General features: G+C 67.5%; 101 protein-coding genes, 1 pseudogene and 1 riboswitch (1 of these 103 running past the window's edge). Of the genes and pseudogenes, 31 read left to right on the top strand and 71 right to left on the bottom strand.

Annotated elements, in window-relative coordinates; translation table 11 throughout:
• Nucleotides 1–298: integrase core domain-containing protein (locus BLR99_RS01295; protein WP_139160124.1), on the top strand; the 298-nt coding region annotated here is incomplete at its 5' end.
• On the opposite strand, the gene BLR99_RS01290 is transcribed toward BLR99_RS01295, so the two are convergent.
• The 4 genes and pseudogenes from BLR99_RS01290 to BLR99_RS22195 form a co-directional block, all read right to left on the bottom strand.
• Entirely contained in the window at nt 295–705 is a 411-nt protein-coding gene (locus BLR99_RS01290; RefSeq protein ID WP_011797053.1) for a GreA/GreB family elongation factor, read from the bottom strand. The two genes, BLR99_RS01295 and BLR99_RS01290, sit on opposite strands and share 4 nt — an antisense overlap.
• 364 nt (nt 706–1,069) lie before the next feature.
• Nucleotides 1,070–2,257: an extracellular catalytic domain type 1 short-chain-length polyhydroxyalkanoate depolymerase gene (locus tag BLR99_RS01285; protein ID WP_116212334.1), complete on the bottom strand. Its 1,188-nt coding sequence runs from the start codon at nt 2,255–2,257 to the stop codon at nt 1,070–1,072.
• Nucleotides 2,258–2,274: 17 nt separating this feature from the next.
• Complete coding sequence (locus BLR99_RS01280) at nt 2,275–2,697, bottom strand: CopG family transcriptional regulator (protein WP_011797055.1); 423 nt, start codon at nt 2,695–2,697, stop codon at nt 2,275–2,277.
• 52 nt (nt 2,698–2,749) lie between these two features.
• A pseudogene (locus BLR99_RS22195) lies at nt 2,750–3,645 on the bottom strand (YihY/virulence factor BrkB family protein).
• Nucleotides 3,646–3,966: 321 nt separating this feature from the next.
• Between BLR99_RS22195 and BLR99_RS01265 the strand changes: the two are divergent.
• The 3 genes from BLR99_RS01265 (at nt 3,967) to BLR99_RS01255 (ending at nt 7,773) form a co-directional block, all read left to right on the top strand.
• A complete protein-coding gene (locus BLR99_RS01265; protein WP_011797057.1) occupies nt 3,967–5,523 on the top strand; it encodes a CYTH and CHAD domain-containing protein in 1,557 nt (518 codons plus the stop codon).
• The gene (locus tag BLR99_RS01260; RefSeq protein WP_046059840.1) at nt 5,520–6,395 is read left to right on the top strand and encodes an alpha/beta hydrolase; all 876 of its coding nucleotides are present in this window, start codon (nt 5,520–5,522) and stop codon (nt 6,393–6,395) included. The genes BLR99_RS01265 and BLR99_RS01260 overlap by 4 nt, the downstream gene beginning before the upstream one ends.
• Before the next feature lie 190 nt (nt 6,396–6,585).
• Complete coding sequence (locus BLR99_RS01255) at nt 6,586–7,773, top strand: ATP-binding protein (protein WP_017439319.1); 1,188 nt, start codon at nt 6,586–6,588, stop codon at nt 7,771–7,773.
• Between the two features lie 33 nt (nt 7,774–7,806).
• On the opposite strand, the gene BLR99_RS01250 is transcribed toward BLR99_RS01255, so the two are convergent.
• Both BLR99_RS01250 and BLR99_RS01245 read right to left on the bottom strand, forming a co-directional pair.
• Nucleotides 7,807–10,284, bottom strand: coding sequence for a YbcC family protein (locus BLR99_RS01250; protein WP_046059839.1), 2,478 nt, complete (start codon nt 10,282–10,284; stop codon nt 7,807–7,809).
• Nucleotides 10,285–10,302: 18 nt separating this feature from the next.
• Entirely contained in the window at nt 10,303–11,805 is a 1,503-nt protein-coding gene (locus BLR99_RS01245) for an NADH-quinone oxidoreductase subunit L (RefSeq protein ID WP_046059838.1), read from the bottom strand.
• A gap of 76 nt (nt 11,806–11,881) precedes the next feature.
• On the opposite strand from BLR99_RS01245, the gene BLR99_RS01240 reads away from it, so the two are divergent.
• From BLR99_RS01240 to tcmP, 5 genes are all read left to right on the top strand, one after another.
• Complete coding sequence (locus BLR99_RS01240) at nt 11,882–12,760, top strand: LysR family transcriptional regulator (protein WP_046059837.1); 879 nt, start codon at nt 11,882–11,884, stop codon at nt 12,758–12,760.
• Between the two features lie 264 nt (nt 12,761–13,024).
• Nucleotides 13,025–13,618 carry a LexA family protein gene (locus BLR99_RS01235; RefSeq protein WP_074686664.1) on the top strand — a complete coding sequence of 198 codons (594 nt, stop codon included), beginning with the start codon at nt 13,025–13,027 and terminating at the stop codon, nt 13,616–13,618.
• A 36-nt stretch (nt 13,619–13,654) separates the two neighbouring features.
• Nucleotides 13,655–14,401, top strand: coding sequence for a DUF5131 family protein (locus BLR99_RS01230; protein WP_017438292.1), 747 nt, complete (start codon nt 13,655–13,657; stop codon nt 14,399–14,401).
• A gap of 8 nt (nt 14,402–14,409) precedes the next feature.
• Nucleotides 14,410–15,684, top strand: coding sequence for a three-Cys-motif partner protein TcmP (locus tag BLR99_RS01225; RefSeq protein WP_017438291.1), 1,275 nt, complete (start codon nt 14,410–14,412; stop codon nt 15,682–15,684).
• A 38-nt stretch (nt 15,685–15,722) separates the two neighbouring features.
• Complete coding sequence (tcmP, locus tag BLR99_RS01220; RefSeq protein WP_017438290.1) at nt 15,723–16,913, top strand: three-Cys-motif partner protein TcmP; 1,191 nt, start codon at nt 15,723–15,725, stop codon at nt 16,911–16,913.
• A 42-nt stretch (nt 16,914–16,955) separates the two neighbouring features.
• Here the strand turns inward: tcmP and glmS are convergent, their stop codons facing one another.
• Nucleotides 16,956–18,845 carry a glutamine--fructose-6-phosphate transaminase (isomerizing) gene (gene glmS / locus BLR99_RS01215; RefSeq protein WP_048857656.1) on the bottom strand — a complete coding sequence of 630 codons (1,890 nt, stop codon included), beginning with the start codon at nt 18,843–18,845 and terminating at the stop codon, nt 16,956–16,958.
• A gap of 171 nt (nt 18,846–19,016) precedes the next feature.
• On the opposite strand from glmS, the gene BLR99_RS01210 reads away from it, so the two are divergent.
• On the top strand, nt 19,017–19,508 hold the full coding sequence (locus BLR99_RS01210; protein WP_011797064.1) for an Lrp/AsnC family transcriptional regulator: 492 nt from the start codon (nt 19,017–19,019) through the stop codon (nt 19,506–19,508).
• A 49-nt stretch (nt 19,509–19,557) separates the two neighbouring features.
• On the opposite strand, the gene BLR99_RS01205 is transcribed toward BLR99_RS01210, so the two are convergent.
• The 3 genes from BLR99_RS01205 to BLR99_RS01195 all read right to left on the bottom strand — a co-directional run bounded on the left by BLR99_RS01205 (nt 19,558) and on the right by BLR99_RS01195 (nt 22,711).
• Nucleotides 19,558–20,280 (bottom strand): sensor histidine kinase, encoded by a 723-nt coding sequence (locus BLR99_RS01205; protein WP_082081997.1) that lies wholly within the window; start codon nt 20,278–20,280, stop codon nt 19,558–19,560.
• Nucleotides 20,281–20,396: 116 nt separating this feature from the next.
• Nucleotides 20,397–21,821: a bifunctional UDP-N-acetylglucosamine diphosphorylase/glucosamine-1-phosphate N-acetyltransferase GlmU gene (glmU, locus tag BLR99_RS01200; RefSeq protein ID WP_048857657.1), complete on the bottom strand. Its 1,425-nt coding sequence runs from the start codon at nt 21,819–21,821 to the stop codon at nt 20,397–20,399.
• 119 nt (nt 21,822–21,940) lie between these two features.
• Nucleotides 21,941–22,711, bottom strand: coding sequence for a Crp/Fnr family transcriptional regulator (locus tag BLR99_RS01195; protein ID WP_011797067.1), 771 nt, complete (start codon nt 22,709–22,711; stop codon nt 21,941–21,943).
• Nucleotides 22,712–22,845: 134 nt separating this feature from the next.
• Between BLR99_RS01195 and BLR99_RS01190 the strand changes: the two genes are divergently transcribed.
• A complete protein-coding gene (locus tag BLR99_RS01190) occupies nt 22,846–23,259 on the top strand; it encodes a BLUF domain-containing protein (protein WP_011797068.1) in 414 nt (137 codons plus the stop codon).
• 55 nt (nt 23,260–23,314) lie between these two features.
• Here the strand turns inward: BLR99_RS01190 and BLR99_RS01185 are convergent, their stop codons facing one another.
• Together BLR99_RS01185 and BLR99_RS01180 are read right to left on the bottom strand one after the other, a co-directional pair.
• On the bottom strand, nt 23,315–23,677 hold the full coding sequence (locus tag BLR99_RS01185) for a DUF2917 domain-containing protein (protein WP_046059831.1): 363 nt from the start codon (nt 23,675–23,677) through the stop codon (nt 23,315–23,317).
• 138 nt (nt 23,678–23,815) lie between these two features.
• Nucleotides 23,816–24,295 (bottom strand): DUF2917 domain-containing protein, encoded by a 480-nt coding sequence (locus BLR99_RS01180; protein ID WP_046059830.1) that lies wholly within the window; start codon nt 24,293–24,295, stop codon nt 23,816–23,818.
• Between the two features lie 139 nt (nt 24,296–24,434).
• Here BLR99_RS01180 and BLR99_RS01175 point away from each other — a divergent pair, with 139 nt between their 5' ends.
• The gene (locus tag BLR99_RS01175) at nt 24,435–25,427 is read left to right on the top strand and encodes a LysR substrate-binding domain-containing protein (protein ID WP_017438912.1); all 993 of its coding nucleotides are present in this window, start codon (nt 24,435–24,437) and stop codon (nt 25,425–25,427) included.
• Between the two features lie 39 nt (nt 25,428–25,466).
• On the opposite strand, the gene tyrS is transcribed toward BLR99_RS01175, so the two are convergent.
• Complete coding sequence (tyrS, locus tag BLR99_RS01170; protein ID WP_017438911.1) at nt 25,467–26,699, bottom strand: tyrosine--tRNA ligase; 1,233 nt, start codon at nt 26,697–26,699, stop codon at nt 25,467–25,469.
• 185 nt (nt 26,700–26,884) lie between these two features.
• Here tyrS and BLR99_RS01165 point away from each other — a divergent pair, with 185 nt between their 5' ends.
• On the top strand, nt 26,885–28,246 hold the full coding sequence (locus BLR99_RS01165) for a M23 family metallopeptidase (protein ID WP_046059855.1): 1,362 nt from the start codon (nt 26,885–26,887) through the stop codon (nt 28,244–28,246).
• Nucleotides 28,247–28,291: 45 nt separating this feature from the next.
• The gene (locus BLR99_RS01160; RefSeq protein WP_074686662.1) at nt 28,292–29,428 is read left to right on the top strand and encodes an anhydro-N-acetylmuramic acid kinase; all 1,137 of its coding nucleotides are present in this window, start codon (nt 28,292–28,294) and stop codon (nt 29,426–29,428) included.
• Between the two features lie 24 nt (nt 29,429–29,452).
• On the opposite strand, the gene mdtD is transcribed toward BLR99_RS01160, so the two are convergent.
• The 7 genes from mdtD to BLR99_RS01125 form a co-directional block, all read right to left on the bottom strand.
• Nucleotides 29,453–30,901 (bottom strand): multidrug transporter subunit MdtD, encoded by a 1,449-nt coding sequence (gene mdtD / locus BLR99_RS01155; RefSeq protein ID WP_046059829.1) that lies wholly within the window; start codon nt 30,899–30,901, stop codon nt 29,453–29,455.
• 67 nt (nt 30,902–30,968) lie between these two features.
• Nucleotides 30,969–31,334, bottom strand: coding sequence for an iron-sulfur cluster insertion protein ErpA (gene erpA, locus BLR99_RS01150; RefSeq protein ID WP_011797076.1), 366 nt, complete (start codon nt 31,332–31,334; stop codon nt 30,969–30,971).
• 64 nt (nt 31,335–31,398) lie between these two features.
• Entirely contained in the window at nt 31,399–31,800 is a 402-nt protein-coding gene (locus BLR99_RS01145) for a bactofilin family protein (protein WP_013596331.1), read from the bottom strand.
• 70 nt (nt 31,801–31,870) lie between these two features.
• The gene (locus tag BLR99_RS01140) at nt 31,871–32,581 is read right to left on the bottom strand and encodes a DUF6776 family protein (protein ID WP_011797078.1); all 711 of its coding nucleotides are present in this window, start codon (nt 32,579–32,581) and stop codon (nt 31,871–31,873) included.
• A 119-nt stretch (nt 32,582–32,700) separates the two neighbouring features.
• The gene (gene rpsI / locus BLR99_RS01135) at nt 32,701–33,093 is read right to left on the bottom strand and encodes a 30S ribosomal protein S9 (RefSeq protein ID WP_011797079.1); all 393 of its coding nucleotides are present in this window, start codon (nt 33,091–33,093) and stop codon (nt 32,701–32,703) included.
• A 9-nt stretch (nt 33,094–33,102) separates the two neighbouring features.
• Nucleotides 33,103–33,531: a 50S ribosomal protein L13 gene (gene rplM / locus BLR99_RS01130; protein WP_011797080.1), complete on the bottom strand. Its 429-nt coding sequence runs from the start codon at nt 33,529–33,531 to the stop codon at nt 33,103–33,105.
• A gap of 238 nt (nt 33,532–33,769) precedes the next feature.
• Complete coding sequence (locus BLR99_RS01125; protein ID WP_011797081.1) at nt 33,770–35,707, bottom strand: serine/threonine protein kinase; 1,938 nt, start codon at nt 35,705–35,707, stop codon at nt 33,770–33,772.
• 189 nt (nt 35,708–35,896) lie between these two features.
• Here BLR99_RS01125 and BLR99_RS01120 point away from each other — a divergent pair, with 189 nt between their 5' ends.
• Nucleotides 35,897–36,796, top strand: coding sequence for a 23S rRNA (adenine(2030)-N(6))-methyltransferase RlmJ (locus tag BLR99_RS01120; RefSeq protein ID WP_011797082.1), 900 nt, complete (start codon nt 35,897–35,899; stop codon nt 36,794–36,796).
• A 6-nt stretch (nt 36,797–36,802) separates the two neighbouring features.
• Here the strand turns inward: BLR99_RS01120 and BLR99_RS23330 are convergent, their stop codons facing one another.
• From BLR99_RS23330 to ahcY, 5 genes are all read right to left on the bottom strand, one after another.
• Complete coding sequence (locus tag BLR99_RS23330; protein WP_228193959.1) at nt 36,803–37,501, bottom strand: septal ring lytic transglycosylase RlpA family protein; 699 nt, start codon at nt 37,499–37,501, stop codon at nt 36,803–36,805.
• Complete coding sequence (locus BLR99_RS01110; RefSeq protein WP_011797084.1) at nt 37,479–38,105, bottom strand: hypothetical protein; 627 nt, start codon at nt 38,103–38,105, stop codon at nt 37,479–37,481. Before BLR99_RS01110 ends, BLR99_RS23330 begins: the two co-directional genes overlap by 23 nt.
• Nucleotides 38,106–38,174: 69 nt before the next feature.
• A complete protein-coding gene (gene metF, locus BLR99_RS01105; RefSeq protein WP_011797085.1) occupies nt 38,175–39,023 on the bottom strand; it encodes a methylenetetrahydrofolate reductase [NAD(P)H] in 849 nt (282 codons plus the stop codon).
• Entirely contained in the window at nt 39,020–40,021 is a 1,002-nt protein-coding gene (locus BLR99_RS01100) for a TlyA family RNA methyltransferase (protein ID WP_011797086.1), read from the bottom strand. Before BLR99_RS01100 ends, metF begins: the two co-directional genes overlap by 4 nt.
• Nucleotides 40,022–40,316: 295 nt before the next feature.
• A complete protein-coding gene (ahcY, locus tag BLR99_RS01095) occupies nt 40,317–41,744 on the bottom strand; it encodes an adenosylhomocysteinase (protein ID WP_011797087.1) in 1,428 nt (475 codons plus the stop codon).
• Between the two features lie 67 nt (nt 41,745–41,811).
• A riboswitch (S-adenosyl-L-homocysteine riboswitch) is annotated at nt 41,812–41,908 on the bottom strand.
• Nucleotides 41,909–42,068: 160 nt separating this feature from the next.
• On the opposite strand from ahcY, the gene BLR99_RS01090 reads away from it, so the two are divergent.
• From BLR99_RS01090 to BLR99_RS01060, 7 genes are all read left to right on the top strand, one after another.
• Nucleotides 42,069–43,103, top strand: a complete 1,035-nt coding sequence (locus tag BLR99_RS01090) for an acyltransferase family protein (protein WP_017437921.1) — start codon at nt 42,069–42,071, stop codon at nt 43,101–43,103.
• A 143-nt stretch (nt 43,104–43,246) separates the two neighbouring features.
• Nucleotides 43,247–44,875: a peptide chain release factor 3 gene (locus BLR99_RS01085; protein ID WP_017437920.1), complete on the top strand. Its 1,629-nt coding sequence runs from the start codon at nt 43,247–43,249 to the stop codon at nt 44,873–44,875.
• Complete coding sequence (locus BLR99_RS01080) at nt 44,868–46,274, top strand: DUF2142 domain-containing protein (RefSeq protein ID WP_011797090.1); 1,407 nt, start codon at nt 44,868–44,870, stop codon at nt 46,272–46,274. The genes BLR99_RS01085 and BLR99_RS01080 overlap by 8 nt, the downstream gene beginning before the upstream one ends.
• A gap of 111 nt (nt 46,275–46,385) precedes the next feature.
• Complete coding sequence (locus tag BLR99_RS01075; protein WP_017437919.1) at nt 46,386–46,739, top strand: DMT family transporter; 354 nt, start codon at nt 46,386–46,388, stop codon at nt 46,737–46,739.
• Complete coding sequence (locus BLR99_RS01070) at nt 46,736–47,752, top strand: glycosyltransferase family 2 protein (protein ID WP_011797092.1); 1,017 nt, start codon at nt 46,736–46,738, stop codon at nt 47,750–47,752. Before BLR99_RS01075 ends, BLR99_RS01070 begins: the two co-directional genes overlap by 4 nt.
• A gap of 5 nt (nt 47,753–47,757) precedes the next feature.
• Nucleotides 47,758–49,542: a hypothetical protein gene (locus BLR99_RS01065; RefSeq protein WP_011797093.1), complete on the top strand. Its 1,785-nt coding sequence runs from the start codon at nt 47,758–47,760 to the stop codon at nt 49,540–49,542.
• A gap of 103 nt (nt 49,543–49,645) precedes the next feature.
• Nucleotides 49,646–50,551, top strand: coding sequence for an HAD hydrolase family protein (locus BLR99_RS01060; protein ID WP_017437917.1), 906 nt, complete (start codon nt 49,646–49,648; stop codon nt 50,549–50,551).
• A 36-nt stretch (nt 50,552–50,587) separates the two neighbouring features.
• Here the strand turns inward: BLR99_RS01060 and BLR99_RS01055 are convergent, their stop codons facing one another.
• From BLR99_RS01055 to BLR99_RS01020, 8 genes are all read right to left on the bottom strand, one after another.
• Nucleotides 50,588–51,550 carry a tripartite tricarboxylate transporter substrate binding protein gene (locus BLR99_RS01055; protein ID WP_017437916.1) on the bottom strand — a complete coding sequence of 321 codons (963 nt, stop codon included), beginning with the start codon at nt 51,548–51,550 and terminating at the stop codon, nt 50,588–50,590.
• 104 nt (nt 51,551–51,654) lie between these two features.
• A complete protein-coding gene (locus tag BLR99_RS01050) occupies nt 51,655–52,083 on the bottom strand; it encodes a hypothetical protein (RefSeq protein ID WP_233427202.1) in 429 nt (142 codons plus the stop codon).
• Nucleotides 52,084–52,277: 194 nt separating this feature from the next.
• Nucleotides 52,278–53,015: an amino acid ABC transporter ATP-binding protein gene (locus tag BLR99_RS01045; RefSeq protein ID WP_011797097.1), complete on the bottom strand. Its 738-nt coding sequence runs from the start codon at nt 53,013–53,015 to the stop codon at nt 52,278–52,280.
• A gap of 32 nt (nt 53,016–53,047) precedes the next feature.
• Nucleotides 53,048–53,740, bottom strand: coding sequence for an amino acid ABC transporter permease (locus BLR99_RS01040; protein ID WP_017437914.1), 693 nt, complete (start codon nt 53,738–53,740; stop codon nt 53,048–53,050).
• Between the two features lies 1 nt (nt 53,741).
• A complete protein-coding gene (locus BLR99_RS01035; protein WP_011797099.1) occupies nt 53,742–54,473 on the bottom strand; it encodes an amino acid ABC transporter permease in 732 nt (243 codons plus the stop codon).
• A gap of 125 nt (nt 54,474–54,598) precedes the next feature.
• Nucleotides 54,599–55,501 carry an amino acid ABC transporter substrate-binding protein gene (locus BLR99_RS01030; RefSeq protein WP_011797100.1) on the bottom strand — a complete coding sequence of 301 codons (903 nt, stop codon included), beginning with the start codon at nt 55,499–55,501 and terminating at the stop codon, nt 54,599–54,601.
• A gap of 118 nt (nt 55,502–55,619) precedes the next feature.
• On the bottom strand, nt 55,620–56,510 hold the full coding sequence (locus BLR99_RS01025) for an amino acid ABC transporter substrate-binding protein (protein WP_017437912.1): 891 nt from the start codon (nt 56,508–56,510) through the stop codon (nt 55,620–55,622).
• 182 nt (nt 56,511–56,692) lie between these two features.
• Nucleotides 56,693–57,631 (bottom strand): LysR substrate-binding domain-containing protein, encoded by a 939-nt coding sequence (locus tag BLR99_RS01020; RefSeq protein WP_074686660.1) that lies wholly within the window; start codon nt 57,629–57,631, stop codon nt 56,693–56,695.
• A 186-nt stretch (nt 57,632–57,817) separates the two neighbouring features.
• Here BLR99_RS01020 and BLR99_RS01015 point away from each other — a divergent pair, with 186 nt between their 5' ends.
• The 3 genes from BLR99_RS01015 to BLR99_RS01005 are packed head-to-tail and all read left to right on the top strand — an operon-like array spanning nt 57,818 to nt 60,764.
• Nucleotides 57,818–58,390, top strand: a complete 573-nt coding sequence (locus BLR99_RS01015) for a TRAP transporter small permease (RefSeq protein ID WP_139160123.1) — start codon at nt 57,818–57,820, stop codon at nt 58,388–58,390.
• The gene (locus BLR99_RS01010; protein WP_074686658.1) at nt 58,387–59,685 is read left to right on the top strand and encodes a TRAP transporter large permease; all 1,299 of its coding nucleotides are present in this window, start codon (nt 58,387–58,389) and stop codon (nt 59,683–59,685) included. Before BLR99_RS01015 ends, BLR99_RS01010 begins: the two co-directional genes overlap by 4 nt.
• 50 nt (nt 59,686–59,735) lie before the next feature.
• Complete coding sequence (locus BLR99_RS01005; RefSeq protein WP_074686656.1) at nt 59,736–60,764, top strand: DctP family TRAP transporter solute-binding subunit; 1,029 nt, start codon at nt 59,736–59,738, stop codon at nt 60,762–60,764.
• 36 nt (nt 60,765–60,800) lie between these two features.
• Here the strand turns inward: BLR99_RS01005 and BLR99_RS01000 are convergent, their stop codons facing one another.
• Complete coding sequence (locus BLR99_RS01000) at nt 60,801–62,624, bottom strand: ABCB family ABC transporter ATP-binding protein/permease (RefSeq protein WP_041827582.1); 1,824 nt, start codon at nt 62,622–62,624, stop codon at nt 60,801–60,803.
• 47 nt (nt 62,625–62,671) lie between these two features.
• Here BLR99_RS01000 and BLR99_RS00995 point away from each other — a divergent pair, with 47 nt between their 5' ends.
• On the top strand, nt 62,672–63,124 hold the full coding sequence (locus BLR99_RS00995; RefSeq protein ID WP_074686654.1) for an acyl-CoA thioesterase: 453 nt from the start codon (nt 62,672–62,674) through the stop codon (nt 63,122–63,124).
• Nucleotides 63,125–63,217: 93 nt separating this feature from the next.
• On the opposite strand, the gene BLR99_RS00990 is transcribed toward BLR99_RS00995, so the two are convergent.
• The 10 genes from BLR99_RS00990 to BLR99_RS00945 form a co-directional block, all read right to left on the bottom strand.
• Nucleotides 63,218–63,778 carry a bactofilin family protein gene (locus BLR99_RS00990; RefSeq protein WP_074686652.1) on the bottom strand — a complete coding sequence of 187 codons (561 nt, stop codon included), beginning with the start codon at nt 63,776–63,778 and terminating at the stop codon, nt 63,218–63,220.
• Nucleotides 63,779–63,983: 205 nt separating this feature from the next.
• Nucleotides 63,984–64,859 carry a tripartite tricarboxylate transporter substrate-binding protein gene (locus BLR99_RS00985; protein ID WP_083369963.1) on the bottom strand — a complete coding sequence of 292 codons (876 nt, stop codon included), beginning with the start codon at nt 64,857–64,859 and terminating at the stop codon, nt 63,984–63,986.
• Between the two features lie 264 nt (nt 64,860–65,123).
• A complete protein-coding gene (locus tag BLR99_RS00980; RefSeq protein ID WP_011797110.1) occupies nt 65,124–65,897 on the bottom strand; it encodes an enoyl-CoA hydratase in 774 nt (257 codons plus the stop codon).
• A 30-nt stretch (nt 65,898–65,927) separates the two neighbouring features.
• Nucleotides 65,928–66,755 (bottom strand): acyl-CoA thioesterase, encoded by an 828-nt coding sequence (locus BLR99_RS00975; RefSeq protein WP_041827583.1) that lies wholly within the window; start codon nt 66,753–66,755, stop codon nt 65,928–65,930.
• A gap of 188 nt (nt 66,756–66,943) precedes the next feature.
• Nucleotides 66,944–68,143 (bottom strand): acetyl-CoA C-acyltransferase, encoded by a 1,200-nt coding sequence (locus tag BLR99_RS00970; protein WP_074686648.1) that lies wholly within the window; start codon nt 68,141–68,143, stop codon nt 66,944–66,946.
• Between the two features lie 45 nt (nt 68,144–68,188).
• Nucleotides 68,189–68,710 carry a DUF4442 domain-containing protein gene (locus BLR99_RS00965; RefSeq protein ID WP_011797113.1) on the bottom strand — a complete coding sequence of 174 codons (522 nt, stop codon included), beginning with the start codon at nt 68,708–68,710 and terminating at the stop codon, nt 68,189–68,191.
• Between the two features lie 8 nt (nt 68,711–68,718).
• On the bottom strand, nt 68,719–71,142 hold the full coding sequence (locus tag BLR99_RS00960; protein ID WP_074686646.1) for a 3-hydroxyacyl-CoA dehydrogenase/enoyl-CoA hydratase family protein: 2,424 nt from the start codon (nt 71,140–71,142) through the stop codon (nt 68,719–68,721).
• 20 nt (nt 71,143–71,162) lie between these two features.
• Entirely contained in the window at nt 71,163–71,597 is a 435-nt protein-coding gene (locus BLR99_RS00955; protein WP_017437890.1) for a DUF2147 domain-containing protein, read from the bottom strand.
• Nucleotides 71,598–71,644: 47 nt separating this feature from the next.
• A complete protein-coding gene (locus BLR99_RS00950; RefSeq protein WP_017437889.1) occupies nt 71,645–73,450 on the bottom strand; it encodes an acyl-CoA dehydrogenase C-terminal domain-containing protein in 1,806 nt (601 codons plus the stop codon).
• A gap of 65 nt (nt 73,451–73,515) precedes the next feature.
• Nucleotides 73,516–74,175 (bottom strand): TetR/AcrR family transcriptional regulator, encoded by a 660-nt coding sequence (locus tag BLR99_RS00945; protein ID WP_017437888.1) that lies wholly within the window; start codon nt 74,173–74,175, stop codon nt 73,516–73,518.
• A gap of 200 nt (nt 74,176–74,375) precedes the next feature.
• On the opposite strand from BLR99_RS00945, the gene BLR99_RS22370 reads away from it, so the two are divergent.
• Both BLR99_RS22370 and BLR99_RS00940 read left to right on the top strand, forming a co-directional pair.
• Nucleotides 74,376–74,654: a hypothetical protein gene (locus tag BLR99_RS22370; RefSeq protein WP_139160122.1), complete on the top strand. Its 279-nt coding sequence runs from the start codon at nt 74,376–74,378 to the stop codon at nt 74,652–74,654.
• Between the two features lie 68 nt (nt 74,655–74,722).
• The gene (locus tag BLR99_RS00940) at nt 74,723–74,998 is read left to right on the top strand and encodes a hypothetical protein (RefSeq protein ID WP_074686644.1); all 276 of its coding nucleotides are present in this window, start codon (nt 74,723–74,725) and stop codon (nt 74,996–74,998) included.
• On the opposite strand, the gene BLR99_RS00935 is transcribed toward BLR99_RS00940, so the two are convergent.
• From BLR99_RS00935 to BLR99_RS00900, 8 genes are read right to left on the bottom strand one after another with little or no spacing between them, the layout of a single operon-like run.
• The gene (locus tag BLR99_RS00935) at nt 74,995–75,219 is read right to left on the bottom strand and encodes a hypothetical protein (protein WP_083369962.1); all 225 of its coding nucleotides are present in this window, start codon (nt 75,217–75,219) and stop codon (nt 74,995–74,997) included. The two genes, BLR99_RS00940 and BLR99_RS00935, sit on opposite strands and share 4 nt — an antisense overlap.
• Nucleotides 75,209–77,104 (bottom strand): hypothetical protein, encoded by a 1,896-nt coding sequence (locus BLR99_RS00930; RefSeq protein WP_074686642.1) that lies wholly within the window; start codon nt 77,102–77,104, stop codon nt 75,209–75,211. The genes BLR99_RS00935 and BLR99_RS00930 overlap by 11 nt, the downstream gene beginning before the upstream one ends.
• Nucleotides 77,105–77,112: 8 nt before the next feature.
• The gene (locus tag BLR99_RS00925) at nt 77,113–77,517 is read right to left on the bottom strand and encodes a hypothetical protein (RefSeq protein WP_233427200.1); all 405 of its coding nucleotides are present in this window, start codon (nt 77,515–77,517) and stop codon (nt 77,113–77,115) included.
• Nucleotides 77,518–77,540: 23 nt separating this feature from the next.
• A complete protein-coding gene (locus tag BLR99_RS00920) occupies nt 77,541–78,950 on the bottom strand; it encodes a LamG-like jellyroll fold domain-containing protein (RefSeq protein ID WP_074686638.1) in 1,410 nt (469 codons plus the stop codon).
• A 2-nt stretch (nt 78,951–78,952) separates the two neighbouring features.
• Nucleotides 78,953–80,137, bottom strand: a complete 1,185-nt coding sequence (locus BLR99_RS00915) for a hypothetical protein (RefSeq protein ID WP_074686636.1) — start codon at nt 80,135–80,137, stop codon at nt 78,953–78,955.
• 26 nt (nt 80,138–80,163) lie between these two features.
• Complete coding sequence (locus BLR99_RS22190; RefSeq protein ID WP_083369961.1) at nt 80,164–83,748, bottom strand: hypothetical protein; 3,585 nt, start codon at nt 83,746–83,748, stop codon at nt 80,164–80,166.
• A 3-nt stretch (nt 83,749–83,751) separates the two neighbouring features.
• Nucleotides 83,752–84,150 carry a hypothetical protein gene (locus tag BLR99_RS00905; RefSeq protein WP_074686634.1) on the bottom strand — a complete coding sequence of 133 codons (399 nt, stop codon included), beginning with the start codon at nt 84,148–84,150 and terminating at the stop codon, nt 83,752–83,754.
• Nucleotides 84,150–87,632, bottom strand: coding sequence for a tape measure protein (locus BLR99_RS00900; protein ID WP_233427199.1), 3,483 nt, complete (start codon nt 87,630–87,632; stop codon nt 84,150–84,152). Before BLR99_RS00900 ends, BLR99_RS00905 begins: the two co-directional genes overlap by 1 nt.
• Nucleotides 87,633–87,639: 7 nt before the next feature.
• Here BLR99_RS00900 and BLR99_RS22975 point away from each other — a divergent pair, with 7 nt between their 5' ends.
• Nucleotides 87,640–87,873 (top strand): hypothetical protein, encoded by a 234-nt coding sequence (locus BLR99_RS22975; protein WP_170838006.1) that lies wholly within the window; start codon nt 87,640–87,642, stop codon nt 87,871–87,873.
• A gap of 84 nt (nt 87,874–87,957) precedes the next feature.
• Here the strand turns inward: BLR99_RS22975 and BLR99_RS00895 are convergent, their stop codons facing one another.
• The 19 genes from BLR99_RS00895 to BLR99_RS00815 all read right to left on the bottom strand — a co-directional run bounded on the left by BLR99_RS00895 (nt 87,958) and on the right by BLR99_RS00815 (nt 103,595).
• Nucleotides 87,958–88,974 carry a phage tail tube protein gene (locus BLR99_RS00895; protein ID WP_074686630.1) on the bottom strand — a complete coding sequence of 339 codons (1,017 nt, stop codon included), beginning with the start codon at nt 88,972–88,974 and terminating at the stop codon, nt 87,958–87,960.
• A 3-nt stretch (nt 88,975–88,977) separates the two neighbouring features.
• A complete protein-coding gene (locus BLR99_RS22365) occupies nt 88,978–89,160 on the bottom strand; it encodes a DUF7210 family protein (protein WP_139160121.1) in 183 nt (60 codons plus the stop codon).
• On the bottom strand, nt 89,157–89,666 hold the full coding sequence (locus BLR99_RS00890; RefSeq protein WP_074686628.1) for a hypothetical protein: 510 nt from the start codon (nt 89,664–89,666) through the stop codon (nt 89,157–89,159). The genes BLR99_RS22365 and BLR99_RS00890 overlap by 4 nt, the downstream gene beginning before the upstream one ends.
• A 2-nt stretch (nt 89,667–89,668) precedes the next feature.
• Complete coding sequence (locus tag BLR99_RS00885) at nt 89,669–90,151, bottom strand: hypothetical protein (RefSeq protein ID WP_233427198.1); 483 nt, start codon at nt 90,149–90,151, stop codon at nt 89,669–89,671.
• A 14-nt stretch (nt 90,152–90,165) separates the two neighbouring features.
• A complete protein-coding gene (locus tag BLR99_RS00880; protein ID WP_074686624.1) occupies nt 90,166–90,849 on the bottom strand; it encodes a hypothetical protein in 684 nt (227 codons plus the stop codon).
• A 106-nt stretch (nt 90,850–90,955) separates the two neighbouring features.
• The gene (locus tag BLR99_RS00875; protein WP_074686622.1) at nt 90,956–93,298 is read right to left on the bottom strand and encodes a phage major capsid protein; all 2,343 of its coding nucleotides are present in this window, start codon (nt 93,296–93,298) and stop codon (nt 90,956–90,958) included.
• Nucleotides 93,295–93,564, bottom strand: a complete 270-nt coding sequence (locus BLR99_RS00870) for a hypothetical protein (RefSeq protein ID WP_074686620.1) — start codon at nt 93,562–93,564, stop codon at nt 93,295–93,297. The genes BLR99_RS00875 and BLR99_RS00870 overlap by 4 nt, the downstream gene beginning before the upstream one ends.
• Nucleotides 93,565–93,666: 102 nt before the next feature.
• Complete coding sequence (locus BLR99_RS00865; protein ID WP_139160120.1) at nt 93,667–94,488, bottom strand: hypothetical protein; 822 nt, start codon at nt 94,486–94,488, stop codon at nt 93,667–93,669.
• A gap of 152 nt (nt 94,489–94,640) precedes the next feature.
• Complete coding sequence (locus BLR99_RS00860) at nt 94,641–95,567, bottom strand: putative phage head morphogenesis protein (RefSeq protein ID WP_074686616.1); 927 nt, start codon at nt 95,565–95,567, stop codon at nt 94,641–94,643.
• A gap of 5 nt (nt 95,568–95,572) precedes the next feature.
• Nucleotides 95,573–96,364: a DNA adenine methylase gene (locus tag BLR99_RS00855; protein ID WP_074686614.1), complete on the bottom strand. Its 792-nt coding sequence runs from the start codon at nt 96,362–96,364 to the stop codon at nt 95,573–95,575.
• Between the two features lie 147 nt (nt 96,365–96,511).
• Complete coding sequence (locus BLR99_RS00850) at nt 96,512–98,005, bottom strand: phage portal protein (RefSeq protein ID WP_074686612.1); 1,494 nt, start codon at nt 98,003–98,005, stop codon at nt 96,512–96,514.
• A gap of 2 nt (nt 98,006–98,007) precedes the next feature.
• Complete coding sequence (locus tag BLR99_RS00845; RefSeq protein ID WP_074686610.1) at nt 98,008–98,187, bottom strand: hypothetical protein; 180 nt, start codon at nt 98,185–98,187, stop codon at nt 98,008–98,010.
• Entirely contained in the window at nt 98,187–99,857 is a 1,671-nt protein-coding gene (gene terL, locus BLR99_RS00840; RefSeq protein ID WP_074686608.1) for a phage terminase large subunit, read from the bottom strand. The genes BLR99_RS00845 and terL overlap by 1 nt, the downstream gene beginning before the upstream one ends.
• Nucleotide 99,858: 1 nt before the next feature.
• Nucleotides 99,859–100,356: a DUF1804 family protein gene (locus BLR99_RS00835; protein WP_074686606.1), complete on the bottom strand. Its 498-nt coding sequence runs from the start codon at nt 100,354–100,356 to the stop codon at nt 99,859–99,861.
• Entirely contained in the window at nt 100,356–100,754 is a 399-nt protein-coding gene (locus BLR99_RS00830; RefSeq protein WP_233427197.1) for a hypothetical protein, read from the bottom strand. The genes BLR99_RS00835 and BLR99_RS00830 overlap by 1 nt, the downstream gene beginning before the upstream one ends.
• Nucleotides 100,751–101,380, bottom strand: a complete 630-nt coding sequence (locus tag BLR99_RS23325) for a hypothetical protein (protein ID WP_233427196.1) — start codon at nt 101,378–101,380, stop codon at nt 100,751–100,753. Before BLR99_RS23325 ends, BLR99_RS00830 begins: the two co-directional genes overlap by 4 nt.
• Before the next feature lie 117 nt (nt 101,381–101,497).
• Entirely contained in the window at nt 101,498–102,109 is a 612-nt protein-coding gene (locus BLR99_RS00825; RefSeq protein WP_074686602.1) for a glycoside hydrolase family protein, read from the bottom strand.
• 151 nt (nt 102,110–102,260) lie between these two features.
• Nucleotides 102,261–102,815, bottom strand: coding sequence for a hypothetical protein (locus BLR99_RS00820; RefSeq protein WP_074686600.1), 555 nt, complete (start codon nt 102,813–102,815; stop codon nt 102,261–102,263).
• Between the two features lie 57 nt (nt 102,816–102,872).
• A complete protein-coding gene (locus BLR99_RS00815; protein WP_211481572.1) occupies nt 102,873–103,595 on the bottom strand; it encodes an XRE family transcriptional regulator in 723 nt (240 codons plus the stop codon).
• Between the two features lie 141 nt (nt 103,596–103,736).
• On the opposite strand from BLR99_RS00815, the gene BLR99_RS00810 reads away from it, so the two are divergent.
• Nucleotides 103,737–104,045: a helix-turn-helix domain-containing protein gene (locus BLR99_RS00810; RefSeq protein WP_211481571.1), complete on the top strand. Its 309-nt coding sequence runs from the start codon at nt 103,737–103,739 to the stop codon at nt 104,043–104,045.
• Nucleotides 104,042–105,761, top strand: partial view of a Mu transposase C-terminal domain-containing protein gene (locus BLR99_RS00805; RefSeq protein ID WP_074686594.1) — the 5' portion only. 491 nt of this gene lie beyond the right edge of the window; the window shows 1,720 of its 2,211 coding nt (coding positions 1–1,720); its start codon is at nt 104,042–104,044; its stop codon lies beyond the right edge, outside the window. The genes BLR99_RS00810 and BLR99_RS00805 overlap by 4 nt, the downstream gene beginning before the upstream one ends.

Raw genomic sequence — 105,761 nt, 5'->3', positions numbered from 1 at the left:
CGACAACGGCTCTGGCTACAAAAACGCCTTCCGCGCGGCCTGCGAGGAATTGGGCATCCGCCACATCCGCACGCGGCCCTATACGCCCAAGACCAACGGCAAGGCCGAGCGATTCGTACAGACCAGCCTGCGGGAGTGGGCCTATGCCAGACCCTACGAAAGCTCAGCCCAACGCACGGCTGCCCTGCAGCCCTTCATTGACGGCTACAACTGGTGCCGGCCACACTCCGCGCTCGGCCATCAGCCTCCCATCACACGCATTCCGGGTGTGAACAACCTCGTGAGACTCAACAGCTAGCGCAGGTAGTCGCCCTCGGCCTCCGGCTGGTGCTGTATGCCCGCCACGGTGGCCTCGCAGGCCTCGCCGCGCGGGGTGCACCACCGCGCGGTCTGCCCGACGCGCAGGCCCAGCAGGCTGCTGCCCACCGGCGACAGCACCGAGACGAAACCCGCCGCCAGATCGGCATCCCGCGGGTAGCAGATCGTCAGCACCTGGCGGGCGCCGGTCGCGGTGTCCACGAGTTCCACGCGCGAATACATCGTGACCACGTCCGCTTCCACGGTCCGGGAACTGGTGACGTCCGCGTTCTCCAGCAGGTCCGCCAGGGACGGGGGGGCGGGCTGCTGGCTCGCGAGGCGCGACAGGCGCGCGAAATCGAGATCGGTGAGCACGCGCTCGCTGTGAACCTGAACCGCTGCATGCATGGGAAGGCACTCCATCGTGGGGTGCGGCGGCCCGCTGCCATCCAGCGCAAAGGGGCAACCGCGTTGGTTCGCGCAAGGCAGGAGCCCGGCGGCGGAGGGTTGCGCAAGAAGAACGGTGAAGAGGGGGGAAGGGAGCGGGCCGCCGGGCTCAGGAATGTGCAGGCAGGAGCGGGCGGCGCATCCGCTTGGCGGCCGCTCGCGCGCCGGCCGCTGCGTGCAGCAGTGCGGCCAGGGTGGCGAAGGCGCAAGCCAGGGAGGTCATGGGTGCCAGTGTAGGCACGATTCGGTCCGCCGGCACCCAAGCCCCCATGCGCCGTGCCAGTATCCGGGGGGTCGCCGGCGCAGCATGCGGCACCGGCCGGGTTCAGCGTGCGGCGCGCGGGTGCGCGAGGAAAAAGCGCAGCATCTCCGCGCTCGCATCCACGCCCGACGGGTCCGTATAGCTGCCGCTGGCGCTGCCGCCCGACCAGGCATGGCCGGCGCCGTGCAGTTGCCAGTACTCGAGCGAATCGCGGCCGGCCGCGTCCGTATAGACGGTGCGCGTGTGCCGCGCGCCGCGGCCGGACTGGCCCCGGGTCACGCGCGGGGCGGCCGCTGCACCGGAAGCCGCGCCCCGCCCCGAACCGCTGCGCAGCGCCGCCACCAGCGACTCCGCGTTGCGGACATGGACGGTGGTGTCCGCATCGCCGTGGAACACGATGGTGGGGAGCGCCGTGCTGCGCGCCCCTGTAGTGGCTCCCGGCGCAGGCCCCGGGCCGCTGCGCATCGCCGACAGCGCCGAGGCGACATCCGCCGCGCAGCCGTATGGCAGGCCGGAATGCACGCCCACGGCAGCGAACACGTCCGGGTAGCAATGCCCGACCACATCCGCCATCGCGCCGCCCGCGGACAGGCCCGCGACATACACCCGCGCCGGATCCACCCGGTGCGCGGTGGCGATCGAACGCGCGAGGGCGGCGATCACCGCCGGCTCACCGCGCCCGCGCTGCTGGTGCTGCGGTTTGAACCAGTTCCAGCATTTCTGGGCATTGGCGCGCTGTGTCTGCTCCGGGTAGAGGACCACCACGCCGAGCTCCCGCGCCAGCGCGTTCATGCGCGTGCCCGCCGCGAAATCCTCCGCATGCTGGGTGCAACCGTGCAGCATGACCACCATGGGCCGCGGTGCACCGTCGCCCGGTACTTCCGGCGGGAGGTAGAGGCGGTAGGCCAGCGCGCGGTTCTGGTGGCTGAAACTGCCGGATTGCCATTGTTCGCCGCAGCCCTGGAGGGGTGCCGTGCTTGCGGGCCGGCGCGCCTCGCGGGCCTCACCCGCCGCGTTCGGATCGTGCACCTCGCGGACCAGTCCATCGAGCACCCTGGGGTCCGCCGCAGGGCCCGGCGCACCGCGGAACACCGGAGGCGGCCCCGCGACTGACGCGCCAGCCGCCTGTGCGTGTGCGTGTGCGGCCGCCCCGCGCAACGCGCGCTGGATGGCCTCGGTGGCTTCGCCGAGCCGGCCCCCGCGCGTGGAACGCGTGGCATCGGCCATCAGTTGCTGGAAGAGTGGGTTCACGGAGTGCTTTCGTGGGGTCAATGGATGCGTCCGGCCAGCGCGGTCTTCACGGCGCTGCTGGCCTGCAGTGCGCCGAGCACGGTGAGGGAATCGATGGTGGCCAGCGCCAGTTCCGGCGTGACGTCCGGGTCGATCGTGGCAAGGCCGAGCACGCGGATCTGCAGCCGCTGGCCCGCGGCGCGCGCAGCTTCCAGATCGGCTGCCGAGAAACGCTGCAGGCCCAGCACCAGCATCTTGCGTGCCACCACCTGCCGCAGCGCGTCGGCGTGCACCGCGAGCTGGTTGCGGATCGCCGTGCGGATGAAGTCCGTGCGGTTGCCGTAGAAGCTCTCGGCAACCAGCAGGTCGATGTGGCCGAGGTCAACGTATCCGAGGTTGATGGTGATCTTTTCGGAATCACTCACCTTGGGCGGGCGCTGAACATTCTGGAGGGAAGTCATGCGCCATCCTATTACCATCCCACTGGATGGTCAACGGATGTTTTCTTGGCACTCATCGTGGCGGGCCGGCACCCGCTCCGGGCAGTTCCGGGTCCACGCCCGCATCGCTCCCGCCGCCGGCAGGCGATACCCGGTCCTCCACGCGCTCCCGCATCGATCCGAAGGTGCGCGCATACACCCATGTGAATTCAGCCCCCATCAGGAAGATCTGCGCCGAGTAGTACACCCACACGAAAATGACCACCAGCGACCCCGCGGCACCGAAGCCGGAAGCCAGCGCGGTCTTGCCGATGTAGAGCCCGATGAGCATCCGGCCCACGGTGAACAGCACCGCGGTGATCGCGGCGCCCAGCCAGACGTCGTGCCAGCGCACGCTCACGCGCGGCATGATCTTGTAGATCGTCGCGAACACCACCGTGGTGAGCGCAAAGCCCACCGCCGCGTTGATCGCCTGCGCCAGCACCTCCCAGCCGCCGAACGCGGGCGCCCACCACTTGCCCAGCGCCGACACCCGAACGACAGGAACCGCGCGCGAAGCAGCCCCCATAGCCCCGTGGCCCCTTCACGCACCGGTGCCCGCCAGATGCGGTCCAGCGCGTCCTGCAATTCCCCGAACACGGTGGTGGCGCCGACCAGCAGCACGCCCAGCCCGATCACGGCAGAAGCGACGCCCGTCGCGGGCCTGGCGGCGGCATTGAGCAATTCCTCCACCGCCGCGGCGGCATCCGTGCCCATCAGGCCGCTGAGCTGCGCGAATACCTCGCCGCGCGCGGCCTCTTCCCCGAACACGAGCCCCGCGATGGAAATGACGATCACCAGCAAGGGCGCGAGCGAGAACACGCTGTAGTAAGACAGCGCTGCGCCCATGCTCGGCGCGTAGTCATCCACCCACGACGAGGCCGCCTGTTTGACAAGGGCCCATGAACTCTTGAGATTTTTTTCCGGCATGGGCCCGAAATTAGCCCCCGCGCGCATGAGCCCCTGTAGGACCAGGGAACGACGCGACATGCCGCCCCTGGCTGGCGGATCCGGCTGGCGCGGCAGGCCCTCCTGCAGGGACGGCAGTTCAAGGCCATCGCGGCGGACATGGATTACCGCCGCGAAGCGGAGCTCTCCAGGGCCTTCGAGGCACACTGCGGGCTGGGACCGCGGGAACGGCGCCCGCCAGGCCGCAGCCCCCCCGCCACACCGCCCCGCACCCGGCGGCCGGCTCCATGAAAATCCCGCGTCCCCCCGCGGCGAACATCCGCACGTTTTCAGAAGGCTCCCATGGAAATCGAATTCAAGTTCCTGATCCCCGCGCACCGCCTGGAAGGCGTGGAAGCCGCGCTGCAGCAAGGCCCCTTCACCGCGTGCCGCATGGAGGCGCATTACTTCGACACGCCCGGGGGCGACCTCGCCCGCCACGGCATCGCATGGCGCGTGCGCAACGAAGGCGGGGCCTGGGTGCAGACCGTGAAGACCCTGGGCGACGGGCCGCTGGCGCGCGGAGAGCACAACGCGCCCGTGCCGCGGCCCGCCGACCCGGCCGGCATTCCCCGCCCCGACCCCACCCTGCATGCCGGCTCCACCGCCGGCCGGCAGCTCGCCAAAGTGCTGGCGGGCACCCGGGCCGCGCCCGTTGCCACCTACGGCACCGAATTCGAGCGCGTGGCGCGCGACATTCCCCTGCCGGGTGGCGGGGCGATGGAAGTGGCGCTGGACGTCGGCCGCGTGGTGGCCCGCCGCGGCGGTGCGGACGAGGTGTCCGAACCCCTCTGCGAGCTGGAACTGGAACTGAAGCAGGGCTCCGTGCCCGCCCTCGTGGCGGCAGCCACCCAGTGGGCCCGGACGCACGGGCTGGTGCTCAGCACCCTCTCCAAGGCCGAGCGGGGCGAGCGCCTGCGGGCCGGGCAGGCCGCCGGCCCGGCGGCCAAGGCCGGCCCGGTGCGCGTGCCGAAGGGCCGCCTCCCGGCAGGGCAGGACCTGCAGCGGACCGTGGTCGCCCACTGCCTGGAGCAGATCCTGGCCAACGCGAGCGAGATCGCGCACGGCCACGTCGGCGAGAAGCACATCCACCAGCTGCGCGTGGGCCTGCGGCGCCTGCGCACCGCCCTGCGCGAACTCGACCGCGTGGCGCCCGGCCGCTTCGATCCCGCGTGGCAGACGCCCCTGCGCTCCGCCTTCCGCCGCCTGGGCTCCCTGCGGGACGGCGGGCACGTGATGGAGCAGATCGGCGAGGCCCTCCGCCAGGCGGGAGCGCCCGCCGTGGACACCGGCAGCGCACCGTCCGAATCCGCGCAACACATCGTGGCCGATGCAGCGTTCCAGTCCACCCTGATCGCACTGATGGGGTTTGCCGCCACGCCGGGCCGGCCGCCGCAGGCACGCGTCGGCGAGGAATGCGGGCTGGACGCGGACGCCACCCGGCGCGTGCTGCGCAAGGCCTTGCGCAAGCTGCACCGGGGCCTGGCCGAAGATGCGACCTCGTTCGCCAGCCTGCCGGCCGAACGTCGCCACGGCGTGCGCAAGCGCATCAAGCGCCTGCGCTACCTGGCCGAATTCCTCGCGCCGGCGCTCAGGGGCGGCGGCAGGGATTTCCTGCGCCACCTGGAGCCTGCGCAGGAGGCCCTGGGCCGGCTCAACGACGAGCAGGTGGCACAAGCGCAATACCGCCAGCTCGCGGCGAAACACCCGAAGGCCTGGTTCGCCGTCGGCTGGCTGGCGGCGCGGCGCGAGTCCCTGCTGGCGGAGTGCGAGCGCGCGCTGCGGCGGCTGAAGGAGGGGCCGGAGGTGCGCAAGGGCGGGTTCCGCCAGGCCGGAGACGGTGTGAGAATCGAACGATGAGCACTTCGACCTCCTCCTTCCGTTCCGATGCGGACGGTACTTCCGTCGCGACGTATTCCTGGACCGACGTGTCCGGCGAACCCGCGGGCGTGGTGCAGATCGCCCACGGGCTCGCCGAGCACGGCGAGCGCTACGACCGCTTCGCCAGGGCGCTGAACGCCGCCGGGTTCCTGGTTCACGCGGTGGACCACCGCGGCCATGGGCGCACCGCGGGCGGACGCATGGGAGACTTCGGCGCGGCCGGCTTCGACGGCCTGATCGCCGACGTGGCCCAGTTCGGCGCCCTGCTGCGGGCCCGGCACGGGAATCTTCCACTCTTCCTCTTCGCGCACTCGATGGGCTCCTTCGCCGCGCAGGCCGCCCTCCTCGACCACTCGGCGACGTGGTCGGGCGTAGTCCTGTCCGGTTCGACCGCGCTGGACCTGTTCGCCGCCGACCTGGCGAATCCGCCGCCAGGCGCTCCTGCCGGCCTGGCGGCACTCAACGCCGGCTTCGTGCACCGCACGGGCTACGAATGGCTGTCGCGCGACGCTGCCGAGGTGGATGCCTACGTTGCCGACCCGTGGTGCGGATGGGACGTTCCCCCCGACGTGTTCCCGGCCTTGATGGCGCCCGCCGCCCGCCTCGCCGATCCGGCCCGGCTGGCGGGCATCCGCAGCGACCTGCCCATCCTCATCGCTTCAGGCGACGCGGATCCGCTCGCTGCCGGCGGCGAGCGGCTGCGGATCCTGGGCCAGCGCTACCACGACGCGGGCATCGCCGACGTGACCGTCAGGCTTTACCCAGCCGGCCGCCATGAAATCCTCAACGAGACCAACCTTGGCGAAGTGACTGCCGACATCGTGGCCTGGCTGCGCGCGCACGCGGCATGACGCGGCCGCCTGCCGGTCAGAAAACGCCGTACCGGTAGGCGAAGTACAGCGCGGCCAGCACGCCGATCACGGAGAGCGCGGTCATCAGTCTGGACATCGAAACTCCTTGGGAAATAGCTACCCGGGCAATTTACCCTTTTTATCCAGGAAAAGATAAAATATCTTCCCACGGATAAAACAAGGTAATCGCATGATCGCCTACCACCGCACGGCACTGGCGCAGCAGCTGGTGCAGGCCCTGCAGGGGCGCCTGCTGCTCGGCGATGCACACAACGGCCTGTTCCTGGCCGCGCCCCGCCGCACCGGCAAGAGCACGTTCCTGCAGGGCGACCTTGCCCCCGCCCTGCGACAGGCAGGTGTCGTAGTGGTGTACGTGGACCTGTGGGCCGACATCCGCCGCGACCCCGGCCCCCTGATCGCCGAGGCCATCGCCCAGTCCCTGCAGGCGCACCTGGGACTGGTGGCCCGCACCGCGAAGAAGGCGGGCGTCAAGGGCGTGAAGGTGGCGGGCGCTCTGGACATCGACCCCAGCCGGATCGGCCAGGTCGATGGCCTGACGCTGGTGGACGCGCTGCGCAACCTGCAGCAGGCGGCGGGCCGGCCCGTGGCGCTGATCATCGACGAAGCCCAGCATGCCCTCACCAGCGAGGCGGGCGAAGCAGCGATGACGGCCCTGAAATCCGCGCGGGACCAGATGAACGGGCCCGGCCAGGTGAGCCTGATGCTGGTGATGTCGGGCTCCGACCGCGACAAGCTGCTGCGCCTGGTGGTCAGCGCGGGCGCGCCCTTCTACGGATCGCAGATCCAGGCACTGCCGCCGCTGGACACCGATTTCATCGCCCACGTGGCCGGGCTGGTGGAAGCCCAGCGGCCGGACCTCGTACCGGTGGATCGGGCCGCGCTGCAGGCGGCGTTCGCCGCCTTCGGCCACCGGCCCCAGTTCTTCATGGCGGCGATGGGAGCCGTGCTCAGCCCCCTGTCGGGCCACAGCGGCCGCTTCGAGCCCGCGCTGCAGCAGGCCGCACACGACCAGCAGGCGCGGGACGAAGCGCAGATGGAATCCGACTACCTGGGCCTCAAGCCGACCGAGCAGGTGGTGCTGTGGCGCATGCTGGCCCAGGGCCCGCGCTTTCGCCCCTACGACGCCGAAGCCCTGCGCTTCTACCGAGACAAGCTGGACCGGCCGGTGAGCGTGCAGCAGGCGCAGAAGGCGCTGGAATCGCTGCGGCAACGCACACCGGCCCTGGTGTGGAAATCGGCACGCGGCGAGTACGCGGTCGAGGATGCGGCCATGCACCGGTGGTTCGAAGCGCGCCTCGCCGCAGGCATGTGGCCGCCCGGCCAGCGGCAGGGCAGCACGCCGCTGGCGAGCGGCTGAAAATCCAGCCGCCGCACGGGAGCACAGCCCCGCTCACGCCCCGGATGCGCCCGCGTCCTGGGCGAACCACCGCCCTCCCTCGCGCCGCTCCAGCCCCGCATCCCCGAACCGCCACAGATGCAGCCACCCGTGGCCCAGCAGCTGCTGCAGCACGGAATGTTTGCCGATGACCGCCTCGATCGCAGCCGCGGGCGCGTCGATGACCACCGTCAGCCGCAGCGGCTCGTGCACCCAGCGCTGGCCATCGTGCAGCGACTGGCGCGACAGGCCGATGCGCAGGTCGCCGCCGTTGCCCTCGAACACGCCGATGTGCCCGCCCACCACGTTGTGCAGCAGCTTGTTGCCGCTGCCCAGGCGCTCGGGGTCGCACGTGGAGGCGTGGTATTGCCAGTTGATCCAGTGCGTGACGAGCATGGGCGCCGTCATCAGCAGTTCCAGCAGGCTGCCGTCGGTATCCTGGGCGGGGTCGTAGTCGTGCAGGAAGGCGCGGCCGCCCAGTTCCGCGTCCCGGGTGCGCGAGCGCGGCGCGATGACGAAGGCGGCATTGCCGGCCAGGCCCCATTCGGGACGCGTCTGGGCGCCGTCGTTGGCGCGGCGGCGCAGCGCGGACAGCAGATCGCCGGCGGCGGCCCGCGCGTCCAGGCCCAGCGAGGGGGCGCGTTCGCGGCGCACGCGATCGCCTGCGGCGGAGAACACCGGCTGCCAGCGCTCCCAGCGCGCACGCGCCTCGGGCGGCAGCAGGTCGAGGTCGAAGCCCTCGATCTCGTCGGTCGTCGTGTTGTGCAGCGCGGCGACGAAACACGTGGCCTCGGGCAGCGCGATGCCCAGGGCGGGCAGCGCGGTGCGCACCTCGGCATCGTTGAGCAGCAGCGCCAGGGCACGCGCGTTGACCTCGCCGGTCTGGCCGCAGCAGGCGCCGCAGTCCAGCGCGGCGGCCTGGGCGTTGTTGGCCGACTGGCTGCCATGGCCCACCAGCATCACCAGCGGCGCGGCGCCGCGGGCCAGGCCCAGGGCCTTGAGCACGCGGGCGGCAAGCGCAGCGCGCTCCTCCAGCGACAGACCGCTCAGCATGGGCCGGCAGACGGGGCGGTAGCGCGCCGGCAGGCCCGCATGGTCGCCGCTGTCGCGGGCCTGTTCGCGCGGCCACAGCCAGCCGCCCAGCTTGCCGAGGTAGCCGGCCCCCAGCGCCTCGACGAAGGAGAAGGCCGCGCCGGGCCAGCGCGTGGTGGACTCCCACTGCGCAGCCCAGGCCAGGCGGCGGTGGCGGGCGGTGACGGCGGCCCCGGGATCGGGCAGCTGGTCGGTCACCTCCATCGCGGGCGGCAGCAGGCCTGGCAACTGCGGCCGGCGCGCCGCAGTGCCCAGCGGCGTGTACGCCGCCGGCACCCCGAAAAAGCCGGCGAAACCCAGCGTCTGCAGCGTCGGCGCAGTGGCTTCCAGCGCGCGGCGCAGCGGCTCGCTGCGCACATCGATGCAGAACACGGCCTGCGCCTCGGGCACGGCGGACGGCAAGCCGGGCGCCCGGGCCAGCCGCCCGGCCAGTTCGCGCTGGTAGCCCAGCTCCAGCGCGAGCTGCCACACCTCATCGACGACCAGCGCCTGCTCGGCCTGCTGCAGCCGCTCCGGAGCGCGGCGCCACTCGGCCTGCAGCGCGGCGAAGGCCTGGCGCGCGGCGGCGTCGTCCTTGCACTCCAGCAGCACGGCTCCCCATGCCAGGCGGATGGCCAGCAGGTCGCGCAGGTGCTCGCGCTCCGGCGCGCCCTCGGGTGCCTGCCAGGCGAGGTACGCGCACCACGAGGCCCAGCCGTTGACCGTGAGCAGCACCGCCTCCAGGTAGTCGGCCCAGGCGCCGCCCTGCAACTGCAGGTGGTGCATCGCCCAGGCCTCGGCGTCCTCGCGCGTCGCCGGCAGGGCCTGCACGCCGCGGTGCAGGCCGGGCAGCCCCATCAGCGTGCCGATGCCGTGGTCATGCGTCAGCGTGTCGCGCCAGAAGGCGTAGAGGCCCGGCCCGCGCTCGGGCTGCCAGTCGGCCTGGGCCCGGTCGAAAAACGCGGCGCAGGTCTGGCTGACCTGGTGGGTGATGGCCTGGCGCCAGGTCAGGCGCGTATCGCGGGCAGGGTCGTTGTCCAGCACGTCGATCAGCAGCGGCAGCGGCTGCAGCCCGCCGGGGCGGTCCAGCGCGGCGACGCAGTCGGCCTCGGCCAGGCCGGCCGCATCCGGCAGGCGCTGCAGTGCCAGGGCCAGGTCCTGCGGGGTGATGCGCCCGCCCTGCCAGGCCTCGCGCTGGCGCTCGCGCGGCGGAAACACCTGGATGCCGCCCAGCAGCGCCATGCGCGCGGCGACGCGGCGCAGCGGCTGGCCCGTGCGCTGCCAGTGCGGGTTGACGGCGATGGCGCGATCCAGCGGCCAGGCGGGGGCGATCGCGCTGCAGGCCTGGGCGCAGGCAGCCTGGATGCGGTCGTGCGCCCCGGCCCGGGCCAGGGCGTCGTGTTCGAGGGTGTCGGTGTGCATGGTTTTCTTCTTTCTCTGTCAGATCGTGGCGGGGCGCGGTGGGGGCGGCGTGGGCGTCCAGCGGCGCGGCCACAGGCGCAGGCTCCAGCGGGTATAGAACTCGTCGAGGTAGAAGCCGGCGTAGCTCCAGCGGCGCGCGGTGAGCAGTGCCTGCGGGCGCATCTGCAGCGCGACGAGCACGGCGTAGAGCGCGGCCATGCCGGCCAGGGCCAGGAAGCCCAGCGCGTCATGCGGCGCGTCATGCAGGCCCAGCGGCAGCGCGTGGGCGGCGCGGGCCACGGCCGTCAGCAGCGCCGTGGCGGCCAGCCCGGCGACCAGTTGCCGCAGCGTCGATGCCCACAGCAGCGGTGCCCAGGCCAGCGCCATCACACCCGTCCACCACAGCGGCCAGCCGCCGCCCACAGCCGCCACGACCGCCCCGGCCAGCAGCGGCGCGGCGAGCAGGCTGGCGCGGGCCGGCAACTGCGGCGGCCGCAGCGCACGCGCCCGGGTCTGCCGCACCACGTCGGACGCGGCCAGGAAGGCATGCGCCTTGTAAATGGAATGGCCCAGCAGGTGCAGCGCCGCGAGGGTGTAGAGACCCAGGCCGCATTCCACCAGCATGAAGCCCATCTGCGCCACGGTGCTCCAGGCCAGCCGCACCTTGATGCTGATGCGGGTCAGCATCACCAGGCCGGCGCCCAGCGCCGTCGCCAGGCCCAGCGCGACGAGGATGGCGCGCGCCGGCATGGCGTGTTCCAGCAGCGGCGCGCAGCGGATCAGCACCACGCCCCCCAGGTTCACGACACCGGCATGCAGCAGCGCCGACACCGGCGTGGGCGCCTCCATCACCTGGATCAGCCAGCCGTGCACCGGCATCAGCGCGGTGCGCAACACGACGGCGGCCACCAGCAGCACGGCAGCCACCTGCAGCGGCGCCGACAGGCCCGTGGCCTGCACATGGGCCGCCAGGTCGCTCAGCGAGCCGCTGCCCACCGCATGCCAGCTCAGCGCCGCGGCAGCGACCAGCAGCCCATCGGCCGCGCGGTCGGCCACGCGCTTCTTGTGCGCGGCCAGCAGCGCGAACGGGCGGTCGGCATAGAAGCACAACAGCCGCTCCAGCGCCAGGCCGATGCCGGCCCAGGCGGCGATCAGCACGGCCCAGTGGTCGGCCAGCAGCAGCACCTGCACGCCGCCCAATACCGCGGCCAGCGCGGCGGCGTAGCGGGCCTGGCGCGGCTCGCCGTCCAGGTAGCGGGTCGAGAACACGCCCACCACCCCGCCCAGCGCCTGCACGAGCACCGCCACGGCGGTGCCCGGCAGCGTCGGGCGCAGCCAGGGGGCGAGCGGTGCGGACGCTCCGGTGGCCACGGCGACCAGCGCGGCCAGCGCGGCCATCAGGCCGAGCGCAGATGCCGCGTGCAGCGCCCGCCAGGCAGGGCGCACCGCACCCCGGTGAAGCGACAGCCCGGCCGCGGCGCCCAGCATCAGCGCCGCGGGCAACAGGGCAGCAATGGAGAGAAGAAAGTCGAGGTCTTGCATGGGTCGCCATGGTGGCGAGCCGCACATGTTCTGTAAAATTCATTAAAGGAAACAGATTGATCTTTTAAACAGAACAATGCGCCTCGAGCAGCTCAACTTTCATCACCTCTTCTACTTCTGGCGGGTGGCCAAGCTGGGCCACCTGACGCGGGCGGCCGAGGAGGTGCATGCCTCGCAGTCGGCGCTCTCTGCGCAGATCCGCCAGCTGGAGGAGCGGCTCGGCGAGCCGCTGTTCACGCGCGAAAACCGGCGGATGGTGCTGACCGAGGCGGGACAGGTGGTGCTGTCGTATGCCGAAGACATCTTCGGCCTGGGCCAGGAGCTGCTGGGGCGGCTGCAGGGCCGCAGCCAGGGGATGACACGGCTGCGCGTGGGCGCGGTCGCCACCATGTCGCGCAACTACCAGGAGAACCTGCTGCGCCCGCTGCTGGCCGACCCCGACGTGGTGCTCACTCTCGAATCGGGCCTGCTGGACGACCTGCTGCAGCGGCTGCTCGAGCACCAGCTGGACGTGGTGCTGGCCAACCAGAGCGTGCCCGCCGACCCGGGCCGGCCGCTGCACTGCCGCTTCCTGGCCAGCCAGGCCATCTCCATCGTGGGCCCGGCCCACCGCTGGCCGGCCGGCGGCCTGCGCGTGCCGCAGGACCTGCACGGCATGGACATCGCCCTGCCCGGCCCCCGCCATGCCGTGCGCGGGCCCTTCGATGCACTGTGCGCTTCGGCCGGCGTGGCACCGCGCCTGCGCGCCGAAGTGGACGACATGGCCCTGCTGCGCCTCATCGCCCGCGACAGCGGCTGGCTGTCGCTGCTGTCCGAGGTGGTGGTGCAGGACGAGCTGAAAAGCGGGCTGCTGGTGATCGCGGGCCAGTCGAGCGAACTGACCGAGAGCTTCTACGCCATCACGGTGCCGCGGCGGCACCGGGTGGAGGCGCTGGAGAAGTTGCTGGGGGCGTGACCTTTCAGGGTGTCATCGCCAATGAATTTGGTAGATCAAAAATGGAAACGCCACGGGTATTGCCGAGTCCCGTTGGGTCAATCGTGGTGATCTCAACTCTGTTAGGAGGTTCACCGTTCAACAAGCTGTAGACCGGTGGAAAGATTAAATATTGATCTTGGCGGCTTGACGGACCTTCACCTCTATAAGCGCGTGCCTAAAAAGACGATCGGGCGGCTACTTACAACGAAAATCGCGTGCTAAACTTGATTTCGTCACAAAATCATGAAAACGCAGTCAACAAAGCCAAGCCACGGCGGCACCCGACAGGGCGCCGGGCGCAAGGCCGCCTATGGAGAACCCACCAAAACGGTTCGTGTGCCGCAGAGCCTCGTCCCAGTGGTAGTAGGCTATCTGAATGGCCTGAAGCGCGCGCCTCAACCGGCAGGCGTTGATACGCGGGCCCTGAGGCCGATCGCCGGACCCCGCTCCGCCACTATGGTGCCCTCCCTTGGGCGTCGTGTTCGCGCTGGTATGCCCACCTCAGGTGATGACTATCAGGCAGACGCCGTCGATCTTGGCAAGCACTTGGTGCGAGACCCGAGCAGCACCTTTGTCATGAAGGTCCACGGCTGGTCAATGCGAGATGCAGGCATCGCCGACGGCGACGAATTGGTCGTCGATCGTGACGTAGCCGCTGAAGACGGTCGCATCGTCATCGCGGATATCGCTGGTGAATTGACTGTGAAGCGCTTGAAGCGCACGGACTCAGGCTGGCTGCTTCAGGCAAGCAATCCAGATTTCGCCGACATCCCGATCAGCGACAAGAGCGAACTGAACATCTGGGGCGTCGTCACGCGCGTTCTGCGCGTTGTGTAGTCGCATGCACCCAATTTCAAGAAATAGGAGAACCTCATGTCTCAAGCAAGCAGGATCGAATGGACCGAGGCGACATGGAACCCTACGGTAGGTTGCACCAAGATTTCGCCGGGCTGCAAGAACTGCTACGCCGAGGCAATGGCCAAGCGACTGCAGGCCATGGGAACGCCAGGCTACGAAAACGGGTTCAAGCTCACCATACTCCCTGAGCGCCTAGCAGAACCGCTGGCACGCAAGAAGCCTACCGTGTACTTCGTCAACTCGATGTCCGACCTCTTTCACAAAGGTGTAGATGACAGCTACATTGCCCAAGTTTTTGATGTAATCCGTCGTTGTCCGCAGCACACCTTCCAAGTGCTGACGAAACGAGCCGATCGCATGGCCAGCTTCTTCCGGACGCACGATGTGCCAACGAACGCCTGGATAGGCGTATCCGTCGAGGATCGCAAATATGGCGTGCCTCGAATCGAAGGCCTGCGCAAGGTCGACGCTCGTATTCGCTTTCTTTCTGTCGAACCGCTGCTCGAAAATGTCGGTGAGCTCAACCTAAGCGGCATCCATTGGGTGATCGTCGGAGGGGAATCCGGGCCCAAGGCACGGCCGATGAAACTTGAATGGGTCGAGAATATCCGTCAACAATGCGAAGATCAGGGTGTGCAGTTCTTCTTCAAGCAATGGGGCGGCTGGGGAGCGGACGGGAAACGTCGCTCCAAGAAGGCCAACGGCCGCTTGCTTGGGGGTAGGACCTGGGATGACATGCCAGCACTTTCCGCCCATATTTAAAGGAACACATGACGCTGAAGCAATACAACTGGAAGAACGGCCCAGACCTCATCCAGCAGCACAGCGTCGCCAAACACCGCATTCTTCAGGCGTATCTCGCTGCCTATTTTCGAACGCTCGTCAGTTCACCGAACCAGGATGTCCTAAAGCTGACCCTAGTCGACGGCTTTGCCGGCGGTGGTTTGTACATCCACAATGACACGCGCGAACCGGTCAAGGGCTCTCCCTTCATCTTCCTCGAAGCCACCCGCGAAGCAGACTTCATGATCAATAAGGACCGGCGCAAACCAGTCCAATTGCAGGTCGACTACTTTTTCACCGAGGCCGATCGCCATGCATACATGCACCTCGACAAGGTGCTGCGCGAAGAAGGCTATGGTGAAAGGATCGGCAGAAGCATCTTTCTTGAGCACGCGCGCTTCCAGGACCGGGCAGACGCGATCATTGCCTTCATCAAGAAGAAGAGCCCGAAGAATGGCCGCTCGATCTTCGCCCTGGATCAGTACGGCTACAAGGACGTGCCCACGCAGCTGATGCGCCAGATTTTTGACGCGTTACCGAGAGCAGAGATCATCCTCACGTTCAACGTCGACTCGCTCATGAACTTCGCCAACGACGGTGACCAGATGAAGGGTCTTTTAGGAAATCTTGGTATCCCTGACATCTTCGGTGGCCGACCGGTAGATGAGATCAAGAATTCCGACCGCGACTGGCGCCTGCTATTGCAAAGCACCGTGTATCGCCGCCTCGTCGAGAACTGCGGCGCACGCCACTTCACTCCGTTCTTCATCCGCAATCGCGGTGGTCATGGTGACTACTGGTTAATTCACATGTCACAGCACCATCGGGCTCGCGACGTCATGACCGAGGTGCACTGGGAAAATAACAACTATTTCATCCACTACGGCGGAGCCGGCCTCGACATGTTCCAGATGGTCGGTTACGACCCCGCACATGATTCGACCTACCTCAGGCAGTCACCCTTAGGCTTTGAGTTCGACGATGTGGCACGCCGCGCGAGCATAGCGGCGCTTAACGAGCACATCCCGCGCCGCGTGTACGCTGATGACGCCGGTATTAGCTTCGGTGAGTTGTTCGCCACCACCTGCAACAGCTCGCCGGCTTCGGCGCAAATCTACCGGGAGTCGATCGGCAAGCTGCTCGATGAACGGATAGTCGAGATCGTTGGCGCCGACGGTACTAAACGCAGATCGTCGGCCCAGATGAAGGACACGGACCAGATCATGTCTCCCCCGCAGAAAACGCTATTCCTGATCGGGTGAGGCTCGCTTCGAACCACAACATCGGGAGGTAGCAGAACTTGATTTCTTCGATCATTCCGGAAGCCTACGAGGGGCGCGAGCAAGCCCTGGTGAAGCATGCGCTCCTCAGGAGCTACCTCGAAAAACTGGTGCTGATCATCGGCATGGGCGCGAAGAAGGTCAGACGCGCAGAGATCTGTTTCGTGGATTGCTTTGCGGGACCATGGGGCGCGCTGGACGACGACCTCGAAGGCACGTCGATTTCGCTTTCACTCAAAACGCTTGCTGCCTGTAAAGAAACGCTTGCGAGGCTTGGCGTCGACGTCACGATGCGGGCTCTATACATTGAGAAGGACAAGAGTGCGTTCGAGCGACTCTCGACATTTCTCGGTTCAAAGGCCCCTCCAACAGTTGCCCAGGCCTGTCTGCACGGCGACTTCGTTGACTTGCGAGAGGACATCCTAAAGTGGTGCGGAACCGACGCCTTCACGTTCTTCTTCGTGGATCCAAAGGGGTGGAAAGACATCGGGATCGAGATCATGAGACCGCTACTTCAGCGGCCTCGGTCGGAGTTTCTGATCAATTTTGCCTACAACTTCATCAATCGCACGGCATCCATGGCTGCCTGGCAGGACGCGATGGTGAAGCTGCTTGGTTCATCGGTGAATCTCGACGGACTCCAGTCCACCGTGCGCGAAGAGGCCTTGGTCAATGCCTACCGATCAAGCCTCAAGGCGTGTGTTCCAAGCAGCAGTTCGGGGAACCGGCCGCGATCTGCCTACGTCACGGTACTCGACCCACTGCATCAGCGTACGAAGTATCACCTCGTCTATCTGACGTGCCATCCGATGGGAATCGTCGAGTTCATGGACATGTCTGAGAAAGCAGACTTGGTTCAAAGACGGGTTCGTGCCGCCAAGCAAATCGATGTCCGCGAGCGGAAGACCGGCGTCATGGACATGTTTGGTATCGAGCCACAAGCCGACCCGATGGATGGCCGCTGCAGTCCGGATGCTGTCGATGCCTTCTGGCAAAGACACCTTGCAGCCGGCGAGCGCCGCATTGGCACCGCCGAATTCGCCGACATCCTTGAAGCCACAAACTGGCTTCCGGGAGATTTGCAAAGCTCACTGGTACGGCTTGTGAAGGCTGGCACGGTTCGAAATCTCGATGCGGATGTCTCCAAGAGACGGACGAAACCCTTGCATTTTGATAAGGCAGAGCGCCTTCGACTTGCTCATGCGCTCTAATTTTCGCTTGCGATTCAAATCGCTTTATCGTGTGGCCCTGCCTCACTCCACCGTCACGCTCTTCGCCAGATTCCGCGGCTTGTCCACGTCCGTCCCGCGCGCGCACGCCGTGTGGTACGCCAGCAGCTGCAGCGGCACCACGTGCAGGATCGGGCTGAGCGCGCCGTAGTTCTCCGGCATGCGGATCACGTGCATGCCATCGGACGTGTCGATGTTGGTCTTGGCGTCGGCCAGCACGTAGAGCACGCCGCCGCGGGCGCGCACTTCCTGCAGGTTGCTCTTGAGCTTCTCCAGCAGTTCGTCGTTGGGCGCCACGGTGACCACGGGCATGCTGCTGGTCACCAGGGCCAGGGGGCCGTGCTTGAGCTCGCCGGCCGGGTAGGCCTCGGCGTGGATGTAGCTGATCTCCTTGAGCTTGAGCGCGCCTTCCAGGGCGATGGGGTAGTGCACGCCGCGGCCCAGGAACAGGGCGTTCTCCATCTTCGCGAAGTCCTCGGCCCAGCTGATGATCTGCGGCTCGAGCGCGAGCACGCCCTGCAGGGCCACGGGCAGGTGGCGCATGGCCTGCAGGTGGCGCGCCTCCTGCTCTTCGCTCAGGCGGCCGCGCGCCTGCGCCAGCGCCAGCGTGAGCAGGAACAGGCCCGCGAGCTGGGTGGTGAAGGCCTTGGTGGAAGCCACGCCGATCTCCACGCCCGCGCGGGTGATGTAGGCCAGCTTGCATTCGCGCACCATGGCGCTGGTGGAGACGTTGCAGATGGTCAGCGTGTGCTGCATGCCCAGGCCCTGTGCATGGCGCAGCGCGGCCAGGGTGTCGGCGGTCTCGCCGGACTGGCTGATGGTCACCACCAGCGCGCGCGGATTGGGCACGCTGGTGCGGTAGCGGTACTCGCTCGCCACCTCCACCTGCGTGGGAATGCCGGCGATGGACTCGAGCCAGTACTTGGCCGTGCAGCCGCTGTAGTAGCTGGTGCCGCAGGCCAGGATCAGGACGGAATCCACTTCCTTGAACACGCGCCATGCGGCGGTGCCGTCGGCGCCGTCGAACAGCTCGGGCGCCACGCCGCGCACGCCTTCCAGCGTGTCGCCGATGGCGCGCGGCTGCTCGAAGATCTCCTTCTGCATGTAGTGGCGGTACGGGCCCAGTTCGGCCGCGCCGCTGTGGGCCAGCACGGTGCGCACGGGGCGGCTCGCGGCATCCAGGGGCTGGCCGTCCTTGCCGGCGATCCAGTAGCGGCCCAGCTGCAGATCGACGAGGTCGCCCTCTTCCAGATAGACGATCTGGTCGGTGACGCCGGCCAGGGCCATGGCGTCGCTCGCCAGGAAGTGCTCGCCTTCGCCCACGCCGAGGATCAGCGGGGAGCCGGCGCGGGCGCCCACGACGCGGTGGGGCTCGTCCTTGTGGATCACGGCGATGGCATAGGCGCCATGCAGTTCGGCCACGGCGGCGCGCACGGCCTGGAACAGGTCGCCGCTGTAGTGGCTGTCCACGAGGTGGGCGACGACCTCGGTGTCCGTCTGGCTGGTGAACACGTAGCCGCGGGCCTGCAGCGATGCGCGCAGCGCCTCGTGGTTCTCGATGATGCCGTTGTGCACCAGCGCGACGCGGCCCAGGCGCAGCGGCTCGTCCGGGCCGGAGCCGTGGCTGAAGTGCGGATGCGCGTTGTGCACGGCCGGTGCGCCGTGCGTGGCCCAGCGCGTGTGGGCGATGCCGGTGGCGCCTTCGACATGCTCGGTGCGCACCTGCTCCAGCAGTTCCGCCACGCGCGCCGTGCTGCGGGCGCGGCGCAGGCCGCCGGTGGGCGTGGCGCCCAGGCTGGCGTCATGGATCGCCACGCCGCAGGAGTCGTAGCCCCGGTATTCCAGCCGCTGCAGGCCTTGCACGAGGATGGGAACGATGTTGCGCGTGGAGACTGCGCCGACGATGCCGCACATGGAGGGGGTCCTTCAGGGAAGAGTTCAGGAACGATGGAAAGGGGGACTGGGCGTGAGCGGCTGCCATCGTAGGCACGACCGCATAAAATTTCAGCTCGATTTGCGGCGTTGATTGGACTTTTATTTCATGTATCTTTTATGGAGAAATAAAATTTCATCTATAAACGATTCATGGAATCCCTTGCACTCGACGCCACCGATACGCGTCTGCTCGACCTGCTGCAGACCGACGCGAGCCTGAGCAACCAGGCCCTGGCAGAACTGGCGCACGTCTCTCCGCCGACATGCCTGCGCCGCATCAAGCGGCTGCATGACCTCGGGCTGGTGGAACGGCAGGTAGCCATCCTGCGGCCCGACCGGCTGGCGCAGCTGCAGGGCCACGGGCTGACGGCCTTCGTCGAGGTGACGCTGGACCGCCAGGGGGCGGAAATGCTGGATGCCTTCGAGGCGCGGGCCGTGGCCGACGGGGCGGTGCAGCAATGCTGGCGCGTGGCGCCGGGCCCGGATTTCATGCTGGTGGTCCACACCCCGGACATGCCCGGCTACCTGGCGCTCACCCAGCGGCTCTTCACGGGCGATGCGAACGTGCGCAACGTGAAGGCGTTCTTCGGCGTCAAGCGCGCCAAGTTCGACACGCGCATTCCGCTCTTGCGGGGCGAATGACCGAGGACGCCACGCCCCCTGGGCCGCAGGAACTTCCGGATCGAACGCTTTACGGCGTGGGTGCGCCTGCAGCGCCGGGAGGCCATGCCAGCACGACGGTGCAGCCTTCGCCCGGCACCGCGTCGATGCCGATGCGCCCGCGGTGGCGCTGCATGATCGCGCGCGCCTTGGCGAGGCCCACTCCCATGCCGTCGAAATCCGCATCGCGGTGCAGGCGCTGGAACACGCCGAACAGCATGCCGGCACGCGCCGGATCGAAACCCGTGCCGTTGTCGCGCACCGCCAGCCGGGCCGATCCGTCCCCGGCGACGTCCCCTTCGATCTCGACGATGGCCGGCGTGCGGTCGCGCGTGAACTTGAGCGCATTGCCGAGCAGCTCGGTGAACAGCTGGCGGAGCAGCGCGGCATCGCCCGCCACTGTCGGCAGGCCGGGGGCGATGCGCCACTCCACGCGGCGGCCGGGCGCCTCGCCGGCCAGCGCGGACGGCATGCCGGCCAGCAGTTCGTTCAGATCCACCGGTGCCCGGTGCAGCGGCGCGCGGGCGATGCGCGAGAGCGCGAGCAGGCCGTCGAGCATGCGGCCCATGCGGCGGGAAGCCTGGTCCATGGTGCCCAGGAAACTGCAGGCCTCCGCGCGCGCCCCGGCGGGCAGGCCCTGTGCCTCGTCCTCGACCAGTTCCCGCACCAGCGGGCCGAAGGACACGATATGCCGCAGCGGTGCGCGCAGATCGTGGGACACCGCGTGCAGAAACTCGTCGTGCGCGGCCGCCATGTCGGCCAGCGCGCGGTCGCGCTCGGCCAGCAAAGCACGCAGCGCGGGCGCATCCAGGCCCTCGTACGGGGATGGCCCCGGCCCGGACGGACAGGCGGCGCCGGCACGTTCTTCCGTCATGCCTTGGGCAGCTTGGCCGGCCGCTGCCAGTTTTCTTTGGTGACCTGCTTGCCGCGGGCCACGCTCAGAGCGCCCGCGGGCGTGCTCTTGGTGATGGTGGAGCCACCGCCCACCGTGCCGCCCGCACCGATGGTCACGGGCGCCACCAGCACGCAGTTGCTGCCGACGTGCACGTCGGCCTCGATCACCGTGCGGTGCTTGTTCGCGCCGTCGTAGTTGGCGGTGATGCTGCCGGCGCCATAGTTCACGCGCTCGCCCACCGTGGCGTCGCCCAGGTAGGCGAGGTGGTTGGCCTTGGCGCCGTCGGCCAGGCTCGAGTTCTTCACTTCCACGAAGTTGCCGATGTGCACCTCGCGCCCCAGCTGCGCGCCGGGCCGCAGCCGCGCGAACGGTCCGACCAGCGCCCCCTCGCCCACCTGCACGCCCGCCGGCTGCTCGCCGTCGATGTGGGTGTAGGGGTGGACCACCGCGCCCGCGGCGATGCGGGCGTTGGCGATGCAGCAGTGCGCGCCGATGCGCACACCCTCGCCCAGCTCCACACGGCCGGAGAAGATGCAGTTCACGTCGATTTCCACATCCTGCCCGCAGGCCAGTTCGCCGCGCGCGCCGGTGCGCGCATCGTCGCGCAGGTCGAAGCGCGCGGGATCCGCCAGGCGCACGCCCTGCTCCATCAGCGCGCGCGCCTGTGCGAGCTGGTGGGCGCGCTCCAGCTCGGCCAGTTGCAGCGGACTGTTCACGCCGGCCACCTGCAGCGCGTCGGCGATGCGGTGCGCCACCACGGGCACGCCGTCGGCCACGGCCATGGCCACGATGTCGGTCAGGTAGTACTCGCCCTGGGCGTTGTCGTTGGTCAGCCGCGCCAGCCAGCCGGCCAGCAGCCCCGCGGGCACGGCCATGATCCCGCTGTACACCTCGTCGATGGCGCGCTGCGCCTCGGTGGCGTCCTTGTGCTCGACGATGCCGCGCACCGCGCCGTCGCTGCCGCGCACGATGCGCCCGTAGCCCGCCGGGTCCGGCAGGGTCACGGTGAGCAGGGCCAGTTGCCCGCCCCCGCCCGCCGCCACCAGCGCGCGGAGGGTGTCCGTGCGCGTGAGCGGCACGTCGCCGGACAGCACGATCACCGTCCCGTCGCCCTGCAGCGCCGGCACCGCCTGCTGCACGGCATGGCCGGTGCCCAGCTGCGGCTCCTGCCGCACGCAGCGCACGTCCAGCCCGTCCGCCGCGCGGGCGATGAAAGGCTCCACCTCGGCCGCGCCATGGCCCGTCACGACCACGGCACGCCGGGCCTGCAGGCCGCGCGCCTGATCGAGCACATGGCCCAGCAGCGGGCGCCCCGCCAGGCGCTGCAGGACCTTGGGAATGCGGCTTTTCATGCGCGTGCCTTTGCCCGCGGCCATGATGATGACGTCCAGTGCACTCATGGGAATAGGAAGGGAAATGGGGGAGGAAAGATCGGAACGGCGCGCCACCGGCCATCGGGCCGGAATGGCCGATTATCCGCCGCCGCTGCTGGCAGGGCCGCCAGCCCGCCCCCCGGCGGTCACAGCAGGGGCACGGGCCGGGGAATGACGTCGTAGTATTCCCCGATGCGCGCCAGCGCCCGTGGATTGAGCAGCCGCAGGCGCCCCCCCGAGATTTCATGCATCCCCATCTCGGACAGGCGCCGCAGCGTCTTGTTGGTGTGCACCAGCGACAACCCCAGCGCATCAGCGATGTGCTGCTGGTTGATCGGGAAATCCACCGATCCACCCTCCGCCAGCCCCAGCCGGTCCAGGCGGCGATACAGGTGCACCAGCAGCACGGCCACCCGCTCGATCGCGGAGCGCCGGCCGGCCGTGAGCAGGTTGTCGTCCACCATGCCTTCGCCCCGGGCCGCCAGCCACGTGACCCCGTAGGCCAGCCGCGCATGTTCGCGGAACATCGACCACAGGCCATCGGCATCGAACGCGCAGAAGGCGCAGTCCGTCACGGCTTCCACGCCGTGCAGGGCGGCGTCGGAAAACTCCTGCTGCAATCCCACCAGGTCGCCCGGAAGCAGGAAATTCAGGATCTGCCGACGCCCGTCCGACAGCGTCTTGTAGCGGAAGGCCCAGCCGCTGTAGAGCGTATAGAGCCGGCCGCCGGACTGGCGCTCGCGGATCAGGGTGCCGCCCGCCCTCACCATTTCCACGCCGCAGCGGTAGGACTCGATGAAGGACAATTCTTCGCCCGTCGCCGGAGTGAAGGCCTGGGTGCGCTGGCGGAGCCGGCAGGCACCGCAATGGCGCGGGACCTCCAGGAGGGGCCCAGCGGAAACGACATCGGTACTCATACGGCCAGCGCTTGCGGAGGAAATGGAAGGGAGCGCAACAATAGCGCGGCGGCGATTCTAGGCAATCGGTGTTCCCGCAGGCTATGTCTTTTGACATTGCGGCCTGCCGAGGTGTTCTCTAGAGTGGAAAGTCCATGACGCTTTTCCCTCCTCCGCTGACGGCGCCTCTCCATGAAGTGCTCTATGTCAGCACGCTGGCGCCCGGGCAGCCCGTGGGCATCGTGGCCACCATCGCCGCCCACGCCCGCCTCTCCAACGTCCGGGACGGCATCACCGGCCTGCTGGTGTTCGACGGGCAACGTTTCTGCCAGCAGCTGGAAGGCTCCCCGGACCGCCTGGTTCCCCTGCTGGAGCGCATCCGCAACGACGGGCGCCACACCGCGATGGAAGTGCTGCATCAGGGTCCGCTCATGCAGCGCCGCTTCCAGCGGTTCAGCCTCGCCTTCAGCACGCTGGAAGACGAAGATGCGCTGCCCCGCATGGAGTCGCTGGCGGGCAGCGAGGCCATGGCCGCCTTCGAGGCGCTCGCCATCGACCTGGAAATTTGAAAACCGGCCGCGAGCCCGGCCGGCACGAGCGCCGGATAACCGGCGCGACCCGCGCTCAGGCGCAGCAGGCGGACACCACGCCCTGGCCAGCCGATTCGCCCTTCACCACGCGCGAGATGTCGAAGCGGTAGTACTGCACCGCATCCTTGCCCAGCGGCTCGATGACGGCATGCTGGCCGGCGGCGATCCAGAGCGTCTGGCCGGCATGCAGGACGATGTCGCCCGCGGCGGGATCGGACCCGCCCGGCAGGCCGTCGTCGATGGTCACCCATGCCCGGCCCGAAGCGATGCGCAGGGCCATCGGCACGCGCGGACGCAGGCTGTGGGCCTTGCCGGAGTCCAGCCGATAGACATCCATCCCGGTAGCACGGTCACGGGCGGCGGATTGTTGAAAATTCAGAACATGTGAAGCAGACATTGCTCTCTCCTGGTAAACCCTGGTCTTTTCAGGATTTTTCCTCTGGCACCGCAGAGCCGTCCAATGAAAAGCAGCCGGGAAAACCATGCGGTTTCCGCATCAATTCCCAAACGCGGCCCTATCGATGACCTGGACGCATCAATGGCGCCACTTCGCCAACCGCAGCGCAGACAGCGGAACGCCGTGACCGCCACGTGGCCCGGCGGCCGCGCTCCAGAGGGCCCGTCCCAGTGCCGCCACCGCGCCACCCAAGGCCGCATGGGAGCGGGCCATGTCGCCCAGGGCCCGCGCCACGGACCTGCAGGCCACAGCCACCGGCACGCTCTGCGTGCACTCCTGCGTCCACAGGAACGACACGCCGTCCGTCCGGCCCGAAGCCATCCAGGGCTCCAGCACGGCGTGCTGCCCCGCTGCGATACGGAACGTGTCGCCCCTGCGCAGGAGCAGATCCCCGCCCTGGGCCGCGGGGCCCGTCACCGTCAGCCAGACCGCCCCGTGGACGACCTCCAGGATCCCGGCGCGCCGCGGCCGCAGTCCGAGGGCGTGGCCGCAAGCCAGCCGCCGACCACCCGCCGGCATGCCCCATTGTTGCGAATCCGGAAATTGCAATGCATCCATGGCCTGCTCTCCAATGTCTTCAAGTGGTTGCCGTGCAATGAGTTTCTTTTCCAAAACAGATGCGGTCCAATGAAAACACGGCCATAATTTCATGCAATCGACTCATTAATCCAGCCGACGCAACCGGCATGCGAGCACCATGACAATTCCCGCCCCTGTTGCTCACCTGCGCACGCGGCCCGTGGCGGTCGGCCACTGGCGCGCCTTCCTGGCCGTGGCCCGGCACCTGAACTTCCGCGCCGCCGCCGAGGAACTGTCCCTCACGCAATCGGCGGTAAGCCGCCAGATCCAGGCACTAGAAGACGAGGTGGGCGTGCCGCTCTTCCTGCGGCACACGCGCGCGGTGGAGCTCACGAGCGCGGGGGCGCAACTGCAGCGCGCCGTGGCACCGGCCCTGGAAAGGCTCGATGCCAGCGTGCGGCTCGTGCGGCAGACCGCCGGGCGCAAGAGCGTGGCGATCACGACCTGGGCCAGCTTCGCCTCCATGTGGCTGATTCCGCGCATGGAGGAATTCCAGCGCGACAACCCCGACATCGACATCCGCATCGATGCGAGCGACGTGTCCGTGGACCTGGAAACCGCGGACGTCGATCTGGCATTGCGCTATGCCGTGCCGGGCTCGCAGCCGCATGGCGCGCAGCGGCTGTTCGGCGAGCAGCTCGCCGTGGTGGCCAGCCCGTGGCTGCTCAAGAGCGGCCCGCCCATCCGCAGGCCCGCGGACGTCGCCCAGTTCACGCTGATCGAGGCCGGCGACGCCCACCGCATGGCCTACCTGGAATGGCTGACGTGGCGGCGGTGGTTCGAGCAGAACGGCCAATCCAAGCTGCAGCCCAAGCGCTGGCTCTACTTCAACTACGCCCACCAGATCGTGCAGGCCGCGCTCACCGGCCAGGGCCTCGCGCTCGCACGGATGCCGCTCATCGCGGACAGCCTCGCATCCGGCGACCTCGTGGAGGTCCTGCCCGGCTACCGGCTCGACTCGCCGCTGGTGTACTGGCTGCTGGTGGGGCCGCGCAGCGGGCAGCGCCCCGAGATCAAGGCGTTCTGCGCCTGGCTGCTGCGCGAGGCGCAACTCACCCGTGAAGCCGTGGGCGAAGTCCCCGATCCGGACCTGAACGACGACCTGGGCTGACCAGCGGCGGCACCCGGGCCCAGGCCCCGGGTTCTGGTGTCAGCCCAGCGTCACGCGGGCGAACTTGCGCTTGCCCACCTGCACCACATAGGTACCCGCCTCCAGTTTCAGGCCGCGGTCGCTCACCACGCTGCCTTCCACGCGCACGCCGCCGCCGTCGATCAGGCGGTTGGCTTCGCTCGTGGACGGAGCCAGGTTCGCCTGCTTGAGCAGGGCGCCGATGCCCAGCGGCGCGCCCTCCAGCGACACCTCGGGGATCTCGTCCGGCACGCCGCCCTTGCTGCGGTTGGCGAAATCCGCTTCGGCCGCATCGGCCGCGGCGGCGCTGTGGAAGCGCGTGGTGATTTCCCGGGCCAGCGTCACCTTGGCGTCCTTGGGGTTGCGCCCACCCTCCACTTCCTGGCGCAGCGCGGCGATCTCCGCCAGCGACTTGAACGACAGCAGCGTGTACCAGTCCCACATCAGGTCGTCCGAGATGGACAGCACCTTGGCGAACATGGTGTTGGCGTCTTCGGTGATGCCGATGTAATTGCCCTTGGACTTGGACATCTTGTCCACGCCGTCCAACCCCACCAGCAGCGGCATCGTCAGGATGCACTGCGGCTCCTGGCCGTACTCCTGCTGCAGGTGGCGCCCCATCAGCAGGTTGAACTTCTGGTCCGTGCCACCCAGCTCCAGGTCGCTCCTGAGCGCCACGGAGTCGTAGCCCTGCAGCAGCGGGTAGAGGAACTCGTGCAGGCTGATGGAGCTGCCGTCCGTGAACCGCTGGTGGAAATCGTTGCGCTCCATCATGCGGGCCACGGTGTACTTGGCCGCCAGCTGGATCATGCCGGCCGCGCCCAGCGGCTCGCACCATTCGCTGTTGTAGCGGATCTCGGTCTTCGCGGGGTCCAGCACCATGCTCGCCTGGCGGTAGTAGGTTTCCGCATTCACCTTGATCTGTTCCGGCGTGAGCGGCGGACGCGTGGAATTGCGGCCGGACGGGTCGCCGATCAGCGTGGTGAAATCACCGATGAGGAAGATCACCTGGTGCCCCAGGTCCTGCAGCTGGCGCATCTTGTTGAGCACCACCGTGTGGCCGATGTGGATGTCCGGCGCCGTGGGGTCGAGGCCCAGCTTGATGCGCAGCGGAATCCCCGTCGCCTCGGAGCGCGCGAGCTTGCGCGTCCACTCGTCCCGGGGCAGCAATTCCTCGACTCCGCGCAATGACACCTCCAGCGCCCGTCCTACACCATCGGTGACCGGGAATGTTGTAACAGCGGATTGATTCATAAGGGTTTTACGGGGTTCGCCAAGTAGGTCGGTGGCTATACTTCCTGCCACCTTTGCAGCGGCGGATTCTAGTGCGCCCGCCGGCTCCGCCTTCCGGCCCGGTGCCAGCAGCCGCTGAGACCACGGACATCCCGCACATGCCGCCTTCCCGGGCCTGCATGCGCTTCACCCTGGGGTACAGACTCTTGAACAACGGCTTGACATCCGCCGGCCTTGCATTGCTGGATCGGCTCTCGCGCTTCGCCCGGACCCATCCCAAACGCATCACCGCAGCGGTCGCGGCCATTCTGCTCACCGGTGGAGGCGGCGCCTTCGCCGTGGCGTCGTTCGCCCCCGATCCGGGCGACCTGCCCCGCACCATCGTCGCGTACCCCGTCGAGTCCCTCGCAGGCGACCAGCCGCTCTCCGCGCTGGTGGGCATCCCCAGCTATTCGCTCTACCGCACCGACCAGACCCGCAGCAGCGACACGGCCGAAGCCATCCTGCAGCGCCTGGGCGTGGCCGACCCCGAGGCCGCCGCATTCCTGCGCGGCGACGGGCAGGTGCGCCAGAACCTGCTGGGCCGCGGCGGCCGCTCCGTGTCCGCCGAAACCACCGAGGACCACCGGCTGGTGAAGCTCACGGCACGCTGGGTGCAGGACGACAGCGGCAACTTCCAGCGTCTCGTGGTCGAGCGCCAGGGCGGCGCGTTCGCCTCCCGCATCGAGACGGCGCCCCTCACCGTGGGCAACCGGCTGGCCGGCGGCATCATCCGCAGCTCGCTCTTCGCCGCCACCGACGCGGCCAGCATTCCCGACGCCGTGGCCATCCAGCTGGCGGAAGTGTTCTCGAGCAACATCGATTTCCACCGGGCGCTGCGCAAGGAAGACCGCTTCTCGGTGGTGTACGAGACGCTGGAAGCCGACGGCGAGCCGCTGCGCAGCGGCCGCGTGCTCAGCGCCGAGTTCCACAACAACGGCAAGACCTACGATGCCGTCTGGTTCCAGGAATCGGGAGCGGCCAAGGGCTCGTACTACACGCTGGAAGGCGAGAGCATGCGCCGCGCCTACCTCGCCTCGCCGGTGGAGTTCTCGCGCGTGACCAGCGGCTTCAAGATGCGCTTCCATCCCATCCTGCAGAAGTGGCGCGCCCACCTCGGCACGGATTTCGCCGCGCCCACCGGCACGGCCGTGCGCACCGTCGGGGACGGCACGGTGGACTTCGCCGGCGTGCAGAACGGCTACGGCAACGTCATCTACATCAGGCACAACAACCAGCACGTGACGGTGTACGCGCACCTGAGCCGCATCGACGTGCGCAAGGGCCAGACCGTGGTGCAGGGCCAGACCATCGGCGCCGTCGGCGCGACGGGCTGGGCGACGGCCTCCCACCTCCACTTCGAATCGCGCGTGAACGGCCAGCACCAGGATCCGATGGTCCTCGCACAGCAGAGCGCGGCGGCCCAGCCCGTCTCGGCCGCTTCGCGCGCAGCGTTCAACCGCCTGGCAGCGAACATGCGCGTGCAGCTGGCTTCGGCCGCGCAGGTGCAGCAGGCCAGCGCGCAATGACCGCGACGACCTCCCCCTGAGCGGCTGCGCCGCGTCCCGCCGCCCGTGACCCCGGCCGCCGCCACCGAACGCTACATCGGCATCATGTCCGGCACCTCGCTCGACGGGGTGGACGGTGCGCTGGTCGAATTCGAAGGCCCGCGGATGCGCGTGGCAGGCTTTGCCTCGGCACCGCTGCCCGAGGCACTCAAGGCGGAACTGCTGTCGCTCAACAGCAGTGGAGCGGATGAGCTGCACCGAGCGGCACTCGCGGCCACCGGCCTGGCAGGCATTTATGCCGCCGTCGTGGCGCGGCTGCTCGCGGCGGCCCGGCTGGAGCCGGCGGCCATCCGGGCCATCGGCGCGCACGGCCAGACCGTGCGCCACCGTCCCGGCCTGTTCGACGGCACGGGCTACACGCTGCAGCTGAACAACCCGGCCCTGCTGGCCGAGCTCACCGGCATCGCCGTGGTGGCCGACTTCCGCAGCCGCGACGTGGCCGCGGGCGGCCAGGGCGCGCCGCTGGTGCCGGCGTTCCACCAGGCCATGTTCGGCCGGCCGGGGGGCACCGTGTGCATACTGAACATCGGCGGCATCGCCAACCTCAGCGTCCTGGGCCCGCAGGGCGAAGTGCTGGGCTTCGACTGCGGACCGGGCAACGCGCTGCTGGACCACTGGTGCGAGCGCCATACCGGTCAGCCCTACGACGCCGACGGGGCCTGGGCCGCGCAGGGCCACGTCCTGCCTGCCCTGCTCGACCGCCTGCTGGCCGAACCCTACCTGCAGCAAAAACCCCCGAAGAGCACGGGGCGCGACCTGTTCCACCCGGCCTGGCTGCAGACCCATCTCGAAACCTATTCCCGTGCGCACGGCGAGGCAGGCCCGGCCGACGTCCAGGCCACCTTGACCGAACTGACCGCCCGCGCCTGCGCGGACTGCGTCATCGGCCATGGGAACGGGAGCAGGCAGCTCGCGGTCTGCGGCGGCGGCGCGCGCAACGGCTACCTGATGCAGCGCATCGCCGCCCTGCTCCATGGCGTGGCCGTGCACCCCACGGATGCGCTGGGCCTGCCCTCGCAGCAGGTGGAGGCAGCCGCCTTCGCCTGGCTCGCCCGCCAGGCCCTGCTCGGGCTGCCGGGCAACCTGCCCCGGGTGACCGGTGCCGCGGGCCCGCGCGTGCTCGGCGCCATCCACCCGGCCTGACGGCAGGGCCTCGGCGCCCCGCCCTCATCCCTGGCCCGAGACCTCGGGTCCTTCGCGGGGCGGCGTCCGCGCCTCCAGGGGCAGTTGCCAGAACACGGCAGCCGAGGCGATGGTGATGAAGCCCACCGTCAGGAAGGTGGACTGGAAGGCGTGCAGCACCGCGCCGGGCACCTCCGGACCGCCGTACGCCTGGCTCCATTCCGAAAGCACCGCGCCGGCCACCGCCACGCCCAGGCTCATGGCAAGCATCTGCACCATCGACAGCAGGCCGTTGCCGCTGCTGGCGCTGGCACCGTCCAGGTCCTTGAGGGTGATGGTGTTCATCGCCGAGAACTGCAGGGAATTGACGGCACCGAAGGCCGCCAGCTGCAGCACCTGCCACGCCAGCGGCCAGCCGGGTTCGCGCAGCGCGAAGCTGGCCATCAGCATCCCCAGCATGGCGGTGTTGGCCACCAGGACGTTGCGGTAGCCGCAGCGGCGGATCAGCGGCGTCGCCACGCGCTTGACGGCCATGCCCGCGAGGGCTGCGGGCAGCATCATCATGCCGGCATGCAGCGGCGAGTACCCCAGCAGCAGTTGCAGCGACACAGGTATCAGGAACGGCATCGCCCCGCTGCCCAGGCGGCAGAACAGATTGCCCAGCAGCCCGACGGACAGGGTCCGCACACGGAACAGGTGCGGCGAGTACAGCGGCCGTTCGTGGCGCGCCGCATGCAGCCAGTACACGACCAGCGCCACGAGCCCGCCGACGCCCAGGGCCGCCGCCCCGCCGCGGCCCGCCACGCCCGCCGCCTCGATGGCCAGCGATATGGCCACCATGCCGAAAGCCAGCAGCGCGTAGCCCGCGGTATCGAAGGGATCGGGCCGCTCGGCCCGCAGCACGGGCATGAAGCGGGCCGTCGCCAGCATGCCGATCAGGCCCACCGGCAGGTTGATGAGGAACACCCAGTGCCACGATGCGCTCTGCACCAGCCAGCCCCCCAGGGTGGGCCCCAGCAAAGGACCGATCAGCCCCGGAATGGCGACGAAGCTCATCGCCTCCAGGAATTCGCCCCGGGGGAACGTGCGCAGCACCGCCAGGCGCCCCACGGGCAGCAGCAGCGCGCCACCCAGCCCCTGCAGCACGCGCGCCGCGACCAGCTCCCCCAAGTGCCGCGATGCCGCGCAGGCCAGCGAGCCGAGCGAGAAAACGGCGATGGCGAACAGGAACACCGTGCGCGTGCCGAAGCGGTCGGCCAGCCAGCCCGAGGCGGGGATCAGCATAGCCATGGTGAGCGAATACGCGACGATCACCGACTGCATGCGCAGCGGGCTTTCGCCCAGGCTGGCAGCCATCGCCGGCAGGGCCGTGTTGACGATCGTCGCGTCCAGCGTCTGCATGAAGAAGCCCACCGCGACGATCCACAGCAGGATGCGGCGGTCCGGGGCAGGACCTGGCGGAGGGGATATCTCGGCTGCGGAGCTGGAGGACATCGGGAGAGACGGCTTCTGCAGGAACAAAAAAGCCGCCCTCGGGCGGCTTGCTCTCACACGGAGGCGGTCAGACCGAGAAGCTCGATCCGCAGCCGCAGGTGGTGGTGGCGTTCGGGTTCTTGATGACGAACTGGGCGCCCTGCAGGTCTTCCTTGTAGTCGATCTCGGCGCCCACCAGGTACTGGTAGCTCATGGCGTCGATCAGCAGCGAAACGCCGTTCTTCGTCATGGTGGTGTCGTCCTCGTTCGTGATCTCGTCGAACGTGAAGCCGTACTGGAAGCCCGAGCAGCCGCCGCCTTGCACGAATACGCGGAGCTTCAGGTCGGGATTGCCCTCTTCGGCGATCAGGTCGGCCACCTTGGCGGCTGCACTGTCGGTGAAGACGATGGGGGCGGGCATTTCGGTCTGGATGTTCTCGGCTACTGCGCTCATGGGGTGTCTCCGGCTGAGGGGAGGAATTGGGCTCGATGGTACTGCAATGGCGTTTTCACGCCGTTCAGCCTGCCTTTGACGCCAATTTGAGTGTGGGCTTTTCCTCGATGAGCACCGTGGTCGGGCTCATCTGGCCGGAGATGGTGGCCCCCTGGTGCATCTCCAGCGCCTTGTAGTGCACGTTGCCGGTGATGCGCGCCTTGGGCTGCAGCTCGAGCAGCTCGGCCGCATGCACGGGACCGACCACCGTGCCGTTGATGATCACGTGGGCGGCGTGCACCGCCCCTTCCACGCGGGCCGATTCCGATACCACCAGGATGGTGGCGTGCTCGCCGTCCTGGGCGCGCACGTCCCCGGCCACCTCGCCGTCGATGCGCAGGCCCTCGGCGAACACGACCTCGCCATTGATGCGGGTGCCATGCGCGATGAGGCTCTTGATGGGGGGCTGCTTCTTGCGGGAAAACATGGTGAAACCTCCTTGGCGGGACGGCCGCTCCCGGCCCCTCTTCTCTTCGTTTCCGCAGGCGCGCCGGCGGTCATTGCATCGGGAACTGGTGGGCGGCACGGACCGCACTGCCCTCCAGGACCCGCGCGGTCACGGTTTTTACCACGGCGCCGGGAGGAATTTCCGACACCCCCTCCACGCGACGGTAATGCTCGAACTGCAGCGCCTGGGAACCACCGGGCAGCGGCTGCATCCAGGGCTTGCCGTCGCGCACCCCTTCCACCAGCAGCTCCAGGCGCCCCTTGAAAGCCGGCGCATTGCGCACCGGCTGGATCACCAGCACCTGCCAGCGCAGCTGGCCTGCGCCCATGGCTTCGGCCTGCAGGCCGCGGATGCTCACGCCATCGGCCCTGCCGGCGGGAATCAGCTTTTCGAAGAAACCCAGGTCGTCGCGCAGCGTGCGGTTGTCGGCCTCCAGTTGCCGCATGCGCGCCATCACGCGCTCCAGCGCCGTGCGCTCGGCGGTGAGCAGGGAGCCTTCGGCGCTGGAGGCCTCGTCGCGCGCGCGGTTTTCCTCCCGCAGCCGCGACACCTCTTCCCGCAACCGGAGCAGTTCATCCCTCGACCGGGAATCCAGCCCCGCGATGCTCTTGCCGAATTCGAAGGCCCACAGGGCGATGGCGGCGCACAGGCCGAAGAACACGGCCAGTACGATCCAGCGCAGGGGCCAGGGCATGGCGCTGCGGATCGCAACCCGCGGAGCGCTCACGGTCAGCCTGCGCCGCAGCAGCTTGAGTCGCATGCGTCAACCCTCCTTCAAAAAGCGTTCGCCCAAAGCAAAAAACCGCCAATGATGGCGGTTTTTCGTGACCGGAAGAACTCCACAGGAGCACCTCGCGGCCAGGTGCAGCGCACCGAAGATCAGCGCTTCGAGAACTGCTTGGCGCGGCGTGCGGAGTGCAGACCGACCTTCTTGCGCTCGACTTCACGGGCATCGCGGGTCACGAAACCGGCCTGGCTCAGGGCGGACTTCAGCGTTGCATCGTAGTCGATCAGGGCGCGGGTGATGCCATGGCGGGTGGCGCCGGCCTGGCCGGACTCACCGCCGCCGTGCACGTTGACCTGGATGTCGAAGGTCTCGACATGGTTGGTCAGCACGAGCGGCTGCTTGGCGATCATGATGGAGGTTTCGCGGCCGAAATACTGCTGAATGTCCTTGCCATTCACCGTGATCTTGCCGGAACCCTTCTTCAGAAACACGCGGGCGACGCTGGACTTGCGACGGCCGGTGCCATTGTTCCATTCACCAATCATGTCGGCTCCTTAGATTTCCAGCGCCTTGGGCTGCTGAGCGGTGTGCGGATGTTCCGCGCCGCCGTAGACCTTGAGCTTCTTGATCATGGCGTAGCCCAGGGGGCCCTTGGGCAGCATGCCCTTGACGGCCTTCTCGAGTGCGCGGCCGGGGTGCTTGGCCTGCAGGTCGCGGAAGTTCGTCGCCGTGATGCCACCGGGATAGCCGGAGTGGCGGTAGTACACCTTGTCCAGGGACTTGGTGCCGGTGACCTTGAGCTTGGAGGCGTTGATGATGACGATGAAATCGCCGGTATCGACGTGAGGCGTGTAAATGGCCTTGTGTTTGCCGCGCAGACGGAGAGCAACTTCGCTGGCTACTCGTCCGAGGACCTTGTCGGTCGCGTCAATCACAAACCACTCGTGCACGACCTCAGCGGGCTTTGCGCTGAAAGTGGACATGAGTTTCTCTTGCAAAAAGAGGGTTTGGCGGTCCTTTTCCACGGTCGGTGCTTCTCTGGACGGAAGCCTCTTAGGTGGGATGCATGCTTCGCCGCGGGACCAGAAAATCGCTGCGAAGCCCGCCATTATATGAAATACCTTCGGGTCAACGCAATTCCCCTCCCGGAAGCCGCCCCTGGCAATCGGCGTGGCGCTTCCGGCACGCAGCGACAGCGCTCTGCAGGAGCGCCGCCTGCGCTCACTGCGGCTGCATCAGCCGGCGGCGCTCCTCGGCCTCCAGCCGGCGGCGGTTCTCCACGCACAGGGGATGGTTCGCCACCGCGGGACGCTGGCATTCCTGGTGGATGCACATGGGCCGGGCCAGGAAGCCGGCATCCGCGCACGCCTCGTCCGGGCCGATCACGCGCGGGGCGGGCTTCGGTGGCGGCGCAGGCGCCAGCGCGGCCTGGGATGCCGTGGGCGTGGCGGGGGCGGCCGCCACGGCAGCCTCCGCCGTCTTGCGCACCGGCGGGCGGTTGCGCGGAGAAGACGCCGCAGCCGCAGTTGCGCCCGGCGCGGAGGCTGCCGCGGATCGGGTGCCGGCCTCTGCCGAACCCGGGGGCGCGGGGTCCGGCACCGCCAGGGCAGAGGATGCCCCCTGGGCCGCAGCGGCCGCAGGAGGAGGAGCAGGCTCCACCGTTTCCGTGATGATCTCCTCTTCCGGGGTCCTGGGCACGGCCGCTGCCGCCACCGCCGGCTGGTCGTCGGCGGAACGCGCGGCCCACCATCCCCCGCCAGCGGCGGCGACCAGAGCCACGGCCGCCACCCCCGCCATGATCCATGCGCGCGACCGCCGGCCCGCCGCAGACCCGGCTTTGTCCACGGCCGCTTCCCCCGCTCCGGGCGTGGCTGTACCGCCCGGCCGGTGTACGCCCGCAGGCTCGAACCAGGAGTCGCCGGCCTCGGCCGCACTGTCGAGGAAAACCGTATCGCCGCCTGGCGCCATGTCGCGGGGGGCACGCTCGGGCTCGACGGGAGGCGCGGCACCGCGGCGCACCACGGTGGTGACGGCGACTGGCTCGGGAGCCAGCACGGGCGCAGCCATGGGTTCGGGCACCGGAAGGCCCGACATCGGCGCCGGCACGGACGTGATGTCGATCATCGGAACGGCCACCCCCGTGGCGCGGCGATCGGCCGGCTCGACCCAGATGTCGCCGAGTTCGGCGCGGAAGTCGAATTGCTCCATGCCTTCCGGCGGGGCCGTCATCTCGAGGGTGCGCAGGAAATCGTCGATGCTCTGCGGCCGGTCCTGCGGCTGCAGCGCGAGCGTCTGCGAGACAGCGGCCACGAAGGGCGGCGAATACTCGACGCCGAACTGGCGCTTCACGGTCTTGGCGACACGGGAGAACGGCACCATCCGGTCACGGATCGCGCGCAGGGTCGCGGGCAGCGGCGTGTCGTTGCACAGGCAGCCATGCACGACGGCCCCCACGGAATACAGATCGCTCCAGGGCCCCTGGCGCAGGTCGTTGCCCTCGTCGTTGTACTGCTCGATCGGCGCGTAGTTGACCTTGAGCACCGCCGTGAGCCGGTGGGAATGGTCGGTGATCGCATGCCGGGCAGCGCCGAGGTCCAGCAGCACCGGCAGCCCCGAGTCCTGCAGGAAGATGTTGTCGGGAGAGATGTCGCGGTGCAGGGTCTGGCCCTCGTGCAGCACCCGCAGCGCACCCAGCACGGACCAGAGCACCTTGCGCAGCCAGGCCTCGGGCGGCGGCGTGCGCATGTGGGCGCGCGCCTGCTTGAGCGTCATGCCCGCATAGAGCGGCATCACCATGTAGGCGGTCTGGTTGGCTTCCCAGAAACGGAAGACCTTCACCAGCGAGGGATGGTCGAACTGCGCGAGCAGCCGGGCCTCGGCCACGAAGGACGCCAGGCCCGCCTGGAACGACTGCTCGTGCGAGGAGGAGCGCACCCAGAGCGACTGCCCGTGCGCACGGGCGGCCAGCGCCGTGGGCATGTATTCCTTGATGGCCACGAACCGGAGCAGCGAATGGTCGAATGCCTTGTAGACCATGCCGAAGCCCCCGACGCCGAGCAGCGAGACCACCTCGAATTCTCCGAGGCGGGATCCCGCAGGCAATGCGTCCACGTGGTGGGCTTCGCTCTGGGGTTCGGTGACGAGGGTGGGAGCGGACATAGGGAAAAAGCAAAAATCCAGGGGGCCGCCACGGCACGGCGGTGTCTGCCGGAGCGGCCGATGGCCGCCATCATGCAGCAAGCGGACCGTGGACGGGCAACAAAGCGCGTTCCCGGGCCAGGAAACTGCCGCGCCGCCCGGCCTCGCCCCATCGGCGGACGCGGGCGGGGCTGGTTACCATCGGGGCCTATGTTCAGCTATCGCCACGCCTTCCATGCGGGCAACCATGCCGACGTGCTCAAGCACACGGTATTGATCGCCATCCTGCAACACCTCACCCAGAAGGACGCCGCGCTCGCGGTGCTGGACACCCACGCTGGCGCGGGCCTCTTCCGCCTGGACGGCGATTACGCGGCCACGAGCGGCGAAGCGGCCGACGGCATCCTCCGCCTCCTGCGCACCGCGCTACCCGAAGGCACCCAGCTCGCCCCGGCGCTGCAGGCCTACGTGGACCTGGTGCAGGATTTCAACACCGGCCCGGCGGCGAAAGTCTATCCGGGCTCGCCCTTCATCGCCCACCGGCTGCTGCGTCCGCAGGACCGGCTCAAGCTGTTCGAACTGCATCCCACGGACCTGCGCTCCCTGGCTGGCAACGTCGCGCAGCTCGACGCCGGACGCCAGGTGGCGGTGCTGCACGAAGACGGCTTCGAGGGCATCCGCAAGTTCCTGCCCCCGCCTTCCCGGAGGGGTTTCGTGCTGTGCGATCCCAGCTATGAAATCAAGAGCGACTATGGCAGGGTTCTGGACATGCTGGCAGAAGCGCTCAAGCGCTTCGCCACGGGCACCTATGCCATCTGGTACCCCATCATTCCGCGGCCCGAGGCCCACGACCTGCCTCGGCGGATGAAGACGCTCGCCACCCGCGCGGGCAAGCCCTGGCTGCATGCCACCCTGACCGTGAAATCCAGCAAGATGACCTCGGACGCGGACGGAACGCAGCGGCGCCCGGGCCTGCCCGCGAGCGGCATGTTCGTCGTGAACCCGCCCTACACGCTCAAGGCGGCGCTGCAGCCTGCCCTGCCCCAGATGGCGCAGCTGCTGGCCCAGGACGCGCAGCACGCCGCCCACAGCCTCGAGTCAGGCGGCTGAGGCCGGTCACGGCGCCGCCGGGTCGTTCCGGGAACCGGGACAGGGTGCATCCGGATCCGCGGGCGCCAGGCTGATCGCCACCGGCTTGATGCCCAGGCCCAACAGGCCGAGGGATTGCGCGGCCGCCCGGCTCAGGTCCACGATGCGCCCGGGCGAATGGGGCCCCCGGTCGTTGATGCGCACCTGGACCGAGCGCCCGGTCACGAGGCTGCGGACGCAGATGCGCGTGCCGAAGGGCAGCGTGCGGTGCGCGGCCGTGAAGTCGTTCATGTCGAACCGCTCGCCGCTGGCGGTGCGGCGGCTGTGGAAGCGGGCGCCATACCACGAGGCCATGCCCTCCTCGCCGAATCCTGCCAGTTCGCCATCCAGGTCGAGTCCTGTCCCCGAGGAGCGCTCGTCTTCCTGCGCCCGCTGCTCCCGCGACCGGTCGGCCGGCGCGCGCTCCGGGATCTCATCGTCCTGGGCTGGCGCGGGCGCCGGGGCCGGGCTCCGGGAAGGGCGCTTCGCCGGTCTGGCAAGCCGCTCCGCCGGGGCCTTGCCCTGCGCGGCAGGGGCAGGGGCGGGTGCCGGCACCGGCGCGGCGGCGGGAGCGGTGGAATCGCCGGGCGCGGGCGCGACCGCGCAGGCGGTCACCAGGGTGCACAGCCAGAGTACGGACAGCCGGCCTCCGGGGCAGCACCAGTCAGCGCTGACAGCGCGTTGCAAAAACCTCTTCAAAACGCTTCAAGTCCTTTTGTTCGCCATCGGTGAGATCGGTACGCGCCCGCTTGGCCGCCAGGATGCGGCGCGACTCCGTGCATTGCTCGGCCCGCCGGGTGGCTTCCGCGCGGGACGCCAGTTCGGCCGCTTCGGCCTGCCGGAGTTCCTCGCGGCGCTGCTGGCGGACTTCACGCTGCTCCCGGTAGAACCGCGCGGACGCCTCCTGCTCCTCTTCCCTGCAATCCCTTTCGTACTCCCGGCGCAGGCCGTACAGCACATCGGACTGCAGGCCGCGCGCGGGGCCCGACCGGATCGCGTCCTGGAGCGTGCGGCACTGCGCGCTCATGTACTTCCGGTACTCGTTCGCTTCCGGGAAGGTGCGCAGCGGCGGCGGGGACGGCGGCTCGTACCGCGATGGCCCCGGGGCCACGGCGGGCTCCAGGGGACCGGCCGCAGCGGCGGTGGTCACCGTGCCCGCCGGGCAGGGGCGCGAGAGGGAGAAGACATTGCCCATGCTGTCGCGGCAGCTGTAGCGCAGCTGGGCCGAGGCAGAGGGCAGCACGGCCCACAGCAGGGCAACCATCAGGGAAGAAGCGAGAACGGGCGTCATGTCAGGGTCGCGCGGGGAGGCGCCATATTACCCAACACGGCCGAGTCCGCCGCCGGCCTCCGTCGCGGGTCAAAGCCCCAGGCGCCGGCAGATCTCCAGCGTCGCGGCGCTCTGGTTCATGGTGTAGAAGTGCAGCGAGGGCGCCCCGCCGGCGCGCAGGCGTTCGCACAGCGCAGTCACCACGTCGAGCCCGAAAGCGCGGATGCTGGCCGAGTCGTCGCCGAAGCCCAGCAGCCGCAACCGGATCCAGCGGGGGATTTCCGCGCCGCAAGCGTCGGAAAAACGCATGAGCTGGGTCGATCCCATGATCGGCATGATGCCCGGTATCACCGGCACGTCGAGCCCCAGGGCGCGCACGTCGTCCACGAAGCGCCAGTAGGCGTCGGGATTGAAGAAATACTGCGTGATGGCCGAATGCGCCCCGGCGCGTACCTTGGTGGCGAACGCCTGCAGGTCGGCCTCGGGGGAGCGGGCCTGCGGATGGACTTCCGGATAGGCGGCCACCTCGATATGGAAATCATCGCCCGCCTCGGCGCGGATGAAAGCCACCAGGTCGCTGGCGTACTGGAACTCCCCGCCGGCGCCATAGCCGCTGGGCAGGTCGCCGCGCAGCGCCACCAGCCGGGACACGCCCATGGCCTTGAGCTGGGCGAGCTGCGTGCGCACGCCCTCGCGGGTGGCGCCGATGCACGAAAAATGCGAGGCCGCCTGCACGCCTTCGGACAGGATCTCGCGCACCGTGCCGAAGGTGCCTTCCTGGGTGGAGCCGCCCGCGCCGTAGGTGACGGAGCAGAACTCGGGACGGTGGGCGTAGAGCTGCTGGCGCACGGTGCGCAGCTTGTCCGCGCCCTCGGGCGTCTTGGGAGGGAAGAATTCGAAGCTGACCGGAAGGGCCGCCTCGTGCGTGGAAAGGCTCATGCCTTCCTCCTTGCGTGGATGAAGAATTCGCGGTTGCCGTCGCCGCCGTCGATCGGGCTGTCGTGCCACCCGGCCACGTCCAGGCCCGCCGCGGCGCAGCATTCGCGCAGGCGCTGCTCCACCTGGGCATACAGGGCCGGGTCGCGCACGATGCCGCCCTTGCCCACCTGCCCCGGCTGCAGCTCGAACTGCGGCTTGACCAGCATCAGCAGCTCGCCGTCCGCCTTGAGCAGCGGCACCACGGCCGGCAGGATCAGCGTGAGCGAGATGAAGGACACATCGCCGGTGACGAGATCGAATTCGGGCGTGATGTCCACGTCCTCGCGTCCCGCACGGCGGCGCAGCTCGGTGGGCAGCGCACCCTCGGCACGCGCGCGCGCCCTGGCCTCGCGCTCGGCCTTGAAGGCCTCCACCTCGTGCTCCTTGGCATCGTCGCTGTCGTCGTACTCGTCGTCCACCTGGCCGCCGTTTCGCATCCACGCATAGGGCGCCACGGGCTGGGTCTCGTTGTCCTCCACGTCGCGTTCGACGCGTTCGGACAATGCCTCTTCGCAGGCCTCCTGCAGCGACTCGGCGGTCATGGAGCGGGCGTTCAGCCCTTCCACGCCCACCACGCGCGGATCATCGCGCAGCCGCTCGTGCAGTTGTCCATGGCCCACGTCCACGCCGATCACCTGCGCCGCGCCGTGCTGCAGCAGGCAATCGGTGAAACCGCCCGTGCTCTGCCCCACGTCCAGGCAGCGCCGCCCGGCCACCGACAACCCGGTGGCCTGCAGCGCCCCTTCCAGCTTGAGCCCGCCGCGCGACAGATACCGGGCCTCGGCCCCGTCCAGCAACTCGACCTCGGCGATCGCCGGGATGTCGTCGCCGTTCTTCGCCACCTTCGTCCACGCCATGCCGGCCGCCAGGCGCCACTGCACACCGGCCGCGATCAGGCGCTGCGCCTGCGACCGTGTGGCGGCATGGCCGCGCTCCACCAAAAACACATCCGCGCGCATGGCGCCTTCCTCTCCAACAGGGCCGGCCGCACACGCGGCCCGCCACATTTCAATCCATTGCAGCGCGGCTGAGAGAATTGTGCCGGCGACGTTGCCGCACGGCACGTCATACCGCCATGCCGTGTTCGCGACCAGGTTCGTTCGCAGAACGCTACCTGCGGCGCCCAACCGGCAGTCCGCTGCGGACAACCCGCACGGTCCTCAGCGCTTGCTGTTCGCCAGGCACCCGCACGCCCCCACGCCAGCAGACGCCGTGGAACCGGCTCCGCCGGGCCACTGGCGCCTCAGGGGGATGTCAGTACCTATACGTGTCGGCCTTGTAAGGGCCTTCCTTCTTCACGCCGATATAGGCGGCCTGCGCATCGGTCAGCTCGGTGAGCTGGGCGCCGACCTTCTTCAGGTGCAGGCGTGCGACCTTCTCGTCCAGCACCTTGGGCAGCACATAGACCTTGCCGGCCTGGTAGGCGTCGGGCTTGGTGAACAGTTCGATCTGCGCGATGGTCTGGTTGGCGAAGGAGGACGACATCACGAAGCTCGGATGGCCCGTGGCGCAGCCCAGGTTCACCAGGCGGCCCTTGGCCAGCAGGGTGATGCGCTTGCCGTCCGGGAAGATCACGTGGTCCACCTGCGGCTTCACCTCTTCCCACCGGTACTTCTCGATCGAGGCGACGTCGATCTCGTTGTCGAAGTGGCCGATGTTGCAGACGATGGCCTCGTTCTTCATGGCCACCATGTGCTCGTGGCGGATCACGTCCTTGTTGCCGGTGGTGGTCACGAAGATGTCGGCCTTGTCGGCGGCGTATTCCATCGTCACGACCTTGTAGCCTTCCATCGCGGCCTGCAGGGCGTTGATGGGGTCGATCTCGGTCACCCACACCTGGGCGCGCAGGGCGGCCAGGGCCTGGGCGCAGCCCTTGCCCACGTCGCCGTAGCCGGCCACCAGGGCCACCTTGCCGGCGATCATCACGTCGGTGGCGCGCTTGATGCCGTCCACCAGCGATTCGCGGCAGCCGTAGAGGTTGTCGAACTTCGACTTCGTGACCGAGTCGTTCACGTTGATCGCGCGGAACAGCAGCGTGCCCTTGGCGGACATCTCGTTCAGACGGTGCACGCCGGTCGTCGTTTCTTCCGTCACGCCGATGATCTCGGCCGACTTGCGGGTGTACCAGGTCGGATCCTGCGCGATCTTGGCCTTGATGGCGGCGAACAGGATGCGCTCTTCTTCGCTCGTGGGGTTGGCCACCACGGACAGATCCTTCTCGGCGCGCTGGCCCAGGTGCATCAGCAGCGTGGCGTCGCCGCCGTCGTCCAGGATCATGTTCGGGCCTTCGCCCGGCGTACCCTTGGCGCCGAAGTCGAAGATGCGGTGGGTGTAGTCCCAGTAGTCTTCCAGCGATTCGCCCTTTATGGCGAACACCGGCGTGCCGCCCGCGGCGATGGCGGCGGCGGCGTGGTCCTGCGTGGAGAATATGTTGCACGAGGCCCAGCGCACGTCGGCGCCCAGGGCCTTCAGCGTCTCGATCAGCACGGCCGTCTGGATGGTCATGTGCAGCGAGCCGGTGATGCGCGCGCCCTTGAGGGGCTGCGCCGCCGCGAATTCCTCGCGGATGGCCATCAGGCCGGGCATCTCGGTTTCGGCGATCTTGATTTCCTTGCGGCCCCAGTCGGCCAGGGAAATGTCGGCAATGGCCAGGTCGGCCTGGGGCTTGAGAACTGCGCTCATGGTTTTCTCCGTTGAAGAGTTCAAAAACCACGCGTTCGGCCAATGGCTCGCTCACCGCACCGGACAGCGTGGGCGAGCGTCGTTGCAAAATGATGACCCGAGCCTCGCGTCCTGCTGCCCCCTGGGCGACAGGGAATCAGGGCGCTGCAACGCTCCTCGGTAGGGCCGGATTATAAAGACATCGTGCCCGACAAACCAGAGCACGTGCGGCTGACCGTCGGTCGGCATGCAGTCCCCACGCGCCGACATGCAAGGCACGACTCCATCGATGCCCGGCATTCCCTCGCGCCCATTGGTAGAGACATGAAAGGGAGCAAAGAGGCAATGGCCACACCCCATCGCGGCAACCTGTTCGACCTGCTGCGCATCGCAGCGGCCTGCGCCGTGATCGTCAGCCACCACTTCCCCATCACGCAGACGGCGCCGCCGGCGTGGCTGCATGCCAGCATGGTCGGTGGAGTGGCCGTCATGACGTTCTTCGCGATCAGCGGCTATCTCGTCACCCAGAGCTGGCTGCGCCAGCCCGAGGTGCTTCCGTTTCTGTACCGGCGCTTTCTGCGGATCTGGCCCGGACTGCTGCTGGCCGTGCTCAGCAACATCTTCCTCTTCGGGGTGCTGTTCACCTCCCTGCCGGCGACCGACTTTCTGGCGCACCCCGAAACAGTGGGTTACTTCCGCAACCTGATGCTGGTCAAGGACTACCCCAACCTGCCAGGCGTATTTGAGGCCAACCCGCTCCCGCGCTTGATGAACGGTCCCCTGTGGACCATTCCCATGGAAAGCCTCTGCTATCTCGCTCTCGCAGGCGCGGGCGTGCTGGGCCTGCTCGCGTCGCGGCGACTGGCATGCGCCGCCGGCATGGGCTACATCGCATTCTTCCTCGTGGCGCGCAATGCCGATCTGACCGGCGAGATGCGGCACTGGTTCGAATATCCCGCCTATTTCGCCTATGGCGCGCTCATCGCCGTTTTCCGCAAGGAGTTCCACGCCTGCCCGGGCCGGCTGCTGCTTGTCCTGGCGCCGCTGGCCGCCTTCCTGTTCTTCGGGCTTCGCATGGAGCATTCCGCCGGTTTGCTGCTGCTGCCGCCGCTCCTGATCTTCCTGGGCTCGCTGAACATTCCCACGCTGGCCCGGCTGCAGCGGGGCGGCGACCCGTCGTACGGCATCTATCTCTACGGCTGCCCGGTACAGCAGTCCGTCCAGGCGCTCTGGCCCGGGCTTCCCTTCGCGCAGAGCCTGCTGCTGTCGATCGTGCTGGCCGTCATGGCCGGATATGCCTCGTGGCACCTCATGGAATCGCCGGCGCTTCGGCTCAAGCGGTTCATCGCGCGGACACCAGCGTCCCGGCCAGGCCCGTGACGGCAGCCCGCAGGCCGGGGGCGGCATCCCGGGGGCCGGCCTTTAGAATACGCCCCTTTCCACGCCCTGCGGCGGCGCGGCAGCACGCCAACTTGCGCGTGCACTCCGGGCCCCATGCCTGCCGCACCCTCTCAAGAATCACAGTGTCCTACGCTCCCGAAACACGGCGACGCCGCACCTTCGCCATCATCTCCCACCCCGACGCTGGCAAGACCACGCTCACCGAAAAGCTGCTGCTGTTCTCGGGCGCGATCCAGATCGCCGGCGCCGTGAAAGGCCGCAAGGCCAGCCGCCACGCCACGTCGGACTGGATGGAAATCGAGAAGCAGCGCGGCATCTCGGTGGCCTCGTCGGTCATGCAGATGGCCTACCGCGACCACGTGGTGAACCTGCTGGACACGCCCGGCCACAAGGACTTCTCGGAAGACACCTATCGCGTGCTCACCGCCGTGGATTCCGCGCTCATGGTGATCGATGCGGCCAACGGCGTGGAATCGCAGACGCGGCGGCTGATCGAGGTCTGCCGGCAGCGCGACACCCCCATCATCACTTTCGTCAACAAGATGGACCGCGAGGTGCGCGAGCCCCTGGACATCCTCGACGAGGTCGAGCGCGAGCTCGGCATGCCCTGCGTGCCCATGACCTGGCCGGTAGGACAGGGCAAGAGCTTCGGCGGCATCATCAATCTGCGCACCCAGGCGATGACCGTGTTCGAGGCCGGCAGCGAGCGCAGGCCGCAGGATTTCGAGGCCACCCCCCTGAGCGAGGCCGACACGCTGCGGGCCCGGTTCGGACACACCTTCGACGAGGCGCTCGAGAGCATGGAACTGGCCGTGGGCGCCTCCCCGGCGTGGGACCACGAGGCCTTCCTCGCGGGCAAGCAGACGCCCGTGTTCTTCGGCTCCGGCGTGAACAACTTCGGCGTGATGGAGGTGCTCGACGCCCTCGTGGATCTCGCGCCCTCGCCGCGCCCGCGCACGAGCAACCTCGTGGTGAACAGGCAGTCCGTCGAGAAGACGGTGTTGCCCGAGGAAACCAGCTTCTCCGGCGTGGTGTTCAAGGTGCAGGCCAACATGGACGCCAACCACCGCGACCGCATCGCCTTCGTGCGCGTGGCCTCCGGCAGGTACACCCCGGGCATGAAGCTCAAGGTGCAGCGCACCGCCAAGGAACTGCGTCCCACCAGCGTGGTGACTTTCATGAGCCAGCGGCGCGAAGCCGTGGAAGAAGCCTACGCGGGCGACATCATCGGCTTCACGACGCATGGCGGCGTGCAGCTGGGCGACACCATCACCGACGGCGCCAGCCTGCAGTTCACGGGCCTGCCCTTCTTCGCGCCCGAAATGTTCATGACGGTGGTGCTGAAGAACCCGCTGCGCACCAAACAGCTGCAGCAGGGCCTGGCCCAGCTGGGCGAGGAAGGCGCCATCCAGGTCTTCAAGCCCGACGCGGGCGGCAACATGCTGCTGGGCGCCGTGGGCCAGCTGCAGTTCGAAGTGGTGCAGCACCGCCTCAAGACCGAATACGACTGCGACGTGCGGCTGGAAAACTGCCAGTACACGGGGGCGCGCTGGATCACGGCGGACACGCCGGCGGAGCTGCGGGCCTTCACGGACGCCTACCCGATGCGCATGGCGCACGACGCGGCCGACACCCTGGCCTATCTGTGCACCAGCCCCTACGACGTTCGGCTGGCGCAGGAGAGGTTCCCCAAGATCCACTTCCACCCGCTGCGCGAGCATGCGGGACTTGCCCTGCAAACCAATGCCTGAGAACTACCCAGCCCGGACGCTCGCCGGCGCACCGGCTCCCAGCCCGGCCTCCGGCGGGCGCCCTTTCGCGGCGATCCTCGCATTGCTGACGGTGTACTACGCCGTCTGGCTGCTGATATTCTGGCCTGGCGTCCTCGGCGAAGACAGCCTGGGGATCCTGCTGGAAGTCCAGGATCCGGTGAACATGAGGTCCGGGAAACCCGTCTTCTGGTACTACTTCGTCAAGATCTTCTACGAGCCCGGCCACAGGGTGGAAGTGCCCATCGCGGTGCTCACGCTGATATGCGCCGTGGTTTTCTCGCGCATCCTGGCCTGGTCCTGGGCCCAGGGTTTCCGGAAGACCACCGCCTTTCTGCTCGTCTTCGTGGCGCTGGCGCCGCATACCGTCTTCTTCATCGAGACGCTCTATCCGGATGGCATCTACTCCGTCGCGGTGGCGGGCCTGACCTTCGAAATCTGGCTCAGCGCCCGGCACCGCAGACTGAGCAAGGCCTCCCTGGCCATGATCGCGCTGACCCTGCCGTTCGCGGCATTCGCAAGGCCCAACGGCATCATCTTCCTGGTGCCGGTCGGGATGCTGGTGCTGATGGTGGACAAGGGCCGGCGCCGCTGGCTGGGCGCCATCGTCCTCGCGTGGTGCACATTGATGGTCGGCGCCTCCCAGGCGCACAAGTCCGCAGGACACGGGGTGCTCTATCCCCTGGCGATCTACGAAACCGTCAACTTCCTGCAACCCCGTCCCATGAATCTCTGGATCTCGCAACCGCGGGTGTTGCCCGGCACGGTCGAAATCCTCGAGAAATACAAGCCGCTGCAGACCTACCTGGATTACTACGATCCCGACTACTGGGATCCGCTGCAGTTCGCGGAGAAGGGTCCCAGGGTGTCCGGAATGGCCAAAGCCGACCGCGACGCGGTGGTGAAAGACTTCTTCCGGTACAACCTGTGGCAGAACGTGCCCAAGTTCCTGGGAAGCCGCGTCAACATCTTCTTCGTCTCCGCCTTTGCAATGGGCGGAATGCCCGGGCACGTGTATGCACAGATCGTCCTGAGGCAGCTCGACACCGAGTCCACCTACCGGCTCTTCCAGTTGTCGGAAGCCGAGAAGGTGGCAACGGACATCTACGAATTCAGCTGGCGCTGGCGCTGGCTGCTATGGACGCCGTTCCTCGGCATCGCGCTGGTGATCTATGCGTTGCTCAAGGGAATCCGGCGCCGCGACGGTCCCCTGCTGATCACATCGATCCCCATGGTCGTCCAGCTGGGAGCGATCTTCATCTTCTCCATTGCGGGAGAATACCGGTACCTGCTTCCGTTCTTCATGATCGCCCTGCCCCTCCTGCCCATGCTCCTGGCACAACGGCTTCCACGGAGCGGCGGGAAGGCGTGCAGTGCGTGAGAGCCACCTGGCGGCCACGCACGCCTCCACGCCCGGCACGGAATGCCCCGGGGCAGGCGATCGAAGGCCGCTTCTCTCGAACGATCCTCTTTTTCCACCATCTGTCGCCCCATGTCGCTGCTACTCACCCTCCTGACGCTTCTGTGCGTGTTCGGCATTTCCGTCGGGCAGCTTCTCTTCAAGAAGGCGGCGATGCTCCTGCCGCCCCAGCCGGCCTTGACCGACTGGCTTTTCAATGGCTGGCTGATCGTGGCGCTGGCGCTGTACGGTGTGACCACCCTGCTCTGGATCTGGGTGCTGCGCAGCGCGCCGCTGCACCTGGCCTACCCCTTCATGGGGCTCGCCTTCCTGCTCGTCCCCACCATGGGCTGGCTGTTCCTCGGCGAACCGCTGCACCTGCAGACGTTCGTCGGCGGCGCATTGATTCTCGCCGGCATCGCCGTGGCCGGGAGGGCCGGGGCATGACGCAGGCACGCAGCACGATGTCCATCGCGGTGGCGATTCCCTGCTACAAGGTGACCCAGCACGTGCTGGAGGTGATCCGCGCGGTACCGGCGTCGGTGGCGCGCATCTATGCGGTGGACGATGCATGCCCCGAGGGCAGTGGAGCCTTCATCCAGGCGAACTGCACCGACCCCCGCGTGCAGGTGCTCTTCAATCCGGAAAACCGGGGTGTCGGAGGAGCGGTCGTGACGGCCTATCAGCAGGCGATCGCCGACGGCATGGACATCGTGGTGAAGATCGACGGTGACGGGCAGATGGACCCGGCCCTGTTGCCGCAGTTCGTGCGCCCGATCATCGCGGGCCGCGCCGACTACACTAAAGGCAATCGTTTCTTCCGGCCGGAATCGGTGCGCGGCATGCCCCCGGTGCGGCTTTTCGGCAATGCGGTGCTGTCGTTCATGACCAAGCTGAGCTGCGGTTACTGGACCATCATGGACCCGACGAACGGGTACACCGCAGTCCATACCAGCGTGCTCAGGGAGCTGCCGCTCGACAAGCTCGAGCGGCGCTACTTCTTCGAGACGGACATGCTGTTCCGCCTCAACACGCTGCGCGCCGTCGTGCGCGACGTGCCGATGGATTCCGTGTACGCGGACGAGGAGTCGAATCTGAAGATCGGCAGCGTGCTGCCGGAATTCCTGAAGAAGCACGCCTCCCGGCTCCTGCGCCGCTACGCCTACAGCTATTTCGTGCGCGACTTCAACGCAGGTTCGATCTACAGCATCTTCGGGTTGCTGCTGCTGGCCTGGGGCAGTCTTTTCGGCGCGCGGCAATGGATCCACAGCGCCCTGGGAGACCAGCCGGCCACCAGCGGCACGGTCATGCTGGCCGCGCTTCCCGTCATGGTGGGTATCCAGTTCCTGGTGGCCTTCCTGCACCACGACGTGAGCAGCGTGCCGACGGAACCACTGAGCCCGCAACTGGCGGACGAGCGCGAGCCGGGTATGGCCCGCCATCCCGAGGCCCTGCCGTGACGCGCATGTCTTCCGCGGTCCCGGCGCCCGCAGAAGATGCATCGCCCACACTGCCCTGGATATTCTGCGGCCTGGTGCTGCCGATGATCCTCTATGCGGCACGCATGGTCGGCGTGCTGGTCCAGACGGAAATCCCCTTCGACTCCCTGCATACCTACCTGCCCCTGGCGCGGCAGCTACTGGAAGAAGGTGCCCGTGTTTTCAGCACCGCGGACTCCTACAAGGTCGCTCCCGGCACCGTGGTGTACATGGCGCTGGCCGGTGCAGACCCGGTGCTCATCAAGTCCGCGAACCTCGCCATTTCCCTGGCGGCACTGGCCCTGGCCTTCGATGCCGCGCACAGGATCGGCGGACGTATCGCCGCGGTGGCGGCCGGCTGGCTGTATGCGCTTCCGCACATGCTGGTGGAGGCGGGTGGCACGCTGCTGGGCGAGTCCCCGTTCATCTTCCTCGTGGCCGTCTGGCTGTGGGCATCGAGCTGCGCAGCCCAGGATTGGCGGGGTCCACGCGCTCGCCTGCTCCAGGCGGGCGTAGTGCTCCTTGCAGGCCTGGCGCTTGCCGCGGCCACGCTGACACGGGCCACCTACATGTACTGGCTGCCGTTCGCCGCCCTGGTTTTTCTGCTGGCGGCGTGGCGCATGCACGGTGGAATGCGCGGCGCGGCGCTGCGCTTCGCGGCCATCCACCTGCTGGCGACCGCACTGGTCGGTACCTACGTCCTGCGGCAGAACGACGTCTTCGGCCGCCCGATGGTGGCGACAGGCAGTGGCGCGGCCCTCTACTTCGGCAGCAATCCGGTGCTGTCCGGCTACGAACCACCCTTCTTCGGCCTGGGGCACGACGAAGTGACCGTCCTCGGCCAGCAGTCGCATCTCAGCATGGAAGGCGACCGCCGCCTCATGGCAGTCGCCAGGACCATGCTGCAGGACCTGCCCACGACAGTGCTTCTGAAGATGTATGTGCGCAAGCTGGGTGCCGTGCTTTTCTTCAGCCGGGCGCATCTGAACCCGCACACGGTGATGAACGACCGGGCATGGCGCGTGGCGCTGGTGGTGTTGTCGGCCCTCGGAGTCTGGGGCCTGCGCCGCCATCCCATGGGCTGGATGGTGGGCGGGGCAGCGGCGTACCAGTGCGCAGTACATGTCCCCGTGCTCTACAACCCACGCTACAGCATCAGCGCACTGGACATCCTGCTGGTGCTGCTGGCGGCCCAGGGCATTGCCTGGATCCTGCGACGGCAACGGCCGGCAGCGGCAACCGCCTGCGCCGTGGTGGTCATCGCGGGAGGCATTGCGATCGGCATCTACCACCAGCGCCACAGCCGGCCCCTGCTCCCTGATTTCAGCCTCATTCCGGCCGTTCCCATCGCCCGGGCCCAGGCAGGCGAGCTGCGCACGGAGGGCTGGAGCGGTGATCCGTTCCAGGCCGAGGCACGCATGCTTGCAGGCAGTGCCTTGCTGGAGTGGAACCCGAAGAAGCCTGCGCCGCAGCACTGGATCACCTACCTCCACCTGGGCATGCCACGTTTCGAGGGCCGGTGCAGCCGGGCCTGGCTCATCCAGTCGGATGCAGGCGGAGCGACCAGATCCGTCTCCATCGGATTGAACGGTCTGCGCGAGGGCCAGGACATCAACTGGGGTATCGCGCAGGTACTGCTGCCTGAAGACCATGAGCGGAAATTCCAGTTGCGGTTCGAATGCCGCGAAGGCACGCTGATGCGCTTCGATGGCATCGGGCTCTACCAGGCGAGTCCCGGCCACTACTACGGACCCCGGGCTTTTCCCCCCTGAACCGCCGGCCCGGCAGGGCCGCGTCCCGCGAGGGCATGACGCTGCCGCCAGCGAACGGGGCCGTCATGTCTCTTCTCCGCTCCCGTACACCCCACCATCCCAGATGCCCCACTCCGACGCGCCTTCCCTTTCTCCAGCAGGCCTGCAGCCGCTGGCCCTCTGGCACGCGCCCGGTGACCTGATCGGCGTCTTCACCGACATCGACGACACGCTGACCACCGACGGCGCCATCACCGCCGATGCACTGGACGCGCTACAGGCGCTGCGGCATGCCGGGCTCGCGGTGATCCCCGTCACAGGCCGTCCAGCGGGATGGAGCGAGCCGTTCGCGGCCTCCTGGCCGGTGAATGCGATCGTGGCGGAGAACGGCGCTGTCGCCATGGTGCGCGTGGCCGGAGCGGACGCGGAGGAAGCCCCCACCCCCTGCGGAGAAGGCGCCGTGGTGGTGCATCCCGCGGGCCCGGGCGGGCCGGCGCTGTGCAAGCTCTACCAGCAGGACGCCGCCACGCGCGCGGTGCAATATGCGCGCATGCAGCAGGTGCTTGCACGGATCGAACACGAGGTGCCGGGAGCACGGCGGGCCACGGACTCCGCGGGACGGGAATGCGACATCGCCATCGACCACAGCGAATTCACGCACCTGCCCCAGGAAACCATCGATGCCGTCGTGCAGCGCATGCGCGCCGCAGGCATGCACGCCACGGTGAGCAGCATCCACATCAATGGCTGGTACGGCGACCACGACAAGCTCGTCGGCGCGCGCTGGATCGTTCGTGAACTCTTCGGCCGCGTGCTGGACGACGAGATCGGCCGCTGGGTCTACGTGGGCGACTCCACCAACGACCAGAAGATGTTCGAAGCCTTTCCGCACAGCGTGGGCGTGGCCAACATCGCCCGGTTCGTCTCGCAGCTGGTGCATCGGCCGCGCCACGTCACGCGCGCGGAGCGCGGTGCCGGCTTCGCCGAAGTGGCGCGCGCGATACTACAGGCCGGCAGGGCCACCGCCTGAGCTCCGCGGCCGGGCCCCGGCGGAGACCGCTTCGGATCACGCAGGCTTGGCCAGGCCCAGACGCTCGATGATGGCCTTTTCCCGCGAATAGGTATCCTGGGCGAATTGGCGGTATGCCGCCGTGTCCATGTAGATGGGCACCATGTCGTAGCGCGCCAGTGCGCTGCGGTAGTTCTCCTGGTCCATGGCGGCCTTGAAGGCATCGTGCAGCCGGCGGACGACGTCCGGGGGCGTTCCCTTCGGAGCACCGATGCCGAACGGCGAGTTCTGCACGATGTCGATACCCAGTTCCTTGAGCGTGGGCGCGTCCGGGAACTTCGCCAGCCGCTCCGCGCCCCAGGTATTGAGCACCCGCAGCTTGCCGGCCTCCACCTGCGGCGCGAACCCCGTGGAATCGGCTGCCGCCATGAGCTGCCCGCCGAGGATGGCCTGCATGAGGTCCGCGCTGCCCTTGTAGGGCACGTGCAGCAGTTGCAGGCCGAGCTGCTGGGCCACCCGCTCCATCGTCAGGTGCGGGCTCGTCAACGCCCCGGTGGAGCCGTAGCTGAGCTTTCCGGGGTTCGCCTTGGCGTAGGCCACGAAGTCCGCCCAGGTCTTGAAGGGAGAGTCGGTCGGGACGACCACGCCGAATGCGTAGCCCGTCACGTTGATCACGTAGTTGATGTCCTTGACGGGATCCCAGTTGATCTTCGTGGTGTAGGGCATGCGGAAGACCCCGAGCGGGATCTGCGCGACCGTGTAGCCGTCCGCCGGCGAGGACTGCAGCATCTGCGCGGGCAGCGTACCTCCGGCTCCCGGCTTGTTGTCGATGATGACCGGCTGGCCCAGCACCTTGGATGCATTCTCGGCGAGCACCCGCATGGTGATGTCGGTGGGGCCGCCCGCAGGAAAAGCGACGACCAGTTTGACCGGGCGTGCTGGAAAGCTCTGGGCCCGCGCCGAGAGGGCGGGCGCGAGAGCGGCTGCCGCACCCCACTGGATCCAACGACGTCGCTGCATGTACGTAACTCCTGAAGAAAACGGGAAGAAATGGATCGGACTATTGCACCGCGGCCTGTCCGGCGTGCCAACGCCGCAAACCCTGATGCACTGTCACCCGCGCGTCACGCGCCGCGTTCCGGACAGCCCTCCGGCGCCACGTGCAGCGGCGGGGCATCGCATCCCTGCCCGGCCGCGATCCAGCGCCGGGCCAGCCGGGCTATCCAGCGCAGTGCCCAGGCGCGGCGCCAGCCGGTGACCGCGGCCGGATCCGCCACCATGCCGCAGACATAGCGGCCCGAGGCATCCGGAACCGCGGCAGGACTCCACAGCAAGGCCTTGCAAGGTCCTGTGCGACGGCGTGAAACCACCATGCCCAGGGGACATGGCTCCGCGAGGCAGCACAGCCCGCAGCCATTGCAGGGTGCGCCGAAGGCCGGCTGCGGCGGAGCGTCGCGGTGCCAGAGCACCACCTGCCCGGTGGCGGCGGAGACATCGGACGGCGCCGCCGCGGAGGTGGGAGAGGCGTCCGAGGAGGATGGGGGTGGCGTCATGGGCATTTCCGGCACGCCATCATCCCGTGGCTGGCCCCGCAGGGCAAGCACCGTCATGCTCACGCCCCGACCGCCCGGGCCAGGAAAGGCTTGCCGCTGCAGAAAAAGAAAAGGCGCCCGGAGGCGCCTTCTGCCGCGGACCGGATCGCTCCGGCCGCCATGGCTTGGCCATGCACGGCTTCGCCGCGCACGCCTCAATGCTGCAGGATCTTGTTGAGGAAATCCTTGGTGCGGGGCTGCCGCGCATCGGGGTTGTTGAAGAACTCGTCCTTGGAGCAGTCCTCCAGGATCTTGCCGCCCACGTCCATGAAGATGACGCGGTTGCTCACCTTGCGCGCGAAGCCCATCTCGTGGGTCACGCACATCATGGTCATGCCTTCGTTGGCCAGGCTGACCATCACGTCCAGCACCTCGCCGACCATTTCCGGGTCGAGCGCCGAAGTGGGCTCGTCGAAGAGCATCACGATCGGGTCCATGGACAGCGCGCGCGCGATCGCCACGCGCTGCTGCTGCCCGCCGGAGAGCTGGCCCGGAAACTTGTCCTTGTGCGCGGACAGGCCCACGCGGTCGAGCATCTTGAGGCCGCGCTGCTTCGCCTCGTCGGCCTTGCGGCCGAGCACCTTGATCTGCGCGATCGTGAGGTTCTCGGTCACCGACAGGTGGGGAAACAGCTCGAAATGCTGGAACACCATGCCGACCTGGCTGCGCAGCTTGGGCAGGTTGGTCTTCGGATCGTGGATGGCCACGCCGTTGACGTAGATCTCGCCCTTCTGGATCGGCTCCAGCGCGTTGATGGTCTTGATCAGCGTGGACTTGCCCGAGCCCGACGGGCCGCACACGACCACCACCTCGCCCTTGCGGATGCTGGTGGAGCAGTCGTTCAGCACCTGGAAGCTGCCATACCACTTGGAAACGTTCTTGAGTTCAATCATTTGCTTTATTCCTCACTCACTTGCCGCACGGGTCAGCGGATGATGGCGATCTTGCGGTGCAGGCGCTTCACCGCCCAGGAGAGCGCGAAGCACATCATGAAGTACACGACCGCGGCCAGCAGGTAGGCCTCGATCGGGCGGCCATAGTTCTTGCCGGCGGTCTCGAAGCCCTTGAGCATGTCGTAGGCGCCGATGGCATACACGAGCGACGTGTCCTGGAACAGGATGATGGTCTGTGTCAGCAGCACCGGCAGCATGTTGCGGAACGCCTGCGGCAGGATCACGATCTTCATGTTCTGGCCGTAGGTCATGCCCAGCGCCTGGCCTGCGAACACCTGGCCGCGCGGGATGGACTGGATGCCGGCCCGCATGATCTCGCTGAAGTAGGCCGCCTCGAAGGCGATGAAGGTGATGATGGCCGACAACTCCGAGCGGTAGCTCGAGCCGATCCCGCCGGGCAGGGCCGCATAGAACGAAGCCGGCACCAGCAGGAAGAACCACAGGATCACCATCACCAGCGGGATGCTGCGCATGCCGTTGACGTAGATGGTGGCCGGCACGTCCAGCCACTTCCTGCCCGAAAGGCGCATCAGTGCCAGCACGGTGCCCAGCAGGATGCCGCCGATCGTGGCGATCAGCGTCAGCATGACGCTGAAATAGAAGCCCTTGACGACGAACTTGCTGATGATGTCCCAGTTGTAGAAGGAAAAGTCGAGATTCATCATGTCAGTGGCCTCCCCCCGTGCCGCCCGCGACGATGAAGCCCGGGACGCGCGCGCGCTTTTCGATGAAGGCCATGATGCGGTTGATGGCGAAGGCCGAGACGACGTACAGGCCCGTCACCGCCAGATAGATTTCGATGCCGCGCGAGGTTTCTTCCTGCGCCTGCATGGCGAACATGGTCAGTTCGGTCACCGACACGGCGAAGGCCACCGACGAGTTCTTGAAGATGTTCATCGTCTCGCTGGTCAGCGGCGGCAGGATGATGCGGAATGCCATGGGCAGCAGCACGTAGCGGTAGTACTGCACGGTGGTGAAGCCCAGCGCCATGCCGGCATAGCGCTGGCCGCGCGGCAGGGCCTGGATGCCCGAGCGCACCTGTTCGGCGATCCGCGCCGACGTGAAGAACCCCAGCGCCAGCACCACCAGGATGAAGCCGGAAACGCTCTTCATCACGGGGAAGATGGCAGGCACCACGTGGTACCACAGGAAGATCTGCACCAGCAGGGGGATGTTGCGAAACAGTTCCACCCACGCGTTGCCGAAGCCGACCAGAAACCTGTTGTCCGGCAGCGTGCGCAGCGTGCCGATGACCGAGCCCGCCACCAGCGCGATCACCAGCGCCAGCAGGGCCACCGACACGGTCCAGCCCCAGGCCGATAGCATCCACTGGAGGTAGGTCGGATAATCGCCCCCCGGGTCCTGCAGGAAGACCTGCCAATCCCAATTCGATCCCATGGGAATTCCTTCTCAAATCGTCATACGTCCTGAAAACCGACGGCCGTCCGCCCGCCGCAGCGGGACAACAAGCAAACGCCCACCGGCGAGGTGGGCGTTCGCAGGGGCGGACAGGTCCGTACGCATCAATCCTTGAGCGTGTATTCCTCCATGGGCTTGTCGTTGGGGTTCGCCCAAGCGGCCTTGGTGGCTTCGCTCGCCGGCAGGCCGATCTTCACGTTGTTCGGCGGGATGGGCTGCATGAACCACTTGTCGTAGAGCTTGGCCATCTCGCCCGACTTCATCATGCCCTTCAGGCTGTCGTCCACGGCCTTCTTGAAGGCCGGGTCGTCCTTGCGGATCATGATCGCGATGGGTTCCACGCTCAACGTTTCGCCGACGATCTTGAAGTCGTTGGGCGCCTTGGACTTGGCGATGTTGGAGGCCAGGATCGAGCCGTCCATGATGAAGGCGTCCGCACGGCCGGACTCCAGCAGCAGGAAGCTGTCGGAGTGGTCCTTGCCGAACACTTCCTTGAACGTCAGGCCCTCCGCGCGCTTGTTCTTGCGCAGGGTCTGCACCGAGGTGGTGCCCGTCGTGGTGGCGATGGTCTTGCCGTTCAGGTCCTTGATGCCGGAAATGCCCGAGTTGGCCTTGACGGCGATGCGCACTTCTTCCACGTAGGTGGTCACGGCGAAGGCCACGTCCTTCTGGCGCGCCTGGTTGTTGGTGGTCGAGCCGCACTCGATGTCCACCGTACCGTTCTGCACCAGCGGAATGCGGTTCTGCGAGGTCACGGGCTGGTACCTGGTTTCCAGCTTGGACAGGCCGAGCTGCTTCTGGACGTCGGAGATCACGCGCGCGCACACGTCGTAATGGAAGCCGGTGTACTTGCCGTCGCCCAGGGTGTAGGAGAGACCGGAAGACTCGCGCACGCCTTCGGTGATGGTGCCGGAGGCCTTGATCTTGGCCAGCGTGTCGTTCGCCTGGGCGAATGCGCTGCCCGCAGCGAGCGCCATCACTGCAACTGCCAACAATTGTTTCTTCATCACGATCTCCTTAGCTTATGGATACAAGGGAAGAGGCATTCTAGATAGACGCGCGCAAGGCATCTGCCGTTGCAGGGAATATCCCGAATGGGGTAAACGCGCGTGCCGGCGGCCCGCGTCAGAACGGAACCTGGTCCGACGGGTATTTCCAGAACTCACGCAGCAGATAGCTGACAGGCAAGTTCAGTGCCCGGTTCGTGGGGGGAGCAGGCTGGAGGAACCACCTGTCGTAGATGGGATGGATCTCGCGGCTGCTGATGAGCCGGCGCATCTCGTCGTCCACCACCTTCTTGAACTCCGGATCGTCCTTGGGCAGCATGATCGCCAGCGCTTCGGCCGTGACGAACTTGCCGACCACCTTCAGCGCCTTCGGGTCCGGGCGGCCCGCGGCGAATGCGTAGAGCAGGACGTCGTCCATCGCGAAAGCGTCGGCCTCGCCCTTTTCCACCATCTCCACGGCCCGCTGGTCGTCCGGCGCCTCGATCACGTTGATCTGCAGGGCATGCTCGCGGTTGAGCTGCTGCACGGCCCGCAGCGCGGTCGTGCCGCGGGTGGAAACCAGCTTGTGCCCACCCATGTCCTCGATGCGTTCGATCGGGCTCGACGCCTTGACGAGCAGTCGGGTGCCGGTGATGAAGTGCGGAATGGTGAACGCGACGTTTTGGCGGCGCTCCGCATTATTCGTGGTGGAGCCGCACTCCAAATCGGCTCCACCCTGGGTGATGGCCTCCATCCGGTTGCCGAGGTCCACCGGCACGTACGTGATCTCCATGCCCTTGCGACCGGTCTTTCGGCGCACCGCTTCCGCCACGCGCTGGCAGAGTTCGACGGCATAGCCGGCGGGACGCCCTGCTGCATCCTTGAAGGCGAAGGGAGAAGCCGCATCCCGGTATGCCACGACCAGCTTGCCGCCCGAAGCGATGCGCTCCAGCACCCCCGCATGGGAAGCCAAGGCACAGCAGAGTGAGGCGGCCCCCAGAAGGGCGCGCCACGGGCGTACAGGATTCATGGTTTGTCTCGGAATGGAGTACGGACCGACGCAAAAACCGCGCCAGACGGGCATCTCTTTTGCGGCAGTTCCGTAACTGCCACCTGGAGCCGGTCGGAACTGTAAGTCCTGTCCCCCACCTCTTTCCAATGCCGATTGCAGGATTACATCATGCAATCGAGACATAACCAAGTCAGCGCATGCTACAGCGGTTTGTCGGTACCGTGTGCCTGCAGGTAGGTCCAGAGGGCCTCCGCCGTGCCCTTGGCGCGCTCCTTGCCCGAAGGCCTCTGCCGGTAGGCCCGCACCTCCATGGCCATCTGCATGTCCGGCACGCCTCCGAGCACCGCACTGGCCAGCCGGCGCGAGCGCAGCTCCTTCTTCACCGCGCTGTGCGGCAGGAAGGCAACCCCATGTCCTTCCAGCGCCATGGCCTTGAGGCCCTCGGCCATGTCGGTCTCGTACACGCGGTCCAGGTGGATGGGAATGCCGGACTGCTTGAGGATGAGTTCCGTCACCCGGCCCAGGTAAGCCCCCGGCGCATAGCCCAGATAGGGCAGCGGATGGCCCGGCTCGCCTGGCAGCGCGTAGAGCGGCCGGCCATCGGCGTCCGCCCGCGCATAGGGCGACAGGACTTCCTGACCGAGCGTGAGCATCTCGTACCGGTCGGAATCCAGCTGCAAGGGCTGCGAGGGGTGGTGGTAGGCGATCAGCAGGTCGCAGCCCCCTTCCACCAGGCGCAGCACGGCGTCGTGCACGTTGAGGGCGATCAGCCGGCTCTTCACCGGTCCGAAGCGCTCGCGCAGCCCGGAAAGCCAGGCAGGAAAGAACGTGAAGGCCAGCGTGTGCGGAACCGCGAACTCGACCATGTCCTTGTCGGCGCTGGTGTGCGCCCTCAGCATCGCCCGCGTGTTCTGCAGCGACTGCAGCATGTCCAGCGCCTCCTCGTAGAGGGTCCTGCCCGCCGGCGTGAGCCGGGTGGGATAGGAACTGCGATCCACCAGATCGGTTCCGGCCCAGGCTTCCAGCGCCTGGATGCGCCGCGAGAACGCGGGCTGGGTTACATGCCGCAGTTGCGCCGACCGGCTGAAGCTGCGCGTCTCCGCGAGGCTGACAAAGTCCTCGAGCCACTTGGTTTCCATGGGGCGCCATTATCGGCTCCGCGGCATCCGCAAGGTCGAGCGCACTTCGGGAAATCATGTACTGCATTCGCAAGCATGCCGATCGCGCCGCGCCGCGTTGCGCCTACACTGCGCGCTGACCGTCCGGACCGGGGCGCGCGCCATGCCGCGCGCCTGGTTCCATTGCCCTCGCTCCTGCCATCTCCCATGCCTGCACCCCTGCCTTCCGGCGCAGAGGCCGACGCTTCCGCCACACCTCCCAGCCCCCCTCTGGGCGGGCAACCTTCTTCGGATACCGCCACCGAACGCTCCCTGCGCCTCGAGGACTGGCTGACAGTGGCCATCATGGCCCTGCTGGCGCTCATCACGTTCGCCAACGTGCTCGTCCGTTACTTCACCAACTCCTCCTTCGCCTGGACCGAGGAGCTCTCCGTCTTTCTGATGATCGTGCTGGCGCTGGTGGCGGGCTCGGCCGCGGTGGCGCGGGACGTGCACATCCGCATCGAGTATTTCGCCGAAGGCGGCTCCGCGGCGCGCCGGCGGCGCCTCGCGCGTTTCGGGGCCCTCTCGGTCGCCATCCTGTTCGCCGGTATCGCCGTGCTCAGCGCCCGGGTGACCTGGGACGACTGGCGCTTCGGCGAGACGTCGCCGGGCATCGGGGTGCCGCAGTGGTGGTACTCCATCTGGCTGCCGCTGCTGTCGGCCCTGATCACGCTGCGCGCCATCGGCCTCTTCCGCAGGCAGGGCGCAGCGGCCGCCACAGGGGGGGGGCGGCCATGATCGCGGCGCTGCTCTTCGCGGCCTTCCTGGGCATGATGGCCGCCGGCGTGCCGATCGGCGCCGCGCTCGGACTGGCCGGCAGCGCCGCCATCGCCATCGCCAACGCCGACTCGCCCTGGTTCGGCCTGCTGGCGGTGCCGCAGAACTTCTATGCCGGGCTCGGCAAATACCCCCTGCTCGCCATTCCCATGTTCGTGCTGGTCGGCTCGATCTTCGACCGCTCCGGCGTGGCGCTCCGCCTCGTGAACTTCGCGGTGGCCATCGTCGGCCGCGGCCCCGGCATGCTGCCACTCGTGGCCATCGCGGTGGCGATGTTCCTGGGTGGCATCTCCGGCTCCGGGCCGGCCAACGCGGCGGCCGTGGGCGGCGTGATGATCGCCGCCATGTCGCGCGCGGGCTACCCGGGCTCGTTCTCGGCCAGCGTCGTCGGCGCGGCGGCGGCCACCGACATCCTGATCCCGCCGTCGGTCGCCTTCATCATCTACTCGGTGCTGGTGCCCGGCGCCTCGGTGCCCGCCCTGTTCGCCGCCGGCATGGTGCCGGGCGTGCTCGCGGGGATCGCACTCGTCGTGCCCGCGGTGTGGCTGGCGCGCCGCCACCGCATGGGCGCACTGGAGGCCACCATGCCCCGCCCCCCTTTCTGGAAGAGCCTGCGCGAAGCCTCCTGGGGCCTGGCCGCGCCGGTGGTCATCCTCGGTGGCATGCGCGCGGGCTGGTTCACGCCCACCGAGGCGGCTGTGGTCGCGGTGTTCTACGGCCTTTTCGTGGGCATGTGCATCCACCGCACCATCGGCCTGCGCGACCTGTTCCCGATCCTGCGCGAGGCCGGCGAACTCTCGGCGGTGATCCTGCTGGTGGTTTCGCTGGCGGGCATCTTCGCGTTCTCGCTGTCCACGCTCGGGGTGATCGACCCCATCGCCAACGCCATCGTGCATTCGGGCCTGGGCGAATACGGCGTACTCGCGCTGCTGATCCTGCTGCTGATCACCGTGGGCATGTTCCTGGACGGCATCTCGATCTTCCTGATCTTCGTGCCGCTGCTTCTGCCCATCATGCAGCACTACCAGTGGAACCCCGTGTGGTTCGGGGTGATCCTCACCCTCAAGGTGGCGCTCGGCCAGTTCACGCCGCCGCTGGCCGTGAACCTCATGGTGTCCTGCCGCATCGCGGGCGTGCGCATGGAGTCCACCGTGCGCTGGGTGGGCCCCATGCTGCTGGCCATGTTCCTCGTGATGGTGGCCGTCATCGCCTTTCCGCAACTGGCCCTCTGGCTGCCGGCGCGCCTGGGCTATTGAAGCCGCGCGCTTTTTCCCTTCCGAAACCGACGATCCACAGGAGACGACTCATGCAACTGCGCACCTTCCTTGCCACCGCCGTGGCCGCCGCGGCCGCACTCGCGTTCAGTGCCGCACCGGCCGCCGCGCAGAACTACAAGAGCGAATACCGCATGTCGCTGGTGGTGGGCACCGCCTTCCCCTGGGGCAAGGGTGGCGAACTCTGGGCGAACAAGGTGCGCGAGCGCACGCAGGGTCGCATCAACATCAAGCTCTATCCGGGCGTCTCGCTCATCCAGGGTGACCAGACCCGCGAGTTCAGCGCGCTGCGACAGGGCGTGATCGACATGGCCGTGGGCTCCACCATCAACTGGTCGCCGCAGGTCAAGGCGCTCAACCTCTTCTCCCTGCCCTTCCTCTTCCCCGACTACGCCTCGGTGGACGCGGTCACGCAGGGCGAAGTCGGCAAGAGCATCTTCCAGACCCTCGAAAAAGCCGGCGTGGTGCCGCTCGCCTGGGGCGAGAACGGCTACCGCGAGATCTCCAACTCCAAGCGGCCCATCAAGACTCCCGCCGACCTCAAGGGGTTGAAGGTCCGCGTGGTCGGCTCGCCGCTGTTCCTCGACACCTTCACGGCGCTGGGAGCCAACCCCACCCAGATGAGCTGGGCCGACGCGCAACCCGCCATGGCCAGCGGCGCCGTGGACGGCCAGGAAAACCCCTTGTCCATCTACCTGGCCGCCAAGCTCTACACCGTGGCCCAGAAACATGTGACCCTGTGGGGTTACATGAACGATCCGCTCATCTTCGTGGTGAACAAGGACATCTGGAATTCGTGGACGCCCGCGGACCGCGAGATCGTTCGCCAGGCTGCCATCGAGGCCGGCAAGGAAGAAATCGCCATCGCGCGCAAGGGCCTGATCGAGACGGACAAGCCCCTGCTCAAGGAGATCGCCAGCCACGGCGTCACCGTGACGCAGCTCACCCCCGACGAGCGGCAGGCCTTCGTGCAGGCCACCCGCCCGGTCTTCGACAAGTGGAAGGGACAGATCGGCGCGGACCTCGTGAACGCGGCGGAAAAGGCGGTGGCGAAGAAGTAGCGCACTCCCGGGCGCCACGGCGCTTCCCGGCAGGGGTCACTCTTCTCGCGACTGCTGGCGCCACATGTCCGCATAGCGCCCCCCGAGCGCCAGCAACCGCGCGTGCGTGCCGCGCTCGACGAGCCGGCCCGCATCCATGACCAGGATCTCGTGCGCATCCACCACGGTCGAGAGGCGGTGGGCGACGAGCAGAACCGTCTTGCCCTGGGCGGCGCTGCGCAGTTCGGCCTGTATCGCCCGCTCGTTGGCCGTATCGAGCGCGGAGGTGGCCTCGTCGAACACGAGGATGGGCGGGTTCTTGAGCAGCGTGCGGGCGATGGCCACGCGCTGCTTTTCCCCGCCCGACAGCTTCAGGCCCCGCTCGCCCACCTGCGTGGCATATCCCGCCGGCAGCCCTGCGATGAAATCGTGGATGCGCGCGGCGCGCGCCGCGGCCTCGATCTCCGCCTGCGAGGCACCCGGCCTGCCATAGGCGATGTTGTAGGCGATGGTTTCGTTGAACAGCACCGTGTCCTGCGGCACGGCCCCCACGGCGCGGCGCAGGCTGTCCTGGGTGACCTGGCGGATGTCCTGTCCGTCGATGGTGATGCTCCCGGCCTGCACGTCGTAGAAGCGGAACAGCAGCCGCGCGAGCGTGGACTTGCCCGAGCCCGAGGGTCCGACCACCGCCACCGTGCGGCCGGGAGGAATCTCGAAATCGACGCCGTGCAGGATGGTGCGCGCCGGCTCATAGGCGAAATGCACGCCCTCGAAACGCACCGACGGCGCGGACGCGCCCAGCGACAGCGGCGGTGCCTGCGGCGCGTCCCGCACTTCCTGATCGCGGTCCATGAGCGTGAACATCTTGTCCAGATCGGTCAGGCTCTGCTTGATCTCGCGGTAGATCACGCCCAGGAAGTTGAGGGGAATGTAGAGCTGGATCATGAAGGCGTTCACCATCACCAGGTCCCCCAGTGTCATGCGGCCGTCGGCCACGCCCTGCGCCGCGCGCCACAGCATGGCGACCAGGGCCGTGGCGATGATGAGCTGCTGGCCCGCGTTGAGCAGCGACAGCGACGTCTGGCTCTTGAGCCTCGCACGCCGCAACTGCTCCAGGCTTTCGTCGTACCGGCGCACCTCGAAAGGCTCGTTGTTGAAGTACTTGACGGTTTCGTAGTTCAGCAGCGAATCCACGGCCTTGGTGTGGGCCGCGGAGTCGAAGGCGTTGGCTTCGCGGCGAAAACGCGTGCGCCACTCGGTGAGCATCACGGTGAACAGGATGTAGCAGGCCAGCGCGGCCAGCGTGATCCAGGCAAAGGCGGGATCGAATTTCCCCCCGAGTACCGCCAGGACCAGGAACACTTCGATGAGCGTGGCCCCGATATTGAAGAGCGTGAAGGAGATCAGCGATTCGATGCCGCGCACCCCGCGCTCGATGTCGCGCGTCATCCCCCCGGTCTGGCGCTCCAGGTGGAAGCGCAGGCTGAGCGCATGCAGATGCTCGAAGGTCTGCAGCGCGATACGGCGCGCGGCACCCTGCGTGGCCTTGGCAAAGACGAGTTCGCGCAACTCGGTGAAGACCGATGTGCTCAGCCGCAGCAGCCCGTAGGCCGCCAGCAGCCCGGCGGGAACCACCACGAGCGCGGCGGCGGAACCCGGCGCCGGGGCCATGGCGTCCACGATGCGCTTGAGCAGCAGCGGCACGCCGACGTTCGCGAGCTTGGCGCCAATGACGAACACGAGCGCCGCCAGGACCCGCCAACGGTAGTGCAGCAGATAGGGAATCAGGCGGGCGATCGTGGCGCGGTCGCTGCGGGCGGCAACGGGCATGGCCGCCGCAGCGGAGGGAGAGGCAGTGGTTGGGTCGCCGTGGGGGCGCATGGGGGACAATCCCGGTCGTTGTTTGTTCTTACCGAGAGATTGTGCCTATGACCTCCACGCTGCCCACGCAAAGCGCCCTGCCCACCGACAAGGAACTGGTGCTGAAAGTGATCCCCATGCCCGCGGATTGCAATGCCAACGGCGACATTTTCGGCGGCTGGGTGATGGCGCAGGTGGACCTGGCGGGCTCCGTGCTGCCCGCGCGCCACGTGCAGGGCCGCATGGCGACCGTGGCGGTCAACGAGTTCGTCTTCAAGCAGCCCGTGCGGGTGGGAGACATCCTCTCGTTCTTTTCCACCATCACGCGCATCGGCCGCACATCGGTGACCGTGGAGGTGGAGGTGTATGCGGAGCGATTCGCGGCCCAGGGCCGCTACGTGAAGGTGACGGAAGCGCGGCTCACCTACGTCGCGATCGACGCCTCGGGCAAGCCGCGGCCGGTTCCGCGCCCGGCGGGGAACGCCCCCGGGGGTGCCAGCGTGGCCGCCGATGCCGCCTGATCCAGACAGGCACCATTTCCGCGGGCCGTGCCCCGCGGCGGCGCCCCAGGCGAGAGCAAGGCGCCCCCTGCGGAGGCTGCCGTGTACCGGGAATCAGGCAGCCAGCGGCTGCGCCTCGCCGCGGGAGACATTCGCAGCGGAATGGTTCTGGGAACGCACCGAACCGACCGTTCCGGCCTCGATCTCGCCGGCCAGCTGTCCACCCTCCTCGATCACCACCTTGCCGTAGCGGATCTTGCCGTTGACCTTGCCGGTGCTGTAGATGACGAGCTTCTGCCGGACGGTGAGCGTGCCGTCGAACTCCCCGTGGATTTCGGCGATGTCGATCTCGGCCGAGCCCCGAAAGGCGCCCTGTTCCGCGATCTGGATCACGCGAGAGTCCATGGTGGCCTCCACCGTTCCTTCGACGACGAGCGTGTCGCAGTCGGTGATCTCCACGCCCTTGAGCTTGATGTTCGGGCCGACGGTGAGCTTGCTGCCCGCCCCTTCCGACGCGGCGCTGGCCGCGGGCTTCTGGACCGCAGGCTGTGCGGTGGGGGCGGTGGACGCGGCGCCGTTCACCGCGCTGCCGGAACCGCCGAGCATCGAGGTGGGCTGGCGGGGCTGGAAGGACTCGGGTTCACGCTTGCCGAAGAAGGGGTTTTGCACGGCCATCAGATCTCCTTGGAAAAAGTCTGTCCGATGCTAGGAGGCCGCCCCCGGCAAAAATCCACGCGTTACGCAAGAACGGTAACCAAACCCTTCGATCGTTGCATGCACTTGCAGGGCTTGCAGCGTCATACAGCGCCGCGCCGGTGCGTAGGCTGCCGACGCCCCCGCATGTCGGCCAAAAAAGGCTGACATCCCGGCGTTCCTCGGTTCAGGGCTGGAAGCCCGACCGGCGGACCACTGGTACCCACTGCGCCCTGTAGGCCGCCAGCATCTGCACCGTCTGCTCGCGGGACAAGGCCACGGGCACCATGTCCGCAGCAGTGAACCGCGCCTGCAAGGCCTTGTCTCCCATGGCTTGGAAGACGGCATCGGCTATGCGCCGCGCACGCGGCGCCGGCAGCCACGCGGGCGCGTAGAGGGCGTTCCAGCCCTGCGCCGACAGCGCGAGGCCCGCCTCCTTGAAGGTGGGCACGGTGGACAGCGCAGGCACGCGCTGGTCGTCGGACATCGCCAGAACGCGCAGTTTGCCTGCCTTGTGCAGCGGCTCCAGTGCGTCCAGCGTATCGATGGCCATCGGCACGTGCCCGGCCATGAGGTCTTCGAGCAGCGGGCCGGAGCCCCGGTAGCCCACGACGGGCAGCGTCAGGCCGAGCTGCTCGGCCAGCATGAGCGCGAAGAAATGGGGCAGGCTGCCGGTGGCCGGGATGCCGGCGGAGAGCTTGTCCCGGTGGGCCAGCATCCAGGCATGCAAATGGGAGAAATCGCGCACCTGCGCGCCCGCGCCCACTGCCACACCGAACGCATAGCGCGTGATCTGGGAGAGCACCACGTAATCCTTGTCGGGATCGTAGCCGTTGTCCTTGAAGACCAGGGGGGCGACCAGCATGGTGGCCGGGTTGGCCAGCACGACCACGTTCTGGCCGGTGTTTTCGCGGTGCAGCTGCTGCAACGCGAGCCGGCCGCCTGCACCGACCCGGTTGTCCACGGTCACCAGCACGCCCAGGCGAGGCGCCAGGGCCTCGGCCAGCAATCGGGCCGCGCGATCGGAAGAGCCGCCCGGCGGGTACGGCACCACCAGGCGCAACGCCCCCCCTTCCAACGGCCCGGCCGGGGCCTGGGACCGAGCCGGTCGCCATGGCGCGGCCACTGCGGCTCCGGCCAGCAGCCCCCACCGGAGCCACGTCCGGCGATGAACGGTCGAGGCGTCAGCAGAAGAGGTACGGGGCGTGCGAATCATGCCGGCAGCATCCGTTGATGGCTATGTCGCCGAATGTAGCGCCGACCAGCCGTTTTCGGCACGTATCGTTACCCCGGAGATACGCCGCCCGCCGGGATGGGCGAAACGCGTTCAGCTGGCGCTGAAGTCGGGCCGGCGCTTCTGCATGAACGCCGTGAAGGCTTCGCGGGCGGCCGGCTCCTGGAGCATCCGCCCGAAGACGGCGCCTTCCTCGGCGATGCGCTCGAGCAGGGGCGCGGTCTGGTCTTTCTTCATGAGGCGCTTGGTCTCGATGAGGGACGACAATGGCTTGGCCGCGAGCTTGCGCGCCTGCGTCTGGGCCACCATGTTGCATTCCGTCGGGGGCACGACGCGGTTCACGAGGCCCACTTCGAGCGCGGCTTCGGCCATGAACGGCTCGCCCAGCAGCAGGGCCTCGGCGGCGCGGTGGTAGCCCATCATGCGTGGCACCAGCAGGCTGGAGCCGGCTTCGGGGCACAGGCCCAGGTTCACGAACGGCATCGAGAACGCCGCATTGTCGCCCGCATAGACGAGATCGCAGTGCAGCAGCATGGTCGTGCCGATCCCCACCGCCGGGCCGCACACGGCCGCCACCACCGGTTTCGGGAACGTGGCGATCGCCCGCAGGAACCGGAACACCGGCGACTCCTGCGTGGAAGGCGGATTGTCGAGGAAATCCCCGATGTCGTTGCCGGCGCTGAAGATGGCCACATCGCCCTGGAGCACCACCACGCGCACGGCGACATCCTGCGCCGCGGCCTCGAAGGCGTCCGCCAGCGCGGCATACATGGCGCGCGTGATGGAGTTCTTCTTGTCCACCCGGTTGAACGTGATGGTGGTCACGCCGGATTCGACGTGCGTGAGGATGTCCTGGGATGCGGTCATGGGCGATGCTCCTGCGCTTTCTTTATTCATTCATTCTTTGTAGTAGACGATCTGGTGGCTGCTCGCGAGCATGGTGCCGCCCTGGTTCCAGAGCTGCACTGTCTGGTCGAAGAACCCGTTGCGGAATTCCTGCGCACGGGCCTGGCCCAGCAGGTAGCCGGCTCCCGTGTCCGCCAGCTGCTCGCGGCTGGCATGGAAGTACACGGTGAGCGATACCGTGCCGGCCGGCACCTGGCGCGCGCGGCGCAGCCACACGCGGGGAAAGAATACATCGGCCAGCGCGGCGAGTGCGCAGAAGTCGAGCGGCCGCGCGGGCTCGTCGCGCATCCACAGCTGGCTCAGGCTGCTGTCGCCGCCGCCGTCCCAGCGCGAGGGCAGCGCGCCGGCCACCGGCCGCAGGTCGTAGCGGTCGAGCCACTTCACGGGCATGCCGCGCAGCACGCGCTCCAGGCCGTCGGGGCCCGCCACCTCGGGCATCGGGGTGTCGGGCAGGCTCCAGGTCTCGCGGCGCACCGCGGTGACGGCCGTGGCCGTGGTGGTCACCACCGGCTCGCCGTCGGCCCCGGGCTGCAGCACCGACAGCGTCCAGTGCTGCGTGGAACGGTTCGTGCGCACGGGCACGGCCTGCACCGTGAACTCACCCTCGGCGATGGCGCCGGCATAGTTCACGGTGAGCGACAGCGGATCGCCCAGGCGCTGCGGATGCTGCATCACGGCCTGCAGCAGCACCGCGGCCGTGATGCCGCCGAACGGCCCGACCATGTTCCAGTAGGCGGGCGACGTGCGCGCCGTGTAGCGGCCGGGCCCGGCTTCCGTGAGCGCCAGCGCGTCGTCCAGTGGGTGCAGAGAATCGGTCATGGTGAGCGAGTGTGCCGTGGTTGCAAACGGTTGGCCGTCGTACCGGTGACTGGACAAAGGCAGAGCGCCCACGGTATTGGCCAGCAGACGCCGTGGATCTGGCTTCGCCAGGCCACCGGCGTCGTCCCCCTTCCCGCGCGCCAGCGCGAGAGAAGGGGGAAGCGGCGAAGCCGCTCAGGGGGATGTACTCACACCCTTTCGAAGATGCCCGCAGCGCCCTGCCCCATGCCCACGCACATCGTGACCATGCCGTATTTCAGGTTCTTTCTGCGCAGCGCATGCACGACCGTGGCCGAGCGGATGGCGCCCGTGGCGCCCAGCGGATGGCCCAGCGCGATGGCGCCGCCCATCGGATTCACCTTGGCCGGGTCCAGGCCCAGCTGGCGCAGCACGGCGAGCGACTGCGCGGCGAAGGCCTCGTTCAGCTCGAACCAGTCGATGTCCTGCTGATTCAGGCCGGCATAGCGCAGCGCGGCCGGGATGGCCTCGATCGGGCCGATGCCCATGATGCTCGGCGGCACGCCCTTGCTGGCGAAGCTGACGAAACGCGCCAGCGGGGTCAGGCCGAAGCGCTTCACGGCCGATTCGCTCGCGAGGATCAGCGCACCGGCGCCGTCACTGGTCTGTGAACTGTTGCCGGCCGTGACCGAGCCGCGCGCGGCGAACACCGTCTTGAGCTTGGCGAGCCCCTCCAGACTGGTGTCGGGCCGCGCGCCCTCGTCCAGCGTCACCGTACGGGTCTTCGCGACGCTCTCGCCCGACTCCAGGTCCGCGGTGCGGTCGGTCACTTCGATCGGCGTGATCTCGTCCGTGAATTCGCCCGCCTTCTGCGCGGCCAGCGCCCGCTGGTGCGACTGCAGCGCGAAGGCATCCTGGTCCTCGCGCGACACCTTCCACTGCTGGGCGACCTTCTCGGCCGTCAGGCCCATGCCGTAGGCGATGCCCACGTCGCCGTCCTTCGCGAAGATGCTGGGCGAGAGCGACGGCGTATTGCCCATCATCGGCACCATGCTCATGCTCTCGACACCCGCGGCGATCATCACCTCGGCCTCGCCCACGCGGATGCGGTCGGCGGCCATCTGCACGGCCGAGAGGCCCGAGGCGCAGAAGCGGTTGACGGTGATGCCGCCCACGCTGGTGGGCAGCCCCGCCAGCACGGCGCCGATGCGCGCCACGTTCAGGCCCTGTGCGCCCTCGGGAATCGCGCAACCGCAGATGATGTCCTCGATGGCGGCCGGGTCCAGCCCCGGCACCTGGGCCAGCGCGGCCTTCAGGGTCGTGGCCAGCAGGTCGTCGGGCCGGGTGTTGCGGAAGTAGCCGCGGTGCGACTTGCCGATGGGCGTGCGCGTGGCGGCGACGATGTAGGCGTCCTGCATTTGTTTTGCCATGGAGAAGGCTCCTTCAATCGATCCGTCGATCGGTCAGTCAATCGTTTACCTGGCGGGGCGGCTGGAGGGAACCCAGGCCCACGTGAATTCGCATTGCACCGGCTCGGCCCCGGACTCGTCCGTCACCGTGACCGGCACCTGCAGCTCGCCCTTGTCGGCGTCCCGCATCGCCTGGCGCTGCGCGTCGGTGAGCACCGCCACCGCGCGCAGCGCGCCCTTGGCACGCTGGCGGAAGGCCATCTTCATGTCCTTGGCGAGCGGCACGCAGTCGTCCCGCACGTTCAGCCCGACGGCCATGCCGGTGGCCGTCTCGGCCAGCAGGTTCATGGCCGAGGCATGGATGCCGCCGATGTGGTTCTGCACGCGCTGCACGTTGGGCAGGCGCACTTCCACGCGGTGCGGCGACATCTCGACGAACTCCACGCGCGCCGTCTTCGTGAACGGCACGGCGCGCCGCAGCACCAGGTTGCGCACCCAGGGGCGCAGGAACTCCGGGAACTCGTCCACCTGTTCCAGCTGCAGTTGCAGGCGGTTCGGCGCGAAAGAGGCGGCGGGGACGGCGGTCATGCGGGAGGTCAATTGCGTACCGGCTTGCCGGTGTTCAGCATGCCCAGGATGCGCTCCTGCGTCTTGGGATGCTGGATGAGCGCGCAGAACGCCTTGCGCTCCAGCGCCATCAGGTACTCCTCGCTCACCAGCGTGCCGGCATCCACATCGCCGCCGCAGACAATTTCGGCGATCAGCGTGGCGATGTGCTGGTCGTGGTCGCTGATGAAGCCACCGTCGCGCATGTTCACCAGCGAGCCGCGGATGGTGGCGATGCCGCTGCGCCCGGCGACCGGGAAGAGGCGCTTGTTCGGCGCGCGCCAGCCGCTGGCGGCCATGGCCTTCGCCTCGTTCAGCGCCACGAACAGCACCTCGTCCTTGTGCGGCACGACGATGTCGCTCTCCAGCAGGTAGCCGAGCTTGCGCGATTCCAGCGCGCTGGTTCCCACCTTGGCCATCGCGGCGGCGGTGAAACCCTCCGTGAGGAAGGGCAGCAGGTCCTTGCCCGTGGAGGCCGCGGCATTCTCCGCCGCGCGGCGGGCGATGTAGGTCAGCCCGCCAGCGCCCGGCACCAGGCCCACGCCCACCTCGACCAGGCCGATATAGCTTTCCATGTGGGCCACGCGGCGCGACGAATAGACGGCCAGCTCGCAGCCGCCGCCCAGCGCCATGCCGTGGATGGCAGACACCACCGGCACCTGGGCATAGCGCAGGCGCAGCATCAGGTTCTGCAGCTCCTGCTCGACGCCTTCGATCGCCGAGACGCCGGCCACGACGAAGGCCGGCATGGTGGCCTGCAGGTCGGCGCCCACGCTGAAGGGCGCGTCGCCGGACCAGATCACCAGGCCGTCGTAGTCGCGCTCGGCGGTGTCGATGGCCTCCATCAGCCCTTCCATCACGTCGGGGCTGATCGCATGCATCTTGCTCTTGATGCTGGCGATGAGAATCCGGCCACCGGAGGAGCCTCGATCCTTATCGAGCGTCCAGGTGCGCAGCGCGTCGGATTCGGACACCGTCGTGCCGGCCGTGCGCCAGTCGGGCAGATTGCTCTCGCCCAGCAGGCGCTCGGGGAAGTGCTGGCGCTCATAGACAGGCAGCTGGCGGCGCGGAACGAACTTCGACTTCGACGCGCTCCACGATCCTTCGGCGGTGTGCACGCCGCCGGCCTCGGCCACCGGCCCCTTGAACACCCACTCGGGCAGCGGCGCCTTGCTGAGCGCCGTGCCCGCGTCGATGTCCTCCTGGATCATCTTCGCCACCTCGAGCCAGCCGGCCTCCTGCCACAGCTCGAACGGGCCCTGCTTCATGCCGAAGCCCCAGCGCATCGCCTGGTCCACGTCACGCGCGTTGTCGGCAATCGTTGCCAGATGCACGGCGGCGTAGTGGAAGCTGTTGCGCAGGATCGCCCACAGGAAACGGCCCTGCGCACCCTCGGCATTGCGCAGCAGCTTCAGGCGCTCCGCGGCGGGCTTCTTCAGCATGCGGCCATAGACCTCGTCGGCCTTCTGGCCGCCGGGCACGTAGTCGCCTTCGGACAGGTCGAAACGCAGGATATCCCGGCCCACCTTCTTGTAGAAGCCGGCCTTGGACTTCTGGCCCAGGTGCTTCATCTCGATGAGTTTGTTCAGCACCTCGGGCGTGCCGAAGCTGCCGTAGAACGGGTCGGTCTCTTCGGACAGGTTGTCCTGCAGCGTCTTGATGACGTGCGCCATCGTATCGAGCCCCACCACGTCGGCCGTGCGGAAGGTGCCGCTGGAAGCGCGCCCCAGCTTCTTGCCCGTGAGGTCGTCCACCACGTCGTAGGTGAGGCCGAAATTCTCCACCTCCTTCATCGTCGCCAGCATGCCGGCGATGCCGACGCGGTTGGCGATGAAGTTGGGCGTGTCGTGCGCGCGCACCACGCCCTTGCCCAGGCCGCTCGTGACGAAGGCTTCGAGCTGGTCCAGCACTTCCGCCTTGGTGGTGGGCGTGTCGATCAACTCCACCAGCGTCATGTAGCGCGGCGGGTTGAAGAAGTGGATGCCGCAGAAGCGCGGCTTGATCGCATCGGGCAGCGCCTCGGAGAGCTTCGTGATCGACAGGCCCGAGGTATTGGACGCCACGATGGCGTTCGGCGCGACGAAGGGCGCGATCTTCCTGTAGAGGTCGAGCTTCCAGTCCATGCGCTCGGCGATCGCCTCGATGATGAGGTCGCAGCCGCGCAGCTGCTCCAGGTGTTCTTCGTAGTTGGCCTGGCCGATCAGCGCGGCATCGTCCGCCACGCCCAGCGGCGAGGGCTTGAGCTTTTTCAGGCCCTCGACGGCCTTGGTGACGATGCCGTTCTTCGGGCCTTCCTTGGCAGGCAGGTCGAACAGCACCACGGGCACCTTCACGTTGGCGAGGTGGGCGGCGATCTGCGCGCCCATCACGCCCGCGCCGAGCACGGCGACTTTCTTCACTTGGAATCGGGACATGGTGGTTTCTCGTGAATGGGTTACTGCACGCGCTGCCAGACCTGCGTGCGCCAGAAGGGCCCCAGGTAGCCGCGCACTTCCAGCCTGGCGCCGCCGTCGATGGGCGTGAAGCTGGCACGGTATTCCTTGCCATTCTCGGGGTCGAGGATCTTGCCCCCTTCCCACAGGTCCTTGCCTTCGGCCTTCTTGCCGCCGCGGATGATCTCCAGCCCGGCGATGGGCTGGCCCTTGCGGTCATCGGTGCATTCCTGGCACGTGGCGCCGGGCTGGGTGTCTTTCTTGAGCGACTTTTCGATGCGGCCCGACAGCGCGCCATCCGCCTCGGTGATGCGGATCTCGGCCTTCGCCTCGCCAGTCTTGTCATCGATGCTGCGCCATGTCCCCACCGGGGACATCTGGGCCCAGGAGGGCAGCGCGGCGGCTGCCAAGGCAATAGCCAACAAAGCGGTTCTCATAGCGGCATCCCTGTGGTCTGATTGAAATGAAGGCCGGGGCGACGGGGTCACGCCAGGGCGGCGTCCGTGTCCATCAGCGGCTTGGCACCGGTGCGCGCGGTACGCATCAGGGTCGCCGTCTCGGGGAACAGCTTGGCGAAGTAGAAGCGCGCCGTCTGCAGCTTGGCCTGGTAGAACGGGTCGGTATTGCCGGCAGCGATCTCCCGCAGGGCCACCTGGGCCATGCGGGCGAACATGTAGCCGAACACCAGGTGACCCGCCACACGCAGGTAGTCCACGGCCGCGGCGCCCACCTCGTCGGGGTTCTGGAAACCCTTGAAGCCGATCTCGGTGGTGAACTTCGTCATCTGGTCGCCCAGGTAGGCGATGGGGTTGATGAACTCGGCCATCTTCTCGTTCACGCCCTCTTCCTCGACCAGCTTGCCCACGAGCTTGCCGAACTTCTTGAGCGTGGCGCCGTTGTTGCCGAGGATCTTGCGGCCCAGCAGGTCCAGCGACTGCACGGTGTTCGTGCCTTCGTAGATCATGTTGATGCGGTTGTCCCGCACGAACTGCTCCATGCCCCATTCCTTGATGAAGCCGTGGCCACCGAAGACCTGCATGCAGGCATTGGTGGAAATATGCCCGTTGTCGGTGATGAAGGCCTTCACGATGGGCGTGAGCAGCGCCACGAGTTCATCACTGTCCTTGCGCACCTTCTCGTCGGGATGGCTGTGCGCCTTGTCCAGCAGCAGCGTGCAGTAGATCTGCAGCGCGCGGGCGCCTTCGGCGTAGGCCTTGGCCGTGAGCAGCATCTTGCGCACGTCGGGGTGCACGATGATCGGATCGGCCTCCTTGTCCTTGGCCTTCGTGCCCGACAGGCTGCGCATCTGGATGCGGTCCTTGGCATAGGCCAGCGCGTTCTGGAAAGCCACTTCGGTCAGGCCCAGCGACTGGTTGCCCACGCCCAGGCGGGCGGCGTTCATCATCACGAACATGGCCTGCAGGCCCTTGTGCGGCTGGCCCACCAGCGTGCCGATGGCGCCGTCGATGGAGATCTGGGCGGTGGCGTTGCCATGGATGCCCATCTTGTGCTCCAGGCCCGTGCAATAGATCGGGTTGCGCTCGCCGATCGAGCCGTCGGCGTTCACCTTGTACTTGGGCACCACGAACAGGCTGATGCCCTTGCTGCCCTTCGGCGCATCCGGCAGGCGGGCGAGCACCAGGTGCACGATGTTCTCGGTGAAATCATGTTCGCCCGCGCTGATGAAGATCTTGTTGCCCGTGATCTTGTACGTACCCTCGGGCGCGCCGGCCACGGGCTCGGCCCTGGTGCGCAGCAGGCCCAGGTCGGTGCCGCAGTGGGGCTCGGTCAGGCACATGGTGCCGGTCCATTCGCCGCTGGTGAGCTTGGGCAGGTAGAGCTTCTTCTGCTCTTCGGTCCCGTGCGCATGCAACGCCTCGTAGGCGCCGTGCGACAGCCCCGGATACATGGTCCAGGCCTGGTTGGCGCTGTTGAGCATTTCATAGAGGCACTGGTTCACGACGAACGGCAGGCCCTGGCCGCCATACTCCGGATCGCACGACAGCGCCGCCCAGCCGCCTTCCACATACTGCGCGTAGGCATCCTTGAAGCCCTTGGGCGTGGTCACTTCGTGCGTGGCCTTGTCCAGCGTGCAGCCCTCCTCGTCGCCGCTCATGTTGAGCGGGAACGCCACGCCCGCGGCGAACTTGCCGGCCTCTTCCAGCACGGCATTCACGGTGTCGGCATCCACCTCCGCATGGCGCGGGATCGCCTTGAACTCCTCCGTGACCCGGAAAACCTCGTGGAGGACGAATTGCATGTCGCGCAGGGGGGGCGTGTAGGTCGGCATGGATGGGCTCCTAGTTCGGTGCGTTGGATGGTGGAATGCGTAGGCGGAAAAGACGAAAAAAACGTTCAACCCGCCGGCCTGGCGGCATAGCGGGCGAGGATGTTGTCGAAGCCGGCCGTGGCCCGGCCCAGGGAGCCGGGCGTCTGCAGGAAGCGCGCCTCGTAGTGCAGCGCAAGGATAAGGCCGTGGATCTCGAACAGCATCTGCTCGGACTCCACGTCGGCGCCCACCTCGCCCAGCTCCTTGCACTGGTCGATCGCCCGCTTCATGGCGGCGTGCCAGGTGAGGACCGAATTCGCGAGCGCGTCGCGCACCGGCCCCGTCCGGTCGTCGAACTCGACGGCCCCGCTGATGTAGATGCAGCCCGAGTCGATCTCGATGGAGGTGCGCTTCATCCAGTTGTCGAACAGGGCGCGCAGGCGGGGCAATCCGCGGGGCGCCGACATGGCGGGATAGAACACCTCGTGCTCGAACCGCACGTGGTATTCGCGGACGACGGATATCTGCAGTTCCTCGCGCGAGCCGAAGTGGGCGAAGACTCCCGACTTGCTCATGCCGGTCACGTCGGCCAGAGCGCCGATGGACAGGCCCTCCAGCCCGATGTGCGTGGCCAGCCCCAGCGCCGCATCGACGATGGCCGCCTTGGTCTGCTGGCCTTTCTGCAGCGCACGGCCCTCCCGCGCGGAGGCGGGACGCTGGGTTTTGGAAGAGACAGTGGGAGGCACGGCAGCAGGAAATAAAACGAACGATCGTGCTATTTTGCAGCAAAAGAATGGTGGCAGCCAGCCTTGGCCCGGGGGCTGGAAGGAATTAGGGGTAAACACCGAGGATTGCGCGCCGCGCGCTTTGGCGTGTATTCACACTCGCTTTGGCGCTTTTTAACTGTGCCTTTGGCGCTACATCCACAGGCGGAACACAATGCGCCATGGACTACGAAGACAACGGCGACCTTGCCTGGGTGCAGGGCGTTGAAGAAGCCGATGCGAAATTGTCGCTGCCGCCAGCTGGACCGGAGCAGCCGTCCAGATTGACAGTGGACATCCAGGCCCAGCAGCTCGGCCCTACCCGGCTCACGTTCGCACAACATCGTTACAAGCGCGGCAAGAGCGTCTACTGGATCTGGGTTCCGGTTCGCGCGGACCGCCTTCCTCTCGGCACGCCTCGCATGGCCGACAGAAACTCGACAGATAAAAAAAATTCTTGACATCCCGCCCCGGAATGGTGGTCGTGACAAGAGACTGGGACTTCCTCTAACCCACCTAGGAGTCCGAGATGGACCAACGCACCTACCAATCCGAAGACCAGATCCGCGAGGCTGTCCGCCAAGCTGTGATCAATGACCCCCGCTCCGAAGGACTGCGGAGCCAGATCCCCTACTTCGCGGTTTCGCACACCCTGCCGCCCGCTGATCCCGGCAGCTGGAAGGTGGATGTCGCCCCCACTGCTTACCCACCTGAACTGACCGGCCCGCTGCACGATGCCGTCGTGAAGGTGCAAGCCAGCATGTTGCTGCACCCCCGGTGGCTGGGCCAGAGCTGTCAGGCCTAGGCCTCTCCCTCCACGTACGCCAGCGACGGGGCGGTGCCTTGAATGGCGCCGCCCTGCACAAAAACCCGTTGGCCCACGGTGGCCTCTCCCCTGGCCTGCATCTGCCCGCCGCCGATGATCTGCACGGTGGCCACGCCGCTGGCGGCGGCCAGCACCTCGCCCACCATGAGCGGCTCCGCAGGGATCAGCGCCAGGAATGCGCGGTAGGGGTTATGCAGCATGGGTCTCGATCTCCAGCGTTTGCCGTAGCGTGGGCCGGCTCCAGTCGATCGCCGTGCGCCGCACGATGCCGACCACCGTCCGGTCACCCACGTACCGCACGAACTGACCAGGGTGGATCACCCCCGTGTCCGGAAGCACCTGCATCCGGAGCGACACATGCTCCTGCCGGCCGGTGTCGGACAGCTCGGCGATCCCACGGGCGCGATGCACGTCCGGGTGCGTGATGAGCGCATGGTTGACCTGTGGCGCCGCCACGTCCCCGGCCGACCCTGCGCGCTTGAACGGTCCGAACACCCCCGCGCTGACGCCGCCGAGGAACACGAGGTTGTAGCCCGGGCGGTCGACGTGCTCGATGCCCACGACCTCGGCCGCGGCGCTCGGGATCTCGAAGTCCGGCACCACGCCGCCCCAGGTCCAGGAGGGGGCTGGATAGCGCGGCAGCACCCGGAAGACCGCGTCAGTAGGGTGCGGCTGGACGTATCCGCCCGCTGCCGCCGCGATGTCATTGATGGCATCGATGGCAGTGCCCTGCAGCGACCAGGCGCCCGCCGGAACCTGCCAGTCCACGATCTGCCAATCCACAGCCCAGCCGATCCCCACGCCGTTGAACGTGAGAGCGTCGGCCGCGAGCTGCTGCGCTGTGCGGGCGGTGGTGTTGAAGAAGGACTGCACGGGCGCATAAGGCGCGCCGAGAGGCATGGCCTTGCCCTTGCCCGATACCGACCAGCGCAACTGCGGCAGAAATCTCCGATCCTCGACCAGGCGCTCGATCCGCAGCCGGAACGGCACGCCGTTGACCTGGACTTCGATCTCTGCAGGGTCGCCCGCGCTGTCACGCCCGAGATGGGCGGCCGCGTCGTGGTGGAGCGACGCCGACCAAGTCCACGTCCACGATTGGTAGTCGAGCGACATGCCGAAGCTGTGCGCCCGCAGCTCGGCGCCGGAATCCACGCGCCGCAGGATGATGTTGTTGATCACGATGTACCTCCGGCGGACCGGGATGACGATGGTGGTGCCGGGCTCTGGGTCGGAGTGCCGGTCGCAGATGAACACCAGCTGCGCGGGTACGGCCGCGTCCGCCGCCTGGTCGAACACCAGGTGCGCCGGCAGACCCGGCACGTAGCAGGGATCGGGCTGGGGTGGCTTGGGTTGCGCCGAGATCCCAGGCCGCGGCACCCATGCTTCCTGGTAGTGAGCGACCCACGCGCTGGACCGGGCCACGGCGATGCCCATGCTGTTGGTCACGACCGCTGATCGCCGGTCCGCGTCCTGCCAAGTCTGAACGACCACCTGCCGCAGGCGCACCGCCTCTTCGAAGCCCTGCACGACGACGGCCGCACGGGACTGCGCCTCTTGCCAGCGCTGCTGCACAGCCCGTCGTAGCGCAATGCCCTCTTGGAAGCCCTGCAGCAGCCCAGGCGCGGCGAGCCGGCGCGCATCCTGCCACCCCTGGCGCACGGAGGAAGACACCGCGCTGGCGGCCTCGTAGCGGGCCAGCGCCACGGCTCGCACGGCCTGGCCGTCCTGCCAGCGCTGCTGGATTGCCGCCCGCACGGGCAGCCCCTCCTGGTAGCGGGCCTCGGCCGACGCCTGGCGCTGCGCTGCGTCATGCCAGCGCTGCATGGTGATGCCGACCACAGGCCGCGCCACGTTGACATCGTATGCGACTGCAGCCGCGAGGCGCAGGCCTGTGATCTGGCCCGTGGCCTGTGCCCGCACCGCCGACCGCAGCAGCACCGGCGCGCGCAGGCCCGTGATCGCGCCAGCCGCCGAAAGCTCAACGCTGCCGGCGCCGCCCTCGTCGTCGTCGTCCCCGAAGACGATTTCCACGGGCGAGCTCGGCGGGTTGACCGCCTGGCCGAAGACGAGATCCAAATCCGCCATGGTCAGGATCAGGTAAGCGCCGAGGGCGCCAGCACGACCAGGCCGCCCGCGAGCAGCAGAGGGCTGTCCTCACCGTCCGGGGTGGTGCCACCGGCCACCCGGAAGTCGCCGCCGTGCACGGCATCGGTCACGCTGCCTTCGGCGACTACGATGCCCGACGCACCGATCCACACACCCCATCGCGGGATGCCGGCGAGCATCACCAGCGCGCCGCCCGCGTCCTCGGCGTGCCACACGAGCGCGCCTCCGACGATGGATGCACAGGGCTTGGACAAGATGATCTCGGCCTGGGCCGTGCCGCCCGCCGCATCAACCACCGAGCCCGGGCGGGGGGTGGTGTGCAGGCGCACGCGGCACCGGCCGCTGCCGGCATCTGCCCGGGCGATCGTGGCTTCGAGCTGCGCTAGTGCCACCTCGGGTCCGACACGCCACGTCGTCATGCCACGGCCTCCAGACGGTTGGCCGCGACGGGACGATAGTTGCCTGCCTGGTCCTCCGCGAGGGTGAGCCACTGCTGCCGGGTGTCGATGCCGTTGAAGGCGAATGCGCCCGTCACAGGGTCGCTCCACGTCTCGCGGGCCACCATCTTGCTGCGTTGATGCATCAGGACCACTCGAGCCCGTGTCGGCGAGTTGGCCGGCTTGCCCTTGATGGTGGTGGTCCCCCAGATGCGGCCCGCTCCACCGTATTGCATATCGCGCGCCAGGCGCTCGATCGCCGCCGGCATCAGAGTGGCGCTTGTGCCGCTCACCGAGCCCAGGGCGTCCATAGGCACTTGCGGCACAGCCTTGGCTGGATAGTTGACGCCCCCGCTGACCCCGGTCGGTGGGGTGAAGTCGCCTGTGTAGCGTCCCGCGCCGACCGTGATGCGGATGAAGTCCATCTGCCCGGCCAACTGAGTGACTCCCCGGAATGCGTCGTAGGCCCCAATGTAGCAAGGCCGGTCGCCAGCAATATCAGTGGCATCGGAAGTCTCGAAGACCTTCACGCCGTCGACGAAATGCCGCAGCGTGCCCGCGACCCGCGCCACCGCCAGGTGGGTCAACGTGTTGGCCGAGAGCGACGTGGAGCCACCGAGCCAAGCTGTCCCGTTCGACCATTGCGGCACCCCGTTGTTGAGGCGAACCACGTTGGCCCACCGCTCTGCGGCGGCGTTACGCATCGAGACCAGCGCTCGATCTCCCATGCCCCCGTCCCAGCGCAGGTACAACTCAACGCAGAACTCTCTCATGCCGAAGGTCCAGCGGCTGCTCGGGGGTTGGGAGATGAAACAATCGGTGGACCCGTTGAGAGAGAGCGCGCCGCTGTCGCCAACACCGCCAGAAGCCACAACCGCGGCGCCGCCGGAAGCAGTCCACGCCCCGCTGCTGTCGGCGCTATCGGTCAGCGTGCCGCCGTCGAACAGCAGCAGCGACACCACCTTGTCGGCCCAGGGATCGCCAATCGATGGCAGAGGTGCGAGCACATGCGCACCGGGCCAGGCGAGGACAAACGTGCCGACGGTTGTCCAGGTGGCGCGATCCGTAGAGGACTGCAGGGTGTACACGCGCACCCATTGCGCCGGCGAATCACCGCTGCCGAACTGCACATTGACGGCATCCACTGCCGTGCCAGCGTCCCATGTCAATGCGAAGCCGGGAGCCGCCACCTGGGCGCGAGTCCATGCCGTGGTGTCGCTCAGCTCGCCATCGGTGAGGCTTGCCAAGCCGCCCGCCACTGGCGCGTGGCTGGCAGATAGGGCAGCAGGGATGACTGCAGACGCGCCCCACAGCACCGCCTGCGTGAGGGCCACGCCTGCAGAGCCGTCCGTCCGCAGGCCGATGACGCGCCAGTACCGTGCCGCCATGGTCACTCCCAAGGCCCGGTGACGTCGACGAACACAGTCCCTGCCAGCGACAGGTCCGCACCGGGCGCGCCGCATCGCAAGGCCAGCAACGTGCGTCCCGTGAAAGCACCTTCGCCCGGAATCGTGTCGCCGGTGAGGAATGCATCGCCGAGCACCTGCGCACAGTGATACACGCCAGCGAGTCGACCGCGAAGGGCGGGGCCCGCAGCTACCTCGACGGGCGCAATGCGCAATCCGAAATCCACGGGCGAGGGATAGGCGTAGCCGTTGGGGTTGTAGGTGGACGTGCCGCTGTAGCCTTGCTCGAGATTGTGCGCAGCCACTTTCTTGCAGCGGATCGACCCGCCAAGTGCAGTCGCCGCCCGCGCAAGATATAGACCATTGTTGGCTTCCCGAGCCGCATGGCCGTAGCCAAGACAGCCGCCAATCGGCGCTCCCGTGTTCACCACCACGTCAGATGCGCTGCCCAGGATCGCGCAGGCATAGGTGTCGCCGCTCCGATAGGAGAGCACATCGCCCCAAGCGAACGCGCAACCGTGGGGCGCACCATCCACTGGCGCAACCCAGATCAAGAACCAGCGGTCGCCTGTAACGCATCGCCAAGCGCGAGGCGCGGTGGACGCCACATTGCTCTTTGCCCAGTACAGCCCGCCCGAAATCTGCGCGTTGGTCGGGAATGGCCCCCACCCGGTGCTGATGTCGCTCATCGCCTCGTAGCCCACCACACGCGCGGTTGTAGTGCCTGTGTCGTCCAGGCGCAGCACGCAACCAGTGGCCTCCGGCACCGCCGGCTTCAGCGCGGTCACGTTGCTCAGCTGGCCCGCGAACAGCTCCTGCCAGCCAGCGGGTGCCATGCGGCTGGTGATGGAGCCTGCAGCGGCGCCGTCAGCAGCATCCGGGGCTGCGAAGGTCACGCGATCGGACGCGATCGTGAGGATGCGCCGTTCCCCGTTGATGCCCGCGCCCGTCGCTCCGGCGAAGAGCGCGACCGACCCCACGCGGAACGGGTGACCGGACGAGTAGATGGCGGTGGCCACGCCGGCAGCCACGGTGACCGATGCAGTGGCGCCCGCGCCGAAGCCGTCCACGAGGCAGGCCTTGAGGACAGCGCGCAGCGCGCCTGCCGTGCCCGAGAGGACGGGCGCGCCGGTCTGGCCGGAATCGAAAACCTTAACGGAAGTACTCATGATGATCCTGTGGGAGGTGATGGCTATCAGGCCGAGGGCGGGCGGTCCACGTTGCCGCGCTGCGTGATCTCGAACTGGTAGTCGGTGGCGGTTGCCACGCCAGGCTGCACGGCCCGAATGAGGGCGAACGGGTAGTACGCGCCGACGGTAGAAACGAAGACGACGTTGCCCGCCGCCCAGCCGTTGCCCCAGCCTGCAGCCTTCAGGGTGAAGTAAGGGGCGCCGCTGATCGGGTTGATGGGCGCGATATCGGTGTTGCGCGAAAAGGTGCCGACGTTGCCCACGTGTTCCCCGATCACCTCGACGTCGGTGCCCCCCGTCAGCACGCGCAGCGCGAAGCGCTCTGTGAGCGCGCCCTGATTGGTCACCAGCACGGGGAAAACAGCATCGTTGTAAGTGGAAGGTGCAGGGCCTTCAATGCCGACCGCGTCCAGCCAGGTCACGCCGTTCCAGCTGGCTTGGTCCCACACCGGCAGCGCGCGCGCCTGCAGGTTGCCGGCCATGAGCGCCGAGGAAACCACGGTCCCGACCGGGAACGCGTGCGACAGTTGCTGCGTCAGCTTGATGGTCCCGTCGATCTGTACGTCCGCGGCCCTGACCATCTGCTCGATGCGGTGCATCACACGCACCGGCTGCACCCACGTCGACGGGTCCACGACCTGCACCGTGCCGGCGTCCAGGTTGGCCGTCCAGCCTGTCTGGATCAGCTTGTTGTCAGCGCCCACCAAGTGGACGCGCGACAGCCGTGTGCGTGCAGCGGAGATGGTCTGCCCGGCCGCATACGTCGCCGCAGGCACCGTGCCCGTGTGGCCGATGACCAGGTAGCGCCCGACCCGGTAGATCGGCACCTGCCCATCCGGCGGCAGCCGGACCGGATCGAGCCCGAGAATGTCCGCGTCGAGCGGCAGGTAGAAATAGGCCACGCTGTTGTAGCGCAGCGTGGTCGGATCAACCGGCCACGGCCGCCAGATCTTGCCGGCCTCGACTGCACCCACGTCCGCCGCGCTGTACCACCACTCGGCCTTCTGCGCATCGGTGAGCGTGGCTGGGTCGACGTAGTCGCCAAACTGCAGTTCCGCGACGCCGGACTCGAAATCCATCCGGCCGCGCATGTGGTCGCCGCTGAACGCGCCGTCCACGCCGGCGGTGGCAGTAAGCGCATTGCCCTGGAGGTCCAGCAGCGTCAGCACGAGGCCACCCGGCTTGATCGGCGCGGACTGCGTACGGAAAAACACACTGGCCGTACTCCATGGCGAGCGCTGCGTCCAGAGGCTTTGGAGAGACACGCTCGCGGGCGACGGACCGACGACGTAGTCGCTCATGCGCGCCAGGCCTGCAGCGTAGTCCACGGTGCCCGAAGCAATGCCCGGGCTGCTGTCGGTGCGACCGCGGTAGAGGACGCCCTCGAAGTCGTCGTACACCTGGCCCATCCAGGAAAACCGAATGCTCCCCGGCACGCCGCGGTCCGTGGTGTACGGAAGCAGATCGATCACGATCTCCGCGCCCGCGAATCTCTCGACGGCGGTTGTGGCCGCTGCCGGTGCGACCTTGTAGCGCACGATCACCGCGCCGACCTGCTGCTCGCCGATGGCCGTGGTGCCGTACTCGCCACCTTTCGACGAGCTGGAGAGCGAGGGCTGCGGGCCGTCAGGATCGTCGAACACCTTGGCGTCCTCATGGTCGCTCTTGTAGCTGACCGTGGAGCGGTCCTGAGATGCCAGCTTGAGCACGATGGTCTTGCCCGAGTAGGACACGGTGCCAAGGCCGGAAACGAAGCCGCCAGCGCCATCGTCGGTGACGCTGTGCGCCGTGATCACGCGGCGGCTGTTGGTGGCGTCCTGTGCGGTCATGCGCGACCAGGTGCTGCTCGTCGTGTTGTTGGAGATGCGGTAGATCGGCACCCGCACCATCGACACCGGGGCCGTCATACTCGACACGGGCGGGGTGCTCACGTTGCCGCCGCCCCCGGAGAACACCGTCCCGTAGTACGCCTGCGAGACATAGCCCATCACCGATTTGGTCGTGCCAATGACCTTGCCGGCATCGGCGGCGGACAGCGACGTGCCGCTCGTGCTGGAGATTTCCTGGGCCGTCTTCCACGCCACCTCAATGCTGCCGGCCAGCGGTTGCTTGGTGAGCACGAGCGTCGCCTGGCCGGCGGCGTCGAGGGTCGGCGCGGCGATCACTTCCTCTTCCTGGCCGCCCGCGTCGTACGTCACCTCAAATTCGCCGCCCGGGTCGACCATGAAGCTCGGGCGCATGAAGATGCTGGACGACGGGTAATCGATCTCGCCCACCGCGTCGCCAGTGATCTTGCCAAGCCCGTTGTCGCTCGCAGTGCGGATCACACCACCCGAAGGCCAGCGGACCGTCCAGGAGCCCGGCGCGGTGCCACGCCGTGCCAGCTGCCACGCGACCTCGGGCGCTCGCACCTGCGCGCCCTGGCTGGAGCGGTCGGTGTACGCGACCCGCTCGGCCCACTGGATGATGATGCTGCTGGCGTTGTCTGGCAGCGCCTGCAGCGTCATGTCCAAGCTGCCCGTGGAATAGATCACGCGGCCAGAGCCCGCCCCCGTGAGGACGCCTGTGCCGTCATCAGCGAGGGCGTACCAGCTGCCGAGCGCCCGGTAGCTCACGATCAACGTGCCGGGGTCGGGCAGCGGTTTGAGCATCGCGACGAACGAAAATCCGCGATTGCTCTGGTTGATGCGGATGCGCCGCGTGTGGGCGGCTACGGGCACCTCCACGCGCCGCGGCGCCTGCGCGAGCACGATCGAGCGTTCGGCGGCCGGCCGCTGGTCGAGGGCCGTGGTCTCGGTCCGCGACGACGGGACGAGCTGGGTGTAGATGCTGGCGACCTTGATGACCGAGTCCCCGATCGCCGCGGCCACCGTCAGCGGCGAGGCGCCGTAGTACTCCGCGGCGTCCGCGACCGTCGTGTCGCGGATCACCGTCTTGTTGGCCGCCCCGGAAAAGTCGCGGCTCGGCGGAGAGCCAGGGAAAGCGAATCGCAGCGCATCGGTCAGGTCGACCTTGGTTACCGAGGCCTCGTAGTCGACGAACGAGCCCGAGCCTGCATAGGTGAAAGTGCGCGTCTCGGTTTCGGTCCGCGTGACGCGAACGAACTGCACGCGCTCCTGCGTCGTCCCCGCCTGGTATGCGAGCACGAGGGTGCGGCCGATGTCCGGCGCGGGCGTGCCCTTGCGGTGCAGGATCTGGATGGACCGCATGCCGGCGACGTGGTCCTCGAGCAGGTAGCCGGCCCACTGCGTGCCCTCGATCAGGTATGCGGCGATTGCCGCAGCGATCTGGCTGCGACGCGCGAACAGCCCGCACTTGGCGAGCGTGATGCTCACCTGCGGGTCGGTCGGGAGTTGCGACAGCACCACGTTGCCGCCCATGTAGACGTCGGTGTTGGGGGTCAGTACACCGACATGCAGCTGCCGGATCGCCACGTTGCCGCCAGCGCGATCGGTCTCGGTGACGTCGGGGACGATGTTGTTCGATCCCCCCCAGGGGATGACGTTGCCGGTAGGACCGCCGCCGCCCTCGGGCACGTCGGCCATTACCCGGCTCGCGAGCAGTTGGATGTCGCCGTCTTGGATTGGCATGGGTCAGATCTCGATGAATTTAAAGGTGGGGAGGAAGAGCTGCTGCGGCGACTCTTCACCGTCCTGCAGCTTGTAGACGGGCTGCGCCACGAAGCCGCCCTGCGCGTGGTCGAACAGCACGCGGCGCGTGACGCCACGCAGAACGAGGTCCAGCTCGATGCCGGGCAGCGCGGCCCAGGCCTGCAGCGAGTCGCACAGCGCGCGCGATATCCAGGCCAGGGTGTCTGTGCCCACAAGGGTGATAGGCCGGCCGGCCTGCTTGACCGCGACATCGACGAGCAGCGCGCCAGTCGTGCTGTACGCCGTGGCCTGGTCCACCGGGCTCCATGCGTACTCGTCGGTCCACAGCAGTCGGTCGCTGATGTGCGCGGTGGTCCCGTTGTAGGTGAGGGTGATAGCCATCAGATCGACGCTCCCTGAGCCTGCGCAAGCTTGCGCAGCAGCTCGACCTCGGTGTTGGCGCTGGCGGAATCCGTGTGGCGCGTGGTCCCGCGCACGACACCCCAGTCGCCGACGCCGTTGATCGTGATGTTGTTGACGTATACGTTGCCGCCGCCTGTGCCCCCACCGCCTGGGCTTGGTGCCGGTGTAGGAGACGGTGCCGGTGACGGCGCGGGCACCTGCGGCCGCCCTGTGGGCTTGTTCTTGTTCTTCTCGAATTCGAGGATGTTCTGGGCCTCCATCTTTCCGGCACCGTACTTGTAGTAGTCGGCCATCTTGCCCAGTGCTTCCGCCAAGGTAGAGGACTGTCCACCCCAACGCTTCTGCGCTTCGCTTGCCGTGTACGGCACGGACCCGTCAGGCTGGACGAACTGGCCGGCCAGGCGCTCCGCCACCAGCTCGTCGAGGCCTGCCTGCTTCAGGTAGTCGATGATGGTGGCCCGTGTCCACACCCATTGCTGCTGGACATTGCCCCTCGCATCGGACGTCATGCCGTCCTTGTTGCGGAACTGGTAGCCCCCCGAGCCAATCTCTTGCACCCCGGGTGCCAGCTCTTCACCCCGGCTGCTTCGCCTTCCAGATTCGTAGAGCCCCTTTTCCCCCTCGCCAGGCCGGCCGTAACGGTCCGCCATCCGTTGCTGGTACTCCTGCAGCGCGCGCGTCGCCCCGTTGATCGACGAACTCACCCCACCCCAATCCTTGACCATGCTTCCTGCAGCGCGATTGCTGGTGGATGCGGCGTCCGCGAGGGAATCGCGCAGCTTCAGCGTGCTCTTGCCAGCGTTGTCGACCACGATGTCGAAGCCGCGGATTGCAGCCTGCCCTTCAACCCACGCAGGCGCGATGCCCCTGTTGGCAGCGATCGCGGTCTCAGCAGCCCGTTTGAAGCCCTCTCCGAGTTCACGCGCGCTGGCCGTGCCGCTGGCGGTCAGCGTGTCGTAGGCTTCCTTCGTGTCCTGGGCGGCCTTCTTCAGCTCGGCCTCGGACGTGACGCCGAGCTGCTTGAGCGCCTCGCGTACGCTGTTGATACCGGGTGTGGCCTGGTCCAGGGCATCCTTCAACGCCAGGGCCTTGTCCCGTGCCTGGTCGAGCAGACCGTCGGTGATCTTGTCGCCCAGCACCTTGCGCATCTGCTCGATGCGGCCCCGCAGGTTGTCGATGGCGGCTTGTCCATCTGCAGTGTTGATCGCGCGTGTCAGGCTGGCAGCGAGCACCCGGCCTGTGTCTACTCCCTGGGCCTGGAGCCGATCCATTCCGGCGATGATGGCTTCCACGTCGTTGATTGCGCTGCGCGACGCGGTGCCGATGCGACCTTGCAACTGCTCATACTCAAGGCCGGTGCGTTTCACTGCCTCGCGAAGCAGGGCGTCCATCAACTGAGCAGCGCGCGAACTCTCTCGCGTCACCACTGCGAACGTCGCTTCAGCCTTTGCTTTCAGTGCCAACAGCTCATCGCCCGCTACTCCGCGCGCCATGGCGTTTTCGTACGCAGTCGCCGCCTTCTCGGCCTCAGCACGGGCCGCCCCGAACGCGGTGCGAGCCTTGATCTCAAAGTCGGCCAGATCCTTACCATCGAGCGCCTGGGCCCACGCAGCCTGCAGCTCGCCCAGCGAGATCTTTCCGTCTGCGGCCAGCTTCTCGAGCACCCCCGAGAGATCCCGGATGCCCTGCACCTTGGCGAGGTCGAAAGACTCTGACGCCTTCTTGAGCGCCTCGGCGGCGCTCTTCCCATCCTTGGTCAGTTGCGCGAATTCATCTACTGCTGTGCGCGCTGCCTTGGACAGGTCGAAGGTCCGATCGACAGCTGCCTGGATGGATGCCGCCAGACGCGCGCGATCAGCAGCGGCTTCCTTCGCGATTTCAGCCTGCAGCTTCTCGGCCCTGGCCAGTTCCTCGGTGCGGTCCTTGTAGCCCGCCAGCTTGGCAGCGCTCTCCCCGATCCACGTCCCGATGTCCTTGAAGTTGGCGACGATGCCCACCAGGGTGAAAGTCCGCAGGGTTGCCAGGATGGCGGCCAAACGGCCCACGCCGGCAGCGGCCGTCGCGCCAGCAGTGCCTGCGGCCACCATCTGCGCATTGCTGGCCGCGACCGCCGTTGCAGCCGCCTGGGCTGCGGTGCCGATGCCCAGGAAGTGCTGCGCCAGGCGCAGAGCGACGAATGCTGCCGTCGCCTGTCCCGCGTCGATCAGCAGGCCCGCGATGGTGCGCAGGTTGCTCGACACCGCGTTGATGGCGGTCGCCGCCGCCGCGCTCGCGCCCGTGGCCTTGTCTGTCTCGCCCACGTACAGCGTCCACTGCGTGGACAGGTCTTGGAGTGCGCGGCCGACCGTGGGCGGAAGCTTCGAGAACTCCGTGGCGACGGTCTGGCTCTGGCCCTGCAGGGCCTTGATGACCGTGTCGCTGGTGAGCAGCCCGGCCTCGGCCATCTTGCGCAGCTCGCCCGTGGTGACGCCCAGGCCGTCCGCCAGCGCGCGCGCCAGGCGCGGGGACTGCTCCATCACGCTGTTGAATTCGTCGCCGCGCAGCGCACCGCCCTGCAAGCCCTGCACCAGCTGCGTGATGGCGGCGCTCGAAGCCTGGGCGCTGGCCCCGCTCAGCTGGATGGCTTGGTTGATCGTCTCCGTGAGCGCCAGGCTCTGCTTCGTGGCCGCGGCGGTATTGAGGCCCGCATCCTTGCCGGCCTGCGTCAGGCGCGTGAAAAGCGTGCCCGTCTCCTCGAGCGCGCTGTGGGTGCGCAGAGCCACCTCGGTGACGCCCTGCCAAGACTTGGCGAAGTTCTCGTTCTCGCCCGTGACGAGCTTGATCCGCCCCTGCAGGTTGTTGACCTGGTCAGCCGTCGCCGCGAGATCCAGCGCCATCGCTTTGAAGCCCTGGATGCCCTGCAGCGCGACATAGAAGCTCTGCAGACGCGCGAGCTGCTGACTAATCGACTCGACCCCCTCACCGATCTGGCGATGCGTGCGGGTCATGGATGCGCCAGCGTTGGCCGCACCGGTAGCCGCCTGTTGATGGGCGGGCGCCAGGTCTTGCACGGCGTCGCGCACCGCCGTCACCTCCTGCCGCAGGCGCTGCTGGGCGTCGCGTGCGTTTTGGCCCGACACGCCGAACTGCTGCAGAGAGGCCTGAGCGCGGGCAACCGCCTCGCCTTCTTGCGTGAAGGCAACGCGGGCGGTGTCCACTGCCGTCTGCAGGCGCTGCTGCGCGGCGGCTTCCTGGGCCGTGGGCGGCCCCATCGCGCTGATCTGCCGGCCGTAGTTGGCCGCCTCGGTCTCCGCGGCTTTGAGCGCGCGGCCCGCATCACGCGCCTTGTCCTGCAGCTCCAGGAACGCCGTGATCGCTTGGTCCTGGTCGGCCAGCTCGCGCAGCCGCGCTGCGGCCCCTTGGGCCGATTTGCTCAGGTCGCCTGTGAGCACCTTGGCGACGTCGTCCAGGTCGTCGGCCAAGCCCGTGATGGACTCCCGGCCTGTCACGCCAATCTTCAGCTCTGTCGAGATTTGCCTGTCCGCCATCTTTTCCTACAATGCGGACATGCCGCGTTTTATCCTCTTCCTGCTCTGCATCGCGTTCCTTGCCGCTGCCGGTGGGCTGGTGACCATCGGAATGGCGCTCGGCCTGGTGGTCTGCTTCGCGCTGGGCGCATGGGTTACGCTGCTGCTGGCGCGCATGTTTTCCAGCTCGCCATGACAGCTACTGTCTCGCGCGACGGGCAAAAAAATAAGGCCGACGTATGTCGGCCTTTGCTTTTGGGGAAGAGGAAACGCGCAGCTTTTAAACCGTGCGCACGCGGTAGTACTTGCTGATTCCCTCCCCGGTCTTGGTATCGTCCTTGAGTACTGCGCCCGTCACGGGCAGGCTTGCGAAGCCCTTGTCCGCCAGCAGCCCGATGGCCGAGGCCACACCCTGGCTGGCACGCCAGATCTCCACGATCTTGGCCTTGCCGTCGTCCGCCTCGTTGAGCCCCTCGAAGATCAGCTCCAGCTCCTTGGCCTTGGTGGTCAGGGCTTCGATGACCGCGTAGCTGCCAAACGTGTAGCCCAGCTTGACCTGGTCGCCGTCAGCCAGTTCAGCGGCCTCGGGCAGGATGTACACGCCGGCCGGGCGCACTTCGTAGTTGCCAGTAGCAGGCACGACCGTGCCCACGGTCGCGTAGGTGTAGGAAACCCAGAAGCCCGTGCCGTCGGTCACGTCCGGTGCATTGGCCGCCACCTGGATGCCACCGGCCACCACGGTGTAGTTGCCCGAAGCCGACAGCAGCGTGGCGGTAGCGCTACTCGTGCCGGCCCGCACGGTCACGTTCGAGGCGGGAGCGGACGTCAGATGATCGAGCGGCACCAGCGTGCCCTTGGTGACGGCCAGGTGCTCCTCGTCGGTCACCGAGGCAGTTCCGGGCGTCGTGCCCTTGGTCACCACCACGTTTTTCGGGTTGATGTGCTCGGTACGCAGCAGGCCTCCACGCATCACGGTGTGGGCCTCGTTGCTGGCCGAGCCGGCTTCCACCCCACGCACCGTGCCCAGCATAGACCGGGCCTGGTTGGTCACGTTGAGGTCCGCGAGCTTCATACTGACTTCGACCTCCTCCACGCGGCGCATTTCCGCGTGCGTTCCGCCGCCCAGGGCCGTCATGTCCGGCTGCTTGATCACGTTTTCCTTGTGCGTCAGCTCCAGCTCGAGAACGTTGCCGAGCGGCATCGGGATCTGCGTGGTCCCGCGCTCGCGAGCGTAGACTTGGCCCACCAGCGCGGTCGGCGAGAAGATGCGTTTGATGATCTGGGAAGAGGTGGTCATGGGTCAGTCCTTCAGGGTTGTGATGACGCCGGCAGCACGCAGCCACCGGGCGGTTTCGGGGTGCACCAGCAGCTCGGTGCCAGGGGGCTCTTTCTTGCCCTGGTGTTCGTGCTCGCGGTCCAGGACCACGCGCTCCAGGTCCGCGGCTGGCAGGGGCGCTGCCTGTGTCCTTTGCCGGGGTCTCATGACTTCCTCCATTCCGCCCAGTTGCGGGTCTTGAGGCGCAGGGCGGCGCTGTGGCACAGCACGCCCGCGAAGTACACCGGCCCGGCGCTCTCGACCTGCACGCCACGCTCATCGGCGACGCTTGAGCCCAGCAGGCCAGGCAGGCCCAGGGAGCCGTCCACGCGCACCGCATCGCGCATGCGCTCGACCAGGTCGTCGAAGATCAGCTCGCTGCTGATGGCGTCGCGGAAGGCAAGGTAGCCTCGCACCAGCCAGGTGTGCTCGTTCAGGACGCGTCCGTTGGCCGTGACCTCGGCCGTGGCTGTGCGCCGGATGTACCAGCCCCGGATGTGCGGGGCTGCGGCGAAGGCATCGGCGGCCGGGTCGGCGTGCGTGTAGAGGTAGGCCTTTTTAAAAGCCTCTTCGCCCTCCGCGAAGCGCTCGCAGGCGTGCACCACACCAACGGCGGGCACGGCCTGCAGGACGGCCTGCAACGCGGAGCGCGATGCGGCCAGGGTGTTCGGCATGCTCACAATGCGGTCCCTTCCAAATACTTCGCGACCTGGTCGGCCGCACGTTCGAACATCGCCACGATCTGCCCTTCCGTGGCCTGCGCAGCGCGCGCCATGGGGCGCTGCGCGGGGGTGCCCTCCTCGGCGATCTTTCGCGCGACCAGGAAGGCCACGCGCTTGACGTCCTTGGGCTCGCGGATGCCGAGCACAGCACGCACCCACGGCTCGATGGCGGCCACAGGCGGCATGTGGGGGCGCGTACCCAGCTCGACGAAGAGCGCCGACGGCTGGCTGCTGCCCACGATGCCCAGAACGCCCGCGGGCGTGCTTGCCACGTCGCTGGTGATGCTCGACGCCGTGAGGCCCGATGCACGCGGCAGGCGCTCCTGCCACTCGCGTTGCAGCAGCAGGGTGGCCTCGGTCATTGCGGACAGGAGCACCTGGTCGGTGTACTCGGGCGCCTCGCGCAGCCCGCGCTGGAACGACTGGAGCGAACCCATGTTGATCGACAGGTTCACAGCAGGCCCCGCCGCACCAGGCTGTGGCGCGGATTGCGCGACGGCCAGCTCACGACCGCCGCGGCTGCGGCGCCCGGTGCGCTGGAGGAGGCCCCGGCCTTGAAGGGGTCAGGCAATCCGACCCCGGCGAAGTACGCCGTGCGCAGCTCGCGCGCGCGGTCCGCGAACTGGCGCGCCCGGGATTCCGTCATGCTGGCGTCCGAGCCCATTGCGGCCTCGCGCTGCGCGCTGTAGTGGGTGGCGAGCTGGTGGCACAGCAGGTGCGCCGCGTACTGCGCCACCGGCAATCGGTGGCGGGCGGGGATGGTGTCGGCCGTCGCAGACAGCTCATGCTCCGCCATGATCGTCACGCGCACGACCGCGCCGGCCGGCACGTAGGTCGCTGCGAGGAGCTGCGTCCCGGACGGACCCAGGTAGGCAGACACGTCGACGAGCGACACAGGGTCGCGGCCGATGGGGTACTCGGCCGACTTGATCCAGGCGTGCTCCGTCCAGGCGGTGGGCTTGGGGCCGATCGAGTCGGGCAGCCAGGTCAAGTCCTCGGGCAGCGCGCGTGGGTGGTCGCTGCTGTACTGCAGCCGCGCAGCCTCCAGGGCACGCACGCGGGCTTCGGGCGCCAGGACGGAGCCTTGGTCGCGGGCGAGGTCGTCGAGCAGTGCGGTGATGTCGGCCAGGGCCATGAGGATCGGTGCTTGGGTGGTAGTCGGCGGGGTTGGCAAAGGCTCCGCTCGGGAGCAGCGCCTTTGCCAACCCGCCCCCGGGTGGGGCGGGTCGGAGTAAGGCCGATCAGGCCACTACGGACTTCGTGAACGCGCGGTAGTCGGTCACCGCGCCGCCGTAGATGTGGCGAATCTTGTAGGTCAGCTTGTCGGCCGCGAACATGGAGCCCACGGTAGGCGAGTCCTGCACGAACAGCTCGGGCTCTTCCCGGCCATCCAGGAAGCCCAGCTCGATGCCGGGAATGTCGGCCGGGTCGGCGGCGGTGCACCAGTCGTTCGCATCGGTCCAGTACCACACCGGGATGATGTTCATGACCAGCGACTGGATGAACGTCTTCTCGTTGTTGGTCGCGAGGCGGAACAGGTCCACGGCGGCTTCCTGCAGTTCCACCGGCACGACGAGCCGCGTGGGTGTGATGCCGATGCGATCATTGCTCGACAGCTCACTCTGCTTGAGCATCGCCAGCCGGTGGGCGCCCAAGGACGTCTTGTCCAGCGCCGCCGTGAACAGGTTGCCGTGGTCGGCGTGGAACAGCGCCTTGCCGTCGTAGATCGCCGGGTTCGCGCGCAGGAAGTCGAACACGAACTTGGCGAGCGTGCGCTTGGCGGCGCGCGAGAGCTTCGTGGGGATGCGGCGAACGGCGCCCACGTCGTCGTTCTTGATCATCTCGAGGGTCAGCTCCTCGGTGCCACCGCGCTTTTCGGCCTTGTACGTAGCCTCTTCGTCGGTGGGGCTCGTGAGCGGCAGGTAGTCGGCACCTTCCGCCACCTTTGGCAGATCGCCGTAGCCACCCCAGCGCGTGCGGTGCTGCACCCGGAAGTCGCTCACGGGCACGACATTGACCAGCTGGCGCCAGCCGTCAAAGTCCACCGCGGAGCGGTACTCGGCCAGCATGCGCCGGGTGATGCTGTCACCCAGCACCTGGTCCAGCGTATCGGAGCCGAGCGACTCGGCCAGGCGCGAGCGGTCGCAGTCGCGCACGCGGCCGGTGACCAGGCGGTCGCCCGTCATCTCGATGTAGCACTCCTTGATGGACTGCACCCGACCGTGATCCTTGTGCTTGGGGTCCCAGAACGCGTCGAGCATCTCCCGCATGGTCAGGCTGCGATCGCCCACCTGGATGGAGCCCTCGCCGAACAGCGGCACGCGCACGGCGCCGCTCTCGGTCATGCGGGCGATGTAGTCGCCCTCGGCCTTGATCATCTCGCCCACGGCGGCCTCGGTCAGCCGATCGGCGCCCGCGGTCGCGATCTGCGTCTGCAGGCGATCCTTGGCGACCTGCGGGAGCTTGGCCGCGGCGATGCGATCGCGCGCAGCGCCGCGCAGCTCGAACACTTGCAGATCGGCCCGCGTCAGTGGCGCGTCCTGCGCTCCTGCGACGCGGTGGGTACCGGGCTGCGGCACCAGGGGGCCGCACACGGCTTCGTAAAGCTGGGTCACTTCGTCGTCGGTGGCGGACTCCACGTTCACGGCGGCGTGCTTCACCGGGTCTTTGGCCTTGATGGCCTCCAGCATGCGTTGCTTCCAGAGAGGCATTGCGTTTCCTTGAAAGTTGATCGAATCGGTGGCGGCTTCTACGAGGCGATCCAGGCCGCCACCAGCGCCCGGCTCGACAATCAGATCGACGGAGTCCACCTTCAGGAACTTCACTGCCTCGCGCAGTTGCTCGGCACCCGCCTTTCGCGGCTTGGTGCGCGCGGTGGCGTCGATGGAAAGGCCCAGCAGGCTCTGCATGCCGCGCTTGACGGCCTCGGTCATCTTCATGACCGCGGCATCGCTGGGGTTGAGCGGCTTGAACGTGCCCACCAGAGCGCCCGTGTCGGGCGTCTGCCCTTCCACGAAGCGCACGCCGTAGATGCCGCCGATCAGGTTGCGGACGTCCTTGCCCTTGCCGGCGATGTGATCGGCGTCCGACTTGGCGAACACGCGTACGCCATCGAACATGGATGCGGCCTCGCGCAGGGTCGCATCCGGGTAGTAGTTGCGGTTGCCGCTGCGGCCTGCCCGGATCAGCGTGACCTCGATGGAGCCGTCCTTGGCTTCGCAGAACTGCGCGGTGACGTCCTGCGCCACAGCCTCGCGCACGGCCGCAGCGGTGGCCGGCGCCGCAGCGGGCGCTGATGCCGCACCCACGGGGTTGTATTCGGCGACCACCTCGGCCGCCTCACCCACGGCGACGGTGTTGTCCTGGGCGATGGTGTAGGGGTAGCTGTAGAGCCGTCCCTTGTAGCCGACCACGACGCGCTCGGGCCAGATGCCGCGCACGTCCACGTAGTAGTCGCTGTTGGCCGTCAGGCGCAGCTTGTCGCGCACAGCTTGGCGCACCAGGTCGATGAGCTGGCCGTACTCGGTCGTGACGGCCTCGGTGAGGCGCGCATAGCCGGTGCCGGCGGGCAGGAGCTTGATCATCGCGCCGCGGCTTCCGAGTCGAGGCTGGAGAGCTTCTGGCCGTCGCGCGTGACGACGACGACATAGGTGCCGTAGTCGCGGAAGGACAGCACCTCATCGGCTTTCACGGGCACGCGCTTTTCGCGCACCTGCGGGACGGGCTTTCCGTCTTCGCCCTTGGCCTCGACGCGCTCGACCACCTTGCGCTGTACGCGCTTGGCGGCCTCGGCGGAGGTCAGTTCTTTGAGTGCGGCCGGCTGCTCGGCCGGGCTCTTGGTATCGGACATGCATCACTCCATCCAGGTAGGCCGCACAGGCGCGGCGGCGGTGGAGTGACTGTGCCGGGGGGGCACCAAAAAACTAAGGCCGACATATGTCGGCCCACCTAGTTATTGATGCGAGTTCGTCTTTTTCCTCTTTTTCTCTTCCCTTTTCTCACGGTGACGCTCCGCGATCTGGAGCCCAAATGGGGGATTCGCTCGGATAATGTATTTCTCGAGCCCCCTTCCAACCGTCGATCTTGTCCAGTCGGGATCGGCCTCCACGAGATCAATGCTGTCGATTGGGTCGTAGCGACTGGGCACCCATCGAGTGAACTCAGCGACGACGAACACCGAGCGGGCGTCTAAGTTGAAGTTCACTTCTGAAGGGTTCATATAGTACTGATAGTTGCTCAACTCCTTGTGGTTGAGCAGCTTGTAGAACTTCGTTCTCCAGTATTCCTCTTGCTCAGCTTGCATTGTTTGAAATAGCTCTGTGCGAAGGGAGTCGGTTAGCTTCTCGGCGCGAAGCAGGTGTCGGGCGGCTATCAACCAAGATAGGCGGTCAGCTTTTGGAGGGGCATCCTCGGTTTCCCGTCCTTCGGCAAGTACGTCATAGGCCCACTGATACGAGCTGCAGATTTGCCCGAGGATCTTCTCGTCTCTATCGAGCTGCCGCTGCTCAAACTGCGCCTTTCGCGTGATATGAATACTGATCAACACGCCGCCAAAGGCTAAGCCAGCGAACAGAGCGTTGACGCCGCCGAAAAGATCACCTACCTGGCCTAGTTGTTCACAAGTGGCATCCGAAGGGCAAGCAAATTGTTTGGTCCACTGCACTCCGAATGCAGCCCACAACCACCAGAGTGCAAGCGCGAACGTCATGGTAAGAACCATCGCCAGGACCGGCTTGCCGATGTCTCTAGAAAACTTTTCCCAGTACTCTTTCATGACTCCCTCCATGTTCACCATGATTGTGAGTGATCCTGACCCTGCCCCTACCCTTTTAAACCCCCTTTAAATCGCCAGCCAAGGCCATGAACAGGGAATCCTTAGGGGGTTGCCGCAACCAGCCCGTTTAAACGGTTGTAGAGGGCCGCACACTACTCGACTCGCCGACCCGCGTTTTTCGCCGCCTGATCCAGCGCCGCCTTGCGGCCATCGAGCTGCAGCTCTCTCCGGGCGAAAGGCTTGGCTCCCGGCGTCAGCACCTGCCAACTCTTCATCCAGGGGATGGAGATACACCCGCAGTTGATCACCTGTTCCGCCGGCGCCTTGGGATCGTGTGGGCACGCCATCATGTCGAAGCCCCCGCGCGGGTTGGGCACCTTGAAATCCTTGCCGGCGTCGACGACCTGGCCGTCCATGAGGTCGTGGTTCCAGCGGCTGTGGATCTTGCCGCTGCGCCGCCACTGCTTGCCCAAGCCGGGCACCAGCGGCGCGGCTTGTGCCAGGCGCTCTTTGCCAGCCACGGCGAAGACCTGGCTGACGCTGGTGTGCACGATGGTGGTCGCCCGTCGGTCCGTCTCGGCGCCCAGGATCGACTGCACCGCCCTGATCGCCTCGAAGGGCGTCTGCGTGCCGATGGTCACCAGGCCGAGCTGGCGGCCGATCTTGGTGGTTGCCTCGGTTCCAACGTCCTTGAGCCGCAGCCGGCCGAAGGCCTGCATCTGCTTGAGTACGCCCACATCAAGGGCGGCCAGGCGCATCTCCACCGCGTGCCCGGCGGCACCGAGCGGCTTGTCCACCAGATCTTCGCCTTGGCGCCATCCATCCTGCATGCGCAGATCGAAGGCGGTCCCGGCACGGCCTGTGGCGGCCTGCAGGATGCCTTCGATCTGCCCAAGCAGGCGCTGGAGCTGCCACTGCTGCCAGTCGCTGGGCATGCCCGCGAGCACGCCGAGGATCTGCGCGCGGGCATCCGCCAGGGTCTGCACCACCTGCGTCTGCCCCGTCAGCAGCAGCTTGGCACGCTCGGCCAGGCGCTCGCGCAGGGCGGCCTCGAAGTTCTTCTGCTCGGGGGTCGCCATGGTGGTTAAAAGAGCCCGGCGGGCTCGGCCTGGTAGTCCCAGTTGTAGATGACAAGTTCGCCGCGCTCGACGCGGTTGGCGCCGCCGCCCACTGTGTAGTCGAGGGTCAGCGCCTCCATCGCGTACCCCGCGAAGCACTCGCGGATCGCCGGGTGATCGTTAATGCTGACGATGGCCTTGCCCTGGATCGCCTTGAGCTTGGCGGCCATCAGCTCGTACTGCGCCCACTCGAAGGGCACGCCATACCCTTCCGTTTCCCAATACGGGGGGTCTAAGTAGAAAAGGCTGTGGGGCCGGTCGTAGCGGTCGACGCATTCCGCCCAGTCGAGCTGCTCGATGTAGGTGCCACCCGCCAGGCGCAGATGCGCCGCCGACAGCGACTCCTCGATCCGCAGCAGGTTGATGGCCGGCGCCGTGGTGGCGGTGCCGAAGGTCTGGCCCGCCACCTTGCCCCCGAACGACTGCTGCTGCAGGTAGAAAAAACGCGCCGCGCGCTGTACGTCGGTCAGCGTCTCGGGCCGCGTTTCCTGCAGCCACCGGAACACCTGGCGCGAGGTCAAGGCCCATTTGAACTGCCGCACGAACTCCTCCAGGTGGTGTGTCACCACGCGGTAGAGGTTGACCAGGTCGCCGTTGACGTCGTTGAGCACCTCGACGTCCGCGGGGTTGCGCGCGAAGAACACCGCAGCGCCGCCCGCGAAGACTTCGACGTAGCACTTGTGCGCCGGGAAACGGCTCAGGAGGAGGTCTATCAGGCGGCGTTTGCCGCCGATCCAGGGGACGATAGGGGATGCCATGTTTGCAAGCCTTTTAGCTGTTTAAAAGTCTGGTAGGCTCAGCGCGCTCTCGCGAGAGTGGCGGGCCTTGCCGGCTTGCAGCCTGTTCTGCATGTTGGGGTTCTGGGGCGGTGTGACAGCACCGTTCCAGGGTCGCCCGTCTTTTTTCTATTCCTGGTCCTGGCCTTCGCCTTGGGCCTGTGCCGCCTGCGGATCTGCGCTTGGTCTGAAGACGTCCTCAGCAGCGCGGGCTCGCTTGCGGTCATCGCGCTCTTTTCGCGCCGACTCCAGTTCCGTCTTGGCGTCGAAGTCCTGGCCGAATCGCTGCGCCACGTCCGCCACGATCTTGAGTCCGGTCTCTTCCGTCAGCAGGCCGGCTTCGATCATCAAGATGACCGAAGAGGCCACCGACTGCATCGCGGCCGCGAACTTCGTGACGTCGCGATTGAGCAGTTCGGGGAAGACCGCCGTGACCTGCCATTCGTCGCTGGCCCAGTCGGGTGTCTCGCCGCGGGCCTGAGCTTTGCACCACAGCACGTAGCGGCCGATCTCTTCGAGCATCAGCTTGAGCACGCTCTGCCGCATGCTGTACATCTTGAAGGTGGGCTCGCCCATCTCCGTGGCCGCTGCGCGGTTCACATCCCCACCCCCGCCGAACCAGTGTTCCGGCGTGGTGCTGCCTCCCAGCACATGGTTGCGCAGCAGCCGCGCGCTCTGGGTGGTGTCCGCTGCCTGCAGATCGGGCGTCTTGGCCTCCAGCTTGACCGTGTCGTTGTGGACGAACGTGCTGTTGGGGCCGGGCGGAACGAACGTCTTCTCGAACTTCGTGACAGCCGCCTCGTCGGCGCCGGTCATCGTCACATCCCACACAAACGAGCGCAGATATCCGATGCGATCCAGCTCGCTGAAGAGGAAGTCGTCATAGGCGTCCAGCCAGTCCATCTGGCCCAGCAGATCGCTGCGGCCTCGGCTGCCGCTGGGCAGCTTGTTGACCTGGTAGAGCAGGCAGTCGCCGTCCGCGAAGTCCTCGGCTCTGATGCGCACAGTGTTGGCGTCGAAGAGCTTGTCGTCGTCGCCGAGCACGATGACGCGGTACTTGTACACGCGGCCACGGCTGTCTCGCTTGGTGACCACGCCGATGGGCTGCTCGGGATTCGCGGGGTCGTTGACCACGGTAGCGATCTGGCGCGGGTCCAGGTACCCGAGGCGGACGAAGCCGTCACCATCGCGCACATGGGCGATGTAGCACTGCTCACCGTGCAGGCTGTAGGCCCGCACGCGCGACTGCAGCTTGAGCGGCCAGTTGTTGATGGGGTCCGACCAGAAGGCATTGAGCAGCTTCTGGTGCTCCTGGTCCTTGCACTGGAGCGTGACCCCCTCGGCGAGCAGGTAGGCCAGCGGCAGCTCCACCAGGCGGTTGGCGAGCAGGTTGCTCTGCCACAGGTACTCGGCGAGCTTCTGCATGCGGTCCTGTGCCATGGGCGCCAGGTCGCGGTCGTTCATGCTCGCGAGGTCACCACCAAGGCGCCGCCAGTGATCGCCATCGCCCTGGCCCTGGGCAGATGCCGCCTCACGCACCGGGCTCGTGGCTTCGGGCGCAGCCGTGGCCACGGGCTCGAGCTGCGCGCCGGCCCATGCTTTAAATCGGTCCCACATGCGCATGCTCAGGCCTCCGCATCCTGCTCTGCGCCCACCAGCGCGAGCGCCAACTGGCCGTGGTCGTTGTGGTGCAGAACCACCTCGCGCAGCTTGGCTGCGGCCAGCTCCACACCTTGGCGGTCGGCTTCGGGCAGGCCCGCGATAGCGCCGCGGATGAGCAGGAGGGCATGTTGGGCTTCGGTCATCATCGTTGCTTTCTGAACATGCGCGCCGCCTGGCGCGCGAAGCGCTCTCGCGCGGATTGGGGTTGGTGGGAGCTGCCGCCCTGAGCTGCTGCGGCAACGCCGCCGGTCACGGCCAGCATCCAGAGCATCTGGACCATGTCGGGGCCGTCGTCGTGATCCGCTTTCGGGAAATGGCGGAATTGGTCGATCAGCGTGGTCTGGCTGGAGTGCAAGCGGATCAGCCCGTTGTGCATGTGCGGCTGCAGGCTCTCGATGCGCAGCAGCTTGTCGGCGATGGGAATGAGTCCCCGCGCCGGTACGGGCACCCCAGCCTCCGCGCTGCGCTTGACCAGCTCGGTGCGGAGAAACTCCTGAAACTGCACCGTCTCGACGCCCCACACAATGCAGCCGTACTCGCTCTGCAGCTCGATGAGGTCGCTGATGATGCGGTCGGGCGTGCGCTTCTTGATGCGGGCCTCGACCACGTCGAGGATGCCCAGCGCGCGTTGGTATCCGCCAACACCGAGAGCGCTGGGGTCGCGGCTGTTTCCCGCCCGGCCCAGGCTGGGGTCGCAAGCGCCGTAGAAGATCCACTCGGCCAAGCGGTTGACCCAAAAGCGAATACTGTTCGCGAAAGGCGCATCTTCGCCCGCCACCGGATCGTTCTGCTGCTCCGAGTCGAATGCCGCATGGCCTTCACGCGCGCGGCGGATCATCAGCTTGACCAGCGGGCGCAGAGCGGGCCAGCTCACCACTGCGCCCTTGTCCATCTCCGCCTGGTGCTGGCGGTACAGCGCCATGGCCTCGGCCTCGCCGCGCTGCGGCGTGTCGGCCCCCAGCAGCAGTCCCTCGAACTGCTCCCACAGGTGCATGTTCTCCGGCCAATTGATGATGGCCTTGAACACCTTCTTGTTCCAGAGCGGGTTCTTTAAAAATCGCGCGAGCACCGAGTCGTAGTGCAGCACCGTACCGACGAGGATGGCGTGCATCGAATCGTCCGGCGGCCCCAGGTTGAGGACGCTCGCGGTGACGAACTTCTGCAGCTTGTCGCGCTGGGCCGGCGTGGTGACGTTCTCATCGTTTTCGATGTCATCCATCACCGCAAGGTCAGGGCGATGCGCTCCATGACGGCGACCTCGGATCTTCTTGGCCGAGCCGAAGGCTTCCACCTTGCGGCCGTTGCGCGTGACGATGACGCCCGCACGCCAGACGCGTCCCTGGCCGCACGCCTCGGGGAAGTCTCCCGCGATGCGCGGGTTCGCCTCCAGCTCCGCTTTGATGGCCTCCAGCATCTCCGCTGCCTGCTCGAAGGCGTCCATCACGATGATCGGATACCAGAGCTTTTCCGTGACCACGCACCAAGCCACAAAGCTCATGCTGATCTTCGTGGACTTCGCCTCGCCGCGGGGTGCGGCCAGTGCATCGCGCTGGCCCGACTTGCTCGCGATGATCTCGGGCAGTCGCTTGTAGAGGTAGAGGTGCAGCGCACTGGGCTCGGCGCGGCCGTAGTGAGGGAAGTAGTTGCGGTCCCAATACTCGTAGCCACTCACAGGGTCGCAGACCTTGCGGCGACGCTCGGCGATGGCCTCGGGGCTCATGTCCCAGCCGTCGAGGTTGGCGTCGATTTGGCGGCGCAGGCCATCGGCGAGCGAGGCCAGGTCGGCCAAGAATTGCTTGGGACTCTTCGCCATGTCAGCGCACCTTCGCGAGTTCTTCCCCGAAGGGTTCCAGCATCTCAGCTACCGCCTGCAGGTGCTGCGGGAACCGGGCCTGCGCGAACGTGACGAAGCGCTGCAGCACGTCGATCTGCACGGCCTGGCGGTCGAGGTCGGGCGCGAGGCGTTTGAAGGAGGCCATGGTCTTGTTGAACGAGTCAGACATGCTCGCGAGCGTCTCCGCCCGATCCCGCGCGCTCATGCCAGTGGCCTCGCGCAGCTGATCCATGGTGGCTTGGTGCTGCACCAGGTAGTCCTCCAGCAGCTTCTTCGACAACGACGCGAAGTTGTCGTCGCCCAGGGCCATGGCGGCGCGCACGGTGTCCCAATCGTCGCCTTTCTCGAGCGCCTCAGCCTTCCAGCGGTTTGCGGTGCTGCGCGGCACGCCCAGCTTCTTGCAGGCCGCCTCCATCGGCAGGCGCTGGTAGGTGTACAGCCCCCGTAGTTGGGTGCGTTTCTCCTGCGCGTGTGCCATTACTGACCCAGCCCCCCGCGGCCCAGCCACTGCTTCAACCCTTCGATCGCGAGCGCAACGCCGATGGACACGGCCGAGCCGCTAACAGCACCGGCAATCGCCGCCTTTTGCTCGACGACGCGCAGGCGCGCGTCGATCGCTACGTGGCGCTCCTCCTGCCGCTCTTCGGCGCGGTCCATCCGCAGTTCGTTGGCCTTGTGGCGCTCCTGCTGGCGGGCCTCCGACTGCTCCATGCGCTGTTCGTTGGAGCGGTGTCGCTCCTCCTGGCTCGCCTCCATGCGATCCATCCGGCGGGTCTGCTGATCCAGGCTGGTCTGCAGCGACTGCACCATGCCGTGGATCTGGCCGAGCAGCAACAGCTCCTGTTTCCTGTCGTCGGGCTTCGTGGGATCGCTCATTGGGGGCGGCTTTCTGGTGTGGATTGGATGAAGTCGATCAAGGCGCGGTAACGCTGCCGGTCGTCGGCGCAGCTGCGCGCGTTGGCGCGGTGGTTGGCCCAGGCGTCGTCGAGCGTGAGGCCGGAGTCCTCGGCACAAGCAGGACCGGCTCCCTCGGTGGCTGCAGTAGCGCCGCAGGCACCTGCAGGCGCGTCCGTGCTGGTGAGGGCGCCGTTCCACACCCGGACAGCAGCCAGGGTGAGATGAGGCACAGCAGCATCGGGAGGAGCAGGTAGCGGCACCCCCCCCGAGGGCGCGGCAGGCGCAGGGGCTGCGGGGCTGCTGACTGCACCGGCAGCGCCTGCAGGCGCAGGCCGATACACCACGAGCGGAGTGCGCTTAAGCAGCGCCTGGTAGCGGAGGTCGAGGGCGTCATAGCGGTCTGCCTGGTCACGGTGGTCTTGGAGATAGGTGGACGTGGCGGTGTCGGCTCGACGGGTTTCCGCATCGAGCGCCTTCTGTGCGGCCTCATCGTCTCGGGCCTTGCGCGCAGCCCACGCGTTGTCAGCGGCCTTGTGGCCCCAGCGGTAGCCCGCGCCGATGAGAGCCAGCGCGAGGATCAGGGCGATCAGGAGGCGGTTTGCCATGGCATCGACCTCAGTGCGGCAGTTGCCCGACCGCCCACATGGCGGCCAGGCCGAGCGCGCAGGCCCCGATGACGAGTGCCCCGGCGATGGCCCGCAGCGTGCGCATCACGGCGGCCCTCACTGCTGCGCCTCCATGCACTTCTTGTGGCGCTCGAGCTGGCGCGTCCACACCCCGCGGCACACCTTGTTGCCGGGCGTCGAGCAATCAAATTCCCAGCGGATCGGGCGGCCTTGGGCGCCCTGTTTGCTCACGACCCAGCCGGGGCCTTCCTTGCGCGAGCTGGTGAGCTTTCGGTATGCGAGCAGCTCGTCGCAGGCCTGCACGTAGTTGCCCGCGAGCAGCTCGCGGCGCATGCCCGACGCGCGCCACGCCGCGGAGCCGTACTGGTAGACCCAGTCCATGTAGACGTCGTATTCGGCCTGGTAGAGAGCCACGTCCGGCAGCGATGCGCGGAAGGCCTGCTCGTCGCGGCTGATGTGCGCCTGCGTCTTGATGAGGGCACGCACGGGCGTGGTCGTGTCGCCCGGCTTCACGGGAGAGCCATCTTCATGGAACGTGCTCCCGAACCCCACGGTGGGCCGATCGCCCTGCGTGGGGACGATGGCTTTTTCTGTGTAGCTTTCGTGCGTGACGATGCCGACCAGGCCAGCGCCTGACAGCGTGAGCAGCGCTACGAGCTGGCGGCCGGAGATGCGCCCGAAAAGGCGACGACGAGAGCGGAAATGCATGCTGCGACTGTCGCGGCAAGATTCCAAAAAACTAAGGCCGACATAGGTCGGCCCGAGCACTCGATATGGAGCGGACTACCTTATCACGGCCCGAACCTGGACGACAAGTCTGCGGCCAATCGCATCCCCGCCGCGATCGTAGGCATGCGCGTCAAGCAGGGCATCCCGCACGCCCGCGCTTGTAGATCTCCATCGCTGCAGAGGCTTCATCGAAGTCACTCTGTGCCAGGGTGCTACCCAGGTTGAGTTCGTTGCGCATGAACGTGAGAAAGCCTTTCTCCGTGCTGCTCATGCTGCGCAGCAAACCCGCTTTCCCAGCATCCAAGCAAGGGGGCACGGTGACCCCTTCGGTTTCGCGCTTGATGGCCTGCAGCGTGGCTACTGGCCCGGAGAGCGCGATGCGGCCGGTTGTCGATGCGACCTTCACCGCATCGTCCCAGCGGGCGACCAACGTGTCCATGGCCTTCAGTGACGAGGCTAGCGCATCTTTCTGCGCTTGCTCCTGTGCTTTACGTTGCTCCAGCACCTTTCGCTCCTCGTCGACTCGTGCCTGCTGGGCTCGCTTTGCCGCAGCCTCCTGCGCCTGCTGCGCGGCCAACCGCTCCCGGCTTCGGTGCTCGCTGTAGCGCCATGCGCCAATCACTGCTACCGCCAGTGCCAGCAGCACCACCCAGACCACATACCCTCTCTGTGCATCCCGTTTCATTTTTCCCTCTCTTTAAAAAAGCTCTCCCGTGTACCGACATGCGGCTGGCGTTCCTTCTTAGTTGAAGGTCACGCCGCCCCACCTGACACGACCCAACACCGCGAAGTCTCGCTCGGTTTCCTCGGTGCCAGTGACTTCGAAGGGCGCGTAGTCCTGATTGGCGCTGCTCACGCGTAAGACCTTGCCAGGCAGGCGCTGCACGAACTTCAGCATCAAGGCTCCGTCAAGCCGAATCGCGTGAATTCCCTCCGCGCCGACATCGTTTGCACGCCGATCAAGCAGGGTGGTATCGCGTGATCGCAGGTAGGGCTCCATCGAGTTGCCCACCACAGACACCAGCGCGAGGTCGTCGTGGGAGATGCCCAGCTCCTGACGAATGAACTTGGCGTCGAACGGTCTCATGGCGAGCACCGTCTCGACATCAGCGAACACGCCATGGCCGGCCGAGAGCTGCACATCGAAGTGCGGCACGAAGACATAGCTTCCCACTTCGACCGCGCGAATGTTCTTCGGCACGCTGGGGGTGGGCTCCTCCCCCGTCAGCAGCCATTGGACTTGGCACCCTCCGACCTCCGCCATGCGCAAAAGTACGAATGCGTCGGGGACCGTGAGCCCGCGCTCGAATTTGCCGATGGTGTTGACGTGCAGTTCGAGGCGCCGTGCGAAATCTTCGCGCGTCAGAGTGCCGCGGCACTTGCGGATGCGATCCCCAAGTGCCGACGCGTAGGTATCCCGCACCTCATCAGAAGGGTGAGGCGCTGCACTTTTTAGTGTGTCCATGGACACATTAAAACATGCAGCCATGACGCGGCGAAGCACCTAAATCAATCCCGGGTCTGCGGCAAGCATTTTTAGATGTGTCCCATGCACCTCTAGGTGTACTTGAAAGGTTGCCGAGAACACATATTTGTGTTCATAATCATGGCCATGGACACACAAAAATGTATGCAACCGAAGGACTGGCACCCAGCCGACGTAAAGGCTGCACTCGAAAAGAAGGGTGTGAGTCTTCGGAAACTGGCAAGAACCCACGGCTACTCCCACTTTCAGCGCGTGCTGACGACCCATTGGTGGGCGGCCGAACAGATCGTCGCTGCTGCTCTGGGCTTGCGCGCCGAGGAGATTTGGCCGAGCCGGTATGAGGTGTCTAGGGAGAGAGCGAAGAATCGGACATCCAAGATCTCCGTGAGCCGCAACGGGCGCATTCGGGCTGCGGGGGTGCAGGCATGACCTGGCTGACCGCCCGCGAACTTGCCGGCCTGCCCGGCATGCCCACGTCCGAACGCCGTACCCGGGACAAGCTGGTCGCGCTCGGAGCGTCCTCTCGCCCACGCCCTGGCAGCGCAGGCGGCGGCGGCCTCGAATACGACCCGTCCGGCCTTCCGGCAGAAACTCGCGCAGCCCTGGCCGCGCGCGTCATCAGCACCAGCGGCAGCCAAGCCCTGGCCCTGGTGGAGCCGGCACCTTTGGTTTCCTTCGCGCCGCCCGCTCCTCCGCCCGTACCGCTCGCACCGCTGCCCGCCCCGGCCCCTGGCCGGCGCCCGCCCAGCGACCACGACAAGGCTTGCGCCGATGCACGCATGGTGCTGATCAACCAGGTGCTCGAACTGGAAGCCATCCACGGCGTCAAAAAGGCCTGCGCCATCCTGGCGTTGCGCCTGGCGAGCGGCGAGGCTCCGAAGGAACTGCAGGCCACCGCCCGCGCCGCAAGCCAGCGTGCCCGCGGCGACCTGGTCAGCGCCCGGACGCTGGAGCGCTACCTGTCCATCTACCGTGCCGAGGGCTGGTGGGGACTACTGCCTGCGCCCGCGTCCGCCGCAGCCTCCACCCATGTCGACCAGGACGTCGCCGCAGTGCTGGGCCTGTACCACTCCCGCGACGCGCGCTTCCGCAAGCTGAGCGGCGCGGCCAAGGAAGTTACCCGCCAGCTCGGACGCGAGTTCGATACCTGGCGCGCGCTCTACGCCCGTGCACGTCGCGCACTGGACAAGCTGGGCACGTCGCCTGAGGCGAGCGTGGCGCTCATCAAGGCCCGCCACAGCGGCAGCGAGCGCGACGTGCGGCTGCCCTTCAAAAAGCGCGACACCAGCAGCCTATCGCCTCTGGATGTGTTCGTCATGGACGGCCACCAATTCAAGGCGAAAGTACGCCACCCCGACCATGGCTCTCCCTTCGCCCCTGAACTGACGCTCGTCCTGGACGCCGCCACCCGGCGGATCATGGGCTGGTCTGTGTCCCTCTCCGAGAATGTGCTCGCCGTGGGCGACGCGCTGCGGCACGCCATCGCGCAGCACGGCATCCCTGCAGTGCTCTACACCGACAACGGCAGCGGCGAAACCGCCAAGGCCATGGACTGCCCCGTCGACGGCTTCACCAAGCGCCTGGGCATTGACCACCGCACAGGCATCCCAGGCAAGCCGCAGGCCCGCGGGATCATCGAGCGTTCGTGGCAGACCCATGCCATCAACGCCGCACGCAAGTTCGGCAGCTTCCAAGGCTCCGACGTCGACGGCGGCGAGTTTCGCAAGGTCGCGGCCGAGTTGGCGAAGGAGCAGCGCGCCCTGCGCCGGGCGCAAGAAACGGGCGAGGTCGTTCGCCTCTCGACCAAGTGCCCGACCTGGGCGCAATTCATCGACGAGATCGAGCGCATGGTGGCCGAGTACAACGGCCAGCACCGCCACCGCAGCCTGCCCAAGCGGCCGGACGGCAAGCACATGACGCCCGACGAGTCCTGGGCGGCGAAGTTCGACGCGAGCCTGCAGCACAAGCCCTCGCAGGTGGAGCTGCGCGAGCTGTTCATGCCCGCGGTCCTGCGCACCGCCAAGCGCGGCCAGGTCACGCTGTTCAATCAGGAGTACCAGGCGCCCGAGCTGATGCGCCGTGACGTCGACGGCCGCGAGGTCAGCGTCCGCTACGACATCCACGATCCGATGTGGGTGCGCATCT

It is taken from the genome of Paracidovorax citrulli, assembly GCF_900100305.1.
In the GTDB taxonomy this organism is placed as follows: Bacteria; Pseudomonadota; Gammaproteobacteria; order Burkholderiales; family Burkholderiaceae_C; genus Paracidovorax; species Paracidovorax citrulli.
This window is presented reverse-complemented; position numbering and strand designations above follow the sequence as displayed.

Coding starts and splice junctions, on each gene's coding strand:
- BLR99_RS01290 (WP_011797053.1), bottom strand. CDS start 705: ATGCATGCAGCGGTTCAGGTTCACAGCGAGCGCGTGCTCACCGATCTC.
- BLR99_RS01280 (WP_011797055.1), bottom strand. CDS start 2,697: ATGACTTCCCTCCAGAATGTTCAGCGCCCGCCCAAGGTGAGTGATTCC.
- BLR99_RS01265 (WP_011797057.1), top strand. CDS start 3,967: ATGGAAATCGAATTCAAGTTCCTGATCCCCGCGCACCGCCTGGAAGGC.
- BLR99_RS01260 (WP_046059840.1), top strand. CDS start 5,520: ATGAGCACTTCGACCTCCTCCTTCCGTTCCGATGCGGACGGTACTTCC.
- BLR99_RS01255 (WP_017439319.1), top strand. CDS start 6,586: ATGATCGCCTACCACCGCACGGCACTGGCGCAGCAGCTGGTGCAGGCC.
- BLR99_RS01250 (WP_046059839.1), bottom strand. CDS start 10,284: ATGCACACCGACACCCTCGAACACGACGCCCTGGCCCGGGCCGGGGCG.
- BLR99_RS01245 (WP_046059838.1), bottom strand. CDS start 11,805: ATGCAAGACCTCGACTTTCTTCTCTCCATTGCTGCCCTGTTGCCCGCG.
- BLR99_RS01240 (WP_046059837.1), top strand. CDS start 11,882: ATGCGCCTCGAGCAGCTCAACTTTCATCACCTCTTCTACTTCTGGCGG.
- BLR99_RS01235 (WP_074686664.1), top strand. CDS start 13,025: ATGAAAACGCAGTCAACAAAGCCAAGCCACGGCGGCACCCGACAGGGC.
- BLR99_RS01230 (WP_017438292.1), top strand. CDS start 13,655: ATGTCTCAAGCAAGCAGGATCGAATGGACCGAGGCGACATGGAACCCT.
- BLR99_RS01225 (WP_017438291.1), top strand. CDS start 14,410: ATGACGCTGAAGCAATACAACTGGAAGAACGGCCCAGACCTCATCCAG.
- glmS (WP_048857656.1), bottom strand. CDS start 18,845: ATGTGCGGCATCGTCGGCGCAGTCTCCACGCGCAACATCGTTCCCATC.
- BLR99_RS01210 (WP_011797064.1), top strand. CDS start 19,017: ATGGAATCCCTTGCACTCGACGCCACCGATACGCGTCTGCTCGACCTG.
- BLR99_RS01205 (WP_082081997.1), bottom strand. CDS start 20,280: ATGGCGGCCGCGCACGACGAGTTTCTGCACGCGGTGTCCCACGATCTG.
- glmU (WP_048857657.1), bottom strand. CDS start 21,821: ATGAGTGCACTGGACGTCATCATCATGGCCGCGGGCAAAGGCACGCGC.
- BLR99_RS01195 (WP_011797067.1), bottom strand. CDS start 22,711: ATGAGTACCGATGTCGTTTCCGCTGGGCCCCTCCTGGAGGTCCCGCGC.
- BLR99_RS01190 (WP_011797068.1), top strand. CDS start 22,846: ATGACGCTTTTCCCTCCTCCGCTGACGGCGCCTCTCCATGAAGTGCTC.
- BLR99_RS01185 (WP_046059831.1), bottom strand. CDS start 23,677: ATGTCTGCTTCACATGTTCTGAATTTTCAACAATCCGCCGCCCGTGAC.
- BLR99_RS01180 (WP_046059830.1), bottom strand. CDS start 24,295: ATGGATGCATTGCAATTTCCGGATTCGCAACAATGGGGCATGCCGGCG.
- BLR99_RS01175 (WP_017438912.1), top strand. CDS start 24,435: ATGACAATTCCCGCCCCTGTTGCTCACCTGCGCACGCGGCCCGTGGCG.
- tyrS (WP_017438911.1), bottom strand. CDS start 26,699: ATGAATCAATCCGCTGTTACAACATTCCCGGTCACCGATGGTGTAGGA.
- mdtD (WP_046059829.1), bottom strand. CDS start 30,901: ATGTCCTCCAGCTCCGCAGCCGAGATATCCCCTCCGCCAGGTCCTGCC.
- erpA (WP_011797076.1), bottom strand. CDS start 31,334: ATGAGCGCAGTAGCCGAGAACATCCAGACCGAAATGCCCGCCCCCATC.
- BLR99_RS01145 (WP_013596331.1), bottom strand. CDS start 31,800: ATGTTTTCCCGCAAGAAGCAGCCCCCCATCAAGAGCCTCATCGCGCAT.
- BLR99_RS01140 (WP_011797078.1), bottom strand. CDS start 32,581: ATGCGACTCAAGCTGCTGCGGCGCAGGCTGACCGTGAGCGCTCCGCGG.
- rpsI (WP_011797079.1), bottom strand. CDS start 33,093: ATGATTGGTGAATGGAACAATGGCACCGGCCGTCGCAAGTCCAGCGTC.
- rplM (WP_011797080.1), bottom strand. CDS start 33,531: ATGTCCACTTTCAGCGCAAAGCCCGCTGAGGTCGTGCACGAGTGGTTT.
- BLR99_RS01125 (WP_011797081.1), bottom strand. CDS start 35,707: ATGTCCGCTCCCACCCTCGTCACCGAACCCCAGAGCGAAGCCCACCAC.
- BLR99_RS01120 (WP_011797082.1), top strand. CDS start 35,897: ATGTTCAGCTATCGCCACGCCTTCCATGCGGGCAACCATGCCGACGTG.
- BLR99_RS01110 (WP_011797084.1), bottom strand. CDS start 38,105: ATGACGCCCGTTCTCGCTTCTTCCCTGATGGTTGCCCTGCTGTGGGCC.
- metF (WP_011797085.1), bottom strand. CDS start 39,023: ATGAGCCTTTCCACGCACGAGGCGGCCCTTCCGGTCAGCTTCGAATTC.
- BLR99_RS01100 (WP_011797086.1), bottom strand. CDS start 40,021: ATGCGCGCGGATGTGTTTTTGGTGGAGCGCGGCCATGCCGCCACACGG.
- ahcY (WP_011797087.1), bottom strand. CDS start 41,744: ATGAGCGCAGTTCTCAAGCCCCAGGCCGACCTGGCCATTGCCGACATT.
- BLR99_RS01090 (WP_017437921.1), top strand. CDS start 42,069: ATGGCCACACCCCATCGCGGCAACCTGTTCGACCTGCTGCGCATCGCA.
- BLR99_RS01080 (WP_011797090.1), top strand. CDS start 44,868: ATGCCTGAGAACTACCCAGCCCGGACGCTCGCCGGCGCACCGGCTCCC.
- BLR99_RS01075 (WP_017437919.1), top strand. CDS start 46,386: ATGTCGCTGCTACTCACCCTCCTGACGCTTCTGTGCGTGTTCGGCATT.
- BLR99_RS01070 (WP_011797092.1), top strand. CDS start 46,736: ATGACGCAGGCACGCAGCACGATGTCCATCGCGGTGGCGATTCCCTGC.
- BLR99_RS01065 (WP_011797093.1), top strand. CDS start 47,758: ATGTCTTCCGCGGTCCCGGCGCCCGCAGAAGATGCATCGCCCACACTG.
- BLR99_RS01060 (WP_017437917.1), top strand. CDS start 49,646: ATGCCCCACTCCGACGCGCCTTCCCTTTCTCCAGCAGGCCTGCAGCCG.
- BLR99_RS01055 (WP_017437916.1), bottom strand. CDS start 51,550: ATGCAGCGACGTCGTTGGATCCAGTGGGGTGCGGCAGCCGCTCTCGCG.
- BLR99_RS01050 (WP_233427202.1), bottom strand. CDS start 52,083: ATGACGCCACCCCCATCCTCCTCGGACGCCTCTCCCACCTCCGCGGCG.
- BLR99_RS01045 (WP_011797097.1), bottom strand. CDS start 53,015: ATGATTGAACTCAAGAACGTTTCCAAGTGGTATGGCAGCTTCCAGGTG.
- BLR99_RS01040 (WP_017437914.1), bottom strand. CDS start 53,740: ATGATGAATCTCGACTTTTCCTTCTACAACTGGGACATCATCAGCAAG.
- BLR99_RS01035 (WP_011797099.1), bottom strand. CDS start 54,473: ATGGGATCGAATTGGGATTGGCAGGTCTTCCTGCAGGACCCGGGGGGC.
- BLR99_RS01030 (WP_011797100.1), bottom strand. CDS start 55,501: ATGAAGAAACAATTGTTGGCAGTTGCAGTGATGGCGCTCGCTGCGGGC.
- BLR99_RS01025 (WP_017437912.1), bottom strand. CDS start 56,510: ATGAATCCTGTACGCCCGTGGCGCGCCCTTCTGGGGGCCGCCTCACTC.
- BLR99_RS01020 (WP_074686660.1), bottom strand. CDS start 57,631: ATGGAAACCAAGTGGCTCGAGGACTTTGTCAGCCTCGCGGAGACGCGC.
- BLR99_RS01015 (WP_139160123.1), top strand. CDS start 57,818: ATGCCTGCACCCCTGCCTTCCGGCGCAGAGGCCGACGCTTCCGCCACA.
- BLR99_RS01010 (WP_074686658.1), top strand. CDS start 58,387: ATGATCGCGGCGCTGCTCTTCGCGGCCTTCCTGGGCATGATGGCCGCC.
- BLR99_RS01005 (WP_074686656.1), top strand. CDS start 59,736: ATGCAACTGCGCACCTTCCTTGCCACCGCCGTGGCCGCCGCGGCCGCA.
- BLR99_RS01000 (WP_041827582.1), bottom strand. CDS start 62,624: ATGCGCCCCCACGGCGACCCAACCACTGCCTCTCCCTCCGCTGCGGCG.
- BLR99_RS00995 (WP_074686654.1), top strand. CDS start 62,672: ATGACCTCCACGCTGCCCACGCAAAGCGCCCTGCCCACCGACAAGGAA.
- BLR99_RS00990 (WP_074686652.1), bottom strand. CDS start 63,778: ATGGCCGTGCAAAACCCCTTCTTCGGCAAGCGTGAACCCGAGTCCTTC.
- BLR99_RS00980 (WP_011797110.1), bottom strand. CDS start 65,897: ATGACCGCATCCCAGGACATCCTCACGCACGTCGAATCCGGCGTGACC.
- BLR99_RS00975 (WP_041827583.1), bottom strand. CDS start 66,755: ATGACCGATTCTCTGCACCCACTGGACGACGCGCTGGCGCTCACGGAA.
- BLR99_RS00970 (WP_074686648.1), bottom strand. CDS start 68,143: ATGGCAAAACAAATGCAGGACGCCTACATCGTCGCCGCCACGCGCACG.
- BLR99_RS00965 (WP_011797113.1), bottom strand. CDS start 68,710: ATGACCGCCGTCCCCGCCGCCTCTTTCGCGCCGAACCGCCTGCAACTG.
- BLR99_RS00960 (WP_074686646.1), bottom strand. CDS start 71,142: ATGTCCCGATTCCAAGTGAAGAAAGTCGCCGTGCTCGGCGCGGGCGTG.
- BLR99_RS00955 (WP_017437890.1), bottom strand. CDS start 71,597: ATGAGAACCGCTTTGTTGGCTATTGCCTTGGCAGCCGCCGCGCTGCCC.
- BLR99_RS00950 (WP_017437889.1), bottom strand. CDS start 73,450: ATGCCGACCTACACGCCCCCCCTGCGCGACATGCAATTCGTCCTCCAC.
- BLR99_RS22370 (WP_139160122.1), top strand. CDS start 74,376: ATGGACTACGAAGACAACGGCGACCTTGCCTGGGTGCAGGGCGTTGAA.
- BLR99_RS00940 (WP_074686644.1), top strand. CDS start 74,723: ATGGACCAACGCACCTACCAATCCGAAGACCAGATCCGCGAGGCTGTC.
- BLR99_RS00935 (WP_083369962.1), bottom strand. CDS start 75,219: ATGCTGCATAACCCCTACCGCGCATTCCTGGCGCTGATCCCTGCGGAG.
- BLR99_RS00930 (WP_074686642.1), bottom strand. CDS start 77,104: ATGGCGGATTTGGATCTCGTCTTCGGCCAGGCGGTCAACCCGCCGAGC.
- BLR99_RS00920 (WP_074686638.1), bottom strand. CDS start 78,950: ATGGCGGCACGGTACTGGCGCGTCATCGGCCTGCGGACGGACGGCTCT.
- BLR99_RS00915 (WP_074686636.1), bottom strand. CDS start 80,137: ATGAGTACTTCCGTTAAGGTTTTCGATTCCGGCCAGACCGGCGCGCCC.
- BLR99_RS22190 (WP_083369961.1), bottom strand. CDS start 83,748: ATGCCAATCCAAGACGGCGACATCCAACTGCTCGCGAGCCGGGTAATG.
- BLR99_RS00905 (WP_074686634.1), bottom strand. CDS start 84,150: ATGGCTATCACCCTCACCTACAACGGGACCACCGCGCACATCAGCGAC.
- BLR99_RS22975 (WP_170838006.1), top strand. CDS start 87,640: ATGGACTCCCGGCCTGTCACGCCAATCTTCAGCTCTGTCGAGATTTGC.
- BLR99_RS00895 (WP_074686630.1), bottom strand. CDS start 88,974: ATGACCACCTCTTCCCAGATCATCAAACGCATCTTCTCGCCGACCGCG.
- BLR99_RS22365 (WP_139160121.1), bottom strand. CDS start 89,160: ATGAGACCCCGGCAAAGGACACAGGCAGCGCCCCTGCCAGCCGCGGAC.
- BLR99_RS00890 (WP_074686628.1), bottom strand. CDS start 89,666: ATGCCGAACACCCTGGCCGCATCGCGCTCCGCGTTGCAGGCCGTCCTG.
- BLR99_RS00885 (WP_233427198.1), bottom strand. CDS start 90,151: ATGGGTTCGCTCCAGTCGTTCCAGCGCGGGCTGCGCGAGGCGCCCGAG.
- BLR99_RS00880 (WP_074686624.1), bottom strand. CDS start 90,849: ATGGCCCTGGCCGACATCACCGCACTGCTCGACGACCTCGCCCGCGAC.
- BLR99_RS00875 (WP_074686622.1), bottom strand. CDS start 93,298: ATGATCAAGCTCCTGCCCGCCGGCACCGGCTATGCGCGCCTCACCGAG.
- BLR99_RS00870 (WP_074686620.1), bottom strand. CDS start 93,564: ATGTCCGATACCAAGAGCCCGGCCGAGCAGCCGGCCGCACTCAAAGAA.
- BLR99_RS00865 (WP_139160120.1), bottom strand. CDS start 94,488: ATGAAAGAGTACTGGGAAAAGTTTTCTAGAGACATCGGCAAGCCGGTC.
- BLR99_RS00860 (WP_074686616.1), bottom strand. CDS start 95,567: ATGGCGACCCCCGAGCAGAAGAACTTCGAGGCCGCCCTGCGCGAGCGC.
- BLR99_RS00855 (WP_074686614.1), bottom strand. CDS start 96,364: ATGGCATCCCCTATCGTCCCCTGGATCGGCGGCAAACGCCGCCTGATA.
- BLR99_RS00850 (WP_074686612.1), bottom strand. CDS start 98,005: ATGCGCATGTGGGACCGATTTAAAGCATGGGCCGGCGCGCAGCTCGAG.
- BLR99_RS00845 (WP_074686610.1), bottom strand. CDS start 98,187: ATGACCGAAGCCCAACATGCCCTCCTGCTCATCCGCGGCGCTATCGCG.
- terL (WP_074686608.1), bottom strand. CDS start 99,857: ATGGCGAAGAGTCCCAAGCAATTCTTGGCCGACCTGGCCTCGCTCGCC.
- BLR99_RS00835 (WP_074686606.1), bottom strand. CDS start 100,356: ATGGCACACGCGCAGGAGAAACGCACCCAACTACGGGGGCTGTACACC.
- BLR99_RS00830 (WP_233427197.1), bottom strand. CDS start 100,754: ATGAGCGATCCCACGAAGCCCGACGACAGGAAACAGGAGCTGTTGCTG.
- BLR99_RS23325 (WP_233427196.1), bottom strand. CDS start 101,380: ATGGCAAACCGCCTCCTGATCGCCCTGATCCTCGCGCTGGCTCTCATC.
- BLR99_RS00825 (WP_074686602.1), bottom strand. CDS start 102,109: ATGCATTTCCGCTCTCGTCGTCGCCTTTTCGGGCGCATCTCCGGCCGC.
- BLR99_RS00820 (WP_074686600.1), bottom strand. CDS start 102,815: ATGAAACGGGATGCACAGAGAGGGTATGTGGTCTGGGTGGTGCTGCTG.
- BLR99_RS00815 (WP_211481572.1), bottom strand. CDS start 103,595: ATGGACACACTAAAAAGTGCAGCGCCTCACCCTTCTGATGAGGTGCGG.
- BLR99_RS00810 (WP_211481571.1), top strand. CDS start 103,737: ATGGCCATGGACACACAAAAATGTATGCAACCGAAGGACTGGCACCCA.